The following is a 110,863-nucleotide window of genomic DNA, read 5'->3' as shown; positions in this document are numbered from 1 at the left end:
CTTTGAGGAAGTAATGCGCGGCCAGCGGCTCCAGCACGGCGCGCAATTGCGCGGTCAGCTCCGCATCCTCGAACCAGTCCGGCCTGTCGAGCGCTTCCAGCAGCGTCCGTTCCTCGTCGCTGACCGGCACGTCGCCGGCCTGTTTCAGCCATTGCATGAAGCCCGGCACCGGCGACAGCGTGATGAACGTATCCAGCTTCGGCAATTCGCGCCGCAATTCCTCGGCCACCTGCTTGATCAGGAAGCTGCCGAAGGAAATGCCGCCTAGACCTTTTTGCGTATTCGAGATCGAATAAAACACGGCGGTGCGCGCGCGTTCGATCGGCACCGGCTGACGCTCGGCGGCGAGCAGCGGCGCGATCGCGGTTGGAATTGCCTCGGTCAGCGCAACCTCGACGAAGATCAGCGGTTCGTCGTTGAGCTGGGGATGGAAGAAGGCGTAGCAGCGCCGGTCTACGGGATCGATACGGCGGCGCAAATCGTTCCAGTCGCGGATCGCATGCACCGCCTCATAACGGATGATCTGTTCCAGAATATTTGCTGGCGTCGACCAGTCTATCCTGCGCAGCACGAGAAATCCCCTGTTGAACCAAGAAGACAGCAAATGCACCACGTCGCGGTCGAGCGCGGCCAGATCCTTGTTGCCCTTCATCAGGGCAAGCAGGTCGGCGCGCATCGCCACCAGGTCGCTGGTGCCGCCGGGCGCGCGGTTGAGCCGGCGGATCAGCTCCTGCCGCTGCGGCTCGGAGGCAAAGTGAAGGTCGCTGGCATCGCTGTCGTTCGGCTGGCTGCGCCAGCTCTCGATCGCCTGCGACAGTTTTTCGCGGTCGGGACCGAAGTCTCGCGCCAGCGTTTCGAAGAAGGTCAGCCGGCCGGCGGCGTCGAGGTTGTGGTAGCGATCGAGCACGTCCCGCGCCATCGCGGTGCCGGATGCTTCGCCGCGGCCGGACAGCAGCGCCTTGCATAGTTCGAGCAGTTCGGAGGCGTCCTGGCGGGCGACGGACGGCTCACCCCGCCGAAGCAGCGTGCGCCCACGTTCTGATATTGTCGCGAGAAGGTCGGAGAAAAAGGCGTTGGCCATGCGGTGGGTCGAATCCAGCTGATATTGCGGAATCTTATATGAGATTTAGGACGGTGCCGATCACAATCAAGCGTATGGATCGTACGTAAATATGTCATGCCTCTAAGTCGAGCGTTTACTCCTTCCCCGCAAATTCCGTCGGCGTTTTTCCGGTAACCTGCCGGAAGGCATGGGAAAACGCAGGCACACTCGCATAGCCCAGATCCGAGGCAAGCTGCTTGACCGAGACGCTCGCCTCCGTCGACAGCTTCTCGATCGCGGCAGCGATGCGGGCGCGCTGGCACCAGCTCTTGAAGCTCAATTGCGTCTCCGACGAGAACAGCCGCGACAGCGTCCGCACCGAGGTGCCGACCTCCTGCGCCAGCGTTTCTATCTCGTGGTCGCCGGTCGGGTCCGCCAGCACGATGTCGGCAGCGCGCCGGCAGCGCGGCTCGCGCGGCAGCGGGATGAAGGTCGCGGAATCCTCCGCCTGGTCCAGCTCCATCATTGCGAGCCGCAATAGAAGCTCCGTTCGCTCGCGGTCGCCGCGATCGTCGAACAGTGCGAGTATGGTCTGATGCAGCAGCGGCGACACCCGCACCACGAATTCCGCATCCAGGCTGTGGCTGCGCGCTTCGCGCTGCAGCCAGTCCAGTTCGAAATAGAGCGTCCGCATCTCGATATCGGCGAGCACGTCGATCGCATGCTCCGACAGCGCAGGCACCCACACCGCGCGGTCCGGCGGCACCAGCCAGCGGCCTTTCGGCGTCGTCACCTGCATCGTCCCCTTCGCCGCATACACCAGTTGCGCCTCGCGGTGCATGTGGGTGTGGATCCGGAAGCCCTTCTTGTAGCTGTTGGCGATCATGTGGATGCCGTCGCCGGTCGAGGTGAGGCGGCCGATAATGGCGGCAATTGGCTTTTCGGCGATATTCATTGGCGACATCCCGTCAGGACAACCCCGTATAACCTATTTCAGAAAATTGCGGGATTCGGGAATCGACCATGAACAGCCCCAGCCGGGTGATCACTTTCGTCAACGCCGCCCATTTCATCGACCATTATGCGATGCTGATCTTTGCCGCAGCCGTCATCATCATGGGGCCGGCGCTCGGCATGGCCTATTCGGAACTATTGCCTTACGCCACCCCGGGCTTCGTCGCCTTTGGCGCGGGCTCGCTGATCACCGGCTGGCTCGGCGACCGCTGGAGCCGCCGCCACATGATGGTGATCTTCTTTTTGGGTATCGGCGCGTCGATGGTCGCGGTCGGCTTTGTGCAAACGCCGCTGCAGCTCGGCGCGGCGCTGCTGGCGATCGGCCTGTTCGCCTCGATCTATCATCCCGTCGGCACCGCGATGATCGTTTCCTATGCCGACAAGCTCGGCCGGGAGATGGGCCTGAACGGCGTCTGGGGCAATCTCGGCGTGGCGTCTTCGGCGCTGGTCACCGGGGTGATCGGGCAATATCTCGGCTGGCGCTGGGCCTTTATCGTCCCGGGCATCGTCACCATGCTGATCGGCGTGGCCTTTGCGCTGATAGTGGTGCACGAGGACCGAACCGGCAGCAGGCAGGCGGCGGCGCAGGCCAAGGTGGCGAAAGAGGACATGTGGCGGGTGTTGCTGGCTTTGCTGATCGTGGTGATCGCGATATCCACCACGTTTAACGCCATTACCGTGGCGATGCCGAAACTGTTCGCTGAGCGGCTGGCCGGCGTGACCGACAGCCCGGCGTTGCTCGGGGTCATCGCGGCCGGCGTCTATGTCTTCGGCGCGATGACGCAGTATACCATCGGCAAGTTGATCGATCATTATTCGCTGAAGACCGTGATGCTGCCGCTGTCGTTTTTGCTGGCGCCGTTCATGTATTTCGCGGCGACGCTGTCGAACCTGCCGCTGATCATCGCCTCCATCGGCATCGTGATGGGCGCGTTTGGGCAGGTCACCGTCAACGACGCCATGGTCGGCAAATACACCAGCGAGGAATGGCGTTCGCGCGCCTATTCGGTGCGCTACTTCATCGGCTTTACCGCGGCGGGCGCATCCGTCGGCCTGGTGGCGTGGCTCTATGAAAGAGGCGGCTTCGCCACCATGCTGCAGGCGTTCGGCGCGCTGTGCCTGCTGGTGATCGTGGCGGCGCTCATCCTGCCGCAGGAGATCAAGGTGCCGGCGGCGCAGACCGCGCCGTAGAGCATGATCCGGAAAGTGGGAACTGGTTTTCCCTCGCGACAAACGCGGAACGCGTTTGCGCGGAGATCATGCTCAAAACAGAAGGTGATTCGATCGACGGCAGCCGGCTGTCGAACTCATGGCGTCATCATTCCGTCATGGTGCCGGCGGCTGGGCATGGCGTTACTGGATATCGGGGCCTGATGCCCCCGGGCTACCCGCGACGATTTGCTGCGGCGCAATAGCTCAGGGGTAATGCAGCCATATCAAACAGAACACTTGACCATCGCCACCCTCCTTGTGTGAGGTGCGGGCATGACCCGAATCCGGCTTTTCCTGTTCATCATTGCGATATTGGTGCCCTCGCTGGCGGCGGCGCAGCAGTCCATGAAATTCGAGGAGGCCGCGGCCATGCTGGCCGCGAGCTGCGGCAAGGACATCGATGACAATTGCCGCGGCGTCAATCTCGACGCGACGCGCCTGAAGGAGTGCCTGGGCCGCAACCAGGACGTGGTGTCGGCGAAGTGCAAGGCCGATTATCCCCAGGCGCTCGGGGCGATCCAGCAGCGCATTACCGCGCGCACCTCGCTTGTAAAGCTGTGCAATTGGGAATTGAAACACCTGTGCGGCGAGGTTCGGCAGGACCCCGTCAAGGGTCTGCAATGCCTGTTGGAGTCGACCAAGAAGGCGACCCCGAACTGCAACAAGGCGATTAGCGCAGCGGGGTATCGCTGATGCTTTGGGGAAAGAAGCCGCGCGGTATCGCTCTCGTGCTGGGCGCCGTGGCCCTGTTTGTCTTGCCGACGGCCGCACGCGCGCAAACGGCGACGTCGACTGGCGATATCATTGAGAAGCTTGCCGTTGAGGCCGAGTCGGATATCGATCTGACGGCCCTGCGCCAGCAGGCTGCCGACCGCATCAAGGCGAGGGCCGATGCCCAGCCGCAAAAGCGGCCGCCGATCGCGCCCCAACTGACCAAACTGCCGCAAATCCGTTTCGACGTCGTGTTCGACCAGGACTCGTCCCTGATCCGGCCGGCCTCCTACCAGACGATCGGCAGCATCGCCGACGCGCTCACAGATCCGAAGACGCGACCCTATCGCTATCTGATCGTCGATCATGTCGAGTCTGCCGGAAGACGCGACCACAATCTGATCCTGAGCCAGCGGCGCGCCGAATCGGTCCGGGATGTGCTGGTGAACACCTTCAAGGTTGCACCGAAGCGATTGCAGGCCCTTGGACTCGGCGAAGAACAGTTGCAGGATGTCAATCGTCCGGCGTCGCCTGCCAATGCGCGCGTCCAGATCATTGCGATCGGCAAGTTTGAAACGGCCGATCCGGCAACGCCGGCTGCAGCGGCACCAAAAGGCCCCGCTGCGGCAAAGAAAAAGAAGCGCTGATCGCCCCGTGAGGGGGTGAGAGCGACGCCAGCCGCCGGCTGGGGAAGGAGCGCCCGATGTTCAATCAACCATTGCCGGGAATGGCCGGTCTCTTGCTGGGATTGACAGTGATGATGATGACGCCCGCCGCCGCCGATGCCTTGAAGGACGAGATCGCGCCGACCGGCAAGCTGCGGGTGGCGATTGCGATCAGTCCGGCCGGTGGCGCGTTCTGGTCGACCAAAACCGAAACCGGCTATGCCGGCGTGCCGGTCGATCTCGGCAAGGCGATGGCAGAGCAACTTGGCGTGCCCGTCGAATATGTCGCACACAACAATTCCGGACAGATCGTCGATGCGGCGTCGAAGGGCACCTGGGACGTCACCTTCCTGCCGAAAGATCCGGAACGTGAGGGCAGGATGTCGTTCGGGCCGATCTATGAGGTCGCGGACGCGACCTACATCGTCAAGCCAGGCTCGCCGATCACGAATTTCGCAGCGCTCGACCAGCCCGGGATCAAGGTCGCCGCGGTCAACAACACGACCACGATGCGCGGCGCGATCGCGCATCTGAAGAACGCTGAGGTCACGGGCTACCAGACCTACGACGAGATCTTCGGCCTGCTCAAAGCGGGCGAGATCGACGCGTTCGCGCTGTCGCGCGACCAGCTCAACGCCATGGCAAAACAGATCCCGGGCACCCGCGTGCTCGACGAAACCTTCAAGCAGACCGTCACGGCGGTCGCGGTGCCGCCCAATCATCCGCTCTCGCTGGCGTTTGCGGTGAAGTTTCTGAACGAAGCGATCGCCGACGGCACGCTACGCAACGCCTATGACAATAACGGCCTGAAGGATCGGCCGGTGCGGACGCAGACGAAGTAGGCCATGCATCCATAAACTCGGTGGCGTGACGCCGCGAAGATTATTTCCGCTTTGCCCCGTGAGCGCCCAAGCTGGCGTGGCGGCGCAGTATGTCGCGAAGGGCCACTTGCGGAATTGTCGAGGGAGTGCACTTGCCGCGTTTGCACGGCGGGATAGCGAATAAACGTGGAGGCAAGGCGGCGGACTTCAAGCCTGATCTTGGCTAAGGCGCTTCCCCCGGCTCCAATTTGGTTCGCTTCGGAAAGTCGGCAAAGCCGATCACCTTTCGAAGCACGAGCCCTCCGTCCTTGGGATTCACCTTATTCTCGGGATCATATACACAGCCCACCCAGCTTTTTACCGTCACTAAACTTGTAGGGGGATCGATTCTTGCAGGGGCCGCGATGATAACGATTCCTAATTGCCCGGCCCAGCCACCGAAGATATTGGCAAACCGCGCAGGAGCAAAGGGTCCGACGATTTTGGTCCTTGGGTCTTCCTTTGCAAGATGGGCCTTACAGTCCTTGATCAGGCTAGGGGGAATCGGTTTTTGTTGCGGACTTCCCGTTTGGGCGTTTGCGATAGTGGCCACACTTCCGGTCAGCATAGCCGACAGGACAAAGCAAAAACTTTTGCGCACAATTTTCCCTTTACGTTCCGGCGTACCGGTACGGGATTCCACCTGAAATTGCAACACCGCTACCGCTCTAATGACGTTCGATTTTAGTTAAGGGATCGACTGCCACGGAAATGGTCGCGCCGCGCGGCATTCGCGTTGCACCCGTCCAAGAAGACCCACACGGCCACCAGTCACGGGTCGCATCGAAAACGCCGCCGGCGATCATGACGTTGCGAACGCATCTACTAGGAATGCGCTGGCTGGTGTGACGAGAGGGTAAGGACCGCTCAGGGTCATTTTCGGCTGATTCAGCCAGGACTATCGGCCGGTTAATGTCCGCGTTGCCCCGTGAGCGGCCAAGCTTGCGCGGCGGCGCAATATGTCGCGAAGTCACACACGGAGACCTGATGCGCTATGCAGTCTTGCGTGGCGCCGCCGTTTTGGCATCGCCGGTATTTGGCGTTCCGGTGGGTTCGATGAGCAACAGGTGTACTTCCTCGCGGGCGACTGGGCGATGCTCGACGCCCTTTGGCACGATGTACATTTCGCCGGGGCCGATCGTGATTGTTCGGTCGCGCAACTGGATGTCGAGAACTCCCTTCAGGACGAGAAAAAAATCATCTGTGTCATCGTGTTTGTGCCAGACGAACTCGTCCTTCACCTTCACGACCATGACGTCATAGTCATTGAGTTGCGCAACGGTTCTTGGCGACCAATACTCATTGAACGTGGCCAGCTTGTCGGTCAGGCTGATCTTGTCTCTCATCGTTGCACCTTCCAATCTTTGAGGCCGGCTGACCGTCGAGGTCTCAGGATAGTCCTTACGTCATTCCGGGGCGAAGCAAAGCAGCGAAGCCCAAATCCATTGAGCCTCGAACGTACCGAAATCGATTCCGGCCCACGCCGTGCGTGCCCCGGAATGACTGATAGGGCGGGCTGCGCGGCAGGCGCAACATCTGTGCAACTGCACAAATACAAGGCATCAGCCCTAATCGAGATATCCTGCGATAGGGCCATAACCACGTAAAAATACGCTCTTTTTTGAGCCCGCGGCCAGATTTCGGGTTGGCACATCGATTGCTTAATCCTGTCTCAGTCAATGACGACTGCCGTCCGTTCGGAGTGCCAAGGCCAGCGTTGGCCGAAGGCCGTTGGGATCAAGCGGCCTCGCGTGAGGCGCTTCGAGCAGTCTTCGGGACCACCTCACGATAGCTCGCGCATCTCCAGTTCCTGATCGGGCGTGACCTGCGTCGTTCTGTGCCGTTCAAAGGCGGCGCGGGATTTGTCGCGCACGAGGACGGCAAGATTTTTCACTTAATCGGTGCACGGCTGCGCAGCATCCGGCGCGCTTCAACGTTGTCTCGAAAGGGGAACTGGAATGGCCTATCTCGCGCCTTCGGAATTCGTGACCAAGATGGTCGACGCCGGAGAATCCAAAATCTTCATGTCGACGCGCGATACGGTCATCCGCGCCTACATGGCCGGTGCGATCCTCGCGCTCGCCGCGGCGTTTGCGATCACCATCAACGTGCAGACCGGCGTGCCGATCGTCGGCGCCGCGCTGTTCCCGGTCGGCTTCTGCATGTTGTATCTGCTTGGCTTCGACTTGCTCACCGGCGTGTTCGTGCTGGCGCCGTTGGCGCTGATCGACAAGCGCCCTGGCGTGACGCTTGGCGGCGTGCTGCGCAACTGGGGCCTCGTCTTCATCGGCAATTTCGCCGGCGCCTTCACGGTCGCCGTCATGATGGCGATCGTTTTCACCTTCGGCTGGTCGCAGCCACCGGACAAGGTCGGTCAGGTGATCGGCACGATCGGCGAGAGCCGCACCGTCGGCTATGCCAATCATGGCGCGGCCGGCATGCTGACGCTGTTCGTCCGCGGCATGCTCTGCAACTGGATGGTTTCCGCCGGCGTCGTCGGCGCGATGATTTCCACGCACGTCAGCGGCAAGGTGATCGCGATGTGGATGCCGATCATGCTGTTCTTCTTCATGACCTTCGAGCATTCCATCGTGAACATGTTCCTGTTCCCGTCCGGCCTGTTGCTCGGCGGCAAGTTCACCTGGTGGGATTATATTTTCTGGAACGAGATCCCGACCGTCATCGGTAACCTCGTCGGCGGTCTCGCCTTCACCGGGCTGACGCTGTACGCGACCCACATCAAGACCGGCCCGTCGCGCAGCGCGTCGGCTGCGGCATCTTCGCGGCCGTCCTCGCGCATTGCCGCTTGATCTTAAGATGAGGATGGGCCTCTCCTCGCAAGGGGAGGGGCCCATTGTCGTGAAAGCCGGGAATGCCGCGTGAGCTGAAAATATCGGTCGGACAGTTTTCCGATAAGGGCTTCAAGGAAACCAACCAGGATTTCCATGGCGTCCTGATACCGGACGAGCCGCTGCTCAGCCTCAAGGGCATTTCCATCGTGCTGGCCGACGGCATCAGCACAAGCAAGGTCAGCCGGGTCGCCGCGGAATCGGCGGTCAAGGGGTTTTTGACCGACTATTACTGCACCTCGGAGTCCTGGTCGGTGCGCACCTCGGCGCAGCGCGTGCTGGAGGCGACCAATTCCTGGCTGCATTCGCAGACGCGCAGCCAGTATGCCTATGACAAGGACCGCGGTTACGTCTGTACGCTTTCCGCCATGGTCATCAAATCGACCACAGCACATCTCTTTCACATCGGCGATTCCCGCATCTATCGTCTCTCCGGCAACACGCTGGAGCAACTGACCAACGACCACCGCATCGTCATCTCCTCGCAGCAGAGCTATCTCGGCCGGGCGCTCGGCGTAAATCCGCAAATCGAGATCGACTACCAGATGCTGCGGCTCGAGCCGGGCGACGTCTTTGTGCTCGCGACCGACGGCATCTACGAGCATCTCAGCGCACGCCGCATGGCAAAGGCGGTGAACGAAGGCGGCGCCGATCTCGACGCCGCCGCCAAGGCGGTTGTCGACCAGGCCCTTGAAGCCGGCAGCAAGGACAATCTCACCGTCCAGATCGTCCGCATCGATCAAGTGCCGGACGGCGCCGCGGCCGAAGTGTTCGCGCAGCCGCATGAGTTGCCGCTGCCGCCGCTGCTCGAGGCACGGGCGGTATTCGACGGCTACCGGATCGTCCGCGAGCTGCACGGCTCCAGCCGCAGCCACATCTATCTTGCCGTCGATATCGAAACCGACGCCGTGGTTACCATAAAAATTCCGTCGATCGATCTGCGCGACGATCCCGCCTATTTGAAGCGGTTCATGATGGAGGAGTGGGTGGCGCGGCGGATCGACAGCCCGCATGTCCTGAAACCCTGCCTGCTGCAGCGCAAGCGCAATTTCCTCTATGTCACGACCGAATACATCGACGGCCAAACGCTGACGCAATGGATGATCGACAATCCAAAACCAGGGCTGGAAACCGTGCGTGGCATCGTCGAGCAAATTGCAAAAGGGCTGCGCGCCTTCCACCGCAAGGAGATGCTGCACCAGGACATCAGGCCCGACAACATCATGATCGACACCACGGGCACGGTGAAGATCATCGACTTCGGTTCGACGAAAATCACCGGCGTCGTCGAGGCCGAACCATCCGGCATGCACGACGACATTCTCGGCACGCAGCAATACACCGCACCCGAATATTTTCTCGGCGAGCCGGCGACGTCCCGCTCCGACCTGTTCTCGCTCGGTGTCATCACCTATCAGATGTTGACGGGAAAGCTGCCTTACGGTTCGCAGATCGCGAATGCGCGAACGCGATCGCAGTTCAACAGGCTGGTCTACCGTCCGGCGTCGCATGGCGACCGCGAGGTGCCGCAATGGATCGACGGCACGCTCGAGAAGGCCGTGCATCCCAATCCATATAAGCGCTATGACAGTTTTTCGGAGTTCCTGTTCGACCTGCGTCATCCCAATGCGAACTATCTCGCCACATCATCGACGCCGCTGATCGAGCGCAACCCGCTGCTGTTCTGGAAGTGCACGACCGTCGTGCTGGCGCTCGCCGTGATCGTGCTGCTTGCCATGCAGCACGGGATGCATCGGTAGAGCGCCCCGGTCCGCGTCTAGCTTTTCGTGGGGCGCAAGCCCTACTTTGCATGGGGTTGTTTTCGCGATTTTGTGTCCAGGCTCTGCGGTGCCTTAGTTCGTCGCGCCCGCCGGTATCGGGTCCATGCCGCTCTTGACGATCTCAGGGCGGGCGGCGGGCGAGGCGAGGAACTTGATCAGCGCCTTGCCGGCGTCAGGCTCCTTGGAGACGGTGGCGATGCTTGCGGAAAACACCGTGATCTTCTGCAACTCGTCCGGCAAGGGACCGACGATGTCGATGCCTTCCACCGGCTTCAATTCGCTCATCTGCTGGAAGCCGATCTCGGCGTCGCCGCGCGCGACGATCTCGCCGACGGGAGTGGCCGGAATCTTCCTGGCCTTGTCCTTCATTTCGTCGGCGATGCCGAGCTTGCCGAACATCTCGGTCGAGACATAGACGCCGCTGGCGCTGTCGGAATAGGCGACGGTCTTCACCGCCAGCAGCGCGCGCTTGAGCGCATCGGGTGTGCTGATATCCGGCTTCGGCGTCCCCGATTTCACCGCGACCCCGATCGGCGATTTGACGAGATCGACCTTGCTGTCGGCGATCGCCTTTCCCTTCCTGGCGAGATCGTCGAGCGCATAACCGACCATGATCAGGACGTCCGCAGGCTCGCCGCGCTCCAGCCGCACCGGAATGGCGTTGGTCGTCGTGCCCATCGACGGCCCGTAGGCGGTCAGCACCTTGTGGCCCGTCGCACGCTCAAATTCAGGAACCAGCGCCTTGTAGGCCGCCGACAGTCCGCCCGAGATCATCACGTGCACCTCGGCAGCGCCGGCCGTGACGGTCAGCAGGAGTACGCTGAGAACGGCGAGCGTGAAGGCGCGAAGGTTGATTGAAAGACGCATGGTGGTTTCTCCCCGGGACGACTCTTGAAGGTCGGCCTTGAGAGGATGTTAGCGTGCGAAGGAGGAGGCGGCTAGAGCCTCCACGTCATTGCCTGCGACAAACGCGAAGCGTTTGCGCAAGGGAGCGCAGCGACGAAGCAATCCGTCCCTCCGAGCATGCGGAGCGATGGATTGCTTCGCTTCGCTCGCAATGACGGGGATAGAGCAGTCCGCCGCCTTACGAATTCACGTGCACGAAATCCCGCAGCAGCGGATAGATTTCGTTGTTCCAGCGCCTGCCGGAAAACACGCCGTAATGGCCGACGCCGGCCTGCATGTGGTGCACCTTGCGATAGGCGCGCACGCCGGTGCAGAGGTCCTGCGCCGCCAGCGTCTGGCCGATCGAGCAGATGTCGTCCTTTTCGCCCTCGACCGTCATCAGGCCCATGCGCCTGATCGAGGCCGGGTTCACCGGCCGGCCGCGATGCATCAGCTTTCCCTGCGGCAACAGGTGCTCCTGAAATACATCGCGCACGGTCTCGATGTAGAATTCCGCGGGCAGGTCCATTACGGCGAAATACTCGTCGTAGAAGCTCTTGATGATTTCCGCCTTCTCTTTCTCGCCCTTCGCCAGGTGATTGGCGAGGTCGATGTGCTGCTTGATGTGGCGCTCCAGATTCATCGATACGAAGGCCGTGAGCTGCACGAAGCCGGGATAGACCCTGCGGAACGCGCCCTTGCATTGCACCGGCACGTAGTTGATCAGGTTTTTTTCGAACCAGTTGATCGGCTTGCTCTTGGCGAATCCGTTGACCTTGGTCGGCTGGATCCGCGTGTCGATCGGCCCGGCCATCAGGGTCAGCGTCGCCGGGCGGGCCGGGTGGTTGTCTTCCGACATGACCGCGGCGGCGGCCAGCGCCGATACCGACGGCTGGCAGATCGCCACCATGTGCGCGCGCGGACCGATCTTGTCGAGGAAGGTGATCAGGTGGTCGGTGTAGTCCTCCAGCCCGAAGCGGCCGTGGCCAAGTGGAATGTCGCGCGGATTGTGCCAGTCGGTGATGTAGACGTCGTGGTCCTGCAGCAGCGTCTTGACGGTGCCGCGCAACAGGGTGGCGAAATGGCCGGACATCGGCGCTACCAGCAACAGCCGCGGCTGCTCCGGCGCGCTCTCCTTCTTGAAATGCAGCAGCGACCCGAACGGGGTGGCGAAGGTGACTTCCTCGGTTACCTCCAGCTCCTGATTGCCGACCAGTATCTTGTCGATGCCATAGGCCGGCCGCGCATAGGTCAGCGAGGAGCGCGAAATCAATTCGAGCGAAGCGGCGAGCCGGCGAAATAACCTGTCGGAGACGCCCTGCGGCACCAGATTGAGATATTTCAGCCCCGCCGCGGCCCCGGTCCGCCACGGCGACGTCAGGTCCATGTGGTTCTGATAGGCCTGGTACATCATTGACATCATTCACGTCCGCCCCCGTCCGGTGATACCATGCAATATCGACGCCAGAGCCGGCCCGGCCGCCTCTAAAACTGGCACGTGGCTTGCTCCGCAAATGCCTGACGCACAGGCATTGGGCGGCGGCGCGGCTGGCTGCCCATGCCTGCGCGGGGGCGTTTTGGGGTTCGAGGGAAGGCCATATGGCGAAGACCACACTGACCATTTCCAGCAAGAATTACTCGTCCTGGTCGCTGCGCGGCTGGCTGTTGGCGAAATTCTCAGGGCTGGAATTCGAGGAGGTCGTCACTGCCCCCGACGATGCGTCGGCGCGGGCCGAAATCCTGCTGCTGTCGTCGTCGATCCTGGTGCCGTGCCTGCGCCATGACGGCGCCACCGTCTGGGATACGCTGGCGATTGCGGAATACCTCAACGAGGTCATGCCGGACGCCGGCCTGTTGCCGGCGGACCGCATCCAGCGTGCGCATTGCCGCTCGATCTGTGGCGAAATCCATTCCGGCTTCACCACGCTGCGCGCCTCGCTGCCGGTCAACCTGAAGGGCCATTTCCCGGGCTTCAAGATCTGGTCGCGCGCACAGGCCGATATCGACCGGGTCTGCACCATCTGGCGCGAGTGCCTCGCGGAGTCAGGCGGGCCGTTCCTGTTCGGCGAACGCACCATGGCGGATGCGATGTATGCGCCCGTCGTCACCCGCTTCATGACCTATGACGTGAAGCTCGAACCACGGCTTGCGGCCTACGCCAGCACCATCATGGCGATGCCCGAAATGCAAGAATGGATCGAGGCCGCCAAGGTGGAGCCCGCCGACATCGAAGAGCTCGAGGTCGAATATTAGGCAGGCTTGGCGCGGCCTTGCCCGCTTGAAGGGCTCAGGCAACGGGCAGCCCTTGCTCAAGCCGGTGCCAGCCGTGAGCGCGGCGCGACCGGCCACCTGGCCGTCATTCGCAGGCGGCTGAAACCGGATTGCTGCTTGCGGCCAAGCGGTTCGGTGCGCCGATGCCGGTGCGATCGCCGCACTGCAGCGCGCGTGGCGCGGATTTCGCATAGCAACATGCAGCCGTGAATGCGACGATGCGACGCTGCCGAAAATTTGGACGCCTTCGCCGGTCGCGATCTCGCGAACAAGAACCGTGGAGGCTTCCATGAACAAGCAGGCTGTTGTCAGCAAATTCTCTCACGTCAAACCCGGCGATACCGAATTCAAGGGCGGGGGTCTGCGCGACTTCTTCCTGTATCGCGATCTCGGCATCGCCGACGCCACCGGCGGGCAGGTGATTTGCCATCTGGTCAAAGCCAACCCTGACTTGCCTCCGGAAGAGGGTACCGGCTGGCACAAGCACGAATGCGAATTCCAGATCGTGATCATGACCAAGGGCTGGGCGCGCTTCATGTATGAGGACAAGTCGACCCTGGTGCAGGCCGGCGACGTCGTCCACCAGCGGCCCGGCATCACGCACTACCTGTACGACTACTCGGAGGACATGGAGTATCTCGAGATCGTCAGCCCGGCCGATTTCAGGACTGTCGACGTGCCGCCGGCCGTCGACAAGGTGCCGCCGCCGACCCCCTGGAAGTGACCGCTATGTCGTCGCCCGAGGAATTAACCTTTGTCGTCGGCCGCTGGCTGCGGCCGATTGTTGTGGTGCTGGATGTGGTGCGCCGCTTCGGATTGCGGACGACATCTAGCCGTGAACAACGGAGTACGGCGCTAAATCAGTGATTCGGGCGCGATTCGTTCCATCGCCGTTCCGAACGTAAAGATCACGCGCGGTTCCGTCGCATTCTGGCACAATGCGAGGGGCCATTTTCGGTTGCGCCAAAGCTCAGATCGCGCTGGAGCGTGGCAGCCGCCATCCGACCACCGTGGCCTCGACCATGCCGCCGGTCCTGTCATTGCGCCATTGACCATCGATCCAGCGGCAGGCGAAGGGCAGTTGATAGGTTCCGCTGTGATCCTCGCAAAGAACTTCCACCGGCTGGTCGGGCGGCGGAGCCCCGTTCCCGTCGAACTGCGCCAGCCGCTTTTCACGCGTTGCCATATAATCAATCTCCATTGCTGCGGCCGTTTGAGGCGCGCGGCAAAATCCATCCACCGTTAACAGGATGAAGCACAACGCCTGAATGAGGTATCAGTATGGTATCACTGGGGTGGGCGGTTTGCTTCGTGCAAATTGCCGTGATGGACGTTCCCCGCGCTAGATGCGGTTGAATGAGGATTTGATGATTGCTTCGATGGCCAGGATCACCTTTGCCGCTTTCGCGCTGCTGATGGTTTCATGGCCGGCGACCGTTCACGCGCAGGACGTTCCCGGCATCGAGATCTGCACTGTGGAAAAAACCATGGAGCGGCGCACCTCCTGCCTGCAAAGCAATGTCGACTTCCTGCAGAAGACGATTAACAAGCTCACGATGGACCATCAGCAGAAGATCGACGTCGGTAACCGGCAGATCGAGGCGCTGAAGAACGCGGTCATTGGCTTGCAGAAGGTCGTTAGCGAGTTGCAGTCGGCGCAGAAGGCGGCGGAAGACGCGAAGAAGGCCGCACCGCCCGCGGCGAAGGATGCGGCGCCAGCTGCGAAGGATGCGGCCCCGACGAAGGACGGCACGAAGTAGCGTCCCGTCCCCGCGGTCAGGACACCCGGTATTGCTCCATGACGGCCTTGTCCGGTTCATAACCGAGCCCGGGCCCCGGGGGAACCTCGACATCGCCGTTGGCATCGACGTCGATGCGACCGCGCCACAGGCATGCAGCGCGCTTCATGTAAAACACCTCGACGAAGCTTGCGTCGTCGCGCAGCGACATCAGCTGCAGCGTCGCCAGCAAGCCCGGCCCGAAATACGGCGAATGCGGCGCCAGCCAGACGCCGAGTTCGTCGGCCAGAGCTACGACTTTCAGATATTCGGTGATGCCGCCAACCTTGATGACGGAGGGTTGCGCATGGCTTACCGCGCCTGCCTGCATCATCTGCCTGAACTGATGCACCGTGCAGGCATTCTCGCCGGCTGCAACGTTGAGCCCGCCTTTGGTTCGCACTTCGGCAAGCGTTGCAAAATCCTCCGGCGGCCAGACCGGCTCTTCGATGAACATCGGCGCGGCGTCGCGGCAGGAATGCGCGAATGCGATCGCAGCCTCGCCATTCAGCGGGCAGTTCAGGTCGACCATCAACGGAATACCGGGACCGATCGCTTGCCGCGCGGCAAATACCGCAGGCGTTGTGGTCTCATGCAATTTGATTGCCTTGTAACCCCGCCGCAGCGCGGTCTCGCATTCGCTTGCGATCAATTCGGGTTTGCCGATCCGCAGCAGGCTTGCATAGGCAGGAATCCGGGTGCGTTTCGCCGCGCCGATCATCCGATGCAACGGCACGCCCTTCGCTTTGGCGGCAAGGTCCCACAGCGCGATGTCGAGCGCCGATATCGCGAACATGGTGATGCCATAGCGGCCGAACAGATGCAGGTTGCGCTGGATCTGTTCCATGAAGGCGGGAATATCAGCCGCGTCGGGAACCTCGAGGCCTTGCGCCTGCGGCGCGATCATTTCCTCGATGGCAGTGTATGTTGTCCGTGGACAGACATACGCAAAGGCATCGCCCCAACCGGTGATGCCGGCATCGGTGGAAACCTCGACCATGACGATTTCCAGCGCGGATATGGCGGACGCGCCTTGCCTGAAGCTCGCCACCCCGGCGTCATAGGGGATGCGGATATGGTGCGCCCTGACATTGGTGATCAGCATGGTTCCCTCCCATCGCGCTCCGATACATTGTCAGCGGCAGGAACGCAGAGCAAGGACTGTCAAATGAAGCGCGCAGCATCAGATCATAATGCGGACGCTTCGCATGAAGGCTGTCAGTCATGAATCCGGCCCAGAAAGCGCTCTGGTACATCGAAAGCCATCTCGCCAAGCCGCTGACGCTTGATGAGATCGCCGGCGTTGCCGGCGTTTCGCGCTTCCATCTGGTGCGGGCGTTTGCCGCCGCCACCGGGTTTTCGGTCATGCGCTATGTGCGTGCCCGCAGGCTGACCAAGGCCGCGCAGGCACTCGCGGCCGGCGCGCCCGACATCCTCAGCCTCGCGCTGGATGCGGACTACAGCTCTCACGAAGCTTTCACCCGCGCGTTCCGCGACCATTTCGGCATCACGCCCGAAGCGGTCCGCGCCGCAACGTGCCTCGATCGTCTCAAGCTTCAGGAGCCCATCATCATGGATTCAACCCTGCTCGACAATCTCAAGCCCCCGCGCTTCGAAACCTCCAGGCCGTTGCTGATCGCCGGTATCAGCGAACGTTGCACGCATGAAAACGGCGGCGCCGGTATTCCCAATCAATGGCAGCGCTTCCACCAGAAGGTCGACGAAATTCCGGACCGCGTCGGCAAGGTCGCCTACGGCGTCTGCTGCAATGGCGACGATTCCGGCAATTTCGATTACATCGCCGGCGTCGAGGTGTCCGACTTCTCCGACCTGCCGCGCGAGTTCGCCCGCGTGCGGATTCCCGAACAGAAGTACGCTGTCTTCACCCACGCCGAGCACATCTCGACCATCCGCCGCACCGTCAACACGATCTGGAATCACTGGCTGCCGATATCAGGCATGAAGGCGGCCGACGCGCCGTTCTTCGAGCGATACGACGAGAAGTTCGATCCGGCTACCGGCAATGGCGGGCTGGAGATCTGGGTGCCGGTGCGGGAATAGCACCACCGCAATGCTGCCCTGCGCCGCGGGATTGCCCGCGGTTGCTTGGCAAGCGATATCGACTTTGCCATAACATGACGCAACGAATTGTTGCGCGTGCGGGATCGAGCCTGAAGTCCGCCTGCAGCCAAGCCAGCTGGGAGGATTCATGGCCGATATCCGCGTTCTCGCCACCGATCTGGAGTTTCCGGAAGGCCCGGTCGTCATGCCCGACGGCTCCGTCGTGCTGGTCGAAATCCGCGGCAAGCGGCTGACGCGGGTTTATCCCGACGGACGGAAAGAGGTGGTTGCGCAGATTCCCGGCGGCCCGAATGGCGCAGCGCTCGGGCCCGACGGCAAGATGTACATCTGCAACAATGGCGGCTTCAGCTGGATTCCCACCGGCAAGATGATCATGCCGGGGCCGCAGCCCGAGGACTATCTCGGCGGCTCGATCCAGCGGGTCGATCTGCAGAGCGGCAAGGTCGAGACTGTCGTCGACAAATGCGGCGAGCACGCGCTGCGCGGCCCCAACGACCTCGTGTTCGACAAGCACGGCGGGCTGTGGTTCTCCGATCTCGGCAAGCGCCGCGCCCGCGAGATGGATGTCGGCGCGTTCTACTATCTCAAGCCGGGCATGAAGGAGATCGTCGAGGCCGTGCACGGCGTACTGCCCGCCAACGGCATCGGCCTGTCGCCGGACGAGAAGACGGTCTACATCGCGGAGACCCCGACCGCGCGGTTGTGGGCCTATGAAATTGCCGAGCCCGGCACCATCAAGCCGCGCGACGTGATCTATCGCGGCGAGCGCGGCAAGCCGATCGCGGGGCTCGGCGGCTACCAGATGTTCGATTCGATGGCGGTGGAGGCGAACGGAAATGTCTGCGTGGCAACGCTGGTGTCGGGCTGCATCTCGGTGATCGCGCCTGACGGCACCCTGGTGGAGCAGGTGCCGACCGGCGACCGTGTCACCACCAATATCGCCTTCGGCGGGCCTGATCTGAAGACGGCCTACATCACGCTCTCGGGCAAGGGCGAACTGATCGAGATGGACTGGGCGCGGCCTGGACTGCCGCTGAATTTTTTGAATAAGTGAACCATCCACGTCATTGCGAGCGCAGCGAAGCAATCCATAGCGCCACAAGGGGATAGATGGATTGCTTCGTCGCTGCGCTCCTCGCAATGACGCGGTTGCTAGCGGAGAATTAAATGGCTTTTCTTGAACCTGTTACCCTGCAAGGCGCGCACGCCCGGCTCGAGCCGTTGTCCCACGATCATGCCGACGGGCTCGTGGAAGCGGTGAGCGACGGCGAACTGTGGAAGCTCTGGTACACCGCCATCCCGACCGCCGAAAACATGAAAAAGGAAATCGACCGCCGCCTCGGCCTCTTCGCGGCGGGCTCGATGCTGCCGTTCACGGTCTACGACGCCGAAGGCAAGGTCGCGGGCATGACGACCTATATGAACGTCGATGCCGCCAACCGCCGCGTCGAGATCGGCTCGACCTGGTACGCCAAGCGTGTGCAGCGCAGCGCGCTCAATACGCAGTGCAAATTGCTGCTGCTGACGCATGCCTTCGAGCAGCTCAACTGCATTGCGGTAGAGTTCCGCACGCATTTCTTCAATCACCAGAGCCGCCGGGGCATCGAGCGTCTGGGCGCCAAGCAGGACGGTATCCTGAGAAGCCACCAGATCGCGCCGAACGGCACGTTGCGTGACACCGTGGTTTACAGCATCATCGCCAGCGAATGGCCGACGGTGAAGGCGCATCTCACCTATCAACTCAACGAAAAGACGCGGTGAACAGGCCGCGCTAGAAACGATACGATGGAAACGTTCGATTACGTGATTATCGGCGCGGGCTCAGCAGGCAGCGTGCTCGCCAACCGGCTTAGCGAAGATTCTACGGCCCGCGTCTGCGTACTGGAGGCGGGGCCGAGCGACTGGCATCCCTACATCCACCTGCCGGCCGGCTTCATCAAGACGTTCCACATGAAGAGCGTCAACTGGGGCTACAGCCAAGAGCCGGGGCCGTGGACCGGCGGCCGCAGCATCTATGCGCCGCGCGGCAAGACGCTGGGAGGATCGTCCTCGATCAACGGCCACATCTACAACCGCGGCCAGCGCCAGGATTTCGACACCTGGGCGCAGCTCGGCAACCGCGGCTGGGGCTATCCGGACATACTGCCCTATTTCAAGCGGCTGGAGCGGCGCGTCGGCGAATGCGACGAAACCTATCGCGGGCGCGACGGCAGTCTTACCGTCACCACCATGGACTGGCAGGATCCGCTGTGCGAGGCCTTCATGGAAGGCGCTATGAGCCTCGGGATTCCGCGCAACCCCGATTACAACGGCGCGATCCAGGAGGGCGTGTCCTACTGCCAGCGCACCATCGAGAAGGGCCTGCGCATGAGCGCGGCCAAGGCGTTCCTGCATCCGGCGCGGAAGCGCGGCAATGTCGATGTGCGCACCCATGCGCATGTCACCAACCTCATCTTCGAGGGCAAGCGCGCGGTCGGCGTGCGCTATCTCAAGGGCGGCAAGGGCGGCGTGCCCGTCGAAGTGCGCGCCAGCAAGGAAGTCATTCTTTCCGGCGGCACCTACAACTCGCCGCAGGTGCTGCAATTGTCCGGCGTCGGTTCGCCGGAATTGCTGCAATCGCATGGCATCGAGGTCCGTCACGCGCTGCCGGGCGTCGGCGAAGGCCTGCAGGATCACTACGCGCCGCGTTCGGTCGCGCGGGTCAAGAACATTAGGACCATCAATGAACTCAGGCGCGGCGTGAGCCTGTGGGTCGAGGCGCTGAAATGGGCGACGACACGGCGCGGCCTGCTCTCGCTGTCGCCGACCATGGTCTATTGCTTCTGGCACTCCGGCGAGACCACCGAAAGCTCCGACCTGCAGCTCACCTTTACACCGGCGAGCTACAAGGAAGGCGTGCAAGGCCAGCTCGAGGATGAGCCCGGCATGACGGTGGCCTCATGGCAGCAGCGCCCCGAGAGCCGCGGCTATGTCCGCATCCGCTCCGCCGATCCATTCGCGCCGCCGATCATCCAGACCAATTACCTGGTCGAGGAGATCGATCGCCGCGTCGTCGTCGCCGGCATGAAGCTGGCGCGCCGTCTGCTCGCGTCCAAGCCGCTCGCGCCCTATTACGCCTATGAAGATTTTCCGGGACCGAAGGTGCAGAGCGACGACGAATTCCTCGCCGCCGCTACCGAGCGCGGCACTACCACATTCCATCCCGGCTGCACCTGCCGCATGGGACCGGCGGACGCCAAATGGGCCGTAGTCGACGACCAGTTGCGCGTCCACGGGCTGCAGGGACTGCGCGTCGTCGACGCCTCGATCATGCCGCGCATGATCTCGGCCAATCTCAACGCCTCGACGCTGATGATTGCCGACAAGGCCTCCGACATGATCCGCGGCAAGGCCGCGCTGGAGGCCGTAAGGTTTCCGGTGCAGGCCTAGGCCGTGATGAGATTAGGTACTGGATACGAGAGTTGAGACGCCTAAGCAGAAGTTAGTCCGGCCAGCCGGCGCAAGGATCAAAAAGAGTCTTACGTTGCGTCCGTATTGGGGCAATCGCGTTCTGTCGGAACGGACGCTTCTGGCGCAAAGCGGACAGGCCTCGCGTATGGTTCCTCGCTAAAAATCCGGTAATGTCATTCGGCGCGCTGATCTCGCTTTTATTGCGCTATGCCCGCCACTGCTTCGATCTCGACACGAAAGCCGTAGTGCAACGTCGGGACGGGAACGACCGCGCGGGCCGGTCGGACGGCGCCGATCCATTCGGAATAGATGCTGTCGAAGACCGGCCAGTCATTGATGTCCGTGACGTAGACGCGAACATGAATGAGCTTGTCGACAGCGCTGTTTGCCGCCTCCAAGGCCGTCGCGAGATTGGCCAATGCTTGACGCACTTGGGTCTGAAAGTCCTTGTCAGCAAGCCTCGCACCATTGGCGGAGATCGGCAATTGTCCAGACACAAAAACAAAAGCACCAGCTCTCACAGCATGACTGTAGTGCCCACCGGGAGCCGCCATTCCGTGAGGTTCCAGGTAGTCAATGTCACCAGCCATTAAACCTCCGCCATGTTTCAATGCCGTTGTCCGTGGCGACGTGATATTCGGAGAATTGCGCTCCGGTTGCACAGGCGTGATTCGGGAGTATTCGAAGTCGTGTGCCAATCGGGAAGCGATTTTCAAGAGAGATGAGACGTCCGTTCGTCGCGGCGAGGATCCCATGTTCCTGATTTGCCGCGATCATGACCAAGTCTCCCTTGAGCGGGTGCCCCGCCAAGTCGCATGCGATCCCGTATCCGTAATCATGGCGCTGACGAGCAGTGCCGCGGTCTCGGCTCATCGCCATCCATCCGGCATCGACGATGATCCAGCCTTTTTCCGACTGATGGCCGACCACGGTCGTCAGCACAGAAAGTGCAATATCGTCGATCGCGCAGACGCCGACATTCGTCATGAACAGGTCGAAGAACACATACACGCCGCATCGCACTTCCGTAACGCCGTCCAGGGCACGGGCGGACAGTGCTGTCGGGGTCGATCCGACGCTCACTATCGGGCAGGGAAGGCCGGCAGCGCGAAGCCGTTCGGCCGCGCGTACGCTCAAGGCACGCTCCTGCTCCGCCAAGTGCTCCAAGGCCTCGGGATCGTCGAGTTCATAGGAATTTCCGGCATGAGTCAGCACGCCGCAAAGTGTGGCGCCACCGGTGTGAAGAATGCGACCGATCTCGATGAGACGCTCATCCTCGGGGCCCACACCTGAGCGGTGCCCGTCAGTGTCGACTTCGATCAGGACTTCGAAAGGATCGCGACGCGACTGCGCCTCGACGACGGCTTGCGCGGCCTCGACCGAGTCGACCAGAATTCTGAGACGGCAACCCTGATCACGCAGTCCCTGGGCCCGGCTGAGCCTGTGCGGAGCGATGCAGACCGCGTAGAGAATATCGTCGTAGCCCGCGGCAAAAAACTCCTCAGCCTCGCGGAGAGTCGAGACTGTGATGCCGTTCGCGCCTGCGGCGCGCTGCCTGTCGGCAACTGCGACGCATTTGGTCGTCTTGACGTGGGGACGGAAACTGACGCCCAAGGCGTTCATCCGGTCCTGCATGCGGCCGATGTTACGCTGCGTGCGCGCGACGTCGATGACGGCAGCGGGCGTTTCGATATCCGAGAGAGATGTGGTCATGCTTAGTCCAGATATTCGCCCTTGGCGCGCAGCACTGGTACGTCGTGCTCCAGCCCTTGAGCGATCAGCGCGCTGACGGCACCGGGCTCGAGATCCGCTCCCCGTGGCAGTTCGACACCAACCGCCGTCATTTGCCGCGTCACATCCGGGTCGGCGAGTGCTGCGCGCAAGGCGTCATTTAATTTCTGACGCACCGGCGCGGGCGTTCCTTTCCGCACGAAGATCGCGTTCCAGGAGCGGAGGTTCACGCCCGGATAGCCGGCCGCTGCCGCAGTGGATACTTGAGGCGCCTGCGGCGGGGGCTGATCACTCAGCGCTGCGATTGCCTTGATCGTTCCGCCGAGCACTTGGGGTAGCGCGGTGGTGGTCTGGTCGCACATGAAGTCGACGTGACCACCCATGAGATCGTTCATCGCTGGGGCAACGCCCCGATATGGAACATGGGTGATGTTCAGTTTCAGGTTCGACAGCAGCAGAACGCAGGCATAATGCGAAATCGATCCGACGCCGGCGCTGCCATAGGTGAGTTTCTCGCGGTTGGCACGGGCATAGGTGACGAAGTCCTGTAGATTGGACGCCGGAAAGCCCAACTTCGCGACAAGAAGCGTTGAGGCCATCCCAGCGAGGCCCACAGGCTCGAAGTCGGCGACTGGGTCGTAAGGGAGGCGCTTGAAGAGCGCGACATTCGCGACATGTGTGCCGATGGTGCCAAAGCCGAGCGAGTATCCATCCGCAGGCGCCTTTAGCAACTTGGTCAGGCCGATGGTGCCGCTGGCGCCGCCGATATTTTCCACGACGATGGATTGCTTCAAGTGGGCCGCCATGGCCTGAGCCACCGCCCGGCCAAGCGCATCGCTCGGGCCACCGGCGGGAAACGGAACGATCAGCGTCAATTGCTTCTCGGGAAACCCCTGAGCCGTTGCCGCAGAGATGTTCAATCCGACCGCGAGCAAGGTCGCCAACATGCGAGATATCACGAAAAGTCCTCCAGCCATGGAATGAGGTCATCGAGGTTCGCAGACTCTTTCTCGGCTACCGGTGCGCCATCGGGACGCGCCAGGCCCACGCGATTGTGCCAGTAGGTGCGCAGTCCGACGGCTGAGGTGCCGATGAGGTCGTAGCCGGAGCCCGCGACAAACGCAGCGTCCGCGGCCGACACGCCCAGCATGTCCAGGGCCAGACGATAGGGGCGGGGATCGGGCTTATAGAAGCCGGCCTCCTCCGCGGTGATCACGACATCCCATTGCGTGCGCAGGCGGGCGGCGGCCATTCGTCCAAGGCGCGTCGAGCAATTGGTGACGACTGCCAGGCGCGTTCGTCCAGCCAACCGGTCGAGCGCAGCCTGCGCGCCGCTCCAGACCGGGAGGGACTGCCAATTTGCTTCGAGGGCGTCTGCCACCGACGGAGCGAGACCGGTGGTGCGCGCAGCCTGGCGGACCAGATCCTCATACGGGACATAACTCCCGCAACCATATGTCAGGCGGAGATACTCGGCCCTCCAGGTTCGGCCCGATGCTTCGGATCCGGCGGAGGCATTCCAGACGCTCCAGGAATCGAGGAGCGCGGTGAGAAGGTCGAAAAGAACGGCGCGTGGCATGGTCATGCCAAACCTCTATCATCCCGGTGATCAGTTGTGTTTAAGTAGGATTATCTCTTCCCTTCAGGAAAATTGAATGATCGCGCTTGAGGATTTGCGGTTTGTGGTGGCCCTGAGCCGAACCGGCTCGCTAAGCGCGGCGGCTAGGGCGCTCGATGTCACGCCGCCGGCTCTTTCCATGCGATTGAAGAAGCTGGAGGCTGTTCTCGGGGTCAACCTTGTCGTTCGCAACTCCCGAGGGCTGTGCTTCACGCCGGAAGGCGAACAACTTGTCCATGAAGCCCAGTCGCTGTTGGCGCGTGTCGATGGGCTGGCGGACAGTCTCAGCGGTGGCGTATTTGCCGGCCCCCTGCGGGTTGTCGCGCCGTTTGGTTTCGGCAGGATCCATGTCGCGCCCGTCATGGCGGCATTCATTCGCGACCACCCGCAAGTGCGTGCGACGTTGGATCTTTCCGAAGCGCCCTGGAACAGCAATGTCGACGCTGACGTCGTCATCCATATTGGAACTGTCCGGGATTCCTCGTGGGTTGCTCATCTTCTTGCCCGCAACGCGCGCTGGGTATGCGCCAGTCCCAGCTATCTTCGACGATGCGGAACGCCGTCACACCCTCGAGAGCTGGCGCAGCATGCCTGTCTCTCCGTTCGCGAAAACGAAGAGGACGTGACGCTGTGGCGCTACAAAAACGGCCACACATCATCCCGGCGATCAGAGGCGCTTCGAATAAGTCCGGCACTCACGAGCAACAATGGCGAGGTTGTTCGCGAGTGGGCCGTCGCGGGGTTGGGCGTCGCACTCAGGTCCGAATGGGACGTAGCACCATCCGTCAAACGTGGCGAACTGCGTCGGCTGTTTGTTGAATATGAGTTCGAAGGCGCCGACATTCTGGCTTTGGTGCCAACGCGTCGCGGGGTCTCAGCTCGTGTTTCGCATTTTGTTGAAAGCCTGAAAACCCGCTTTCAACCGAAGCCGCCTTGGCGAAGTGTTTGACAGCGTGACCATCCGCTACTCGGACTGCGCTCGAAGCCGCCTTGTTAACGGCAGCTCGGTCCGTTTTAAGCAGAGTGCCCCCGGTAGCTCATGCGCTTTAGCCTGTTCTGAGCCTCCACAAAGGAATCCATTGTGGCCAAGATGACCAAGAATCAGTTGATTGATGCAATTGCAGAGGGAACGCAGGTTTCCAAAGGAGACGTAAAGGCCGTCATCGAGCAGATGGCGACTGTGGGCTATAAGGAACTGAATGAATCCGGCGAGTTCGTCATTCCTGGCTTCGTCAAAATGTCGGTCGTGAACAAGCCTGCTACTGAAGCCCGCAGCGGTGTGAATCCTTTCACGAAAGAGCCTATGGAGTTCGCGGCCAAGCCAGCCAGCAAGTCGGTCAAGGCGTCACCGTTGCTAAAGACGCGGTTTGAACCGGGCGGATCGGTTGGGGCATATCCGTTCGCCGGAACTGTGGTAACTTCGATCACACCCTGGACAGGCACCTCCACCCGCACACTATGCGCCCCGAGACGGAATCTCTAGAGGGCCTAGGGGCGCGCAGTCTCGCAAAGGCCATGCGGTGTAATGCCCGCGTGGCTTTTTGTCTTTATGTGGCTTTTTGTCTTTATTGTCTGACCGCAAAGATAGAAATCCCCGGGGTGAACGGTCGCTTCCGGCGCAGAGCGCTCGTATCGCAAGCGGACCGGAAGCAGCTGTGCTGCAATGTGCACTCAGATTTGAATCGCCTCTCAACAGTCGGCCGTCTATGGTGCGCTGATGTCGCGCCTCGTGTTTCCATTGATTGCTATCACCCTATCGCTGCTGCCGGTCGTCGCGCCGGCTGCGCCGGCTCACAAGCGGCCAGCGCCACGCTGGCATGGATACGGCTTCCTGCCGGGCTATCAGCAGCCACCGAATAACAGCCTTCCAGCTTACGCCCGGAAGGCTTCGGCTTCGCGCATGGCGCGCCGCAACCAGCGCCCCTGGTATATCGATCCAACCCCAAGTTATTACGGGTACGATGGCGACTGGCACTATTTCGGCCGGCCTGGCTTTTACGGCGGTCGCTACAATGGCGGCAGCTTCGGCCCTTGCTGGACGCGGACGCCGATCGGGCCGATCTGGAATTGCGGCTAAGCTGTTGAAGACCGCGTGCGCCATCCGATTGCAGAGCGGACATTCGCCGAAACTCTCATGTCTTGCTCTGCTTCTTTCACGTGCGATGTTCAGCCAACCGGTCCGGGAACCCAATAGTCGCCGGAAAGCGGCCTGACTATTACGCTATAAATTACCCCGAGCTGCAGGCTCGGATCGAAATAGCGCATCGCTCGCTCATTGAGGTCAATGATGCGGCCAGGCGTTAGTGGGCCCACGTCATTTATCTTGACGATGACCTTCTTGCCTACAGCCTCAACGAGGGCATACTTCGGCCTCGTGCCATATCGGACCCCGCCAAATTTCTGGCGCAAGCTCGTCTTGATGGCAGCCGTCCAAACAGAGGGATCATAGCGCTCGCCGGAGGCTGTGTTCGGACCACCCTCCCGCCATCCGGGCCGGAACGGATTGTACGTGGATGCAGCGCCAACGATCGCATCCCCAGAAGCGGCATCGACGACGGCGCTTGAATGAACTGCAACGATTTCACTTCGAGCAACGGTAACAGAAAAGGCAAGCGCAAGTACGGCGCCGCAAATTGCGGCGCGCGAGCGAAGCAACATCATAACTCCTTGATTGATTTTCTAGAACGCTGGGTTCCCGATGCCGCAAAAAAATGGTCAAGCGAACGCGGATGCGTTGACTAACTCGCGCCAGTTATTTGCGGATTCGTTCCAATATTGGCAGTGGAACCGTTGTGGGAACCAGTGTGGTCCTCGCACAGGTATTCTTAGTTCTCATCGACTAAGACAGAGATTGCGTCAGCAACATGACAACAGAATCTATTGACCAGGGCTGAGTAGGAGTAAGCGTCTGACCGATGACCGCGCGGATCGTCGATGCATCGGTCGAATTTCACGCCTTCTCCTGGAGATAAGCGAGCTGACGCAACCACGCGGCTTGGATAGGGATTCGACTTCGGCTCAGTGACCGCTTCTGGAGCACGGCGCGCGTTCGCTTAACGATGCGCCGCTTCCGGCCGGTACAGCGTGTCGATGGTGACGACGCCGATCGCGCGCGACACGCAGGGGCAGATCTTGCGATTGTCGTGCTTCTGCTGATCGCTGAAGAACACGTCGCGGTGATCGATCTCGCCGTCGACGGAAACGACGTCGACGGCGCAGACGCCGCATTCGCCGCGCTGGCAGTCTGAGATCACCTCAAAACCGGCGCCGTTCAGTGCGTCCAGCATCGAGCTGTTCTGTGGCACCACGAGTTCGGTGTCGGTGCCCTTCAGCCGCACGCGGAATTCGGCCGTCGGCTTCAGGCCGCTGGAGCCGAAGGTTTCATAGCGCAGATCGGCCGGCGCGCGTCCCGCGTCATTCCAGGCGCGCCGCGCCGCTTCCAGCATCCGCATCGGCCCGCACATGATGGCGATGGCATCATCCGGCAAGGCGCGGAAGGTGGCATCGAGGTCGAGCCGGGCGCCTTCATCGGAGGCGTGCACGATCAAGCGATCGCCGAGCAGCGCCGTCAGTTCGTCGAGGAAGGCGGCATCGCCGCGCGATTTGACGGCGTAGTGCAGGGGAGCGTCGATATTCCTGCGGCGCAGCGCGGCGGCGATACCTGTTATCGGGGTGATGCCGATGCCGCCGGCGATCAGGCAATAGTTCTTCCTCGTCCAGTCGATTTCGAGCAGGGATGCTGGATTTGAAGTCTCGATCCGCGCGCCCGGCGTCAGGCTCCACATGCCGCGCGAGCCGCCGTGGCTGTCCGGCGCCCGGCGCACCGCAATGCGATAGGTGTTGGGATCGCTGTTCTCCACCAGCGAATAAGATCGCCGCGCGGGCTGTCCGTCGATCAGCACGCTGACGCCGATATGGCTGCCGGCCGGGTAGGGCGGCACGCGGCCGTTCTCGGGGCGCAGTCTGAATTCGCGGATCGTGGGCGTCACGTCGCGCACAGCTTCGACCGTGCACCAGCTCCATTGCTCGGCAAAACGCATCGGCGATCCCTATTCGGCTGACGATTTGAGCAAGGCGAGCGCCGGCATCAGTTCGAGATGCGTGCGGTTTCGGATCGCGAGCCGCAAATTGCGCGCGGCGAGGCGCGAATGCTCGCGCATCACGGCCTCGGCCCGCGCGCCCTCGCGGTTCTCGATCGCGTCCACCACGATGCGGTGGTGATCCTGCCCGAGCAGCAGGATCTGATGCGCTTCCGGCAACGCCGACTGCGCCATCACAAAAGCGCTTGGGGAGGCGAACGGCAGCGCGGAGACGCGGTCGATCTCGCGGATCAGCGGCGCGCTTGCGGATAGTTCGTTGAGCAGCGCGTGAAAGCGCGCGTTCATGGTGACATAGGCGGAAAACGCTTCGACCGAAATCGGGTCCTGACGAACCAGTTGGTCGAGATCGCCTAGGCATTCCTTCAACGGCTCGAGGCTGCGCGCGCTGACGCCGCGCTCGGCCGCAAAGCGGGCCGCGAGGCCCTCCAGCGTGCCGCGCAGCTCGATCGAGTCCAAAATGTCGCGCTCGGTGAACGCCTTCACCATGAATCCGCCGGACGGGATCGCCTGCAGCAGGCCTTCGTCCTCCAGCCGCACCAGCGCCAGCCGCACCGGCGTCCGCGAGACGCCCGTGATATCGACCGCCTGCAGCTCGGAGATGCGCTCGCCCGAGCGCAGCCGCCCGGACAGGATCATATCGCGCAGCGCGAGTTGCGCGCGCACGGTCTGCGAGACGGAGCGCTCGGCGTCGCGTTCGCTCATGACCTCACTCCGCGGCTTGCACGCTTTGCGGTCCGGTTTCGCGCGCGACCATGCGGTCGATCACGCGCCGCGCCCACATCGCGCCGGCATCGATATTGAGGTTGTAAAAGGTGCGGTCCGGATTTTCGTCCATCGCGCGCTGCTGCGCTTCGAGGATGATTTCATCCTCGTGGAAGATGCCGGCAACGCCCTCGCGGATTTCGGTGGTCAGCTTCTGCTCGGTGGTCCGGTAATTGCGGACGAAGGCCCAGAAATAGTGACAGGTAGTCTCGGTCTCCGGCGTCATGGTGTTGAGCACAAAGCCATTGACGCCCTGCGAGCGGTCGCCCTCCGGCGCGCCGGTGCCCGCGGGTGCCACGCCGACGTCGATATTGACGGTGCCGGGTGCCTGGAAGTTGATGATCTGCCAGCGGTCGACCGCGCCCGGCTTCTGCAACTGCGCGGCCCAGAAGGGCGGCGCATCGATGCCCTTCATCCAGCGCGTCACGGTTACGGTCTTGTCGCCATGGGTGACGTCGAAGGGGGCTTCGGCGACGTGATCGTTGCCGATACTGGAGCCGTGCACGAAAGCCTCGTGGGTCAGGTCCATCAAATTGTCGACCACGAGGCGGTAGTCGCACTTCACATGAATGGTCTTGCCGTCGCCGGCCCAGGCCGGATCGTCATTCCAGTGCATGTCGGGCACCAGCGCGGGGTCGGCCAGCGCCGGATCGCCCATCCACAGCCAGATGAAACGATGTCGTTCCACGACGGGATAGGCGCGCACGCAGGCGGAAGGATTGATGGTTTCCTGCGAGGGCATGTAGGTGCAGCGGCCCTGCGCATTGTATTTCAGCCCGTGATAGCCGCAGACGACCGTGTCGCCGTCGAGCCGCCCCTTCGACAGCGGCACCAGCCGGTGCCAGCAGGCATCCTCCAGCGCGCAGGCCCGCCCGTCGGACTGGCGGTACATCACGACATGCTTGCCGCAGATCGTGCGCGGAAACAGCGCGTGCTTGAGATCAACATCCCAGGCGGCGGCGTACCAGGCATTGAGCGGGAACGAGGATGGCATGGCTTGGCTCCGTGCTTGAATTCCATATGTATACACAATCTGGCAGTGCTCCGCAAATTTCCTGCATATAAGGTATTTAGGAACCTTAAAGGTATACATCTATTGAGATTGACTACCCATGTGATTTGTATTCTTATTATTAGAATTCTTATTATTTGGGGCTCTGAGCTTGTCATGTCGAAGCTTCACCTCAATTCCGGTGGTGTCCTCCCTTCCCACCGCGTGCCGGCGCATCTGGCGCGCCGCTTCAATCAAATTTGCCTCGGCGTGACCGCCGAAATTCTCAGCGCCGAAGGTTTGACACCGCTGCTCTGGGGCGTTCTCGCGGCGATCCTGGAGGAGCCCGGGAGAGGCCAGAAACAGGTGGCGCAACGCATGGGGGTAGACGCGGTCAATTTCGGGCAGATGGTCGAGGAGCTGGAAGACAAGGGCCTGATCGAGCGAAAGGTCGATCCCGACGACCGGCGCGCGCGCCAGCTCTATGTCACGGAACGAGGGGCCTCGCTGCGCCGCCGCTTGCGCCCGGCTGCGCTTGCCGCTCAGGAACGTCTGCTCGCTCCGCTCGATCCGGACGAGCGGATCGCACTGCTCGACATGCTTGTGCGCATCATTGAAGCAAACGACTCCTATGCCCGTCCCGGAAACGGTCGACGCAAGCCGCAGCGCAAATCCAGCCAGTGAACGATGGGAGGTAGCCGTGACGTTCTTGCAGATATCTGGTTCATGGGCTGCTCGTAGCCCGACCCTTGAAAAATTCGCCCGGCTGCGCGCGCTCGCGGGTCTTGCGGCTTTCGTCATGGCTCTTGCTGCGCCGATCTCCGCGCGCGCGGATTGGCCCGAGCGGCAGGTCAAGATGGTCGTGACGTTTCCGCCCGGAAGTGCCAACGATGCGGCGGCCCGGATTTTCGCCGATGCGCTTGGCAAGAAATGGGGTAAGCCGGTCGTCGTCGAGGATCGGCCCGGCGCCGAGGGCACGATCGGCGTCGGTTCGTTCGTGGCAAGCCAGGATGATCATACGCTGTTGTATACCGTGGCCGGCTCGATCACAGTTGCGCCGATGCTGGTCGAGAAGCTGCCATACGACGTCAACCGTGATCTGGTGCCGATCTCCGCAACCACGGCGATCGCCTTGACGCTCACTGTCAGCAACCAGCTATCCGTCAACAGCATCCCGGAGCTGATCGAGGCGTTGCGGGCGAGCCCCGAAAAATATGCCTGGAATTCGGGCCCGACCCTGCCGCGATTTGTATTTTCGGCATTCCTGAAGCAACACGATCTGAAGATGAGCTTTGTCAGTTATCGCGACGCCTCCCAGCCCCAGGCTGATCTGGGGGAAGGTCGCATCCAGGCACTTCTGACCTCATTGACCGCGTCATCCTCGCCCGTTCAAGCCGGAAAGGCGCGCTTTCTCGCGTCGTCAACCCGACCCGCGCCGCCACGCTGCCCGATGTCAAGACCGCGCGCGAACTCGGATATCCTGAGCTTGAAATCGAGGGGCTGGCGGGCATCTTCGGTAGCAAGATCATGCCGGAGGCCGTGCGAAGCCGAATTGCCGCCGACGTTGCCGCCGTCTGTCGCGATACAGATGTTCGCGGTAAACTGGAGGCAGGTGGGCACATTGTGTTGAGCGGCACGACCGAGGAACTGAAATCGGGGATCGAAAAGCAGCGATCAGCGATGAACGAACTGGCCAAGGTAATCGATATCCGGAATCCGCAATAATTCAGCGACGGGAGGCACGATGTCATCGCAAGTATCGGCCCTCAGGCTTTTCGATTTGATCCAATCGCACCGTGTCACGGCGGTGATCTATGTCGCGGCCAGGCTCGGGCTCGCCGAGTTGCTGCGGGACGGGCCGCAGACGCTTGGCAAGCTCGCCAAGGCAACCGGCGCGGATCAACGGGCGCTTGGCCGCCTGCTCACCGCGCTCTCCACCATCGGCATATTCTCGCGTAGCGGCGAAGATCGCTACGCATTGACGGAAGTGGGCGCCTGCCTCGACAGCGCCGCCGAGCAATCGTTCAAAGGCTGGGCAATCTTAGAAGGCGAGATGATTTCAAAAGCCTGGAGCGGAATGCTTGAATCCGTGATGACCGGCAAGACTGCAGCGGAATTGCAGGGCCTTGCCAACACTTTCGAGCTGATGGGTCGAACACCTGAAATCGTCGACAAGTTCAATGCTGCGATGACAGAGCTCACGCGGCTGGTAACGCCGGATGTCCTTCGCGCCTACGATTTCAGCGGGATACGCCATCTGATGGACGTCGGCGGCGGATCCGGCGAATTGCTCGGCGCCATCGCACAGCAAAACCGGGAACTGCGCGGAACTGTTTTCGATCTTCCGAGGTGCGCCGAGGCCGCAAGCAAGCATCTCAGGCAGACCGGCGTCGGTGACCGCGTGGACTTCGCCGCCGGCGATTTCTTCAAGTCCGTGCCGGCGCTCGCGGATGCGATCATCCTCAAGAGCATTATTCACGACTGGGATGATGCGCGCAGCGTCACGATCCTGCAAAACTGTCGCAAGGCGCTCCCGGGCGGCGGCAAATTGCTTCTGGTGGAACGGCTGATGCCGGAGACGCCAACCATGGCAGTTGAGGACAGGGAGCAGGCGTTGAGCGATCTGAATATGCTTCGCGGGCCCGGAGGGCTCGAGCGCACGAGAGAGCAATTTCGCGAATTGCTCGACCGAAGCGGCTTCGATCTGGTCACGACGTATTCAGCCGGCCGCTTCAATCTGATTGAGGCGCGTCCCGCTTGAGGTCGGTCGAGTGACGGGATGTCTCCGTCACTCGACGCCCATCATCAGGACTCAGCCGTAAACGAACGCCTTGTCCTTCAGATCAATGGCCGGGAATTCGTCCTTCTCGGCCCAGTAATCCTGGTTGTGCTGCCATTCCGGCTTTTCGCCGCGCTTGGGCAGCAAATGCATGCCGCGCATCATGTAGCCGGGATTGAAGTTTTCGGGATCGATCCACGGCAACAGCGGCATGTTGTGGTCTTCGGGACGCAACGCCGGCGTCACCTTTTTCGCGCCGGTCTCCTTCATGTGCGTGAGCAGCCGGCAGACGAAGTCGGCGACGAGATCGACGCGCAGCGTCCAGCTCGCGCGGAAATAGCCGAACACCCAGACGAGGTTCGGCACGCCGGTGAACATCATGCCGCGATAGGTCACGGTGTCGGCGAAGTCGAGCGGCTTGCCGTCGATGGCGAATTCGATGTCGCCATTGGCACAGAGGTTGAAGCCGGTCGCTGTCACGATGATGTCGGCTTCAAGCTCCTTGCCGGATTTCAGCAAAATGCCCTTTTCGGTGAAGCGGTCGATCTCGTCGGTGACGACGGAGGCCTTGCCGGACTTGATGCCCTGGAACAGGTCGCCGTCCGGGATGAACGCGATGCGCTGTCGCCACGGCCGATACTTTGGCGTGAAGTGAGTGGCGATGTCGTAGTCCTTGCCGAGATAGGCTTCGACCGCCGACAGCAAATCCTTCTTGGCCGCCTCCGGCTCCGCGAACGTCTTGCGCGTGAAGGCGTCCTGATCGAACAGGATTTTTCGCCGCGTGATTTCGTGGATCCAGGTCTCGTCGACCTGCAGTTTCCGCAGCTCCTCGGCGATTTCGATCGCATTGCGCCCGGTGCGGAAATAGGTCGGCGAACGCTGCAGCATCGTGACATGCGCGCAATCGCCCGCCAGCGCCGGGATCAGCGTCGCCGCCGTGGCACCCGAGCCGATCACGATCATGCGCTTGTTCTTGTAGTCGAGGTCTTCAGGCCATTTCTGCGGATGGACGATGCGGCCCTTGAACCTGGCCATGTCCTTCCATTCCGGCGTGTAGCCCTCGGTGTGGCGGTAATAGCCCTGGCACATCCAGAAGAAATTGGTGGTGAAGCGAAGGTTTTCGCCGGTGTCGGTGCGGGTGGCTTCGATGGTCCAGAGGTTTTCCTCACTCGACCATTTCGCGGAGGTGATGGTGTGCTGATAGCGGATGTGCGGCGCGAGATCGTTCTCCTCGATCACCTCGCCCATGTATTTCAGGATTTCGGCGGCGCTTGCGATCGGCGCTGATGTCCATGGCTTGAAGCGGTAGCCGAACGTATGCAGGTCGCTGTCGGAGCGAATGCCCGGATAGCGATGCGTGGTCCAGGTGCCGCCAAAAGTCTTTTGCGCTTCCAGCGCGACGAAGCTCGTTCCCGGGCATTGCGTGGTGAGGTGATAGGCAGCCCCAACGCCCGAAATCCCGGCGCCGGCGATCAGGACGTCGAAATGCGCTGAGGCGCGGGGTGAAGCCCTGTCGATCTGGGTTTGAACGTTCATCTTCCCTGTTCTTTTTGGTTTGTTGTGTTTTGAAAGCAAAACGCCAGAACCTTGGGGTTCTGGCGCCGTAGGTCGTCAGCGAATTACACTTCGCGGCGGCTGAGGAACGCCAGCCGCTCGAACAGGTGCACGTCCTGTTCGTTCTTGAGCAGCGCGCCATGCAGCGGCGGGATCAGCTTGCGCGGGTCGCGCTCCCTGAGCATTTCCGGGGTGATGTCCTCGTTCAAGAGCAGCTTGAGCCAGTCGAGCAGCTCGGAGGTCGAGGGCTTCTTCTTCAGGCCCGGCACTTCGCGCACCTCGAAGAATATCCGCAGCGCTTCTTCCACCAGCCGCTTCTTGATGCCGGGGAAGTGCACGTCGACGACCCGGCCCATGGTGTCGGCGTCGGGGAACTTGATGTAATGGAAGAAGCAGCGGCGCAGGAAGGCGTCCGGCAGTTCCTTCTCGTTGTTCGAGGTGATCATCACGATCGGGCGCAGGCTCGCCTTGATGTTCTCGCCGGTCTCGTAGACGAAGAACTCCATGCGATCGAGTTCGAGCAGCAGGTCGTTGGGAAATTCGATGTCGGCCTTGTCGATTTCGTCGATCAGAAGCACCGGGCGCTTCTCGTGAGTGAAGGCGTCCCACAATTTGCCGCGCTTGATGTAGTTCGAGATGTCGGAAACCCGGGGATCGCCGAGCTGGCTGTCGCGCAGGCGCGACACCGCGTCGTATTCGTACAGGCCCTGCTGCGCCTTGGTGGTGGACTTGATGTGCCAGGTCAGCAGTGGTGCGCCGAGCGCTTTGGCGACTTCCTCCGCCAGCACGGTCTTGCCGGTGCCGGGCTCGCCCTTGATCAGCAGCGGGCGCTCGAGCACGATCGAGGCGTTGACGGCGATCTTGAGGTCGTCGGTGGCGACATAGTCCTTGGTGCCGGTAAATTTCATCTATCCGTTTGCCTTCTCGTGCCTTGTTGTTTCGTTCTTGGGCCGCTTGCGGCCTGAACAGTAAACGACCGCCGGTCCGGCGGTCGCGATTGAAATTGATGTGCCTGTCCTCAGCGTCTGATCAGCGACAGGATGACCAGAATGATCACCGCGCCGATGGTGGCGTTGATGATGTCGCGGACCCAGCCGGCGCCGAGGCTGACGCCCAGTTGCGGCAACAACCAACTCGCCAGCAGCGCGCCGATGATGCCGACCACGATATTGCCGATCAGCCCGAAGCCCGCGCCGCGCACGATCAGCCCAGCAAGCCAGCCCGCGATACCGCCAATGATCAGCGCCGCAATGATGCCCATTGAATTTCCCCTGCCGGAATAAGCCGTTTATGGCTCAATTGTAATTGAAAAAGCCTCCCGGTCTAGGTCTGACAGCTATGCGCCGGCCCTTGACGTGCGCCGGCTCTTGACGTGTGCGGTCCGGCGCGCAATCTGTATCCCATGTTCCTGCAATTCTTCACATCGCTGCGCGACGCGCAGGTCCCGGTGACCCTGCGTGAATATCTGACGCTGATGGAGGCGCTCGACGCCGACCTCGCCGATCAGACGGTCGAGAATTTCTACTATCTCTCCCGCGCCGCCCTGGTGAAGGACGAGCGCAACCTCGACAAGTTCGACCGCGTCTTCGGCACCGTGTTCAAGGGGCTGGAAAGCCTGCTGGATGCGATGGAGAAGGCGGACATTCCCGCCGAGTGGCTGAAGAAGCTTGCGGAAAAATACCTCACCGAGGAAGAGAAGAAGCAGATCGAGGCGATGGGCTGGGACAAGCTCATGGAGACGCTTCGCCAGCGCCTGAAGGAACAGCAGGGCCGCCATCAGGGCGGCAACAAGTGGATCGGCACGGCAGGAACCTCGCCGTTCGGTGCCCATGGCTACAATCCCGAGGGCGTGCGGATCGGGCAGGAAAAGAACCGCAACAACCGCGCCGTGAAGGTGTGGGACAAGCGCGAGTTCAAAGATCTCGACGGCAATGTCGAGCTCGGCATTCGCAACATCAAGATCGCGCTGCGCCGCCTGCGAAAATTCGCCCGCACCGGCGCGCCCGACGAACTCGATCTGGACACCACGATCAGGGAGACCGCCAACCACGGCTATCTCGATGTGCACATGCGGCCCGAGCGTCGCAATGCGGTGAAGGTTTTGGTGTTCTTCGATATCGGCGGCTCGATGGATTCGCATATCGAGCAGGTCGAGGAGCTGTTCTCGGCGGCGAAGTCCGAGTTCAAGCACATGGAGTATTTCTACTTCCACAACTGCCTCTATGAAGGCGTCTGGAAGCAGAACAAGCGCCGCTTCACCGACCGCACGCCGACCTGGGATGTGCTGCACAAGTATCCGCACGACTACAAGGTGGTGTTCGTCGGCGACGCCTCGATGAGCCCTTACGAGATCATGGTGCCGGGCGGCTCGGTCGAGCATGTCAACGAGGAGGCCGGCTCGGTCTGGCTGGAGCGCATCACGCGTACCTATCCGCACACCGTGTGGCTCAATCCGGTGGCGCAGAAGCACTGGGACTATTCGGAATCCACCACCATCATCCGCCGGCTGCTTTCGGAGCGCATGTACCCGATTACGATCGAAGGCCTCGAAGGCGCGATGAAGGAGTTGGTGCGGTAGGCCATCGGCGTCATTCCGGGGCGCGAAGCGAACCCGGAATCTAGAGGTTACTTCACTCGATCGAGATTCTCCGATGTGCTATTGCACATCGTAGTTCGATGCTCCGCATCGCCCCGGAATGACGGCAAGAAAAACGAAAGGCGCAATCAATGCCCCAGACCATCCACCGCGGGATCAAATCCCTGATCGACGAAGCGAACGCTGCGATCGAGACCGTCAGCGCCGCTGACGCCATCAAGGCCGCGCAAGATCCCAATGTCGTGATCGTCGATATCAGAGACCCCCGCGAGATCGAGCGCGAGGGCAAGATCCCCGGCGCGTTCTCCTGCACGCGCGGCATGCTGGAATTCTGGATCGATCCGCAAAGCCCCTACGCCAAGCCGATCTTCCAGGAGGACAAGAAGTTCATCTTTCACTGCGCCGGCGGACTTCGCTCGGCGCTCGCGGCCAAGACCGCGCAGGACATGGGCCTGAAGCCGGTCGCCCATATGGGCGGCGGTTTCGCCGCCTGGCGCGACGCCGGCGGCCCGGTCGAGAAGTGGGAGCCGAAGAAGAAGGGGTGAATACCCCAACCACAGTCATTCCGGGGCGATGCGCAGCATCGAACTATGATGTACAATTGTACATCAAAGAATCTCGAGATTCCCCGATGCGCAATTGCGCATCTGAGGTCTGGTCCTTCGGACCATCCCGGAATGACAAGGAATTTGCACTGATGCCCACCACCACCGACCCGCTCGTCTCCACCGAATGGCTCGCCGCGCACCTGAACGATCCCGGCGTCAAGGTGATCGACGCCTCGTTCAAGATGCCGGGCGTGCGGCCGCTGCCGAAGGACGATTATCTCGCCGCGCATATCCCGGGCGCGGTGTTCTTCGACGTCGACGCGGTGTCCGATCATTCTAACCCGCTGCCGCACATGTTTCCTTCCGCTGAACAGTTCGGCCGCGACGTCGGCGGACTCGGGATCGGCAATGACGACACGGTTGTGCTCTACGATTCCGGCGGCTGGGTCGCCGCACCCCGGGTGTGGTGGATGTTCCTGTCGTTCGGCAAGGACGTGCGCGTGCTCAATGGCGGCCTGAAGAAGTGGGTCGCCGAAGGCCGCAAGGTCGAGAAGGGTGAGGTGACGCCGAAGCCTGCGACCTTCAAGGCGACGTTCGACGCGCGGCGCACGCGCAGCATGCAGCAGCTCATCGCCAATCTCGCCAGCCGGGCCGAGCAGGTGATCGATGCGCGCGCCAACGAGCGCTATCAGGGAAAGGTGGCCGAGCCGCGGGCGGGCCTTCGCTCCGGGCATATCCCGGGCAGCCTCAGCCTGCCCTACAACCACCTGTTCGATGCCGCGACCGGCACGATGAAATCGCTGGACGAATTGCGCGCGGCGTTCTCGGGCGCCGGCGTGAAGCTCGACGCACCGATCGTGACCAGTTGCGGCTCCGGTGTCAGCGCCGCCGTGCTGACGCTGGCGCTCTATCGCCTCGGCGTCGAGAACCCGGCGCTCTATGACGGCTCATGGACGGAGTGGGGCGCGGCGGATGGTCCGCCGGTCGCGACCGGTCCGGCCTGACCAACCCAGAAGCTACCTTGTCGCGCGCGTCACCGGGAGCGGCGGGAAGAACGGATTGGGTTGTTGCTGCTGCAGAGTCAGCGTTGCCTCACGCGCGATGCGCGCGCGGCGTGCTGCAGCAATCCGCCGCCGTTCCCGGGCCCGCTCTGCGGCTCTCTTCTGGACGGCGCTGCGGTCCGGCTTCGCTTCCGTGGTCGATGTCTTTTCATCGATGAGGACGGCGGGACCGCCGAGCGTCGCGATCAGGGTCGTGGCGATACTGCCTTCGAACGACGGGATATCCGCTGCTGGCTCCGGCGAAGTTGCAGGCGGAGTGGCCGCGGCAGGTTCCGGTGTTGCGGCGATGGCGGCGATCTTCACTTCCGCATTGGCCACGGGCGCCTCGGTTCCGGCCGCCGCAGGGGCCGGAGCTGCCGATGTCTCCGCGCTTGCCTCCTGCGCCGGGTCTTCCGGCTTTGCCGCTTCAACCTGCATCGGCTCAGCCGGACTCACGGCTGCCAGTTTCTCGGGCTCCGCCGGACTGGCGTCGAGGGCCTGTCCGGCCGACGCCGGGACGTCCGGGGCTGCTGCCGGAACTGCGGAAGGGACATTCTCCGCCGGCTTCTCCGCGGCCGGCGGATCGACCCGCAACAGCGCCAGCGTCGGCGGCGGGCCGTCATTCAGTCGGGCAAACATCGGCTCGGGCGTCGCCCGCCGCGAGGGAAGGTTGGCAAATTCCTCATGCGCGGAGCGCAACAGGGCGGCGGCGCCAAGCCCAAAAACCAGGACCGACATCGACAGGACGATGGCGGTGAACAGGAAACGAAAGCCGGGAAGCATGGACTCGAGTTCCACCCTCCTTGATCGCTGGAGGGTTATTGATTGCCAGGGGAACGCGGTGACCACTATGTGGCCTGATTCGTGAGGCGCGCGTGCGTGCGCGCGAATCAGGCCGATTTGAGAGTATCTCAGTGCGCGGTGGCTTTTTGTTGCAAAATCTTCGGTCTGAAGTCGCTGACCATCCACAATGGCGATTTCCGGCGCGCTGAGGCATCTGTGCCGCAGCCGGGCGGCGATCACAAATGACTGGAACGGGCCGAATTTCGCGGACTTGTCTTGAATGTGCCGCTATCTTCCGTCATCTGCCGTTAACCGTCCGGTGGGGCTTGGGGTCTATAAAAAGGCGATGATGAATAACCGCATTCTGACGATTTGTGCCGCCATGGCCGCTGGCTTGGCGGGTACTTCGCTCGCCCATGCGCAGCAGGGCTATCCCGCCCAAGGTCAGCTCTATTCGACGGCTCCGGGACCGTATGTTCCCGGTGGCTATGCGACTGATGAACGCCGCCGCCCCGGCGAACCCGATTTCGACGCACTTGATGATGACGACGCGCCGGACGGTCAGAACGCGGCCGCGTTGCCGCCGCCCGGCCCGGTGCTGTCACCCAGCGATCCGCGCTATGGCCGTCCGGCCGCCGCCCCGGCCTATTCGGACCGCGGCACGCCTGTTTATTCTGACCGCGGCGCCCCGACGCCGACTGGCCCGATCCTTTCGCCCGACGATCCGCGTTACGGCCGCCCGGCCGGTCCGCCGCCGGTGATCTATGCGGACCGCCCGCCCGGTCAGCAGCAGCAGCCGGCCTATTCGGATCGCGGCGACAGCCGCATTCCCGGCGCCGGCATCGTTTATCCGAACGACGACCGCGCTGGCCTGCGCCCGCCGGGAGCAATCGGCGCCGCACCGGCGCCCGGCGCTACCGGCGCGCTCCCGCAACCGCAGCAGCCTTCGGTTGGCGCCGACGGCAGGCCGGTGCAGCTCGCTGCGCTGCCGCCGGAAGAGCAGCCGGAAGTGGGCCCTGCGCAGCTTCCGGCGCACCTGCGCCGTCAGGAAGTGTCCTTTGCGACCAAGGAGCCCGCGGGCACCATCGTCGTCGATACCTCGAACACCCACCTCTATTACGTGCTTGGTGGCGGCCGCGCGATCCGCTACGGCGTCCGCGTCGGCCGCGACGGTTTTACCTGGAACGGCGTGCAGAAGATCAGCCGCAAGGCCGAGTGGCCGGATTGGCATCCGCCGACCGAGATGATCGAGCGTCAGCCCTATCTGCCGCGCTTCATGGCCGGCGGCCCCGGCAATCCGCTCGGCGCGCGGGCGATGTATCTCGGTTCGACCATTTACCGCATCCACGGCACCAACCAGCCCTCGACGATCGGCAAGTTCGTCTCCTCGGGCTGCATCGGCATGCTGAACGAGGACGTCTCGGATCTGTTCGAGCGCGCCAAGGTCGGCACCCGCGTGGTGGTGATGCCCGGTGGGGCGCCGCCCGCCAACACCGCAAGCGCGTCGGCCGCCCCGTCGCCGTCCGCTGGCCCGGCTGCCGCAGCAGCCCCGGGACCGGCTTCTCAGGCCCAACTGGCGCCTGTTCCCGGCGCGCAGCAGCCGACGACGGTGGTGCCGCCGCTGCCCGCGCCGGTCACGATTCGCTGATCGGGCGGTCGTCGAACAAGCATCTGAGGCGCGCCGAGAGCGCGCCTTTTTTGTTGGGGTACGAGGTGCAATCGGCCCCCGGCTGATCTGAGTTCCGCAACTCGCACAGATTTTCACCGCCGCCACATTCGCACGCTTGATTTCACATTCGCTCCGACTACCTGCCGCTCGGTCGCAACGAATATGAGGATCACGCCATGCGAATTCTTGTTGCGGGCGCCACCGGCGCTGTCGGCCTTCAGCTCGTTCCGCAGCTCATTGCAGCCGGTCATTCCGTCGTCGGCACAACGCGAACGCCGGCGAAGGCCGCGATCATCAAACGAATGGGCGCGGAACCTGCGATCGCCAATGGGCTCGACGCGCCGGCCATTCTCGACACCGTGATCGCGGCGAGGCCCGACATCATCATCGACCAGATGACCGATCTGGCTAATGTCACGGATATCAGGCATTTCGATCGTGCCTTCGCCACCACCAACCGGTTGCGCACGGAAGGCACCGATTTCCTGTTGGCGGCCGCCCGCGAAGCCGGGGTGAAACGTTTCATCGCCCAGAGCTTCTGCGGCTGGACCTACGGCCGCGGCGGCGAACAGGTCAAGACGGAGGCCGATGCGCTGGATCCCGATCCGCCGGAGGAGCTGCACCGCACCCTGCAAGCGATCCGGCATCTGGAGGACGCCGTCACCGGCTCGGCGAACCCTGAGGGGATTGTCCTGCGATATGGATCATTCTACGGCCCGGACACCGGGATGCTCTCGCGCGCCATGATCGACCAGTTGCGCCGCCGGCGCGTGCCGCTGATCGGCGGCGGTGGCGGCCAGTGGTCGTTCATCCACGTCGATGATGCGGCCGCCGCTACCGTGGCTGCGGTCGAGCGCGGCAAGTCCGGCGCCATCTACAACATCGTCGATGATGAGCCGGCGCAGGTCAGCGAATGGCTGCCCGCCCTTGCCGCCTTGCTCGGCGCCAGGCCGCCGATTCGCGTGCCGGCCTGGCTTGGCCGGCTGTTCGCCGGGGAGCACCTGGTTTCGATGATGACCGAGGTAGGGGCAGGCTCCAACGCCAAGGCCCGGCAGGAACTGGGCTGGCGGCCGGCGCATCCGTCGTGGCGCCAGGGATTTGCGGAGGTCGCGAGCCGGGCCACCACGCAACATGCGGCCTGAGCGCGGCAATAGCGTTTTCGAGCGAAGTGGACGCCGGTTCGCGTCAAGAAAACGCGTCAAAACAAGAAGCTAGAGCTCAGTTCTGATTCAATCAGAACCGATAGCGCTCTACGCCAGCCGCTGCTTCGGCTCGCCCTTGAACCAGGTGTCGATGCCCTCGACCATCTGCTGATAGTGACTTCGAAAGCTGTCCTCGGTGACGTAGCCGAGATGCGGCGTCAGCACCATGTTGTCGAGCTTGCGGAACGGATGGTCGACCGGCAGCGGCTCGACCGAGAACACGTCGGCGCCGGCGCCCGCGATCTTCTTTTGCGTCAGCGCCTCCAGCAGCGCGCCTTCGTCGACGATCGGTCCGCGCGCGGTGTTGACGAGGTAGGCGGTCGGCTTCATCCGCGCGAGGTCGTCACGCCCGACCAGCCCGCGCGAGCGCTGGCTCAGCACCACATGGATGGTGACGATGTCGGCGGTCGAGAACAGCTCTTCCTTGCTGGCGTAGGTAACGCCGGCTTCCTGGCACTTCTCCGGTGTCAGGTTCGGACTCCAGGCGATCACGTTCATGCCGAAGGCCTGCGCCAGTTTCGACACCTTGGTGCCGAGCTTGCCGAGGCCGATCACCCCGAGCGTCCGGCCCTCGATCTCCATGCCGACGAATTTTTGCAACGGCTCGCCGGCATGCATGCGGGCGTTTTCGCGGCCGATATTGCGGGTCAGTTCCAGGATCAGGCCCATGGTCAGAGGCGCGGTCGGGTCACGGCCCCATTGCGTGCCGCATAGCATCACCTTGTGCTCCTTGGCGGCTTCCATATCGATGGCGGCATTGCGCATGCCCGAGGTGATCAGGAGTTTCAGGTTGGGCAGCGCCGCAAACATCGTGCGCGGGAACGGGGTGCGTTCGCGCATCGCGCAGACGATCTCGAAATCCCTAAGTGCACTGGCCGCGGCTTCGGCGGTCGCAAACGGCTGGTTGAACACCGTGACGTCGACGCGGTCGGATACTTTGGACCAGTCGGCGACCGAGAGCGCCACATTGAGATAGTCGTCGAGGATTGCACAGCGCAGCCGCGTCATGGGAGGTCCGTTGGTGGCGAGGATGACGGCCGGAAGCGGCCGTCGGGGAAGTCGCCATCGTTGCGCGCAATCAGAGATGGCGCAAGCGGACTTAAATGCGGGGCTGCCTCAAATAACCGGATAGCTCAGTTCGAACGGCCGGGATGCTTGGCGCGCCAGGCCGGGCCCGGGCCGCGCATATAGTGCAGTTCCGGCCGGTAGGGATCGAACGCTTTGGCGATGAACTGGCGCAGGAAGGCGCGGAGTTCTGCGAAGGGTTTTTCCAGTCCGTCGCGGCTGTTCGCCGGGGCGTGCAGGGATGCCGAGCTGATCGTAGCCATGACGCGGGCCCTTTTTCAGTCGCGGCGGCTGGCCGCGTAAACGCCTTATTCGGCGCCTGAAAACGAGTTTTCGCCTGATTTATTAAAAGATAGTTTCAATTGTCGGGATCTCGGCCCACATGGTGTCCAACCCGTATTCATCCGTGGTGAACGGATGGAAAACGGGTTCCCGCGGTTGCCCTTTCGGGGCCACGCCGCTACATCAGCGGCAGCAAATTTCCGCAAAATCCAACGATTCTAAGGGCTCTCGATGGCGCGCCAGTTCGTCTATTTCATGCAAGGTCTGACCAAGAGCTACCCGACCCGGAAGGTGCTCGATAACGTCCATCTGTCGTTCTACCCCGACGCCAAGATCGGCGTGCTCGGCGTCAACGGCTCCGGCAAGTCGACGCTGCTCAAGATCATGGCCGGCCTCGACAAGGAGTATAACGGCGAGGCCTGGGTCGCCGAGGGCGCCCGCGTCGGCTATCTCGAGCAGGAGCCGCATCTCGATCCTTCCAAGTCGGTTCGGGAGAACGTCATGGAGGGCGTCGCCAAGAAGAAGGCGATCCTCGATCGCTACAACGAACTGGCGATGAACTATTCGGACGAGACCGCCGACGAGATGACCAAGCTGCAGGACGAGATCGAGGCCGCGGGCCTCTGGGATCTCGACAGCAAGGTCGACCAGGCGATGGACGCGCTGCGCTGCCCGCCCGACGATGCCGATGTGACGAAGCTTTCCGGCGGCGAGCGCCGCCGCGTCGCGCTCTGCAAGCTGCTGCTCGACCAGCCGGAGCTCTTGCTGCTGGACGAGCCGACCAACCATCTCGACGCCGAATCCGTGTCATGGCTGGAAGGCCATTTGCGCAACTATCCCGGCGCGATCCTGATCGTGACCCACGACCGCTACTTCCTCGACAATGTCACGGGGTGGATCCTCGAACTCGATCGCGGCAAGGGCATTCCCTACGAGGGCAATTACTCGTCCTGGCTGGTGCAGAAGCAGAAGCGCCTCGAGCAGGAAGGCCGCGAGGATGCCGCGCACCAGAAGACGCTCGCCCGCGAGCAGGAGTGGATCGCGTCCTCTCCGAAAGCGCGCCAGGCCAAGTCCAAGGCGCGCTATCAGCGCTATGAAGATCTGCTGAAGCAGGCGAGCGAGAAGCAGACCACGACCGCGCAGATCACGATTCCCGTCGCCGAGCGCCTGGGCCAGAACGTCGTCGACTTCGAAGGGCTCTACAAGAGCTTCGGCGACCGCATGCTGATCGAGAATCTCACCTTCAAGCTGCCGCCGGGCGGCATCGTCGGCGTGATCGGCGCCAACGGCGCCGGCAAGACCACGCTGTTCCGGATGATCACCGGGCAGGAGAAGCCGGACCAAGGCACCATCACGGTCGGCGAGAGCGTGCATCTCGGTTACGTCGATCAGTCGCGCGACGATCTCGACGGCAAGAAAAACGTTTGGGAGGAGATTTCCGGCGGCAACGAACTGATTCTGCTCGGCAAGCGCGAGGTGAACTCGCGCGGCTATTGCTCCTCGTTCAACTTCAAGGGCGCCGACCAGCAAAAGAAGGTCGGCGCGTTGTCAGGCGGCGAGCGTAACCGCGTGCATCTGGCCAAGATGCTCAAATCCGGCGCCAACGTGCTGCTGCTCGACGAACCGACCAACGACCTCGACGTCGATACGCTGCGCGCGCTGGAAGAGGCGCTGGAGGATTTCGCCGGCTGCGCCGTCATCATCAGCCATGACCGCTGGTTCCTCGACCGCATCGCGACGCACATCCTGTCCTTTGAAGGCGACAGCCATGTCGAATGGTTCGAGGGCAACTTCCAGGACTATGAGAAAGACAAGATGCGCCGGCTCGGCCAGGACAGCATCATTCCGCACCGCGTGAAGTACAAGAAGCTGACGCGGTGAGCAGGCGGTTTCGCAAGTTACCAAACTTGTCGAGGAATGCTTGCGCGCGGGGCATTCCATCGTGAAGGAATTGCTTTGGCCCCCGGAGCCACAGCCCTTCAATCTGTCGCGAGCGCAACGGGACGGGGCGTGGAGCCCCCAGTTTGCTCAATGTACAAAACTGCACGCTAAGGGCGGCGTACTTCGAAGTAGGTTTTGCCCCCACGATGAAAGCCCGCTCCCTCATAGAAGCGTAGGGTGGTCTCCCGTTTCGAACCCGTCGCCAATAGGACTTTGTAGCAGTCGGCCTGCCAAGCAACATCGAGCGCATGAGCAAGAACCCGTCGGCCGAGCCCCAGCCGGCGGTAGTCGGCGTGAGTGACCACATTCTCAATCACCCCATATGATCTACCGCCTCGAGACAGGTTAGGCACGATCGCGAGTGTGCACGAAGATACAAGCAGTTCCGCTGCTTGCGCCACGATCACGGTCATGAAGCTGGATGTAAGCAACGTCGACCAGACGCGCTCAGCAGTAGCTGTCTCCAGCTGAGGATCGTGCGGATGAAGGTGTCGGTAAAGGTTCAACACCTCGGGCAGATCGTGTTCTGCCGCAGAGCGGACAATGGCTTCGGTCATGTACACCCGTTATTTTGCCTTGAAGCTGGGCATAAAGTGACCATCCTGTAACATGCGCTGCGGCCAGTTGTCGCTTCACAGCGCGGTCAGATTGCGTAGATATAGACCTCCTTCCGCAATTCGAATCCTCCGCAAGCGAGCCCTCCTGAATGTCCCTTACTCCCGAAACACCCTTGCCGCCCAAAGCTCAGAGGAAGGCATTGCGTCCGGTCCCGCTGCTGATCTTCAGCTCCCGCTGGCTGCAACTGCCGCTCTATCTTGGCCTGATCGTCGCGCAGGGCGTCTATGTGGTGCTGTTTCTGAAGGAGTTGTGGCACTTGTTCGCCCACGCCTTCGATTTCAGCGAGCAGCAGATCATGCTGGCGGTGCTGGGCCTGATCGATGTGGTGATGATTTCCAACCTGCTGGTGATGGTGATCGTCGGCGGCTACGAGACGTTCGTCTCCCGTCTCAATCTGGAAGGACATCCCGACCAGCCGGAATGGCTCAGCCACGTCAACGCCAGCGTGCTCAAGATCAAGCTGGCGATGGCCATCATCGGCATCTCGTCGATCCATCTGTTGCGCACCTTCATCGAGGCCGGAGGATTGGCCTCGGGCAAGTCCGGCTACACCGAAACCGGCGTGATGTGGCAGACCATCATCCACACGGTTTTCATTCTGTCGGCGATCGGCATTGCCTATGTCGACAGATTGTCGAATGTTTCCGCCGAACATGCCAAACAGGCCGTCTCGCATTGATGGGCGACGTGTCGATCGACAGGATTCCGGTTTGCGACAGAGGTTGATAGCCGCGGTTCTGATACTGGCAGCGATGACGCCGGGCGCGATGCGTCCGGCTCGCGCCGCCGACGCCGATTTTACCCAGTTCATTGCTTCCCTGTGGCCGGAGGCCCAGGCCGCCGGCGTGTCGCGCGCGACCTTCGATGCCGAAACGCGCGGGCTCGAGCCCGATTACAAATTGCCCGATCTTTTGCTGCCCGGCCGGCCCGCCACCGGCGCACCGTCGCAGGCCGAGTTCGTGCAGGTGCCGGCCGATTACGTGAAGGAAGCTTCCATCGCGCGGCTCGCAGCCGAAGGGCAGAAGCTGATGCAGAAGCATCGCGCGGCGCTCACCGAGATCGAAAAGCGTTTCGGCGTTCCTTCAAGCATCGTGCTCGCGATCTGGGGCCGCGAGACGGACTATGGCCGCTATCGGCTGCCTTACGACACGCTGCGCGTCGTTGCCACGCAGGCCTATGTCGGGCGACGCAAGGATCAGTACCGGAGTGAATTCATCCTGGCGCTGAAGCTTCTCGGCGAGGGCGCAGTGGCGCGCAAAGACTTCCGCTCGTCCTGGGCCGGCGCCACCGGGTACACCCAGTTCCTGCCGTCGGAATACTACAAGCACGGCGTCGATCTCGACGGTGACGGCCGGGTCGACATCTGGCATTCGGTGCCGGACGCGCTGGCCGCAGCCGCGCAGCAGCTCGTCAACAAGGGCTGGCAGCCGGGCGTTCGCTGGGCCTATGAGGTGAAGGCGCCCGCCAATGTCGATTGCACCATGGGCGTGCCCGAGGTGACCAAGCCGATCGCCGAATGGCTGCGTGCGGGTTTTGTGCCGGTGCGCGGACAAAAGCTGAGCGCGGCGGAGCAGGCGCAGCCGGCCTCGCTGTTGCAGGTGGAGGGCATCTACGGCCCGGCATTCCTGACCACGAAGAACTACTTCGTCATCAAGGAATATAATTTCTCCGACTTGTATGTGCTGTTCGTCGGCCATCTCGCCGACCGCATGACGAGCCCGCAGCCGTTCGCCACACCATGGTCCGCCTCGACGCAGTTGCGCTCCGCCGATGTCGAGGCGATGCAGCGTCATCTGACGCGCATCGGCCTCTACAAGGACAAGCTCGACGGCAAGGCGGGCATGCAGACCCGCGCGGCGCTCGGCGCGTATCAGAAGTCCGCCGGCCTCAAGGTCGATTGCTGGCCGAGCGAAGCGGTGCTGCGCTCTATGAGTGCGGGGCGCTAGCGCGTATCATTCACGAACAAGGGCGACCGAATTCGAGGTGCCGATGACCGCAGGCAGTGCGCTTCTCGTCGATTTCTATCAGCAACTCCGGCGGTCGTGGTCGATCGAGACCAGCAGCCGCTGGCAGCCGGACAATCCGGCATGCGGACAGTGCGGCGTGACAGCGCTCGTCGTGCATGACAAGCTCGGTGGCGAAATCCTGAAAACCGATGTCAACGGCGCCTGGCATTTCTACAACCGGATTGACGGAAGGCGCGTAGACCTCACGATGAGTCAATTCAACAGCCCCATTGGTTACGACGATATCCCGAGCAACCGGGACGAGGCGCTTGGCGATTGTTCGCAGCAGCAATACGAGTTGCTGAAGAGCAGGGTGACGGGCGTCGTTTGACGCCACCGCAAAGAAAAAGCCCGGCCGAGATATCGGCCGGGCTTCGATCAGGACGCGCGGCTTGCGCGCCAAGCGATCAGATCAGTTGCAGACCTCGACGCGGCGATAGCGCCAGTCATAGCCGTCCCAGAAGCGCTCGCGAACCATCCGGCACGCCGGGTAGGGCGCTTCTTCCACGTATACCGGACCACCGTAAGCCGGGCGGCTGGAGGCGATTGCGCCACCGATGATCGCGCCGCCGAGCAAGCCGGCCGCCACGCCAGCGGCAACGCCGCGCTGTGCGCTTGCGGGTGTCGAGGCTAGCGAACCGGCAATCGTTGCGACCGCGACCAAGGCAGCAAATGTCTTCTTCATGTCCTGGGCTCTCCTGGGGTGGCGCCTTCGAGCGCCGGGTTTAGGGATGACTCACACGCCGTTTTCGAACTGCCGCTTCGCTAAAAAAGCGCACATGGGTCAATCGAAAGTAAACGTGCCTGAAGCGTGACCGGAAAAAGCGGTCTTTTTCGGGCCGGAAACGGCGTGCATCCCGGAAACCGGCGCCGTTCCGGGATGTGGCGCGCTAATTTAATGAAGATGAACGGGTGCTAATCGCAAACCCTGACGTTGCGGACCCGCCAGCCGTAACCATCCCAGAACCGCTGCCGCTGCCAGATGCAGGATTCGCCGTAGCCGGGATCGACGACATAGGCCGGGCCGCCGTAGCCGGGCCCGTAATAGCCCGGGCCGTAATAGTAGCCGTTCTGCGAAGCAATCGCGCCGCCGACGATGGCGCCACCGATCAATCCGGCGGCGACGCCCGCTGCAACGCCGCGCTGCGCCTGGGCGGGAGCGGGGATCGCTACGGCCGAAACGGTCAATGCGGCGGCGGCGCCGAGCGCCATCAATGTCTTCTTCATGGCCTCACCTTTCTCGTGGGGAGCAAGGACGTTTTGTCTCGGCAAAAGTTCCACATTTCGCTTGAATGATCAATGAACGGCCTGCGCGTCCGGGGCGACGAAAATGGGACGAACCGGCAAATCGCGGTGCGGAGATACCAAAGCGGTCGGCGGGGACGTCGCTGATCTGCTACTTGCTTATGAGTCGGATGCAAAACCGCAAGACCAGGCGCGAGAGCACAGGTGGCGACGCTTCCGGAAGGCTCGGGCGACAGTTCCGACGGTGGCGGCTGGAACCTGCTTTCATGGTTCGGCAGCGACAATTCTTCGTCGGATAGTTCCACCTCGTCCAGCGATTCCAGCGGCGACAGTGGAGGAGGCGGTGGCGACGGCGGCGGCAGTGGCAGTGGTGGCGACTGACGCCGAAAACCTGCCGGTAAATCAGTGCCAGTGTGACCTACCGCAACGACGCCTGTTTAGATTCATTCCAGTGTTTCCCCGGCATCAGTTTGGAATTGCTTGAAAATGCGGCTTTTCCTTTTGCATCTCGTCGCGCTCTTAAATATCGATGAGGTCGCATCACACTAGGGTTCTTTCCGTTTCATGATCGTCTGTTCCTGCAATGTTTTGAGCGACCACGATGTCCGTAATGCCGTAAGTGCATCCTCGGACCTGCCGCGCAATCCGAAACAGATTTACGGTTGCCTCGGCTGCAGCGCCGAATGCGGCCGGTGCGCGCGCACGATCAAGGCCATCATCGACGAAGCCCTCGGCGCCTGCGCCAAGGAGTGCTGCTCCGGTTGCCCGCACAGCCGCCACGCGGCCAATGACGAGCCCGCGCAGGATACTGCCCCGGCCTTCGCGCTCGCGGCCTGCTGAAAACCCCTCCGAATCCACTGATTTTCCGCCGTTCCCACCGCTTTTTTGGCGGAACGGTTGCTCTCGGCACTAAACTCATTTAGAAGCGTTCTAAATGCAGTGTCAGGCCGGGTTTGGCCTGGGAAAACCGGAGTGGACCATGCAGGGCGATCCCAAAGTCATCGATTATCTCAACAAGGGCCTGCGCAGCGAGCTCACCGCGATTAACCAATACTGGCTGCATTACCGGCTCCTGAACAATTGGGGCCTTTTGGAAATGGCCAAGGTCTGGCGCAAGGAATCCATCGAGGAGATGGAGCACGCCGACAAGTTCACCGACCGGATCCTGTTCCTCGACGGCTTCCCCAACATGCAGGTGCTCGATCCCTTGCGCATCGGCCAGAACGTTCAGGAAATCATCGAATGCGATCTTGCAACCGAGATGACCGCGCGCACGCTCTATCAGGAAGCCGCGACCTATTGCCATGGCGTCAAGGATTACGTCTCGCGCGATCTGTTCGAGAGCGTGATGAAGGATGAGGAACATCACATCGATTTCCTCGAAACCCAACTCGATTTGATCAAGCGCATCGGGCTTGATCTCTACACACAGAAGCATGTCGGCGGCTTGGAGAACGGGGACTGAGTTCCTCCTTACCCCTCCCCTGGAGGGGGAGGGTCGGCTCGTATGGAGCGAAGCGAAATGCGAGACGGGGTGGGGTGATCTCTCCACTCGGGCACTGTTGGATGTGGAGAGACCGTCACCCCACCCCGCCGCTCATTTCATGAGCGTCGACCCTCCCCCTCCAGGGGAGGGTGAATCCCGCATAGACACCTTGTCCTACAACTGCGTCTTGTAGTGCTCGTAAATCACGTCCTGGCTTTCGCGCTCGCCGAGGCCGGTCTGGTCGTGGATCACTTCGCCGATGCTCGGCATCACCGATCGCTCGACCCGCTCACCTCCCCACAATTTCGAGCGCATCAGCGCCTTGCCGCAGTGGAAGTAAGCTTCCCTGACCGCGATGCGCAGCACCGCGCGCGGCGGTTTGCCGAACTCCACCATCGAGGCGATCAGCTCCGCCTCCGCGGTCACTTTGCCCTTGCCGCCGACGCGCAGCGTCTCGTCGATCCCCGGCACGAAGAAGATCAGCTGCACGAAGCCACTTCCCTCGACGATGTTGCGAAAACTGTCGATGCGGTTGTTGCCCGAGCGATCCGGCATCAAGAGCAGGTTCGGTCCCGCGACATGGATGAAGCCGGGATTGCCGCCGCGCGGCGATGCATCGACGCTGCCGTCCGCGCCTGACGTGGCCAGCACGCAGAACGGCGACATGCCGATGAATTTTTTCGCATGGATGTCGATCTCCGGCCGCGCCTTTGCGATGACGCGCGGTGAGGGCGCGGGGTAGATCGTGGCGAGGTCGCTGGCGGAAAAATCAGTCACGGGCGGCTCCTCAGGTTTTCGGCGAGATTATCATCCCGCGTCGCGGGCGTCATCTTGAGAGAATCTAGACCGCGTCCGCCGGCACGAAGCAGCTGATGATGATGCTGCCGCGGTGATGCACGTACCACACCACGGCTTCGCCGATCGGGTTACCCTGGTCGCGAATGACCGCGCGCTCGGGCACCTGCATCCATTGGCCCTCGATCGGAACCCAATAGGCGCCACCGCGAACGTCGTAGCTGGTGCGATGTCCGTCCGACTCGTCGCAGCAGGGCACGCCGTTCGGCGCGATCACGCTCTTGAACCAGGCGCGGATATCAGGCGGCACATGGCCGAACTGGCCCCGGTCGACGGCGAGCGCTGTGCTGGCCAGCATCGGCAGAAAGGCGATCAAAACGAACTGCGCGAGTCTCCGCATCCGGTCCTCCGCTGTGTTGCCGTTGTCCTCGCGAGCATGCGACCCACGAATCGTATCGCGGACAATTCAACCGGACTCTGCTTGCGGATGCGCGCTCAAATAATATGCGATGGGGGCTGTTCCCAAAATGATGCGGTGCGAAATCAGGACTTCTGGCTGGCCGTCCCGTACACAGGCTTGATGCGAGCCATGGCTGGCTCAACAGTCGTATCGAACTGAGCTGCCCTTGAAATAAGGGCAGCATGAACGTGCTATCGATCTTGCGTGTGGATTCGTGGTGAGTACCAGGCGCAGCAAGCTGCCAAACTACGGTCTCGCCGCCTGTGGTTGGTGGAAGGAGCCGCTCCACGGTCATCACCACGATTGGAAAACGTCACGATTGGAAACGTCTTGGGCACGAACCCGAAGATTGCGATAGGCCTGCTTTCACCCGTGGGAGTGCTGTTTGCGCTCCCTGTCCTGCTCTGGGCTTTCAGCTTTACCGAACGCTTCGGGCTGGAGAAATGCAGCATCGGTTCGATTAGCGGTGATGAATACCAGAACATATTGACGCGAGCCGGCGCGCAACGCTGGACGGTATGGCCTGGTCTGTCCAATGGAGTATTTTGGCCGTCGGACGCGGGATTTCGGGGCCCGACGGCATCTTTCAACAGCAATGTAAATGATCAGCTTCTCTCACATGTCAGAGAGCTTGCTGGACCCGATGCGTCCATTAATCGCCAACTGGCTTCGGGCCATGCCGTTATGCGCAGCATGGGCGCTGAATACGTCCATACTCTAGAAGTGCCGGACATGGGTAGCGCCGCTTCGCACGTTTACTTCAAATACTTCTTGCCCCAGGTTCGGTTCGCACCTGCGTGTGTTCTTTGCCTGATATGGTGGTACACGACCATTGACGTGATCTTTTCGCATGATCTCGCCACCGACCGATACGAGTTGCAGGCAGTAAACGTTCTGCACGCCGGGCTGAAAGGTAGCCCCGACAAAAATAGAGCCCGCAACGTCCCATGGGGTAGCTGCCCCCAGTTTCGGAGATGACGGACGATTGGATCGCGTGCTCGCTTCAATGCGCGTGCCGGTTCACATCGCACGCTGCGGCGCGGTCTGCAGCAGCTCCTCCACCTGCTTCTTGTAGAATTTCGCATTGCCCGTCGTGAGATGGCCGCGCGTTTCGCTCGAGGCAGGGATCAGGAACAAGCGGCCGTTCTTGATGCGCTTCAGCGCGGCATCCGTCACGCCGGTTTCCGGCGGGTTGCGCTCGTCGTCGGCGGCATTGATCAACAACAGCGTGGCCTCGATCTTCTCCAGCGACGGCGCAGGATTGTAATCATGCGAGGCTTCCCACTGGTAGATGAAGTCGTTGGCATCGGCGGTGATGGCGGTGGCCAGCCGTTCGTCGACCATCTTGTCGGCCTTTGCCGCCGTCGGCGCCAGCGCCTGATAGGCCAGCGTGCCGCCGCCGGTCGCGATGCCATAGGCGTTGATGGCGTATTTCATCATGCGCGGCTGGGTGATGTAGTTGCCGCTGACGTAGTCGGGATCGTTCTTGATCGTCTCCAGCATCATCCGCCGCAGCATCCAGTTGCGCGCCGCCATCTCGGTCGGCTGCGACGCCATCGGCACCAGCGCGTCCATGAATTGCGGATATTTGCCGCCCCAGATCCAGGTGTGCATGCCGCCCATCGAATTTCCGATCACGAGCCGCAGATGTTTGACGCCGAGACCTTCCTGGACCAGGCGATACTGCGCGTCGACCATGTCCTCGTAATTGTATTTCGGAAATGCGGTCTTCATGCCGTCGGAGGGCTTTGACGATTTGCCGTGGCCGAGACCATCAGGAATGATGATGTAATATTTCGCGGCATCGAGCGGCTGGCCGGGACCGAACAATTCGCCGCCAAAACCCGGCGTCAGCATGCTGGCGGCCGAGCCGCCCGAGCCGTGCAGCACCAGCACCGGCTGTCCGGTCGGCTCGCCGATCGTGGTGTAGTGCAGCCGCAGCTCCGGCATCGTCTCGCCGGAGTGGAATTTGAAATCCTTGGCGATCCATTCGCCCTGTTTCGGCGCGGGATAGTCTGCGGCGAAAGCGGTGATGGAGGTCAGCGCCAGTGCGGCGGCCGACAAGGCGGCGTGCGAAAAATTCATGATGGTCTCCCCCAAGGCTTCCTGGTCCAAGGCTTACTGTGCCAAGGCTTGCTGTGCCAAGGCTTGCTGTTCCAAGGCTGCGGCTGGTTTTGCGGGCCGCTTGGCAGGGAGACTAGCACACCGGCTATTTCACCGTCACCAGATCGCCGAACTAACCCTCCACTTCGGTCTCCGGCCGGTCATTGCCGGCGGCGGTCTCCGAGTGCCAACGCCCGTCCGGGGTTTCGTATTCGATCATTTCCGTGCGGCCCGGCACCCGCTGCTCGGCCGCCACGCGCCGGGCGGCGGCCAGTGCCGTGGCGCGGTTCGGAAACGGTTCGGAAAACACGCCGTTGACGGTGTAGGCCCAGCCGCCGTCATGTTCGACGATCTTGTAGGTCACATGGGTCATCGGGAACTCGCTGTTTTGCAGGTGCCGACAGGGGTGAACGCGCCGCGTGATCCATGACAGAATAGGCCATGCTGTCGGATTTTGCACCGGCCGTTCGTCCTTGACCGACGACGGGTGCAGAGGAGAAAACCATGTGCCGCAACATCAAGACCCTGTTCAATTTCGATCCCCCGGCCACCCACGCCGAAATCCATGCTTCCGCACTGCAATTCGTGCGAAAACTCTCCGGCTTCAATTCGCCGTCGCAGGCCAACGCCGAGGCGTTCAATCGCGCGGTTTCCGAAGTGTCCGACAGTGCGCGGCGCTTGCTGGCATCGCTGCAGACCAACGCCGCGCCGCGCGACCGCGAGGTCGAGGCCGAGAAGACGAGGGAGCGCTCGCGGGCGAGGTTCGGCTAGGGGGCTCACAGCGGATGTGTCGATCGTCTGCTATCGTGCGACGACCTCACAAACGCCCCAGGGCTGCTGCGCCTCTGCCTCCCTTCCGTCAAACCGGGATCGCCTCTTCCCCTCAAGAGTTTGGAAGAACCGTCGGTGGAGGTACCCATGTTATACTCGCAAAGCCCGCCACTGACGGCCGAAGAAACTTTGTTCGGCGGGCATGCGCGTGATCCGGACGTCCGATCCGACCAGCACACGGGTAGGCGGCGCGTGAAGCCGTCGATCGATTCTCCCTATCCTTACCGCTTCGGGGAAGGGCAGCCGGCGAGCGGCCGGCCGTCGATTGGCAAGCGGATGTTCCGCACCCTTGTCCGGTTCTCGATTGCGGTTCTCATCGGTGTCGGCGGCACGCTAGGCTGGCAGTCCTACGGTGATGAAGCAAAGGAGGTGCTGGTAGCCCAGGCTCCGGTGCTGGGCTTGCTGTTTCCCGTCTCGACGACGAAGTCGCCGGTCATGGCTGCGACGTCCACTGATACGACGCGGCAGCTTGGGCCTCTGGCATCCACGCTCGATGCCGTGCGGCGCAGCGTTGAACAACTCGCTGCCAGGCAAGAACAGATGGCCCAGAACATTGCGGCACTACGGACGGCTGAGGAGAACGTCAGACAGAAGATGTCATCCACGCCTCCGGCCCCAGCCCCAGCCCAGCAGGCCGCCTCGATCCCGCAGCCCAAACCTCCGCAGCCCAAGATCGACTCTCGCCTGCCGCCTCCCGCCGGATCACAGCTCTCCCGCTGACGGTCCGGATTGCCGGAGACGGAATTGATCAACGCCTTTTCTTTTGTGATCCGGTCAATTTATGGGGCGACCCACCCCTCCACCTCAGTTCACTTCGAACTTCATTTTGAAGGGCTATCACCGCACTCACGCAAATCGGTGGCGCTCTCCTCTGCGACCGTCGCTTCCAACTCGGGATGCGCGCCATGATTGCTGTTGGGGCACGTTGAGACATGCCGACCGGTTCTGAAGATGTCCGGTGATCGGGGCCGACCGGAAGTGATCAGTACACCGTCAATGCGACGCGAATGACCCGAAGCAAACACAGACGCGACGCGTCCTAGATAACTCTGCTGGGCCAGATGGTGAGCCAAATCAAGCGCAAGACCCATCCTAGACCGAAGCCAACACCACCCCCAAAAACGGTAATAAGTATTACAAGGTTTAGCTGTGACGGTCCGGCTAGAGCGACATAAAGAAAAGCTAAATGAGCAGAGTTGGCAATCAACGCCAGAAGCCAGTCTACGGGCGTGGGGCGGCGCCATGGGGAAGCAACCAAGGAGCAGGCCAGTGCTCCAGCGCAAACACCCAGCAAACCAAACGGATTGAAGATTGCATATTGAAAATACGTCACAATAAAATTGAAAATCGGCCCCTCCTCGCGCAGGCCGTATATCCGTAGAGCGGGCGTGAAACAGCGCAACAGTTACTTCCGTCAAAATCTCGCAAAGCGTGGGGCGGTTTTGTGCGCGCCTGTCCGCGTCCGCACGATTTGTATCAAAATGCTTCTTTCCGTCATTGGCACTTTTCGGACCTGACAAGCCCGGCTGACAGCGTCTGTTCTTGAGGGAGGCGGACTGCCCCGTTGCGCGTCTGGACTTCTGAATCTGACCCGATGCGGACAACGGGACCGCTTGCGTAGCCCCAAAGCTAGAGGTTAATTTGTGAGCCTTACCAGCTTCAGCTCCGGTAGGCGGTATGCCAATGGAAGTTTGCGATCCCATCACCACTGTAATTGTAGCTTTGAACTCATTTGAACCGTCGCCCGACGACACAGATATTCGCCTCTACCAGCTCTTCGAAGGTTTTCGTTCATTGCCCGGTCGGGATCGTGTTGCGCCGGCAATGTTCAGCTTGCTCGAACGTTTTCCCGACGCTGAGTTTGGTTCACCCGGACCGCTCGTTCACGAGCTAGAGGCAATCCCCGGCTATTTGCCCCTGTTGCGCGATTCCGTTCATCGCCAGCCGACTCACCTCACCGTCTGGATGATCAACCGTGTGCTCAATGCTAATCTGTCCAGCGACCAAAGAGGGGCGTGGCTATCAGAGCTACGCGCAGTACTTGAACACCCCCTTGCTTCAGAACAGACACGCAGATCGGCAGAGGATTTTTTGGAGCATCAAGGCGCCAAGTCGTGATGTCGGCTTTCTGAGCTTCTGGACATGGCACAAGGCAGGTGACTTACTTTGAGTCTCGTCCGTGGGCTCCACACGATATGATTGCCGTCAGCTCCGAGGTCCGCTTCAGGCACTTTTCGGACCTGACAGGCCGGACTGACGATGTCCGTTGGCGGGGGTAGAGCGGAGGTCGTCGGTACACGGTCAAACCGACGCGTTTGACCCAAACCGGACTTTGATTAGACGATGCCTGACCGGCACGACATCATTTTACTGCAAGCGTGGCACTCAGAAATTCGCCGATGAACGCCCGCGCCTGCGCACTGGCCGCTTCGTCGTAGGCGAGTGTGAAGCCCTTTCTGACACAGGCATCGCCGAAACGGAATGGCTGCTCGGTAGCGCGATTGAGGATCTGCCCTTCGTCGCCCTCGACCAATTGGCAATATCCCACAGTGGGTGCCGATAGCACCCGCTGTTCACGATACACCGGCGCATCGAAGACATGATGCGCGCCCGGGTACTCGATCAGGCGAATGTCGCGGCCGGCCTTGGCGAGACGCTCGGCGTACTCCCTGCATGGTCCGATTGGAAAAGAGTCGTCAGCCGTGCCGTGAAGAATACGAATCGGCTTGTCACCGACATCATCGCCGGCGCGGAACGTCGTATCGCAACCGGGATAGAAGGCGACGTGGGCCGCGAATTGCAGGCTCTGGGGGCCGTGCATCTTTTGGAAGCGCGTTACGCTCGCGCGGAGCGCCGCAATCCCCCCTAACGAGAAGCCCATCACGGCAACTCGGCCCGAGTCGATCTGCGGGTGCCTGGCGAGGAGCTCGAGGGCGCGGTAGCTATCGAAAACCATCGCTAATCGACCAAGTTTGCCGCCAAACGCACTGACGAGGCCGCGTCCGGAAAAACTATCAATGGCAAAGGTCGCTATTCCAATCTTGGTTAGCTCCCGCGACCATTCATCGATCATGCCTCCGGCCCCGCCCATGCCGCCACCTCCAGGCAGGAGAATTACGGCAGCGAGCTTCTCTTGCCCAGCCCGCGGAATGCGAAGTTCTCCGGCGAGTGTTACGGGGCGGCCCTCCTTGCCCGTTAGGAACTCCGCGTCGCTCAGTGTGATCGAGTTGAACGGGTGGTATTCGACGCGCGCCACCTGCGCGTTGGCCTGTCCCTGCGCCAAGGCCATCACCATAAATGCCACCGCGACCAAGGTCCTCGACATGGCATCCTCCCGCGCGTTCGGGAAGCATCAAATTTACTTCCATTTTCCGCGGCGAGGTCGCGCGAGTCAAGCGAGCAATCGGTCACACATGACGGCCTTCGCTGGGCCACGCCGCAGCCACCCAGAGTTCTGTTGTTGACCCGGGCACGCTCTCGTTTACCCATCCAATCGGGTGTAGAGTGCACACCAGCAAGATTGCACATCAGTAGGAGGGCGTGATGAAAACTGCCTTTCTTTCGACCCTGATCCTTGCACTTTCGACAAGCGCCGGCTTCGCACAACAGCCCGCGCAGTGCCGAAACTTCGAGGCTACAATTGCGCTTCAGATGACCAAAGAAGGTTGCTTAAGCCAGATCGACCTTTGCACTGTCGGAACAGTCGTGAGCAACGAGCCCGCTCTAAGCGGCGCAACGTGGCTTTTCACGGCGCACGGAATGGCCGAAACAGCAGGACTGCCTTCGTTGCCCAAAACACTGCAATCTTACGCGGGAACGGTGCTAGTCACGGCAAAAGGGGGAACATTCACGACCAGCACTGCTGGCGTGTACGAAACCGAGTCGCCGGCCTTCAGCCAACTGGATAAGATCGTCAAGGGAACCGATCGATTCAGCAACTCCACCGGTCGGCTCATTTTTCTCACCGGCATTGGTCGGCAAGGCGGCGGATTTGATACGCACGCTCGCGGCGAGTTGTGCGTGAACGAGTAACCAGCCCGGTCCGGTAAACTGAGGTGGAGCTGGAGACGCGGGGCAACAACCGCGCGGCGGTGAGATGGACGCGCCTCTGTTGGCGATCTCCGAGCCAAGCCTTCAATGTCGCCTGTTGGCACCTTTGAGACATCCCCGCCTATCCTGAAGATGTCCGTTCACCGGGGCAGACCGGAAGTCGCCGTGGTCCGGCCAAACCGACGCGAATGACCCATTTGCGACATAGCGACGTTACGCCTGACGGTTGTTATGGATATGGTTGCTGCTGCGGATCCTTGCCGCGATGACCTGCCTCCTCCGGTTGCACCATGTTCGATGCTGACCCTAAAGCCAGAGCCGATCTAAGGGCGGGAACCCTTTATGCGATAGCGGGCGAAGCCGGCTGGATTTACTACGGCCAGGTGACACCGGACAAAGCCATCGGCTTCTTCCGGCATCGAGAGCACAATTTGGCGGGGCCGGAAGGTGTCTTGTCGTCGAACGTGATGACGACAGTCGTCGTTGCCCATCCATCCATAGGCCGAGCATTGAGGTCCGGTCGATGGAAGAATCTGGGCCGTTTCCCGCTGCACAAAGGGTTGCAGAAGATGCGCTATTCAGTTCAGTGGCCGGTAGGAACGTTGAACGTAACGGTATGGGCAGGCGGCAAGCCGAGCCATGACACGCGTGTCGAAGATCCCGCGATCCAGAACATGGAGATTATCGCTGTCTGGGACGCGGAGTATCACATTCCACAGCGCCTCACTGCCGACTTCGGAGAAGAAGAAGCTGAATGGCACATCGGCGGACCAATCTGGCGCGAGCGGAAGGTCAAGGAGGAAACAGCGCGACGTTTTCCTGATCAGCCATGGCATAGGCTTCCCCAGGATTGGGTGCCGACTGGTGTCGACCAAGAGTAGAAAGCGCCGATCCGCCAGTTCGATACCGAATGGCTGAACCTGGGCACTGCGGACCTCACGCGATGTCCGACTTGGGTCCGGAATGCGTGTCAAAGCGGAAGTCCCCCAACCACTCATGCGGGCTCCACGCAGCGGATGTTGAGCGCCTACAATGAGAAACTGCGCAAGTATCTCATCGACAATCATTACATGGAGACGCTGGCGTTTCACACCATTCCGGGCAGCACGATCATCGATCGCTTCGGCTACCGGGAATGTCCGCGCCAGTAGAAGCTCACCACGATCAGCCCGCGTCCCACTTCACCGGCAGATTGAGCAATCCGCGAAACGCCCAGCCGCCGATCCTAACCGGTTCGCGCTCGTCCAGCCGCAGGCCTTTGAGCCGCGCAAATGCACTCGGCAGCGCGACGTCGGCCACCATGGCGCGCGATGCGAACGCGCCGGCGCAGTAATGCGGACCGGCGCCGAAGGCGATGCTCTTTTGGGTGTCGCGGGTGATGTCGAACCGATCCGGCTCGGCAAAGCAGGCCTCGTCGCGATTGGCCGAGCCGAACATGAAGAATACGCGGTCTTCCGGCTCGAAGTCGATGCCGCCATATGACCATGGCTTTACCACCCGGCGCGGCGACATCTGGATCGGCGCGATCCAGCGCGCATATTCCTCGAACGCGTCGAGCCACTTTGCCTTGCCGTTCTGAACCAGCGCAAGTTGTTCGGGATGCGTCAGCAGCGCCCACGTCGCGCCGGCAATCGCATCGCGCGGCTCGTTCTGCCCGCCCGAAATCGCAAGCTTGATGTTGGCACGGATGCTTTCCATGTTCTGGCCTGATGCCAGCAACACGCTCAGGATCGAGGTGTTCGGGTGTTGCTTCACCACCGGAATCATGTCGTCGATCGCGGCATCGATGCCCGCGGTCGCCGCATGGCAGCGCGCCTCGACCTCCTTGTTGCCGGTGTAATTGGCAATGCCGTCGATCATCGCCTGCGACCACGCGTCCATGTCCTGGTAGCGCATGTTGGTCAGCCCGGTGACGTCCTTCAGGCATTCGGCCGACAGCGGCAGCGCCAGCTCTTTACAGAGATCGGCAGAGCCTTTCGGCGCCAGCTCGTCGAGGATGCGGTCGGCATGGGCCTGAAACTGGCGGACCCAGGTGTCGCGCACCGTGCGCGGCGACACGGCGGGAAACATCGCCTGCCGCTCGCTCATGTGCGCATCGCCATCCTTGCGCATCATGTTGTGGCCCATCAGCACATTCATCAGCCCGTTCGGCTGGTGCGAGGAGAACACGTCGATGCGCTTCTCCTGGGTGAAGATGTCGCCGCGGCGGGTGAACACGGTCGAGCCGAGCTGCGGCACGAACGCGATCGGCGCCTCCTTGCGCATCTGCGCCAGTGCGGGATAGGGATCGGCCCAGAAGCTCGGTACGTCGATGTCGAAATGCGGGGCGTTGGACATGAAGCGCTCACACAGCCCGGTAGCCGCCGTCGACCATCACGATCGATCCGGAGACGTAGGCAGAAAGATCAGAGGCAAGGAAGATCGCGGGGCCGACGATGTCTTCCGCGGTGCCGGCGCGTCCCAACGGGGTGTGGTCCATGAATGTCTTCACCAGGTCGGGATTGTTGGCGCGGGCATTGGCGTTCAGCGGCGTCGCGATGAAGCCCGGGCCGATCGCGTTGACGCGGACGCCTTCCTTGCCGAGTTCGGCGGCGAGCGCCTTGGTGAAGCCGAGCACGCCGTGCTTGGAAGCTGTATAGGCCGGCGAACTAGGCGTGCGCACATGCACAAAGGACTGGATCGAGCCGATATTGACGATGCGTCCCTTGCTGGCGCGCAGGGCTGCCAGGAACGCATGCGTCACGTTGAAAACACCCGTGAGGTTGATCGCGATGATGTCTTCCCAGTCGTTGATCACGGCCTCGGCCGCGCCCAGCATGCCGTTGCGGCGGACGATGCCGGCATTGTTGACTAGGATCGAGACCTGCCCGACCTTGTCGGCGATCTGCTTTGCCATTGCGACGCAGTCCTCGCGTCTGGCGACGTCGAGCGCAAAGCTGACGGCCTTGTCGCCGATTTCCCTTGCCGCTTCGGCTGCCGCCTTCTCGTCCCTGTCGAGCAGCACGACCCGCGCACCCTCGCGGGCATAGCCGATCGCGATGGCGCGCCCGATGCCGGAGCCTGCACCGGTGATGACGGCGATGTGATTCTGGAGAAGGGGCATGTGGCGTTTCCTCTGCTTTTGGTTTTGGCGGAGGATAGCAAGCGTGCCCGTTAGTACAAGGTGGTGGCGATTGTCGTAGGGCAGGTCAGGCGAAGCCGTAACCCGCCGAACGTCGTGCCTGGAAGGCGGATTACGCTTTCGCTAAGCCGCCCTGCGCAGCCGTTAATGTAGCCCGGATTACGCTGCGCTCCATCCGGCCTACGAAAGAAATCAAAACGCACAGGTTCAGCGTGGTGGAATGGCTTAGCGAAATCCCCGCGCGCTGTTATGATTCAGGCCCGGCGGTAGCGGGATGACGCCGCCGTCGCAGGTGAAGGAGACGAAGCATGATGCAAACGGCAACCCGATGGCGCGCGCCAGGCCTGCGCAGCGGCGCAAGAGCCGTGCTGATGCTGTGCGCGGTGGCGGCGCTGTCATTTCCATCGGGCGGATCGCCGGCCGCCACGCCGATTGCGGTGGCGGTGGCGGATTTCGATTATTTCGACACCTCCGGCGAGGTCGCGGACCAGAGCGCGGAGCATCTCGCGCGCGTGGCATCGTTTGCAAAATTGCTGCGCGATAATCTGGCGGCCCAGAGCGATTATCGCGTGGTGACGATCGAATGCCGCGATCAACCCTGCACCGCCACCAGCATGTCGCAGGATGTTTTCATCGCCGCCGCGCGCCGGGCCGGCGCCCGGCTGGTCGTCTATGGCGGCATCCGCAAGATGAGCACGCTGGTGCAATGGGGCGAAATCCAGCTGCTCGATCTCGAAGCCGAGAAATTGTTGATGCAGCGAACGGTGACGTTCCGCGGCGACAACGATGCCGCCTATCGCCATGCGGCGAATTTCGTCGGCGATCAGCTGAAGGAAACCATGCCGAAGCCGTAAGGGGTTCGTAGGACCTCCTAGCTTTCGTCAAGGAGCTGGGCGTCCTTGAATGACGAGCGTAGCGCCGTGCTCGCCGCCGTCCAGGACGCTCCGCGCCGGCTACGCCGGTGCCGATGGCATCCTGGACAGCGTCTGCGCGCGTCGCTGTCGGGTTCGGCAGGTCGGGACGAAGGAATGGTCGCAAGCGGCCGAACCAAGGAATGAGGCTTACTGTTTGACGGAGATCTGCGAACTCCCGCGGTTGGCATCATACAGGGTCCGGCTCTTGAGGGTCGAGCATAGAGCCGAGAGCAGGCGATCGCCCACGCTACGCAACGCACGTGCATGGCCGTGGCCGCGCTGCCGCAAGGCATCATAGCGGCGCCGCGCGGCAGCATCGTGCTGGATGGCAACGCGCGACCAATGATGAACGGCGGTCTGCAGCCTCCTGTTGCAGGCGTGGCGGCGGATCACGAAGCGTTGTTTGCCGCTTTGCCGCGTCACCGGAGCAACCCCTGCCAGCGCACGCAAGGCGTGATAATCTCGGGCCTGCAGCGGCTGCGCTGCCTCGGTGAGCAGTGTGGCGAGAACAATCCTGCCGATTCCCGGCCAGGAGCGAAGGATTGCCACGTCACACTGCTCACGGCTCTGCCCCGACGGGCTCTCCTCGTCCGGTGCCGCGAGCCCGGCGCAGAGGCCGTCCAGGGCGTTGTGGGCTTCCTTGATCTGCTGATTGACCAGGTGCATGCGCGCCGCGAGACTGCGGATATGCACGCAAGCGGCCTCCGTCGTGCCTGGGGCGACGAACAAGGCCGTCTTGCGCAAGGTCTGCAGCACGGTGGCGGCATCGAGACGCCGGATGCGGTGGTCCTTGAGGATGCGCGCAACCGTCTTCTCCGTTACCTTCGCGGCGGCGGCGGGGGTCGGCACCTTTTGCCACAGCGCCAGGAACCAGTCGTCCCCGACATCATCGGCTAGTTCGGTCGCCTGCGGATAGTAGCGCCACAGCTGCTGACGCAGACGATTGGCCAGACGCGTCCGTTCCTGCTGCAACTCGTCCACGAGGCGCGACCACTCGCGCAGCTCGATCACCACCGGATTGTCGATCGCAAGCTGCCGGAAGGCTTTCCGATCGGTACGCAGTGAGTCTCCAAGGACAAGGGCGTCTCGGCTGTCATCCTTGGTGCCTGCGACTGTGAAGCGATCGCGGAAACGATCGAGCTGCTTGGGATTGATGGCAAAGACCACAAACCCGTGCTCGAGCAGCATCTCCACCACGGGACCATGCGGCATCTCGATCGCGACGGCGATCTGCCCCGGCGCAGCCCCGGTCTTCTGCAGCAACCAATCTCGCAGTTCCGTCAGTCCGGCTCCGCCATGGGCGAACTCCCGCTCGCCCATGCGTCCTCCTTCGCTATCAAGCAGGCAAACGCGGTGGCTCTGTGTTGCCCAATCGATCCCGACAAACCAACGCACATCCTCAACCATTACTGGACCTCCTCGCTTCTCAAAGCGGGCCCACTGCGATCCCGATCGATCCCTGTACTGGCGCTCTTGGCGCAAACCTCCTAGTGGATATTGATCGCAGCCGCTCCACCGGGGCGCAGGTCCTACGAAGGTGGCTCATAGCACGGGTGGGTCAGGCAGCTCCCGGCAGATCGGCCCGTGCAGCCAGTCTACATCAACGACTGGTGCCGAACGCCACAAGGGTACAGGGTGGGTAGAGCCAACGGGTCGCGCGAACGCGCGCCCGATGACAGGCTCCGCGAAACCCATCAATCGGCTCGCGAGGAAGCGATGGGTATCGCTTCGCTCCACCCGTCCTACGGCTTCGCCAGCGACGCAACAGCTTCGATCTCGATCAGCATTTTCGGATCGGGCAGCGCCTGCACCACGCAGGTGGTACGGGCGGGGTAGGGCGCGGGCCCGAAGGCGGAGGCATACAGCACGTTCATCGTGGCGACGTCGGAGGCGCGCGTCAGCAGCACGTTGACCTTGACCAGATCGCGAAACGTCGCGCCGGCCTCGTCGAGCACGCGCTTGATGTTGGCGACGACGAAGCCGAACTGCGCCTCGAAACCATCAGCGAGCGCGCCCTTGTCGTCAAAGCCCGGAATGCCCGAGACGAACAGCAGGTCGCCGGTGCGCGTGGCGAAGGAGAGCGGCGGGGACTTGATGCCGGCGGGCGGCGCGAAGTGCTGGATCGGGGCCATGGGACACCTTCATGAATGGTTCGGGTGCGTTGAGCCTAACGCGCCGCTGCCTCGCTGGAAAGGCAGCGGCGCTGGGCTTACGACCCGCCGATAGCTTTGAAGGTCCCGCTTGTCAGTCCAATTCGCTGGACACGAAATAGCGCGACGCGCGCCCCGTTGAAGTAATGCAGTTCACAGTCCGGCTTTTTTTGTTCGTGCAATCGTGATGAAATTGTGTCGGGCGCGCGGCGCGGGATGCCGTGCGCCGTGTATCGCGCAAACGCCCGAATACACTTTGCCCCTTGCGCCGATCGGTTACAATCCGTTAGTTGCTAATCAATCTGCACTGCAGAGCCCGCCCGACACGTTCCGATTTGCGATACCTCCGGAGATACGATCCATGAAAATGCCATCCGCCATTCGCGCCACCGTGCTTGCGTTTGCGGCCCTGACCGGCGTCACGCTGTCCTCCGCCGCGCGCGCCGACGAGGGTTTTGTGCAGCTCACGATCTACAAGGCGGGATGGATCATCGGCGGATCCGGTGGCGGCGGCGTCTTGAATTTCCACGGGCGCCGTTATCCGCTGTCGACCGGCGGCCTCGACTACGGCCTGGTGTTCGGCGGCTCGAAGACGGTGCTGCGCGGCCGCGTCAGCAACATCTATCGCCCCTCCGACGTCGCCGGCGTCTACGGCGCGGCCGGCGCGGGGCTTGCGGTGGGCCGCGGCGCGCGCGCGATCGTGCTGACCAACCAGAAGGGCGCGGTGCTGGAATTGACCGGCCACCAGGTGGGATTGATGGCCAACGCGGATCTCAGCGGCCTCGCGATCACGATGCGGTAAGACTTCGTAGGGTAGGCAAAGGCGCGAAGCGCCGTGCCCACCATCCAGCACTTCGCGCGGAATGGTGGGCACGCTTCCGCCTTCGCTCTTCGAGCTACGGCGGACAAGTCGCTTTGCCCACCCTACGGCGCCACTGCTTCGGGGAGGACGGATGAACCGCGAACAATTGGCCGCCGCCTACACGTCACCTGGCCGCCACTATCACAACCTCACGCATATCGAAGACTGTCTCGGTGCGCTCGCGCGCGTGGAAAATCTTTCGCCGCTCGATCGCGAAATTCTGTCCGCCGCGATCTGGTGGCACGATGTCGTCTACGACGCGACCCGCGCGGACAATGAAGCGCTGAGGGCGCAGCTAGCCGAACGGCATCTTCGCGAGGACCTTCGTCAGGAGGTCGGCCGCCTGATCCGTCTGACAAAGACGCACGACGTGCAGCCTGACGATCGCCTTGGCGCCATCCTGATCTCGATCGACCTCAGCATCCTCGGCGCAGAGCCCGCGCGATACGACACGTATGCCGCCGCGATCCGGCGGGAGTTCATCCATGTGCCGGAGCGCGACTATCGCGCCGGCCGCGCCAAAGTGCTCAGCCAGTTCGCCGCGCGGCCGGTCATCTTTCCCGATGCGGTCTTTGCCGCGAGATATGACCGGCAGGCCCGCGAAAACCTCGCGCGCGAACTGGCTTCGTTGCGCGGATAGCGCCGACTACCTCACCCCGAGGAAATCCCGCTTGCCGATCTCCACACCGTTGTGCCGCAAGATGCCGTGCGCTGTGGCGGCATGGAAGTAGAAATTCGGAAACGCAAAATTGACGAGATATTGCTGGCCCTTCATCGTCATCGTGTTGTTCGGGCCGATGGGAAACGTCACCTCGCGCGTGTCGCCGCCGTCGAACTGCGCCGGCTTGAACGATTTTACATAGTCGACTGTCTTCGCAATCCGCTGCTGCAGCTCCTCAAAACTCTTTTCCGTGTCCGGTGTCGACGGCACCTCGCTGCCGGTGAGGCGCGCGCAGGTCTTTGCGGCGAAATCGCAGACCGTCTGCACCTGCCGCGTCAGCGGATACATGTCCGGATAAAGCCGCGCATTGAGCAGCACCTCGGGTTGGATGTTCTTCGCCTTGCAATGCGCTTCCGCCTTGGTGAGCAAGCCGGAAAGGCTGCCGAGAATCTGCAGAAAGGCGGGCACAGTGGCGTCGTGGAAAGACATGTGATGCTCTTTTCGTGATGTGGAATAATACCTCAGGACGATGAGGTGTTTTGCGAGATGGGGAGGCGAGCGAGGAAATACAACCGTCCAGCGCCGGATCCATAGCCCGGATGGAGCGAAGCGCAATCCGGGAAAGTTTACCCGCGTGGCAAGGACCCCGGATTTCGCTGCGCTGCATCCGGGCTACGGTGCTACGACGGGGCCTACCGCGCCGCCGGCATCACCAAGCCGGCGGGCTGCGCCTGCACGCCGGGCCCGCGCATCCGCAGCAGCAATTCCGCCGTCGGCCAGGAATCCGCCGGCAAGCCGTATTTCACCTGCATCGCCTTCACCGCCGTGCGGCTCAACTGCCCCATCACGCCGTCGACCTTGCCGACATTGAAGCCCGCGCGCACCAAGAGCTGCTGCAGCTCCTTCAGCTCATTGAACGGCAGTTGTGCGACCGGCACGGATGGCTGCCGCATCGGCGCGGCGCCGGCGATGCGGCTCGCGAGATAGCCCGCGGTGGTCGAATAGATCAGCGAGTTGTTCCACTCGGTGTAGGCGGCGAAATTCGCGTACGCCAGGAACGCAGGCCCGGTGCGGCCCATCGGCAGCAGCAGCGAGGCCGGCATGTCGTCGTTCGGCAACGGTCGTCCATCAGGATAGGTGACGCCGAGCTGCGCGAATTTTGCGCGCGATAGTTTGATGGTCAGGTCGGCCTGTTCCCACGGAAAGTTCGCCGGCGCGCGCACTTCCTGCAGCCACGGCTCGCCGCGCCGCCACTTCAGTCCGTTGGCGATGTAGTTCGCGGTCGAGCCGATCACGTCGGGCACGCTGCGCAGCATGTTGCGGTGGCCGTCGCCGTCATAATCCACCGCATAGTTGAAGTAGTGCGTTGGCAGAAATTGCGTCTGGCCGAGTTCGCCGGCCCATGAGCCGATCATCTCAGATGCTGAGAGATCGCCGCGGTCGATGATCTTCAAGGCGGCGATGGTTTCCTTCTGGAACATCTCCGAGCGGCGGCAGTCATAGGCCAGCGACACCAGCGACGGCAGCGTGTGCAGCTTGCCCAGCTCGGCGCCAAAACTGCTCTCCAGCCCCCAGAACGCGGCGATCACCGCTGATGGTACGCCATATTCCTTCTCGGCGCGGTTGAACGCCGCCGCATGCATCCGGATTCTCGCCTGCGCATTTTTTGCCGCGCCATCGGACGCCCTGTTTCGTGCGAATTCGGTGAACACCTGGCCGAATACGCGCTGGCCGCGGTCGCGGTTGACGATGCTTTGGTCGTAGGTGAGGTAGGGTGCGGCCTCGGCAAGCGCGCGCTGCGAGACGCCCTCGGCCACGGCCTGCTGCTTGAGATCGGCGAGGAAGCGGTCGAACGGCATGCCGTTGTGACAGGCCGCCGCACGGGGCGAGCGCGCAGCGGCGGCCGGCGGCTGCTGCCCTGGTACGACAGACGGCCGGGCGGGTGCGGGCCTGACAGGAGCGGGGGCCGGTTGGGCGATGGCGAGGGATGAAAGGGACAGGGATGCCGCCGCAGCAAGCAGGAGTCTGAGATGCAGCATCAATGTCACCAGCTCGAAAGGGACCGTAGGGTGGGCAAAGCGAAGCGTGCCCACCATTTCAAAGCAACCCAGTTCAATCAACAAGCCAGTTCAATCAATATGGTGGGCACGGCGCAAGTGCGCCTTTGCCCACCCTCCCACCTCGGAGCAATCCGGCCCGCAAGCCCCGCCACGCGCATAGGAGCCTGCCGTATCAACCTGATCTCGCAGGCTGTTCCAACCGTTCATCCCCGTGTAGGCTTGGACCGCACTGCCGGGCCAACAAACATAAGGCGATCGTCCATATGGGGCGGGCAGACAAGAGGGAGATTGCGGGATCCATGACGGAACTCCGATATCTGGCGCCTGATACGCTTGACGAAGCGATTGGCGCATTTGCGAAAGCCGGCAGCGCTGCGCGCATCCTGGCCGGCGGTACCGACCTGCTGGTGCAGATGCGATCCGGCGTGCTGAGACCCGGCGTGATTGTCGACATCAAGAAAATCCCGGAGATGACCGCGATCGAGCAGACGGCCGATGGCGGCTTCCGCATCGGCGCCGCCGTCTCCGGCATGGCGCTCGCGGAACACAAGACATTCGGCAAGGCCTGGCCCGGCGTGCTCGAGGCCGTCAACCTGATCGGTTCCAAGCAGGTGCAGGGCCGCGCGTCCGCCGGCGGCAATCTCTGCAACGGTTCGCCCGCCGGCGACAGCGTGCCCGCGATGGTCGCGGCCGGCGCCGTCGTCACCGTGCAGGGCCCGGACGGCCGTCGCGAGATGAAGGTCGAGGACGTGCCCGCCGGTCCCGGGCGCACCAACTTAAAGCCCGGCGAGATTCTAGTGAGCTTCACACTACCGCCGCGTCCACCCGGCTCCAGCGATGCCTACTTGCGAATGATCCCGCGCACCGAGATGGACATCGCCGTGGTCGGCGTCGGCGTCAGCCTGACGATCAAGGACGGCACCGTCACTGCCGCGCGTGTCGGCTTGGGCGCCGTGGCACCGACCGTGCTGTTGGTCGAAGACGCCGCCGAGGCGCTGATCGGCTCAAAGCTCGACGACGCCGCGCTGGCGAAAGCCGCCGCTGCTTGTTCGGCCGCCTGCCGTCCGATCGACGACAAGCGCGGCACCATCGCCTACCGCACCAGGGTGGCCGGCGTGCTGCTCAAGCGCACCGCCGCGATTGCCGCCAAACGCGCTACAGGGAAATAAGCTTCATGGCCAAAGTTCACGTCACGACCACCATCAACGGCGAGCCGATGGAATTCCTCTGCGAGCCCGGCGACACCATGCTCGACGCCTTGCGCGGAACCTTGAATCTCACCGGCTCCAAGGAAGGCTGCGCATCCGGCGATTGCGGCGCCTGCTCGATCACGCTCGACGATCGGCTGATCTGCTCCTGCCTGATGCTCGCGGTCGAATCGCAAGATCACGAAATCCGCACCATCGAGGGCATGGCGCAGGGCGAGAAGTTGCATCCGCTGCAGCAGAAATTCCTGGAGATGGCCGCGCTCCAGTGCGGCATCTGCACATCGGGCATGCTGGTCGCCTCCGACGCGCTGCTTCGAAAGAACCCGAAGCCGAGCGAGGAAGAGGTCCGCTTCTGGCTCGCCGGCAACCTCTGCCGGTGCACCGGCTATGACAAGATCGTCCGCGCGGTGATGGAAACCGCTGCCGAAATGCGCGCGCAATAAATTGCGGGAGACAGCCCAATGAACCTCGTCACCAACAACAAGTGGATCGGCCAGCGCACCATCCGTCCCGACGGCATGGACAAGGTGACCGGCCGCGCCCAGTTCGCCGCCGACACCACCATGCCCGGCATGATCTGGGGCAAGGTTTTGCGCAGCCCGCATCCGCATGCGCGCATCAAATCGATCGACACCTCGAAAGCCGAAAAACTGCCGGGCGTAAAAGCCGTCGTCACCGCGCGCGACATCGTCGATTTCCCGATCGAGAAGGGCGCTGTCATGCTGGGCATCCAGGACATGCGCTGGATGTGCCGCAACGTGATGGCGCGCGACAAGGCGCTGTTTCCCGGGCACCCGATCGCCGCCGTCGCCGCGACCACGGAAGCGATCGCAGCCGAAGCCTGCGAGCTGATCGAGGTCGATTACGAGGTGCTGCCGTGGTCGATCGAGATCGACGACGCGATTCTGCCCGGCGCGCCGATCCTGCACGAGTTCAACAAGTTCGACGGCAAGCCGTCCAACATCGTCGGCCGCCTCGAGCACAAGAAGGGCGACATCGCGGAAGGTTTCAAGAAGGCTGACGTCGTCATCGAGCGCACCTTCACCACGCGTCCCGTTCATCAGGGCTATATCGAGCCGCATGCCTGCCTGATCTCGGTGGCGCCTGACGGCAAGACCACGATCTGGAGCTCCAGCCAGGGCCAGTTCATGGTGCGCGCGATGACGGCCTATCTCACCGGCATCCCGCAGAGCGACATCCGCGCCATTCCCGCCGAGATCGGCGGCGGTTTTGGCGGCAAGACCATCGTCTATCTCGAACCGCTCGCGACTTTGCTCGCCAAAAAATCCGGCCGCCCGGTGAAGATGGTGATGACGCGCGAGGAAGTGATGCGCGCGACCGGCCCGACATCCGGCTCGAAGAGCACCGTGAAGATCGGCGCGACCAAAGATGGAAAAATCGTCGCTGCGCACGGCACCTTCTATCTGCAGGCCGGCGCGTTCCCGGGTTCGCCGATCCGCGGCGCTGCCGGGTGCAGCTTCACGCCCTACGACATCCCGAACCTGCTCTCCGAGGGTTTTGACGTCTGCTCCAACCGCTCGAAGGTCGCGGCCTATCGCGCGCCGGGCGCGCCGATCGGCGCCTATGCGGTCGAATGCGTGATGGATGAAGTCGCCGAAGCGCTGAAGATGGACCCGCTGGACTTCCGCCTGAAGAACGCCGCGAAAGAAGGCACCAAGGCCGCGCACGGTCCGGTGTTTCCGCGCATCGGCTATATCGAGACAGTGGAAGCAGCCAAAGCCTCGCCGCACTACGCCGCGCCGCTCGGCGACGGACACGGCAAGCCGAGGGGCAGGGGCGTGGCTAGCGGCTTCTGGTTCAATGCCGGCGGCGAATCCTCCGCGCAGGTCAACATCACCGAAGATGGCAACGTCGTCGTCACCACGGGCCATCCTGACATTGGCGGGTCGCGCGCGGGCATCGCCAACATCTGCGCCGAGCTGCTCGGCATCGACTATCGCCGCGTCTCCGTCATCATCGGCGACACCCAGACGGTCGGTTTCTCCAACCTCACCGGCGGCAGCCGCGTGCTGTTCGCCTCTTCGATGGTGGTGACGCAGTCGACCGAAAAGATCATCCAGACGCTGCGCGAGCGCGCCGCAAAAATCTGGGAGATCGATCCCGAGGCGGTGAAGTGGGAGAACGGCGCCGCGCATCCGGTGAGCCCGAACGCCGGCCAGTTCGAGCCGCTGACGCTGGAGGAACTCGCCGAGAAGGCGCCCGCGATGGGCGGACCTATCGGGGCCGGCGTGCAGCTCAACACCACGGGCGCCGACGGCGGTTTCGGCACGCATGTCTGCGACGTCGAGGTCGATGTCGATCTCGGCATCGCGCGTGTCATCCGCTACACCGCCGTGCAGGATGTCGGCCGCGCCATTCACCCCGGCTATGTCGAGGGCCAGCTCCAGGGCGGCGTCGCGCAAGGCATCGGCTGGGCGCTGAACGAGGAATACATCTACACGCGGGAAGGCAAGGTCGATAATCCCGGCTTCCTCGACTATCGCATGCCGGTCTGCTCGGACCTGCCGATGATCGACTGCATCATGGTCGAGATCCCGAACCCAAAGCATCCGCAAGGCGTCAAGGGCGTCGGCGAAGTGCCGCTGGTGCCCGTGATGGCCGCGGTCGCCAACGCGATCTACAACGCGCTCGGCAAGCGCTTCTACGCCCTGCCGATGTCGCCGCCGAAGGTGCTGGAGGTGCTGGAAGCGCCGACGCGAGAGGCGGCGGAGTAGGATGAGCTTCGTAGGGTGGGTTAGCCGAAGGCGTAACCCACCTTTCTCGCCACAACGGCGGCGGATTACGCTTACGCTATTCCGCCCTACTTGCGGTCTGCAGGAGAACCGCAATCGACCAGCCGAGTAACCAGCCAATACTGAATGGCACACCTAGGAACATTGTAAGCAACGCGGCTACGAGCACAATGTTGCTGGGTGCAATCGAAGGGATGCCGAACGCGATGCCGAGTATCAACAGGTAAAGCAAGGGGCCGAACGAGAGGATCAGGTAGAGATTCTTGAGCAGGTTGCTGCGCAAAAAGACCCGGCTGAGGCACGAGATCAAAAATGCGAAAAACAACACCGCGATGCCGGGCGGAGTGGTCGCCGACATCAAAATGAGTTCGATACCTTGCAACGACTCCACGGCAAGCTCCTTGAACTATAAGAACTACGTTTAGTTGTGCTCGTTTAAGATACTGTTATGTTGCGTGAACAAATATCCCGAAGGCCTCGGTCTGGAGGTCAAGCAGCCCGGAGGAGCGGAGCGATATCCGGGACCTTCATCATCGTTTCCCGCATATCGCTGCGCTCATGCGGGCTACTGGCTGACAACGCCAATGAATGACCTGCTTCCCTACCGCACCATGGCGTACAACAACGCCTGGGCAAACCACCGGCTGCTCACCGCCTGTCTCGGGCTGTCGTCGGATGAATTCACCGCGAAGCGCACCGGCTTCTTCCCAAGCCTGCGCGCCACGCTCAACCACATCCTGATCATCGACCACTTTTACGTCGACGCGATGGAAGGCGGCACGCTCGGCCCGGCCGCCTGGGCGGACCAGGAGCCTTGCGCAACCGTTGCCGCGCTAAAGCAAGCGCAGGCCACAGTCGACGGGCGCTTGCTCAAAGTCGTCGAAGCGCTCGACAGCGCCGGATTGCAGCGCATCGTCTCCGTGCATCGCGGCACCTCCATCCAGCGCGAGCGGATGGACCGCTTGCTTCTGCATCTGTTTCAGCACCAGGTGCACCACCGCGGTCAGGCCCACGCGATGCTCAGCGGCACGTCGGTGAGCCCGCCGCAGCTCGACGAGTTTTTCTCGGCGGGTGAGGCGCCGTTGCGGGCTGCGGAGTTCGCGGAGCTGGGATGGACCGAGGAGCAGGTTTGGAGTGGTTCGTAGGCAGGCTGCCATTCTGTTCACTTGAAGATCCGCCAACCCAGCGGGATCAAGACGCAGAGCGTCAAGGTGACCCCGAGCATAAGCCGCCCAAATTTCTCCAGCGATGAAGTCTGCGAAGGGTCGCGATCCGGCTGGCGATCGATCCAGCGGCGGAAGACGGCTAGCGGCCAACCGAACAGCCAGCCAAAGATCAGGCCGAAGAGACGTACCTTCAGGCAAATCCACGGCGCAACACTCTGTTTTCAGGGGCAGCCTTTTTTGTGTACGATTAGCGTTGTGATAAGCGCGTCGTTGATAGCGGGCCAAGTGGAGGAGCAACCGTGAATAACCAAAATCCTCCGTCCACCTCACCCTTCCAATCAATCCGCGCCGTCGACTACACCGTCATCTTCGTGCGCGACATGGCGGCGATGCGCCGCTTCTATGAGGGCGTCCTGCGCTTTCCGCTGACGCGCGAGCTGTCGGCGGGATGGATCGAATATCAGATCGGCGGCAATACGCTCGCGCTGTCGCGGCCGGGCCGGACGGCGGAGGATGCGCCGACGCCCGCCGGCAGCGCTTCGCTGCAGCTCGCGTTCAAGGTCGAGGCGCCCGACGTCGACCGCTGCGCCGACGAGCTGGTGCGGCACGGTGTCGATCTGCTCGAACCGCCGACGAACCAGTCCTTCGGCCATCGCACGCTGTTCTTCAGGGATCCCGATGGAAACCTGCTGGAAGTGTATGCGGAGATCTGATGTGGACGAACCGTAGCCCGGATGGAGCCAACGGGTCGCGCGAATGCGCGCCCGATGACAGGCTCCGCGCAAATCCGGGGCAGGTCGCTCCGCGGAGATAGTCCCCGGATTTCGCTTCGTTCCATGCGGGCTACTCCAGGCGCTACCCCGCCGGCGTTGCCGAGTTCAGTTCAGCGTCAGCCACACCAGGTTGCCGTCGTGCTGACAGGTATTGCAGTGCGCCGGCTGGTTGAAGGTATTGGCGAGCTGCCATTCCTGCGCCTCGTTGCTCCACTGCGCCGTGGCGTGGCAGATGATGTCGTCGGAACCGCAGGCGGCGCAGACCGGCGTGGAACGGGCAGCCCGGTTCATGGCCTTCCGCTCGATCGGCTGCGGCCGGTCCTGAGGGACCCGGTCCTGGACGATTTCGAACGGGTTCATCAGCTTAACGCGTCGCAACATCGGGCCTGCATCCATCCGCGAGTTCTGGGAATCGCTTGCTTTCAAACTAGCGAATCGGCTTGGCCGTTCCATCGCAAAATTGCGGAATACCCACGTTTTAAATGTGATCGTCACCAGCGGGACACAGCGGCTTTCCGGTGAGAGAGGTATCTTGATGCATCGCACTGCGCCAATGACGCTGGAGACCTGTCGAAAGATCGAACCTGCGGACACGTGCACGCGAAACGGCCCGGTATCGATGCCGGGCCGTGCTGTTGGAGAATTAGTACTTCTTCGCACCCGATCCGGTGGTCGTGCCGGGTGCGCTTTCCGGTGCCCCCTTCGCGGTCGAAGCCTTGCTCTTCTTCATCTTCTGTTCCGACGTCTTCTGCATCTTCTTCTGTGCTGACGAGTACTCAGAGGAATCCGAGGATTTCATCTTGTCGCTCTGCGCAAACGCCGAGGTTGCGACCAGCAGGGCGGCGGTCGCCGCAATCAGTGGTTTCAGCATTGTCCTCTCCTTCGTGTCGTTGGACGAAATGCAACGCCCTGGATGCAGCGATGTTCCGGTTTTTCCCGATGGACCGACCCGCGATGTAATGCTGATGAACAGTCCTTCATCTTCGCGCCGAAAATTTCGTGCAGAGGTGGCGCAGGTCGCATGCCGGACTGGCGACAGCATCATCCGCCGCGTGCTTTCTAGTTTGGTGGCTTACGCTGCCGCTAACCCACCCAGCGGCCCGTTGGGCCGGGCTGCGGTGGATGCGAAAGCGCCGGACGCGCGATGCGGATCGCAGGGCGGGTTTCCCGTGAGCGATCGGCGCGCGCCAGACGAACGGCGCAGTTGCGTACGGCAAAACCGTGTGGTCCTGGCACCCGTGGCTGGTGTCAAGTCGGCGGAGGTTTGCAAAGCCCAACCGGGCGATGCGAGCCGTCAATTCGCCGGCGACGGAGGCAAGACGAATTCGTCTCCGAGGAGAGCGCGGCGGGAGCAGAATTTTGCTCGCTCATCGTTCGGTCGTTTTTCAACAATAATGGCCGCGGCGTATGGGTCCCTGCGTTCGCACTAGCGTTTCTACACATTTTCGATGGCTCTGGCAGCGACGATGATTTGGAAGCGAGCCATTCCGTTGTGAAATGTGATTGGTCCGGGTGGCCGATGCGAGGCGTAGCCGGTCCATCCGCCGAGCTTGGCGATGATCCATGCCGCCCACTGAAGCGTGTGGGGGCGATGCGGGTTCTTCTGAAGCTCGGTCCTGCCTTTCATGGTTTTGTTGATGGCGGCAAGTGCTTCGATTTCTTCGGGGGTGAAGGCGCATTTGACCGACAATTGTTCGCCACCATTGCGGGCCTGAACGAGTTGAATGACGATACATGCCGCTTTAGTAGCGATCGTCACGAGCTTGATCAGGGCCTCGGCGCTTTCGAGCTGACTGTCCTCGATTCGCAAGCCCTGGTTCTTCAACGAGCGAAAGAGCTGTTCGATGATCCAGCGCTGCTTGTACCAGGAGACGATCCGCCAAGCATCGGCCGCATTGGCGATCGAATGAGTGGTCAAGAGCAGCCAATGAACGGGCTCAGCCCCCTTCGGGGGGTGCAACTCGACGACTTCCACGAAGCTGACTTTGACGCCTTCAGGCAGTTCCTTCACGCCGGGTCGCGCCGGCCGCTTAAGCACGACGGTTCCAAAGCGCAGCGAGAGATGGGCTTGGCGACCGTGGCGATCCATCCGCTGCGGCAGATCGATCACCGCCTTGTCGCAGAAGCGAACTCGCTCCACCGCTTGATAAAGGGTTCCGCCGTCGGCCAGCGCATGATCATGCATAGCCCGCGTCAGCAGGTGGACGTTGTCGCCGGGCGTCAGCGCCCAGTGCGCAAAGAACTCCCCTTCACGGTCATTGATGACGGTGATCATGCGCGCCGCAGCCAGAACCTCGCAGCCCTGCTCAGCCGTCGTAACCCAGCGCGCCGACTCCTTGTTGGCCAACTCCCGCTCGTCGTGAGGGGTCTTAACTTTGCCCCTGCGCGTCCACACCTTGCCGCCGGTGAGACCGAGACAGGCCCCGCTGTCGGCATCGACCGCTATCATGGCATGCAGCAACACGCCGCGGGCATTGCCTTTGCCGACTTTGCCCAGTCCACGCCGACATCCCTGCCGCGTCTGAAACTTGACCTCGCTGGTGTCCTGGATCGCCAGCACATGACGCCCGCCGACCACGGTCGCCGTCTGCCTGCTCCAGCCTTCAATCAGTCGATCGGTCGTGACTTGCGGATTGTTCACGAACCGCCAGTACGCCATGTACGCGGCCCAGTCACCCTGCGCCATCCGGCGCAAGCAGACACTGCGCGTGCAAAGCATAGCCTGCACAAACGCCGCCCCCTTTTATCGAGGCGAACGTCGCCAAACTCACCCAGTGACAAATCCGGCTCGTGCTCCATCTCCGACGCTCCTTCGAATCAAAGCGTCAGAAACAGAATCATACAAACCGCAAACGCGGGATAACATCATGACCCACCGAGTCAATCTGTCGCGCCAGACGTGTAGAAACCCTAGTGCGTTCGCAGGGACGACGTGGGGAAAGAGACAGGCCCTCACAACTCCCGCGCATTCGAGAACGCGAACGACGACACCCGCCGCGTATTCTCGTCCAAAATCAGCGTCCGCGTGATCGGCGGCTCGGCGCGCTGGCTGCAGTTTTCGCGTTCGCAGAGCCGGCAGTTGACGCCGATCGGCGTGCCCTCGGCCTTCTCCAGATCCATCCCGGCGGCATAGACGAGTTTGGCCGCATGGCGGATTTCGCAACCGAGACCAATCGCAAAGCGCGGCTGCGGTTGCGGGTGCGGCGCCACGGGACGGCGCACCATTTGCGCGATCGAAAAATAGCGCGTGCCGTCGGGCAGTTCGATCACCTGCTTGAGCAGGCGGTCCGGCGTGTCGAAGGTCGAATGCACGTTCCACAGCGGGCAGGTGCCGCCGAATTTCGAGAACGGAAACGTGCCGGAAGAAAACCGTTTCGAGACATTGCCGGCATTGTCGACGCGCAACAGGAAGAACGGCACGCCGCGCGCGTTCGGCCGCTGCAGCGTGGTCAGGCGATGGCACACTTGCTCGAAGCCGGCATTGAAACGCTGCGCCAGCACATGGACGTCGTAGTTCAGGTTTTCCGCCGCGGCGTGGAACGGCTGGTAGGGCATCATCACGGCGGCGGCGAAGTAATTCGCCAGCGTAATGCGATAGAGCCTGCGCGGTGTGTCGTCGAGCGGGCCGGCGCGGTTGACGATGGCGTCGATGGCCGCGCCGCATTCGGCCAGGCCAATCTGCAGCGCAAGCTGGAACGCACGGCCCGAGCCATCGACCAGTTCGGAGATCAGCAATTGCCGGCGATGGCGGTCGAACCGCCGCAGCGTCTCGCGCATCACGTCAACCGGCATGATGCGGGTAACGATCGAGTGCTTTTCGCGCAGCCGCGCCGAAAGCGCGGCGAACAGTTCCTCGGCGGAAGCGTTGAGTTCGTCGCGCAGGTTTTCCGCGGCCTGTTCGAGTTCCGGAAAATAATTGCGGTTGGCCTCGATCAGGTCGCGGACGCGCTCGATCGGGTTGGCCTCGAAGCGGGTGCCCTCGTCGCGGTCGGCCATCTGCGCTGCGACCAGCGTCTCGCCGCGGCGGGCCTCGGTATAGGCGGCATACAGGCGCTGCAGGGAATGCGTCACACCGGGGCACAATTCGGCCAGGTCGCGCAGTTCCTGCTTCGGCAGGTCGATCTGGCGGAACAGCGGATCGGAGAAGATCTCGTTCAGTTCGGCAAAGAACCGGTCCTCGTCGGCGGTGGCGAGATCGCGCAGATCGAGGTCATAGGTCTCCGCCAGCCGGAGCAGGATCTGCGCCGTCACCGGCCGCTGGTTGCGCTCTATCAGGTTGATATAGCTCGGAGAAATGCCCAGCCCCTCGGCGATCTGGGTCTGCGACAGCCCAAGCTGCTGGCGTATGCGCCGGAAACGGGGGCCGACGAAAAGCTTCTTTCCGGAGTCGGTGGCCATGGCAGATTCCCTGACCTATTTGTGACAAAATTTACAAAGTGACATCTATGACAAGTTCATATGTTACATGACATCACCATTCAAAAGCAAGCTATCTATACGAATTGGGAAGTTTAGCGTTTAGCTCTCGGAACGTTTCGCAATGCACTGTCAAGAATGTCGATTAGAGAAGCGGCGAAGACAAGCGCTGCAGATCTGTCGTCACCGAAAGGATTACGCACATGAACTACCAGCCACGTGGGATCAGTGATCCGGCTATCCAGGGACCGGCTTCCTATCTGAGCGAGATTGGCGCTGCTGAGGCGCTCCTCAAGACCAAGCCGACCTGGGATGGCGTCACCGCCGAAGCCGTGGCGCGCATGCGTCTGCAGAACCGCTTCAAGACCGGCCTGGACGTCGCCCGGTACACCGCGGCGCTGATGCGCAGCGATATGGCCGCCTATGATGCGGACACCACAAAATACACCCAGTCGCTCGGCTGCTGGCACGGCTTCATCGCCCAGCAGAAGCTGATTTCGGTGAAGAAGCATTTCGGCACGACCGATCGCTGCTATCTGTACCTCTCCGGCTGGATGATCGCAGCACTGCGCTCCGAGTTCGGACCGCTTCCCGATCAGTCGATGCACGAGAAAACGTCTGTGCCGGCGCTGATTGAAGAGCTCTACACCTTCCTGCGTCAGGCGGACTCCCGTGAGCTCAACGACATTTTCCGTGGCCTCGACGCGGCCCGCAAGGCAGGCGACAAGGCGAAGGAAAAGGCGCTGATCGAAAAAATCGACACCTTCCAGACCCATGTCGTGCCCGTGATCGCCGATATCGATGCCGGCTTCGGCAATGCGGAGGCAACCTATCTGCTCGCAAAGAAGATGATCGAAGCAGGTGCGTGCGCCCTGCAGATCGAAAATCAGGTCTCCGACGAAAAGCAGTGCGGCCATCAGGACGGCAAGGTGACTGTGCCGCACGAAGTGTTCCTGGCGAAAATTCGTGCCTGCCGCCACGCCTTCCTCGAACTCGGCGTCGAAGACGGCATCATCGTGACCCGCACCGACTCGCTCGGCGCCGGTCTCACGCAGCAGATCGCCGTGAGCCACAAGCCGGGCGACATCGGTGACCAGTACAACAGCTTCCTGGATTGCGAAGAGGTGACGGCCGCCAACGCCAGGAATGGTGACGTCATCATCAACCGGAACGGCAAGATGATGCGTCCGAAGCGGCTTGCCAGCAACCTCTATCAATTCCGCGCCGGCACCGGCGAGGACCGCTGCGTGCTTGACTGCATCACCTCGCTGCAGAACGGCGCCGACCTGCTGTGGATCGAGACCGAGAAGCCGCATATCGAGCAGATCGCCAAGATGGTCGACCGTGTTCGCGAGGTGATCCCGAACGCGAAGCTGGCTTACAACAACTCGCCGTCGTTCAACTGGACGCTCAACTTCCGTTGGCAGGTCTACGATGCGATGAAGGAGGCCGGCAAGGATGTCAGCAAGTACAATCGCGCCGAGCTGATGAAGGCGGAATACGACGGCACGCCGCTGGCGATCGAAGCCGACGAGCGCATCCGCACCTTCCAGGCCGATTCAGCCAAGCGCGCGGGCATCTTCCACCACCTGATCACGCTGCCGACCTATCACACGGCGGCTCTGTCGACCGACAATCTCGCGAAGGAATACTTCGGCGAACAGGGTATGCTCGGGTACGTGAAGAACGTTCAACGCCAGGAAATCCGGCAGAGCATCGCCTGTGCAAAGCATCAGAACATGGCCGGCTCCGACATTGGCGATGATCACAAGGGATATTTCGCCGGCGAGGCGGCCCTGAAGGCGGGCGGCGCCCACAACACGATGAACCAGTTCGACTAACGCTGGAAGGAGACTGACAATGACCAAAGGCAGCAATTTCTGGGTGATCGGCGGTGAGTTCGGCTCGATGAACTTCCACAAGCTCGTGGAAGGCTCGGCCCAGGTTCAGGGTCCGTTCAAGACCCGCAAGGAAGCCGAGGACGCCTGGCGCGTCGTTTCGGAGGAGAACCGCCACAAGGCCGGCGTACGCTTCTCCATCGTGGAAGAGCCGTCGCGCGTCTCGGCCTAAAGCGCCTGCTGCCAACAAGATCTAGGGAAACGGCCCAAGGACAAGCGGCCCCATCCGGAAAACCGGGTGGGGCCGTTTGCGTATTCCAGGGCACCGCGGAGAGGTTCCCGCCGCACACTCAGAACCCGGTGGACCGCTAAGCTATTGCAAACAAACAGCCATTGCGCGCAACATAGTTACTGATAGGTTAACCGGGCTTACTTCCTCAGGATAAAGGCGGCAACCGATGTCAAACGCGCAAAACACCGGCAACGAAGCCCGCGACATGAGACCGACGCGGCTGCGCGATGCGCTCCGCATGGCCCGCATCGAGGCTGCCGATCGCACCGGCGTCGTGGTCGAACTGCGCGATGCCGAAGTCGCCCGGCTCGAGATCCTGAACGAGGCGCTCGATCCGCTGTTTGCCGAGGTGCCCGAGCAGATCGACCTGTTCGATCGCGGCGTCAGCCAGGGCGAGACGCCGCGGCTGTGGATCGATGTGGTGGCGCATGTGGTGATGGGGCGCGACAAGCGCATCTACCGCTTCGTGCAGGACACGCGCTTCGGCCGCATCGTGATCGCCGAGTCGCATGACGTTCCCGTCATCGTCGATGCCGTCACCGGCTATGTCGCGCGCCGCATGATCGAGCGCGAACATGCGATGATGGTAACGAAGGCGGCTGAGCCGGCCGTGGAAAAAAAGCCGCGCCGCCGCGGCTTCGGCATGTTCGTGCTCGGCTTCCTGTTGGGCGCGGTGGCGCTGTTTGGACTGGCGCTGTATGCGAGCTTGAAGAATATCTAGCCAGAGTTGGCGGCTCAGGCATTCGGGGGCATCGTGGCAGCCGCTTCATCCATACCGTTGTTCGCCCTGCTTGTCGGCGCGCTGTTCGGAACCTCCTGGCTGTACGGCAAGTGGCGCACGCTGCGCCGCGCCGAATTCATCCGCACCTTTCACTGGCCGCGCGGGCTGCTCGAGCGGCTGGAGAAGCATCATCCCGGCTTTGCGCGCAAGGACAGCGCGCTGGTCTCGCGCGGCCTCCGGCAGTTTTTCCTTGCCTATCTGATGAGCGGCAAGCGCCACGTCTCGATGCCCTCGCAAGTCGCCGACGACCTCTGGCACGAATTCATCCTGTACACGCGCGACTACGACGCGTTCTGCCGCCGCGCCTTCGGCGGCTTCCTCCACCACACCCCCGCCGTCGTCCTCAGCGAGCATCGCAAGAGCAACGAAGGCCTGCGCCGTGTCTGGTGGTATTGCTGCAAGTACGAGAACATCGATCCGGTCCGTCCGACGCGCCTGCCGCTGTTGTTTGCGCTCGACAGCAAACTCAATATTGCAAACGGGTTCGTCTATCACCCCGACTGCGAAGAGCTGCGCAAGAACGGCAGCGGTGCGGCGTATTGTGGTGGCGATTTCGCAGATACGTCGTTCGACGGTAGCTCGGACGGGTTTGGCGATACCGGCAGCGACGCAAGCGGTGATAGCGGCGGAGACGGCGGTGGTGGAGGCGACGGGGGCGGCGGCTGCGGCGGCGGGGATTGAAGATTTCGCTAGAGCAGCGTCGCCTGCTTGATCTGCTTGACGCGGAAGTCGGCGTCGATGGCGCGCACGGTCTGCACGCAGCGCCATTGGTTGCCGTCGCGCGTGATCGAAAACAGATTATACGCCGCGGCCGGATAATGCCGGTGTGCCAGCGCCGACGCCGACGGCACACCGACCGCGGGAATCTGGCGATCGGCGCCTTCGAGCCACATCGTCGAATGGATGTGATCGTGCCCGTGCAGGACCAACTCCACGCCGTGCCGCTTCAATACCGCACGGAGAGCCTTCGAATCGGTCAGCCGCTTCATCCGCGAACTCGACTGCAGGGGATGATGCACCAGCAGCACCCGGAACGCGTCATCGGCGGACATCTGCGCCAGATGGCGATCGAGCGCATCGAGCTGCGCGCGGCCGAGCCGGCCGGTTGCCATCAATGGCAGCGTCGGCACCGCCGAGGACACCCCGATCAGCGCCAGCGGGCCGCGTCGCCGCACGAATGGAAACCGCGTGTCGTCCGCCTCGGCATCACCGCGCACATATTTGTCGAACGTGCCGGCGAAATGATGCCGCGTTGCCCACACATAGGCGTCGTGATTGCCGGGCACGATGGTGACATCCTCCGGCGTGCCGACGCTTTCGAGCCAGGCCTGGGCCGGGGTGAATTCGGCCTCTAGCGCCAGGTTGACGAGATCGCCGGTCACCGCGACGTGGTCCGGCCGCTGCGCCTGCATGTCGGCGACCAGCGCGTCCAGCACCTCGCGGCGGTGATATTTATGGCGGTTGCGGGTCCAGTTGAGATAGCCCAGCGCACGCTTTCCCGCGAGATCGCGAAGCTGCGCCTTGGGCAGGGGCGGCAGATGCGGATCGGACAGATGCGCCAGCGTGAAGGTATCGGTCATCCGCGCTCCGCCGCACCCGCTGTGATATAGAGCCGTCGCACGATCATACCGGCGATATAAGGATCAAACGTGATAGCTGTCCATCCGAGGTTTGCGTGACGGCGCTGCAGCACTTGCGAAAACGTCTCGAACCGCAATTGCGGCGGGCCTTCCACCTCTATTGGCGGATGGCCCGCGGCATGACGCTCGGGGTCCGCGGCGTCGTGCTCGACGGCGACAAGGTGTTCCTGGTCAGGCACAGCTATGTCGCCGGCTGGCACCTGCCGGGCGGCGGGGTTGAGGTCGGCGAAACCTTTCTCGAAGCCCTGCGGCGGGAATTAGCGGAAGAGGGGCGGATCGAACTGACCGGGGAGCCGGTTTTACACGGCCTGTTCCTCAACGCCCACGTGTCGCGCCGCGACCATGTTGCGGTCTATATAGTCAGGCAATTCCGGCAAGACCGCTTGCCGGAGCCCAACTACGAGATCGTCGAGTGCGGGTTCTATGCGGCGGGTGCGCTGCCGGCCGAGACGACCAGGGGCACGCGCCTGCGAATCGCGGAGGTACTTGACGGCGTGGCGCCGATCGCGACGTGGCGGTGACGTCAGCCTGGTTGCTTGCCGCGCCTGCAACGAATGGAAGCGGAGAAACGGGGCGGGGTTCGACATGGGCAGGATGGGGATCCTGAAGTTGCTTTGCGCCATCGGCTTCCTGGTGGTGCTGGCCAGCAACGTCTGGAACATTTCGCGCTGGAGCGAGAGCCGCGGCGTCTATGACGACATCTGCTACTTGCGGCAGGCGCATCTGTTCGAGAGGTTCGGGCTCCGCGGCATCGATACCGACGTCACCTTCGATGACGATCATTACCTCAAGAACGGCCTGAAGGCGATCGGCTACGCGGAATGGCATGACGTGAAGCGTGCTCCCTGCCACCCCTTCATTCCGGCGGTGGACAAGCATGTGCTGCAGTATCCGCCGGGGACCGGCTTTGTCCTCTCGCTGTTTCCTGCTGGATTTCGGGTGGCCCCGCTCTACGTATTAACGTCGATCGTCGCAGTTGGTTTTTCGCTTCTCGCCATGACCTATGCGTCTACGCTTTACCGGCTGATACTGGTTGCCGCGTTCGGCGACTGCGCGATCTATCTGATGATCAATCCGACCAAGGCCAGCTATTCGATGGCGCCGACCATGATTGTATGCGCGCTGGCCGGTTTTCTAACGGCGAAGATCTTCATCGACGGGCCGCGGCGCCGGCTGGTCTTGCTGGCGCTGGTCGGGCTGCTGATCGGGCTCTCCGTCAATTTCCGCTTGCCCAACGTGTTTCTAGCGGCGGGGTACTGCCTCTACCTTGCTGGCGCCTTCGCGCTGGCGCGGAGCAGGGACACATTCCTGCAAGGACTCTTATTCGGCGTCGCGTTCGTGCTCGGAATGGCTCCGACGCTGATTGCGAATGCGATCAATGCGGGAAGTCCGTTTGCGACGACCTATGGCAGCGTCGACGCCGTGCCGCCGGAGCTGAGTACAAGTGTCCTGTTAAGCTATCTCGTTGACGTGCAGTTTACCTTGCTGGCGATATCCGCCGCATGGACTGCCTGGCTGTGGCGCTTCGATCAGGGGCGCGCCAAACGCGTTGCAATTCTGGTCGCGGCAAACATCGCCGTGAACGCGATTTTCTTCATGACCCATCCGATATTTACGCCATATTATATCATTCCGATCGACATGGTCTCGCTCTGGACTTTGCTGTTCGCAACGCTCGATCTGCGCGGCGAACGGGCCGCCGAAGGTGCGGCCTTCCCTCAACCGGCCAACGCCTGATTGCGGTATGACGCGCCATGGACGGATTTAATTCGGTGAGCGTGCGATGACGGGACCTGCGCTGCGGATTGCGGTTCTGGTGCCGTGCTTCAATGAGGAAGCCGCGGTCGCCACCGTGGTCTCCGACTTCCGCAAGGCGCTGCCGACGGCTGAGATTTTCGTCTACGACAATAATTCCAGGGACCGCACCGTCGAGGTGGCGCGCGGAGCCGGCGCTATCGTGCGCAGCGAGCGCCGCCAGGGCAAGGGGCATGTGGTGCGCCGCATGTTCGCCGATGTCGATGCCGACGTCTATGTGCTGGTCGATGGCGACGCGACCTATGACGCGCAGAGCGCACCGCGCATGATCGATGCGCTGGTCAACGACCACCTCGACATGGTGGTGGGCTTTCGCATCGATCAGTCGGTCGCCGCCTACCGGCCCGGCCACCGCACCGGCAACTGGATGCTGACGAGCTTCCTTTCCACGGTGTTCGGCCAGGCGTTCAAGGATATCCTTTCGGGCTACCGCGTGTTCTCGCGCCGCTTCGTCAAATCCTTTCCGGTGCTGTCAGACGGTTTCGAGATCGAAACCGAGCTCAGTGTGCACGCGCTCGAACTGGCGCTGCCGGTGGTGGAGATCGAGACGCCTTATTATGCCCGCCCCGAGGGCTCGTTCAGCAAGCTGAACACCTGGCGCGACGGTTTCCGGATTCTCGGCACCATCCTGAAGCTGTACCGGTCGGAAAAGCCGCTGCGATTTTTCACGGTCATCGGCATCTTCCTGATGCTGATCTCGATCGGCCTCGCGATCCCCGTGGTCGTCACCTTTCTCGAGGAAGGTGTCGTGCCGCGGCTGCCGACAGCCGTGCTGTCGATGGGTCTGATGATCGTGGCGGTGCTGTCGGTATCTTCGGGGCTGGTGCTGGACACGGTGACGCGCGGCCGCCGGGAGATGAAGCTGCTGGCCTACCTGTCCCAGCCGGCCATCAAAAGGGATTAAGGCAATACGGGGATTGCCGCCGCCGGCAATGGACCGCGCCGCCGCCAGATGCTATCCCGCGCCCCATCATGAGCGAACTTGACGTCACCATACTGGCTGAAACTCCAAAGGACGCGCAAGCGATCGAACGCCTGCACGAGCGCACATTCGGTCCTGGCCGTTTCGTGCTGAGCGCCTACCGCCTGCGCGAGCATGTCGATCACCTGCTTGAGTTGTCGTTCACGGCGCGGATCGGCACATTGCTGGTCGGCTCGGTACGGCAATTGCCGATCTGCATCGGCGACACGCCGGCGCTGATGCTCGGGCCGTTGACGGTCGAGCCGCCGTTCCGAAAGCGCGGCGTCGGCCGCATGCTGCTCGATCGCTCGCTGCGGGACGCCAAGGCCAAGGGCCATCGCCTGGTCATCCTGGTCGGCGACGAGCCCTATTACAGTCGCGTCGGCTTCAAGGTGGTGCCGAAGGGACGCGTGATCATGCCGGGCCCCGTCGATTACAGCCGCCTCCTGGTGGCGGAACTGGTCGAGGGCGCCTTCGACGGTGTCTCCGGCGATATCCGGCCGGACTGGAACAAGGCGCGGTAGCGTAGCGCATCGGCGGGGGCGTTCTCAGGTCAGCGCGGCGGCTTTCGTTTGACGCCGGCCGTCTCTCCGGCAGGCCGGGTACCTCCCGCGGCCTGCTGCAATTCGTGCCGGAATTCCTCGCGCTTTTCGTGGATGGACGCGACGACCAGCCCCATTGCCATGCCGAGGCCGATCAGGGCTGCTTCTGACAACAACAAGCTTGCTTCGATGGTCTCCGGCACGGCGTCGGTGACGCCGATCTGATAGAGATGCCGCGCATGCTCCGCGTCGCGGGCGCGCGACACCACCAGCATATCTGCCCTGAGCGCGCGGACCTGGGCTACGATTTCGTCGATGCCCTTGGCTTCGCCGATGGTGACGATGACCGCAGCGGCCTCCATGAGGCCGCAGCTCTTCAAAAACTCCGGATTGGTCGCATCACCGTAATAAACGGTGCGTCCCTGCCGACGCTGCTCCGGTACGGCTGCGGCGTCATTATCGACGGCAATGTACTGGAATTTGTGCCGATCGAGCATGGAGCAGACGACCTGTCCCACCCGGCCATGTCCGATCACGATGGCATGGTTGGCGCCTCCGCTTGGTGCAACGGTCAGTTCGGGATCGAGCGGCTTGTCTTCGCGTATCATTGGCGCCAGCCGCCGCGCCACATGGGCAAGCGCAGGAATGAGCAGCATGGTCAGCGACGTCAGCGCGACCGTGAAGCTCGACACCTTGGCATCGATTAGGCCAAGCGTCGTCGCCATGCCGATCGCGACGAAGGCGAACTCGCCGCCCGGGCCGAGCAGGAGGCCGGTTTCGATGGACGCTCGCCAGGAAAGGCGAAACAGCCGGGCAAGGGCGATGAGGATAATGGATTTCACGGCAACGAGCGCGGCGGCGCTTCCAAGCAGCCAAACGGGATCGCGGGCAAGCTCGCGGAAGTCGATGTTCATGCCGACCGTAAAAAAGAACAGGCCCAGCAGGAGTCCCTTGAAAGGATCGATGGCCGTCTCGATCGCCTTGCGGAATTCGGTCTCGGCGAGCAGCAGGCCGGCGATGAAGGCGCCAAGCGCCATCGAGAAGCCGGCCGCGGCGGCGGCCACCCCGGCTGCGACGATCACGAACAGCGTGGTGGCCACGAACAGGTCGCTCATGCCCACGGATGCGACCAGACGGAACAGCGGCCGCATCACCACGCGGCCGGCGACGACGATCACGCCGAGCGCGATGGCGGCGTTGGCGAGCGCCAGCGCGAGTGTGCCGGCAACCGAACCGGATTCGCCGGTGCCGAAAATCGAGATGAACAGCAGGAGCGGCGCCACCGCCAGGTCCTGCGCCAGCAGGATCGCGAAGCTGGCGCGGCCAGCGGTCGTGGTCAGCCGTCCCTGCCTGGAAAGCACCTCGACGACGATGGCGGTCGACGACAGCGCCAGGCAGGCACCGATGATGAGCGGCACCGGCGGTTTGCCGCCCGCAAGGATCACGGCTGCGCCGATGGCGGCTGCGGAGAACACGATCTGCAGGCTGCCCAGTCCGAAAACCAGGCGGCGCATCGTCTTCAACCGCTCATAGGACAGTTCCAGGCCGATCAGGAACAGCAGGAACACGACGCCGAGCTCGGCGATACCGGCGACGTTCTTGGCGTCAACCACGGTGAACCAGTACAGGAACGGGAATTGGCCGATAAACGTACCAAGCCCCAGGGGACCGAGGATCGCGCCCGCTACGAGATAGCCGAGGACGGGATTGAAGCCGAACCGGCGCACCAATGGAATGACGATGCCCGCAGTGCCGAGCAGGACGAGGGCATCGCTGTAGACGGGAATGTTGATCGGCGAGGGCATCTATCCGTGTTCGTCAACTCGCATCGGGCAAGGCATATCCTTCAACGGTGCGATAATCCGGTATCCACCGCCATCCATGCCGACGTTAGCTGGTACCACCAGCCAACGCCACCCGTCAGCGCCTGACCTAGAACTTCAGATTGGCAAACGCGCGCACGCCGATGCCCGGCAGCAAGACCTGGTCCTTGTTGAAGGAAGTCGAATTGCGGATGTTCTCGTTCAACAGGTTGTTGCCGACGAGGCCGACCATCATCTCGCGTGCGCCGAACCAGGAAGGATCGAGCTTGGTCTTGTAGCTGACCTCCGCCTTCAACAGGTTGTAGCCTGCGGTTGGCGTCTCGCCGATCGGGGCGGTGTCGTTCTGAGCGAAGGCGTGCAGCAGGTTGATCCGCGTCAGCCAATTGGCATCGCGCCAGAACAGGCCGCCGCCGACTCGCACCGGCGGAATTCGCGGAACATTGGTGCCATCGTTGAAGGTCGCGCGCACCACATCGAACTGGTTCTCGACGCCCCAGATGCCGCCGTAGAGCGGCCCGACGTCCAACTGGCTCTGGAATTCGCCGCCACGGAAGGTGGCGTCGCGCTGCGAATAGATCGCCTGGTTCAGCTCGAGCGGAAAAGCCGGGTCCGCGGGACCGACGCAAGCGACATCTTCGCAGGTATTGCCTGTGAGACGGCGGTAAATGAAACCATTGAACTTGGTGTAGTAAGCGGTTGCTTCGAACCTCAATGGTCCGGTCGCGCGTCGTAATCCGATCTCGATCGATTTGGCGGTTTCGATGCCGAGATTGGGATTGCCGATATCGAACGTGGCGGTCGCATCGTGCGCGCCGCGTGAAAACAGTTCGGCCGGCTTGGGCGCGCGCTCGACGTATTGGGCGGTAATACTTGCGACAAGACCCCATGGCAAATCCTGGAGCAGACCGACGCTCACACTTTTCGGCGTGAAGTTCAGGTTGCGCGGTGTGGCAGGACCAATGGCCGCAGGGTCGACGTTGAGGTCGAACAGCTCCGGAATGAATGCCGGCGTTGTTCCGCTGAGACTGACATGCTCGATACGGCCGGCGATCTGCGCCTTGGTTGAGTCAGAGAACTTGAACTCGTTGAAGACGTAGCCGGCGACCCTGTTATTCTTGTTAGGATCAAACAACCCGTTGAGCGGGCTGGTTGGATCGTCCGGACTCGGCGCCGTCAGTTCCTGATGGCCGGCCTGAAGGCCGAATGCTGTCGTGACGGCGGCAAACCGCGCGTTGAACGGGGCCATCTGCACCTCGACGCGCCCTTCCTGCTCCTTGTTCGTGAAGCTCTGCCGCACGCCGAGGGACGAGAGGTCGGCGGGATCGGCCAGTCCGATCTCGTCGTGCTTGTAGTTGGTCGCGCCCGCCCAGAATCTGACGGCATCGATCGCCGCTGCATCGGGCCGGTATTCGCCCTTGGCCGTGAATTTGGTTTGGCGCGCGTCGATGCGGGTCTGGTGATCGGCGCCGTCGATGCCGGGAATCCGATAGAGCGTGTCGTTCTGCGTGATCGCCGCGCCGATAAATCCGCCATCGAAGATGTAGGAGCCGCCAATCGATGCACCAGCCGCCTGCATCGCCGAATTCGGCTGCCGGCCGTTGACCGGGCGGGTCTGGTCGAACAAATACGGATAGCCCGGAATGCTGTAATCGCTGGCCTTGCGGCCATAGGCGTCGGCATGAACAGCGAAATTGCCACCGCCGGCATCGATCAGGATGCCGCCATCGACACCGCGAGCGACCGAATTGACGGCCGTTCGGGTTTCGACCGTGACGCAGGAAGGCGGTCCCACGCTTGCGAGCGGCGCTTTCGCCGGCAGTCCGTAGGTCTGGAACGGTGCGGCCGCGCATGTTGGCAGGGCGTCCGGGATGCGATTGTTGGTTGCGCTGACGACGCCGCCGATCGATGTCGATCCGTAGCGCATCGCCGCCGGACCGCGGATAACTTCGACCTGGTTTGTCGCCAGTGGATCGACCGGCACGAAATGGTCTTCGCCGAGATCCGAGGCGCCGCCAGCGTTGGTGCCGTTCTCGAGGATGCCGACGCGATTGACGTCGAGGCCCCGGATGATCGGCCGGCTCGCGGCACCGGGCGCGAAGGTGGAGCCGGTAATGCCGGGCTTCGAGAACAGGAGATCGCCAAGCTGGGCGGTGCCTTGGCGGCGGATCTCCTCGTTCGGCACCACTGTGACCGTCGCAAATTGATCGGTGACGATGGGGAGCACGCCCTGCTGGGGTGCGGCCGCGACAGGTGCGGCTTGCGGTTCTGCCGCGCGTTGCCGGTTTTGGCCGGGCGCGGTGCGGGCGACGCGCACCGGCGTGCGCGAAGGCACAACGGCTCGCCGCCGCACAATCGGGCTCGGCGCCGTCACGGTGATTTCAGGTAGTTGTGTCGATGAGGATGGCGCTGCGTCCTGTGCCAGCGCGCCGTCGGCCATCGCGCATAGCAATAGCCAGCTTGCTCCACCGAAATGGAACGCTCGTTTCTTCTTGAATGTCATTGTCCCGATCCTGATTCCGTCGATGTGCGACGGATCGATTCCGATTTTCCCTCGGTGGATCAGCCGCGTGGCGCGGCGATCCCTTTGGGGAGTGTATCAATCAATCGAGGTCAGGAGACGGGAGGCGCGCGGGACCGGAATGCGGGATGAAGCGAGCCGAGATGCGCGAACTCGGCGCCGGTGGTCAGGTGCAGAAGCTTGACTGCCTGCGGCAGCTCCAGCAGCGGTGGCGTGGCGAACAGGAAATTGTTGGCAAGCGAAACGACGGCGCAGATTGCGCAGGCGTCGGCCGGGTGTCGGTCGTTATCGTGATTGGAGGGCTGCTGCTGAACCGTGTCGCTGGCCGCATCAAGCGCGGTGTGGTCCGCGGCGTAGGTAAGACCGGCATCCGAGAGACCGATCTGGACGTTCTGCGCGGCGGCGGCCCCGTGGCAATGCCCGAACGACAGCGCAAACTGGGTCGCGAGCGCGAACAGCGCCAGCCGCGCGCCAGTTCTGACGTTGGTTCGAAACCATTTCACAATGACGCACGCCTTGCCCCGGGGCGACCGAGTCTCTCGGCCGTCCCAATGTAATATTATAACACGGGAGGGGCATCGCGATGTCAACGCGGTGCACGTGCGTTCGGACGAATCCCCAAACGCTGTGTGATTACTGCAACGGATGCAGGCCCCCGAGCCTTCAGCATGACAAGAGTATTCTCGCGAGAGATTTTTCCCGATTGACAAGGTTGGCCATCCAAGATGTAATGTTATAACATAACATCAGTCGGAGCCCCGCGATGCTTCCCCGCTCTCGTTCGGGATTCCGCGCACTGCACAGGTTGTTTGATCTCCATGCGAAAACTCCCCGTCACCGTCTTGTCCGGCTTCCTAGGGGCTGGAAAGACAACTTTGCTGAATCACGTGCTCAACAATCGCCAGGGCCTGAAGGTGGCGGTGATTGTGAACGACATGAGCGAGGTGAATATCGATGCCGACCTGGTGCGCGATGGCGGTGCGAATCTTTCCCGGACGGATGAAAAACTGGTCGAGATGACGAATGGGTGCATTTGCTGCACGCTGCGTGACGATCTGTTGAAGGAAGTCCGAATGCTCGCTGAGGGCGGCAAATACGACTATCTTCTGATTGAATCGACGGGCATTTCGGAGCCGCTGCCGGTTGCCGCGACGTTCGATTTCCGAACCGAAGAGGGCGACAGTCTTTCCGACGTGGCAGTGCTCGACACCATGGTGACGGTGGTCGATGCCGTCAACTTGTTGCGGGACTATGCCTCGACCGATTTCATCAGAGATCGCGGCGAATCGCTCGGTGTCGATGACAAGCGAACGATGGTGGACCTGCTGGTGGAGCAGATCGAATTCGCCGACGTCATTGTGCTAAACAAGATCAACGATGCGTCCGCCGGCCAATTGGACGCGGCGCGCAAAATCATCCGCGCGCTCAACCCGGCCGCCGATATCGTGGAGACTGATTTCGCCAAGGCTCCCTTCGAGCGCATCCTCGATACGGGTCGCTTCGATTTCGCGCGGGCGCAACAACATCCGCTCTGGTTCAAGGAATTGTATGGCTTCGGCGATCACACACCGGAGACCGAGCAGTACGGCGTCAGCAGCTTCGTCTACCGCGCGCGCCGACCATTCGAGCCCACGAAATTCCATCAATTCCTGCGCGAAAGCTGGACCGGAGTCATCCGGGCGAAGGGACATTTCTGGATCGCGACGCGTCCACAATGGCTCGGTGAGTTAAGTCAGGCAGGTGCGATCGTCCGCACCGAAGGCCTCGGGTTTTGGTGGGCCAATGTGCCCGCTGACCGATGGCCCGACGATCCATTCTGGCGGAAATCGCTCAAAAAGAACTGGAACGAAGTCTATGGCGATCGCCGACAGGAGATCGTCTTCATCGGCACCGGCATGGACGAGCACGCGATCAAGGCACGCCTCGATGGGTGTCTTGTCCCGGGTAAACCGGGAATGCACATCGGGGAATGGGCTGGGTTGGCCGATCCGTTCCCCAAATGGCTGCGCGCCGACGAGGCAGCATAAGGTTCCCCGCAATAAGACTGAATTATCGGCGTTGAGCTCAACGCCCCTCACGCACCCAGGTCGCCGCGAAGGCGCCGAGCAGCAGCAACAGCCCGACCAGGCCGGCGAACATCGGCAGCACGCCAACGCCCTTGACGACGCTGGCGTCGCGCATCTTCACGCCCATCCAGCCGTCGCCGTGGAAGATGCCGGAGGCGCGCACCGGCACGACGCGGGGCAGGTCGACGCTGGTGCCGTCGGCCACGCGGCGGGCGTCGCCGCCGGTCGCCTGCGCCAGCGGTTTCAGCATCTCGGTGGTCGAGGTGACCTCTGAAAATTCCTTCGGGTTGGTCGGTCCGACATTGATCAGGGCTTTCAGCGCGCCATCGGTTGCCTGCCACAGCCCGAGTTCGTTGGCGGGGAGGGTGGAGCGCCAGGTGCCGGGCTCGCTTGCGGTCAGCGTGAGTTCCTTGGTGGCGCCGCTCGGTGACGTCACGGTCACCGGCGGCACGTTGTCGGCCATGGTCTGGCGCAGCACCACGAGGTCCTTGCCCTGGATCTGCAGGCGCAGCGCCTCTTCGTCCAGATCAGGCTGCTTCATCAGCCAGTGCGACGTTCGTCGCAGCAGATCCAGATGCGGCCCGCCGCCTTCATAGCCGCGCGCCCACAACCAGATGTGGTCTGACAAGAGAAGCGCGACGCGGCCTTCGCCGAAGCGCGACAGCAACAGCAGCGGCTTGCCGTCGGCGCCGGTCATCACGGGCGCGCCGATCGCGTTGCGGGTATCCACGGTGCGGAAGAATCGGCTCCAGCGCGGCGGCTCGCTGGCGGAGCCTTCGAGGCCGCGCGTCACCGGATGGCGCTTACCGGCGTCGCTCAGATGCGCATAGAACGGTTTTTCAGTGACGCCGACCGGCTCTGCCGGCAACACCGTATCCAGGGGCGTGCGCCAGATGCTGGTGGTGGAGGCATAGTCGGGGCCGGCCGACACCAGCACCGCGCCGCCGGCGCGGACATAGCGCGCGATATTGTCGAAATAGGCGATCGGCAGCACGCCCTGGCGGGCGTAGCGGTCGAAGATGATCAACTGGAATTCGTTGATCTTCTGCTGGAACAATTCGCGCGTCGGAAACGCGATCAGCGACAATTCGTTGATCGGCGTGCCGTCCTGCTTCTCCGGCGGGCGCAGAATCGTGAAATGCACGAGGTCGATGCTGGCGTCCGACTTCAGCAGATTGCGCCAGGTGCGTTCGCCGGAATGCGGCTCGCCTGATACCAGCAGCACGCGGAGCTTGTCGCGCACGCCTTCGATCGCGACCACGGCGCGGTTATTGACCAGCGTCAGCTCGTTCTCGAGCGGCGAGGCTTCGATCTCGACGATGTTCGACCCGGCATGCTTGATGTCGACCTCGACATTGGAGGTCTGGCCGCTCAGGAGCGTGCGCTCGCTGATTACTTCGCCGTCGCGGCGCACCACGACCCTGGCGCGCTGGCCGGTGACGCCCTGGTCGTCGAGCCGGTAGGTGATGGTCTGGGGCTGTCCGACGATGCCGAACCGCGGCGCGGCCGAAATCGCGACACGGCGATCGCGCTCGTCCTTGCGTCCGGTGACGAGCGCGTGCACCGGCGCCTGGAAGCCGAGGGCCGCGGCGTTGGCCGGAATGTCGTGCACCCGGCCATCCGTGATCAAAAACGCGCCGGCGACGCGGTCGACGGGAACGTCCGACAGCGCCGATGACAGCGCGCCGAACAGTTTGGTTCCGTCGGTTTCGCCGTCGGCCTGTCCGGCCTCGACGACGCGCACTTCCAGCCCCTTGATCTTCTTCAGCGTATCGACCAGCGCCTCCTGCGCCTTGGCGGTCTCCTGGTTGCGGGTGCCAAAGTTCTGACTCGGGCTCTTGTCGATCACGACGGCAGCGACAGACGACAGAGGCTCGCGGTCTTCGCGGGTGAAGGAGGGATTGGCGAGCGCCAGCAGGATCAGCGCCAGCGCCGCGACGCGCACGGCGGCACCGCGCGAGCGCCCGAGCAGCAATAGCACCGAGATCGCGACGATCGCGGCCAGCGCGATCCACAGCACGATGGACGGAACGAGGGGGGTGAACGCGATGCCGTAACTCATGGCCTATTGCCCCAACCGCTCGATCAGAGCCGGCGCGTGGACCTGATCGGCCTTGTAGTTGCCGGTCAGGGTGTACATCACGATGTTGACGCCGGAGCGGAACGCGAATTCGCGCTGGCGCGGCTCGCCCGGCGTCAGCGGCAGCATCGGCTGCCCATCCGGGCGGTGCGCCCAGGCGCCGGCAAGATCGTTCGAGGTGATGATGATGGGCGAGACGCCGTCGCCGCCGCGCGCCGGGCGCGAGGCTGCATCGTCGTCTTCCTCGCGCGGCAGGGTCTCGACCCAGGTCTGGCCCGTGTTGAAGCGGCCGGGGAAGTCGCGCAGCAGGTAGAACGTCTTGGTCAGCACGTGCTCGCGCGGCACCGGCTCCAGTTCGGGCACGTCGAGGGAGGAGAGAATTTCGCGCAAGGTACGCATGCCCGGCGTCTGCGCCGCGCCGTTTTCGCCGGGCGGCGCCTCGACGGCGTCGCGGGTGTCGAACAGCACCGTGCCGCCCTGTTTCATGTAGGCGTCGATGCGGTTGATGGCATCCTGCGGCGGCTTCGGCGCACCCGGCACGATCGGCCAGTAGATCAGCGGAAAGAACGCCAGTTCGTCGCGCGCGGGATCGACGCCGACGGGATCGCCGGCCTCCAGCGCGGTGCGCTGCGCCAGGAACAGCGTCAGTCCCGCCATGCCGGCCTTGACGATGGAATCGACGTCGGCATTTCCGGTGACGACATAGGCGAGGCGCGTCTGCGACACCGCCTTGATGGCGAATTCGTCGTTGTTTTGGGCGCGCGTCGGCGAAGGTGCGATCGAGGTTGCGGACAGGGTCAGGGCCAGCAGAACGGCGGCCGCCGCCGTGCGCCGCCGCCACAAGGCGGCCAGGCCCGCACCCAGCATCGCGACCACGATCGCGTCGATCAGGAACAGCACCAGCGACGACGACAGCAGAATGCCGCGCAGATCGCGCGGTTCGGCGTTGGTGTAGCTGGCGCGTTGCGCGCGCAGGGAAGATGTATCGAGCAGCGCGATGCGATCGGCCGGGGCCAGCGTGTTGACCGCGATCGGGCCATCGGCCGGGCCGTAGAAGCCCGGCGGATGATCTGACGTAGCGCGGTCGCGATAATCCGCCGGCATCGGTTTGGCGGTCGAGGGCGGCGGCCCGAATGCGCCGAAGCCGTCGAGGGTGCGCAGCGGCGCCACGGTCTCGACATTAGTCGCCTCGCTCGCAACGCCCGCGCCGGGCTTCGAAGTGTAGCCGGACATGTCGACCATCCGCCGCAGCATCTCGACGAAGCTGCCGGACATCGGCAGGTCCGACCAGCGCGAGTCGGCGCCGACATGGAACAGGCTGATAACGCCCTTGCCGCGATGCTCGCCGGTCACCAGCGGCGTGCCGTCTTCCAGCGACGCCCAGGTCTTGGTGGCGAGCACCGCGTCCGGCTCGGCCAGCACCTGCCGGTTCACGGTGATGTCCTTGGGCACGGCGAGGCCCGCGAACGGACCGTCGGCGGCGAAGGAAGCCAGATGCTGCGGCTTTTCCCAGGTCAGGCTGCCGCCGAGAATGCGGCCGCCGCGACGCAGTTTCACCGGCACCAGATCGTCATCGGCCTGCGCCAGGCGAGGGCCTGCGAAACGCACCAGCACGCCGCCCTGATCGATCCATGCGTTCAGCCGCTCGCGGATTTCCGGCGACAGCGTGCCGACATCGGCGAGCACGATCATCGGTAGGCGCTGATCGAGGAACTGCGCGATTACCTGTTGCGCCGCGCCGCGATCACCCAGCCGTATGTCGGCGAATGGCGACAATGCGCGGGTCAGATAGAAGGTCGACGCCAATAGCGGCTGGGCGGTGTCGCTGGTCGCGCCGGTAACGACGCCGACGGCGCGCCGGCGCCAACGCTTGTCGAGCAGTTGCACCGCGCCGGCCGATCGTTCGCCCGATATTTCCAGCCGCGAAATGTCGTTGCGCAGTTCGACCGGCAGATCGAACGCCGCTTCGCTCTCGCGATCCTGCATGCCAAACGCGTAGCGCGCCTCGCCGATCGGCGAGCCCTTGGCGTCGATCGCGCGAACCACACCGGCTGCGACGCCGCCGGTGGTGCGCAGCACCTTGACCGTCATCTTCGCCGCGGCGTTTTCGGCGGCGACCAATGCCTGCGCCGGGGCCGCGCCGCCTTCGAACACCGTCAGCTTGCGATCGCCGATGGTCTTGCCGAGATTTTCGACGAATTCGGCGCCGCGCCCGGTGTCGACGCCGTCGGACAGCCACGCGATCTCGGCATCACCGGTCGCCTTCAGGAAGCGGTCGAGCGCGCCAAGCGTGTCGACGCGGTCGACCGAATAAGGTTTTGGCGCAATCTGACGCAGCGCGACCCGCGCGGTGCCGGCCGGCATCAGCGTGATGTCGCGCGCGGTCTCGGAAAGCGGAACCAGTGCAACGCCGCGGCGGTCGTTGTCGGCGTTGGCGATCAGTTCGTCAGCGGCCTTGACCCGGGTGTCCCAGCTCGCCGCCGCGCTCCAGCCGTCGTCGAGCAGGATCACCAAGGGCGCATTGCTGCCGCCGACGCCGGTTTGCGGATTCCAGATCGGGCCTGCGGCGGCAAGGATGACCAGTGCGGCGGCGGCAAGCCGCAGCAAGGTCAGCCACCACGGCGTCCGCGACGGGGTTTCTTCCCTGGGCCTGATGTCGAACAACAGCCGCGTCGGCGGAAACTCGATCCGCCGCGGCCGTGGCGGCATGACGCGCAGCAGCCACCACAACACCGGCAGGCTCAACAAGCCCAGCAGCAGCAGCGGTTGCGCAAAGGTTAGGGGGAGGGCCGCGATCATGCGCTACGCCCCGCCTTGACCGTTGAGCTGTGCACGCTTCCCTTGGCTGCCATCATGCCCGCATGCAGGAACAGCAGGAGTTCGGCGGCGGAACGGCTGGTGGTGTGGGTCGAGAACAACCAGTCGAGCCGGTTGGTTTCGCTGCGGATCTCGTCGCGATGCAGTGCGACACGCGCGACATAGTCGCTGGCCCAGCTCTCGGCGCGGCCGGCGGTGATGACGCCAAATCCTTCCGGCTCGACGAATTCGACCCGGCCGGCATAGGGAAAGGTTTCTTCGGCGGGATCGACGACCTGGATCAGCGAGCCATGGGCGCCGGAGGCCGAAAGCCCTGCGAGCATCACCCTGATCTCGCTCATCGGCGACCACAAATCGGACAGCACGACAATTTCGGCCAGCGCCGACGGGACAAAGGACGGCGGCAGGCTCGCGCGCACCGCATCGTCGTGCAGCATCGCCTGCGCCATCTTGTCGATCACGTTGCGGCTTGCGGTCGGGTTCATCAGGCCGGGAATGCCGACGCGCTCTCCGCCCGAAACCAGGAGTTCAGCAAGCGCGAATGTAACGATCAGCCCGCGTTCCAGCTTGCTGTCGCGCGCACCCTTGGAAGCAAACGCCATCGACGGCGAACGGTCGGGCCACAGCCACACCGTATGCGCAGCCTCCCACTCCTGCTCGCGGACATAGAGGTGATCGTCACGCGCCGAGCGCCGCCAGTCGACATTCTGCGACGGCTCGCCGGAGACGAAGCGGCGGTATTGCCAAAAGCTCTCGCCGGCGCCGGCGCGGCGCCTGCCGTGCAGGCCATGGATGACGTTGGCGGCGATACGCCGGGCTTCGAGCACGAGTCGGGGGAGCGAAGCGGCGAGCGTTCGGCTTTCGCCATCGGCACGTCGGATTGCTAAAAGCTCCCTGGTCTCGTGGCTGGTCTCTGCGGCCATCAACCGATCCGCGTCTTCAATTGTCTGATTACGTCGGGAATGGTGCGGCCTTCCGCGCGCGCCGAGAACGTCAGCGCCATGCGGTGCTTGAGAATGGGTTCGGCGAGATCCAGCACGTCGTCGATCGAGGGCGCGAGGCGGCCGTCGAGCAGCGCGCGGGCGCGGACCGCCAGCATCAGCGACTGGCTGGCGCGCGGACCCGGTCCCCAGGCAATCAGCTTGTCGCCGCCGTCTTCGGAACTCGGGCGCGCGGAGCGCACCAGCGACAGAATCGCCTCGACGACGCTGTCGCCGACCGGCAGGCGGCGCACCAGCCGCTGTGCCGCGATCAGGATTTCCGCGTCCATCGAGGCCTTGGCGAGCGTCGCATCCGCGCCCGTCGTTTCGAACAGGATACGGCGTTCGGCATCGCGGTCGGGATAATCGACGTCGATCTCCATCAGGAAGCGGTCGAGCTGCGCTTCGGGCAGCGGATAGGTGCCTTCCTGCTCCAGCGGGTTTTGCGTGGCGAGCACGTGGAACGGTTTTGGGAGGTCATGCCGCGCGCCTGCAACAGTGATGTGCTGTTCCTGCATGGCTTGCAGCAGCGCCGATTGCGTACGCGGGCTGGCGCGGTTGATTTCGTCGGCCATCAGGAGCTGCCCGAACACCGGTCCGGAGATGAAGCGGAACGACCGCTTGCCGGAGTTGCTCTCGTCCAGCACTTCGGCGCCCAGAATATCCGAGGGCATCAGGTCCGGTGTGAACTGGATGCGCTTGGCGTCCAGCCCGAGCGTGATGCCCAGCGTTTCGACCAGCTTGGTCTTGGCGAGGCCGGGAACGCCGATCAGGAGCGCATGGCCGCCGGACAGGATTGTCACCAGGGTGTTTTCAATCACCCGGTCCTGGCCGAAGATGACGGTGGAGATCGCTTCCTTCGCGGCGCGAATCTGGCCGGCGACCTGCTCCGCCGACCGGACGATCGCGTCCTCGAGTTTCTCGACACCGTCTGCATTCGCCATGTCTGTCTCCTTCGACCGTATAACCGCTTCATGACACCGCTGGTTGCGTCGTCATGCCACGAACCTCATGCTAAACCTGTGCAAAGGCCATGTATTCGCTGAATTAAAGTATCCCCACATTATCGGTATTTCGGGGTATGAACGGCATCACGATATGGCGACCCATCCGCATTAGTACGGACACCAATCGTCGGGAACACATATCTCGGTATACGTGCACCAATCGTGCCAGATGAGGCGCCGAGACTCAGGGCAAACAATGGCAAAGCAAGGGCAAACCGGCACTCAGGGCCTCGAAGGACTTACTGTCGCTGCGAGGGAAGCCGCCAACGCCACCCCGGCCAGCAAGGGGCTTCCTCCGGTGCATCTGTGGAATCCGCCGTTCTGTGGCGATCTCGACATGCGAATCGCCGGTGACGGTACGTGGTTCTACATGGGGACGCCGATCGGGCGGCCGGCGCTGGTGCGGCTGTTTTCGACCATACTCAAGCGCGAGGACGGCAAGCACTTTCTCGTGACCCCGGTCGAGAAGGTCGGCATTCGAGTCGACGACGCGCCTTTCCTCGCGGTGGAGATGCAAAAGGAGGCTGATGATCGCGGCCGTCTATTGCGCTTTCGCACCAATGTCGACGACTGGGTGCCATGCGATTCCGGACACCGCCTGCGATTCGAGATGGCCGCCGACGGTGGGCTGACGCCCTACCTTCACGTCCGCGCCGATCTGTGGGCGAAGGTGACCCGCGCGCTCTATTACGATCTGGTTGACATGGGGGAAGAGCGGGTGGTCGATGGTCAGCCGATGTTCGGCATCGAGTCCGGCGGCGAGTTCTTTACGATGGCGGACGCGAAGCAGGTGAGGGACGCGGTTTGAACGAGCCGATACTGAAAAAGATGGAAGCGGCTCCGATCAGCTCGGCGGAGTTTTTCACGCGGAGCCAGGCTCGGTTGAGCTTCGACGTGCCGCCCGGCCTGGTCGATCCCGATATCGTTCCGAAAACCGGCGACGCGGGCAACGACCGCATGCTCGAGATCGTGGCGCGCGAGCAGCCGGTACGGCCGGCGGCGGTGCTGATCCCGGTGGTCGATCACCGCGAGCCGACCGTGTTGCTGACGCAGCGCTCGCCGCATCTGTCCAGCCACGCCGGCCAGATTTCCTTTCCCGGCGGCAAGATCGACGCCACCGATGCTTCCCCGCTCGACGCCGCACTTCGCGAGGCGGAGGAGGAAGTCGGCCTCAAGCGCGACTTCATCGAGCCGATCGGCTATCTCGACCTCTATGGAACCGCGTTCGGGTTTCGCATCCTGCCGACAGTAGCGCGGGTGAAGCCCGGCTTCAAGCTGACGATCAACGAAGGCGAGGTGATTGACGCCTTCGAGGTGCCGCTGGCGTTCCTGATGAATCCCGAGAACCATCAGATCCATTCCAAGGAATTCCGCGGCATGGAGCGCTCCTATTACGCCATGCCGTTCGCCGAGCGTTACATCTGGGGCGCGACCGCAGGAATTCTGCGCGTGCTATATGAGCGGATTTATCTCGCATGATCCGTCCGGTTCTGACCGAGGTCGCGATTTTCCTGATCCCGTTTGCGGCCTATGCGCTGTTTCTGATTGCCACCCGTTCCGGACTGTTGGTGTCGTCCTCGTGGCCGGCGCATCTTGTCGCCAAACTGGTGCTGGGATCGCTGCTGCTGGTCGTGATCAGTTTCGTCTTTCTCGCGCAATTCTCCGGCGCGCCGCCGGACTCGACCTACGTTCCTGCGCATCTCGAAGACGGCAAGCTGGTTCCCGGAGTCGAGAAATGATCGAGGCCCGCGTGCTGTCGGACGCGCCCTGGCTCAGATCCGGTCCGGCCGCGCGCGTGCTTGCATTACTCAACGGCGATGGCGAGGAAGCCCGCGTGATCGGCGGCGCCGTGCGCAATGCGCTGTTGAAAATTCCTCTGGGCGACATCGACATTGCGACCACCGCTCTGCCCGACGAGGTCGCCCGGCGCGCCAAGGCGGCCGGCATCAAATGCGTGCCGACGGGCATCGACCACGGCACGGTTACGCTGGTCGTCGAATCGCATCCGTTCGAGGTTACGACCTTGCGCGAGGACACGGAGACTTTTGGCCGCAAGGCCAGGGTTGCGTTCGGGCGCGACTGGGTTCGCGATGCGGAACGGCGCGACTTCACCATCAACGGGCTTTCCGTCGATGCCGGCGGCATCGTGCATGACCATGTCGGCGGGCTGGCCGACATCGAAGCCAAACGCGTGCGCTTCATCGGCGATGCCAGCCAGCGTATCGCCGAGGATTATCTGCGCATCCTGCGCTTCTTCCGCATGCATGCCGCCTATGGAGAGGGTGAGCCCGACCGTGCCGGATATCTCGCCTGTATCGATGGGCGCGCGGGGCTTGCAAGCCTTTCCGCCGAGCGCGTCCGCATGGAGATGTTGAAGCTGTTGATCGCGGAAGGCGCCGTGGTCGCGGTGCAGGCGATGGCGGATGCCGGCCTGCTGCTGCCGATATTCGGCGGCATTACCTACACCGGGACGTTCGCCGCGATGATCGCGGCCGAACGCGCGCTGGGGCTGCCGCCGAACGCCGTGCGCCGGCTCGCCGCGCTCACGGTGGCCGTCACCGAGGACGCCAGGCGCGTCTCGGCGCGGCTTCGGCTTTCCAACGCGGAACACAAGGCGCTGGACTCGATGGGCCATCGCTGGTGGCGGTTCGCCGCCAAGAACGGCGCGCGGGCGCGGCAGCTTCTTTATCGGCTGGGCGAGGATCCCTATCGCGACCGGGTGATGCTGGCATGGGCGCGCGCAGGCGGCATCGGCAATGGTGCTGCGCGCTGGCACGAGCTCGCAACCTTGCCGCAGCGCTGGAGCGCGCCGAAATTTCCGCTGAAGGCGGCCGATTTCATCGCGCGCGGCATTGCCGAGGGCCCCGCGCTTGGTCACGTGTTGACGCTTGCGGAAGACGCCTGGCTGGCCGCGGATTTTCCGCTTGAATCATCCGCGCTGGCCGCGATCGCCGACCAGACCGCCGCCCGCTTCACCCGCGATCACCGGCTGTGAGTATTCTCGCCGGCTTCGCCGACATTTCGCTCGGCCAACTCGTGCTGGTTGGCGGCATGGCGTTGTTTGCGTCCATCATCGGCGGTCTTGCCGGTTATGGCACTGGCGCATTGATGCCGCTGGTGCTGGTGCCGATGGTCGGCGCCGAGCCGGTGGTGCCGATCATCGCGATATCGGCGATCATCACCAATATAAGCCGCTTCGTGGCCTATTTCCGTTACGCCGACCGGCGGCGCGCGCTGATCGTGATCGGGGCTGCCGCGCCGACTACCGCGCTCGGCGCCTACGGCTATACGCGGCTCACCAGCACCGGCGCGGCGCTGGTGATCGGCAGCATGCTGATGCTGAGCGTGCCGCTGCGCCGGTTGGCCAAGAAGCGCGATATCAGGATTGGCGATACCGGCCTCGGTGCGAGCGCGGTGGGGTATGGCGTGCTGGTCGGGGGCACGTCAGGCTCCGGCGTGATCCTGCTGTCGCTGTTGATGGCGTCGGGGCTCGAGGGCGCGGCAGTGATTGCCACCGACGCCGTGATCTCGGTCGTGACCGGCCTCATCAAGATTTCGGTATTCGGCCTGGCCGGCGTCGTCACCGCGCAGGTGCTGGCCTTTGCGCTGCTGATCGGCGCCATCGCTATTCCGGGGGCGTTCCTCGCTAAAGCCTTCGTCGAGCGCATGCCGGTGCATATCCACACCGCGATCCTCGACGCCGCCGTGATGGTCGGCGGCATCATCATGATCACAGCGGCGCTGCGGCACTGATCTCTATCAGCGCTCACGCGGCAGCAGTTCCGTCAGTGAGCGGATGATGCGATCGGGCTTCACGGTGGAGTCCGTGGGCAGGCCGTCGCCATGCACGTCGATCCAGATCGCGTAGATGCCGAGCCGCTGCGGCGCTACGACTTCCCATTCCAGATTGTCGCCGATCATCCAGGTCTCGGATGCGGTGACGCCGAGCGTCTGCATGGCGTGCAGATAGGCGCGCTCGTCCGGCTTGCCGAAACCGTGCTCGCCCTCGATCTGGATGTGATCGAAACGGTGCGACAGCGCAAAGCGTTCGACCTTGGCGCGCTGGGTGCCGGCGGCACCGTTGGTCACCAGCGCCAGCTTGACGCCGCGCACCTTCAATTCGTCGATGGCGTCGTGCGCGCCGGGGAACACGAACATTTCCTCTTCGCGGTAGGCGGTGAAGCGGTCGGCGAGCCGTACCGCAAGATCCTCGGGCAGCGTATGGCCGCCGGCGGCAAGGGCGGCAAATCCGCGTGTGACGGTTATACGCCGCGCCTCATCCAGCTTCAGCCGCCATTCGGCGCCGGCGACCGCCCAGAATTTGCGCGCGGAATCCAGGACGGCGGTGGCAACCTGTTGCGAGGTCAACGGCCCGAACTCGGCGGCGAATTCCGCGGCGACATTGTGCCAGGCGATTTCCGGGCGGCCATAGGCCGACAGGATGGTGTCGTCCATGTCGATCAGCATGGCACGGGGCAGGTGGGTCATCGTTTCACGGCCATTTCGCTTCCAGCGCTGTCGACCGCGGGAAGCGGCGGTCGACTTGCCGCGAATATCAGATGCTCCGCACGGGGTCCAATTCCAGGAAACGACGTCGCCGGGCTGTGGATGCCGGGCGACGTCGAAATTCCCTTAGGCGACTTTGCTGGCGTGCTTGTCGTCTTCGTCTTCGTCCTCATCGTCTTCTTCGTCGTCTTCCTCTTCTTCATCGTCGTCATCCGAGGTGTCGTGCTCGGCGAGTTCAAGGACGGCTAGTGGCAGCGTCTCGCGAAAGAGATCGCCTTCATTACCCATCCACATACACACAACATTACCCTCGTTGACTTCCACCACGCTAAGCGGATGGCCGCCGGACTTCAGAATGACGACGTCGCCTGGTTTCAAATCCATGATCTGCTCCTTGAAATGCATGACGCGATTCGCATTCTAGCGATCGGTCATGACAAGCCGATCATGACAGTCAAATCATGGCCACTTTACCTCCGGCGGCATCGACGAGAGAATGGAATCCACATTGCCGCCGGTCTTCAGCCCAAAAATTGTGCCGCGGTCGTAGAGCAGGTTGAACTCGACATAGCGTCCGCGCCGGATCAACTGCTCCTCGCGGTCGGCGGCGTTCCAGGGGAGGGCGAAATTGCGGCGGACGAGCTCTGGATAAATTTTCAGGAAGGCGCGGCCGACGTCCTGGGTAAAGGCGAGGTCGGCGTCCCAATCGCCTGAGTCGTGCCAGTCGTAGAAAATGCCGCCGATGCCGCGCGCTTCCTTGCGATGCGGCAGATAGAAATATTCGTCGCACCATTTTTTGTATTTGTCGTAGTCGGCGACGCCGTTCGGTCCGCTGCAGGCTTCCTTCATTGCCTGGTGGAAGGCCAGCGTGTCCGGGTCCTCCTGGGTGCGCCGCCGGTCCAGCACCGGCGTCAAGTCAGCGCCGCCGCCGAACCACGCCTTGGTGGTGACGACGAAGCGGGTGTTCATGTGCACCGCCGGCACGTTCGGATTGCGCAGATGCGCAATCAGCGAAATGCCCGAGGCCCAGAACCTGGGATCGTCGGCCGCGCCCGGAATCTGCGCCCGGAATTCGGGCGCGAACTCGCCGTGCACGGTGGAACAGTGCACGCCGACCTTCTCGAACAGCCGCCCGCGCATGATCGACATCACGCCGCCGCCGCCCGGCGTGCCGGTGTGGTCGGTGCGGTTCCAGGGCGTGCGCTCGAAGCGTCCGGCGTCGCCGGGATAGAGCGAGGCCGGGGCGTCGTCTTCCAGCCGCTCAAAGGCCGCGCAGATGTCGTTGCGCAAGGCTTCGAACCAGGCTCTCGCGCGCGTCTTGCGATGCTCGATCAGCGACATGTCCATGCGGTCGATCCATATATTGCCGTCATTGCGAGCGTAGCGAAGCAATCCATCGTGCCACAGAAAGAATGGATTGCTTCGTCGCTTCGCTCCCTTGCGCAAACGCTTCGCGTTTGTCGCAGGCAATGACGGTAAGATGCATTTCTAGCCCTGTGGTCCAAAGTACGTGCAGCTCTCGTTGCAACTGTCGCGATGAACGCTGACGCGGGTGATCTTGCCGGCGTGCTGGAGGCGTTCGAAGATGTAGCGCGAAATGTTTTCCAGCGTTGGCGTCCCAAGCGCCTCGACCTTGTTCAGAAGCTTGTGGTCGAGGGTCTTGCGGACCTCTTCCATGCTGCGTTCGAGCAGGCCGAGATCCAGCACCATGCCGGTTTGCGGATCGGGCGTGCCGCGCACGCTCACCTCGGCGCGAAACGAGTGGCCGTGAATTTCCTCGCTGGCCGCGCCGAAGGTCGTCCCCTTCAGCGAATGCGCGGCTTCGAAGCGAAATGATTTGGTCAGTTCCCACATCTTGAAAATCTGGTTCCTATCTGATGCCAAGTGCTTATCTGATACCAAGGGTCTTGTGCGTCTGCAGGCTGAGCCGCCATTGCGGATGGCGCAGGCAGTAGTCGACCGTGCGCGCGGTGTTTTCGATCACGTCGGGTCCGTCCATCGGCTGCAGCGAAAAACGTTCGAAATCGAGCCCTGCAAAATCTTCCGGCGCGGCGCCGGTCTGCGGATAGACCAGCTTCAATTCGTGGCCGCGGCGCACCACGAGCCCTGCGCCGGCCTTCGGGCTGACGCAGACCCAGTCCATCCCGTCGGGCGGTTCGATCGTCCCGTTGGTCTCGATGCCGATGGCGAAGCCGCGCGCATGCAGCGCATCGATGAAGGGGGTATCTACCTGCAGCAGCGGCTCGCCGCCGGTCAGGACCACATAGCGGTTGGTATTCTCGCCGGTCCATTGCCCGGCGATGATGTCGGCGAGTTCGTCCGCGGTGGCGTAGCGGCCGCCCAGCGTGCCGTCGGTGCCGACAAAATCAGTATCGCAGAACTTGCAGGTGGCGCCGGCGCGGTCCTGTTCGCGGCCGCTCCAGAGGTTGCAGCCGGAAAAACGGCAAAACACCGCCGCGCGGCCGGCATGCGCGCCTTCGCCCTGCAAGGTCAGGAATATCTCTTTGACCGCGTAACTCACTATCTCTCCTCGGACTGCATCTCGCCCGTCATCGCGGAACCCGTCTGCCGCAGCGCCTCGCCCAATGCCATGGCCGCCGCCATGGCCACATTGAGCGAGCGCAAGTCCGGCCTGATCGGGATCACCAGCCGCGCATCGGCAGCGGAGGCGACTTCATCGGGTACCCCTGCCGATTCCCGCCCGAACAGCAGAACATCGTCCTGCCGGTAGCTGAAATCCAGATAGGAACCGGCCCCCTTGGTTGTAAACAGCACCAGCCGGAAACCCGCTTCGTTACGCCATTGCTCGAATTTTTGCCATGAGTCATGGCGGGTGAGGGCGACGTGATCGAGGTAGTCCATTCCCGCCCGGCGGAAATGCCGGTCCGAGATCGGAAATCCGGCCGGCTCGATGATGTGGGCAGCCGCGCCCAGGCACGCACACAGGCGCAGAATCGTTCCCGTGTTCTGAGGGATGTCAGGCTGGAAAAGCGCGATGTGCATGGTGTCGAGGCTTCGGAAGCGTGGGTGAAATGTATTGAATAAATCACGGCCGGGCGCGGATTTAGTGCATTGCACGCTTGCGAGCCGATAGCGGGCTTGCGCTCTCACGGCAAGGGTGCCAATAGAACGATTCTGGACTGCTTGTTCCGCCAGGATTGGGGGAGGAAAGGCGGTTTTTCTGCCGCCGCGGGGGCCGCGGGCGCCGGCAGCCTCTTTCGGGTCGCGCCTTTGGCGCCCCCGGGGCGGTTCCGCTGGCTGCAGATAAGAAAGGGCTTGGAATCGTGACGACAGCGTCTTCGGCGGACCATCCGACACGCCGTGATTTCCTTTTTGTTGCAACGGGAGCCGTCGCCGCCGTAGGCGCGGCTGCCACGGTCTGGCCGCTGGTTTCCCAGATGAACCCGGACGCCTCGACGATCGCGGCCGGTGCGCCGATTGAGGTCGATCTGACCCCGATCGCCGAGGGACAGGACATCAAGGTGTTCTGGCGCGGCAAGCCGATCTACATCAGCCACCGGACCAAGAAGCAGATCGATGAGGCCCGCAAGGTGCCGGTTGCGAGCCTGCCCGATCCGCAGAGCGATGAGGCTAGAGTCAAGCCGGGGCATGACCAGTGGCTGGTCGTGGTCGGCATCTGCACTCATCTCGGCTGCATCCCGATTGCCCATGAGGGCGCTTACGACGGCTTCTTCTGCCCCTGCCATGGTTCGGTGTACGACACCTCGGGCCGCATCCGGCAGGGACCTGCGCCGAGCAACCTGGCCGTGCCGCCCTACACCTTTGTTTCCGACACCAAAATCCAGATCGGCTAAGGGCTCGGGCGCGCCAGTCCGAGACCCTTAATCCGTCGCGTCGTTTTACTTCCTCAGGATCGCATCAATGAGCGGACCATCCGATTTCCAGCCGACCAATCCCGCCTTGAAGTGGATCGAACGGCGCCTCCCGATCATGGGACTCATGCACTCCTCGTTCGTGGCGTATCCGACGCCGCGTAACCTGAACTACTGGTGGACCTTCGGCGCCATCCTATCGATGATGCTGGGCGTGCAGATCCTGACCGGCGTGATCCTGGCGATGCACTACACGCCGCATGCCGACCTCGCGTTCAAATCGGTCGAGCTGATCGTCCGCGACGTCAACTACGGCTGGCTGCTGCGCAACATCCACGCCAGCGGCGCCTCGATGTTCTTCTTCGCGGTCTACATCCACATGTTCCGCGGCCTCTATTACGGGTCGTACAAGGAGCCGCGCGAGGTGCTGTGGATCCTCGGCGTCATCATCTATCTGCTGATGATGGCGACCGGCTTCATGGGCTACGTGCTGCCGTGGGGCCAGATGAGCTTCTGGGGCGCCACCGTCATCACCAATTTGTTCTCGGCCGTGCCCTATTTCGGCGAGAGCATCGTGACGCTGCTGTGGGGCGGCTATGCCGTCGGCAATCCGACGCTGAACCGCTTCTTCTCGCTGCATTACCTGCTGCCGTTCGTGATCGCCGGCGTCGTCGTCCTGCACATCTGGGCGCTGCATGTTGCGGGCCAGAACAATCCGGCCGGCGTCGAGGCGAAGACTGAAAAGGACACGGTGCCTTTCACGCCTTACGCGACGATCAAGGATGCGTTCGGCGTCTCCTGCTTCATGCTGTTCTTCGCTTGGTTCATCTTCTACATGCCGAACTATCTCGGCGACGCCGAGAACTACATTCCGGCCAATCCCGCTGTAACGCCTGCGCATATCGTGCCGGAATGGTACTATCTGCCGTTCTACGCCATCTTGCGCTCGATTCCGAACAAGCTCGCCGGCGTCATTGCAATGTTCGGTGCGATCATCATCCTGGCGTTCCTGCCCTGGCTCGACAGCGCGAAAACGCGTTCGTCGAAGTACCGCCCGCTGGCCAAGCAGTTCTTCTGGATGTTCGTCGTGGTCTGCATCGGGCTTGGCTATCTCGGCGCCCAGCCGCCGGAAGGCATCTACGTCATCGTGGGCCGCATCCTGACCATCGCTTACTTCGCCTACTTCCTGATCCTGTTGCCACTGCTCTCCCGGATCGAGAAGCCGCGTCCGGTGCCTAACTCGATCGCCGACGACGTGCTCGCGAAGTCGGGCGGCAAGGCTGCGTCGATGGTGTCGAGCGTGATTGCCCTGATGGTCGCCGGCGGCTTGCTGTTGGGCGGTGCCGAGAGCGCCCGCGCTGCCGAAGGTAGTACCAAGCCGCCAGCGCAGAACTGGTCGTTCGCCGGCCCCGTCGGCAAGTTCGATCGCGGCGCATTGCAGCGCGGCCTGAAGGTCTACAAGGAAGTCTGTTCGTCCTGCCACGGCCTGTCCTTTGTCGCATTCCGAAACCTCGCCGAATCCGGCGGTCCCGGTTATTCGGTGGCCCAGGCCCAGGCGTTCGCCTCCGAATACAAGGTCAAGGACGGCCCCAACGATCAGGGCGATATGTTCGAACGGCCGGGCCGGCCTGCCGATTATTTCCCGTCGCCGTTCCCGAACGAGCAGGCGGCGCGTGCAGCCAACGGCGGCGCCTTTCCGCCCGACCTGTCGCTGATCACCAAGGCGCGTTCCTACGGCCGTGGCTTCCCGATGTTCCTGATCGACTTCTTCACCCAGTATCAGGAGCAGGGCCCGGACTATGTGGCTGCGCTGCTGCAGGGCTATGAGGACAAGCCGCCGGCCGGCGTCACGCTGCCCGAAGGCTCCTACTACAACAAATATTTCCCCGGCCACGCCATCAAGATGCCGAAGCCGCTGAACGACGGCCAGGTCACCTTTGACGATGGCTCGCCGGCAACGGTTGCCCAATACTCGAAGGATGTCACCACGTTCCTGATGTGGGCCGCGGAGCCGCACATGGAGGCGCGCAAGGCGCTCGGCCTGCAGGTGTTCGTGTTCCTGATCCTGCTCACCGTGCTGCTGTACTTCACCAAGAAGAAGGTCTGGGCCAACGCCCACTGATCAAGGTGCACGCGATTTCGGAAAAGCCCCCGCGGGGGCTTTTTTGTTGCCCTGACCTGACCCATAGCGTTTTCGAGAGAAGCGGGTACCAGTTCGCGTGAAGAAAACGCGTCAAAACAAGAATCTAGAGCTTCGGTTCTGATTCAATCAGAACCGATAATGCTCTAGACGCACGGATCGGGCGATTGCTTCCGGAACGCACTGCGGACAAAATGCCGGTCAATCATCCAGAAATCAGCGCGGAGGAACCCATGGGTACCAGCATCACTTTCAAGCGGCCGGACGGCAAGGATGCCAGTGGCT

General features: G+C 62.7%; 118 protein-coding genes and 1 pseudogene (2 of these 119 only partly in view). 64 read left to right on the top strand and 55 right to left on the bottom strand.

All coding sequences use genetic code 11. From position 1 onward, the window contains the following. Together V1286_RS26650 and V1286_RS26645 are read right to left on the bottom strand one after the other, a co-directional pair. A protein-coding gene (locus V1286_RS26650) for a malonyl-CoA decarboxylase (protein ID WP_334484622.1) crosses the window boundary here: on the bottom strand, positions 1–1,081 show its 5' portion. 272 nt of this gene lie to the left of the window's left edge; the window shows 1,081 of its 1,353 coding nt (coding positions 1–1,081); its start codon is at positions 1,079–1,081; its stop codon lies beyond the left edge, outside the window. A gap of 115 nt (positions 1,082–1,196) precedes the next feature. Continuing rightward, a complete protein-coding gene (locus V1286_RS26645; protein ID WP_334484619.1) occupies positions 1,197–1,997 on the bottom strand; it encodes an AraC family transcriptional regulator in 801 nt (266 codons plus the stop codon). Between the two features lie 68 nt (positions 1,998–2,065). On the opposite strand from V1286_RS26645, the gene V1286_RS26640 reads away from it, so the two are divergent. The 4 genes from V1286_RS26640 to V1286_RS26625 all read left to right on the top strand — a co-directional run bounded on the left by V1286_RS26640 (position 2,066) and on the right by V1286_RS26625 (position 5,486). Further along, positions 2,066–3,247 carry an MFS transporter gene (locus tag V1286_RS26640; RefSeq protein ID WP_334484616.1) on the top strand — a complete coding sequence of 394 codons (1,182 nt, stop codon included), beginning with the start codon at positions 2,066–2,068 and terminating at the stop codon, positions 3,245–3,247. A gap of 294 nt (positions 3,248–3,541) precedes the next feature. Continuing rightward, entirely contained in the window at positions 3,542–3,961 is a 420-nt protein-coding gene (locus V1286_RS26635; RefSeq protein WP_334484613.1) for a hypothetical protein, read from the top strand. Further along, a complete protein-coding gene (locus tag V1286_RS26630) occupies positions 3,961–4,626 on the top strand; it encodes an OmpA family protein (RefSeq protein WP_334484609.1) in 666 nt (221 codons plus the stop codon). Before V1286_RS26635 ends, V1286_RS26630 begins: the two co-directional genes overlap by 1 nt. 113 nt (positions 4,627–4,739) lie before the next feature. Continuing rightward, the gene (locus tag V1286_RS26625) at positions 4,740–5,486 is read left to right on the top strand and encodes an ABC transporter substrate-binding protein (protein ID WP_334489914.1); all 747 of its coding nucleotides are present in this window, start codon (positions 4,740–4,742) and stop codon (positions 5,484–5,486) included. Positions 5,487–5,688: 202 nt separating this feature from the next. Here V1286_RS26625 and V1286_RS26620 read toward each other — a convergent pair whose 3' ends face one another. Beyond that, positions 5,689–6,162: a hypothetical protein gene (locus V1286_RS26620; protein WP_334484606.1), complete on the bottom strand. Its 474-nt coding sequence runs from the start codon at positions 6,160–6,162 to the stop codon at positions 5,689–5,691. A gap of 334 nt (positions 6,163–6,496) precedes the next feature. Beyond that, positions 6,497–6,850 (bottom strand): cupin domain-containing protein, encoded by a 354-nt coding sequence (locus V1286_RS26615; RefSeq protein WP_334484603.1) that lies wholly within the window; start codon positions 6,848–6,850, stop codon positions 6,497–6,499. Positions 6,851–7,462: 612 nt separating this feature from the next. Between V1286_RS26615 and V1286_RS26610 the strand changes: the two genes are divergently transcribed. After that, complete coding sequence (locus V1286_RS26610) at positions 7,463–8,314, top strand: formate/nitrite transporter family protein (protein WP_108518943.1); 852 nt, start codon at positions 7,463–7,465, stop codon at positions 8,312–8,314. 62 nt (positions 8,315–8,376) lie between these two features. Then, a complete protein-coding gene (locus V1286_RS26605) occupies positions 8,377–10,113 on the top strand; it encodes a bifunctional protein-serine/threonine kinase/phosphatase (RefSeq protein ID WP_334484599.1) in 1,737 nt (578 codons plus the stop codon). A 93-nt stretch (positions 10,114–10,206) separates the two neighbouring features. Here the strand turns inward: V1286_RS26605 and V1286_RS26600 are convergent, their stop codons facing one another. Beyond that, entirely contained in the window at positions 10,207–11,001 is a 795-nt protein-coding gene (locus V1286_RS26600; protein ID WP_334484597.1) for a substrate-binding domain-containing protein, read from the bottom strand. Between the two features lie 217 nt (positions 11,002–11,218). Beyond that, positions 11,219–12,442, bottom strand: coding sequence for a polyhydroxyalkanoate depolymerase (locus V1286_RS26595; protein WP_334484594.1), 1,224 nt, complete (start codon positions 12,440–12,442; stop codon positions 11,219–11,221). Positions 12,443–12,618: 176 nt separating this feature from the next. On the opposite strand from V1286_RS26595, the gene V1286_RS26590 reads away from it, so the two are divergent. The 3 genes from V1286_RS26590 to V1286_RS26580 all read left to right on the top strand — a co-directional run bounded on the left by V1286_RS26590 (position 12,619) and on the right by V1286_RS26580 (position 14,157). After that, positions 12,619–13,272: a glutathione S-transferase family protein gene (locus V1286_RS26590; RefSeq protein WP_334484591.1), complete on the top strand. Its 654-nt coding sequence runs from the start codon at positions 12,619–12,621 to the stop codon at positions 13,270–13,272. Positions 13,273–13,579: 307 nt separating this feature from the next. Next, the gene (locus tag V1286_RS26585) at positions 13,580–14,014 is read left to right on the top strand and encodes a cupin domain-containing protein (RefSeq protein WP_108518933.1); all 435 of its coding nucleotides are present in this window, start codon (positions 13,580–13,582) and stop codon (positions 14,012–14,014) included. A 5-nt stretch (positions 14,015–14,019) separates the two neighbouring features. Then, on the top strand, positions 14,020–14,157 hold the full coding sequence (locus tag V1286_RS26580) for a hypothetical protein (RefSeq protein WP_334484588.1): 138 nt from the start codon (positions 14,020–14,022) through the stop codon (positions 14,155–14,157). Between the two features lie 103 nt (positions 14,158–14,260). Here the strand turns inward: V1286_RS26580 and V1286_RS26575 are convergent, their stop codons facing one another. After that, positions 14,261–14,476 (bottom strand): hypothetical protein, encoded by a 216-nt coding sequence (locus tag V1286_RS26575; RefSeq protein WP_334484585.1) that lies wholly within the window; start codon positions 14,474–14,476, stop codon positions 14,261–14,263. 181 nt (positions 14,477–14,657) lie between these two features. Between V1286_RS26575 and V1286_RS26570 the strand changes: the two genes are divergently transcribed. Then, positions 14,658–15,050: a hypothetical protein gene (locus V1286_RS26570; RefSeq protein WP_417021186.1), complete on the top strand. Its 393-nt coding sequence runs from the start codon at positions 14,658–14,660 to the stop codon at positions 15,048–15,050. A gap of 16 nt (positions 15,051–15,066) precedes the next feature. Here the strand turns inward: V1286_RS26570 and V1286_RS26565 are convergent, their stop codons facing one another. Then, positions 15,067–16,173 carry a mandelate racemase/muconate lactonizing enzyme family protein gene (locus V1286_RS26565; RefSeq protein ID WP_334484583.1) on the bottom strand — a complete coding sequence of 369 codons (1,107 nt, stop codon included), beginning with the start codon at positions 16,171–16,173 and terminating at the stop codon, positions 15,067–15,069. Positions 16,174–16,292: 119 nt separating this feature from the next. On the opposite strand from V1286_RS26565, the gene V1286_RS26560 reads away from it, so the two are divergent. The 4 genes from V1286_RS26560 (at position 16,293) to V1286_RS26545 (ending at position 20,579) form a co-directional block, all read left to right on the top strand. Continuing rightward, positions 16,293–17,129 carry an AraC family transcriptional regulator gene (locus V1286_RS26560; RefSeq protein ID WP_334484580.1) on the top strand — a complete coding sequence of 279 codons (837 nt, stop codon included), beginning with the start codon at positions 16,293–16,295 and terminating at the stop codon, positions 17,127–17,129. A gap of 148 nt (positions 17,130–17,277) precedes the next feature. Continuing rightward, positions 17,278–18,204, top strand: coding sequence for an SMP-30/gluconolactonase/LRE family protein (locus V1286_RS26555; RefSeq protein ID WP_334484578.1), 927 nt, complete (start codon positions 17,278–17,280; stop codon positions 18,202–18,204). A 113-nt stretch (positions 18,205–18,317) separates the two neighbouring features. Next, positions 18,318–18,911: a GNAT family N-acetyltransferase gene (locus V1286_RS26550; protein WP_334484576.1), complete on the top strand. Its 594-nt coding sequence runs from the start codon at positions 18,318–18,320 to the stop codon at positions 18,909–18,911. 24 nt (positions 18,912–18,935) lie between these two features. Further along, positions 18,936–20,579: a GMC family oxidoreductase gene (locus V1286_RS26545; protein WP_334484573.1), complete on the top strand. Its 1,644-nt coding sequence runs from the start codon at positions 18,936–18,938 to the stop codon at positions 20,577–20,579. Between the two features lie 218 nt (positions 20,580–20,797). Here V1286_RS26545 and V1286_RS26540 read toward each other — a convergent pair whose 3' ends face one another. From V1286_RS26540 to V1286_RS26525, 4 genes are all read right to left on the bottom strand, one after another. Beyond that, positions 20,798–21,190: a RidA family protein gene (locus V1286_RS26540; protein WP_334373500.1), complete on the bottom strand. Its 393-nt coding sequence runs from the start codon at positions 21,188–21,190 to the stop codon at positions 20,798–20,800. Further along, positions 21,180–22,313, bottom strand: a complete 1,134-nt coding sequence (locus tag V1286_RS26535) for a DSD1 family PLP-dependent enzyme (RefSeq protein ID WP_334484570.1) — start codon at positions 22,311–22,313, stop codon at positions 21,180–21,182. The genes V1286_RS26540 and V1286_RS26535 overlap by 11 nt, the downstream gene beginning before the upstream one ends. A 2-nt stretch (positions 22,314–22,315) precedes the next feature. Continuing rightward, a complete protein-coding gene (locus V1286_RS26530; RefSeq protein ID WP_334484567.1) occupies positions 22,316–23,206 on the bottom strand; it encodes a tripartite tricarboxylate transporter substrate-binding protein in 891 nt (296 codons plus the stop codon). A gap of 80 nt (positions 23,207–23,286) precedes the next feature. Further along, entirely contained in the window at positions 23,287–23,916 is a 630-nt protein-coding gene (locus tag V1286_RS26525) for an HAD-IA family hydrolase (RefSeq protein ID WP_334443971.1), read from the bottom strand. Between the two features lie 70 nt (positions 23,917–23,986). On the opposite strand from V1286_RS26525, the gene V1286_RS26520 reads away from it, so the two are divergent. From V1286_RS26520 to V1286_RS26510, 3 genes and pseudogenes are all read left to right on the top strand, one after another. Then, positions 23,987–24,898, top strand: coding sequence for a LysR family transcriptional regulator (locus V1286_RS26520; RefSeq protein WP_334484563.1), 912 nt, complete (start codon positions 23,987–23,989; stop codon positions 24,896–24,898). Between the two features lie 132 nt (positions 24,899–25,030). After that, positions 25,031–25,303 (top strand): annotated as a pseudogene (locus tag V1286_RS26515) (HU family DNA-binding protein); the annotation flags it as partial. Positions 25,304–25,666: 363 nt separating this feature from the next. After that, complete coding sequence (locus tag V1286_RS26510) at positions 25,667–26,026, top strand: hypothetical protein (RefSeq protein ID WP_334484560.1); 360 nt, start codon at positions 25,667–25,669, stop codon at positions 26,024–26,026. 89 nt (positions 26,027–26,115) lie between these two features. On the opposite strand, the gene V1286_RS26505 is transcribed toward V1286_RS26510, so the two are convergent. The 4 genes from V1286_RS26505 to V1286_RS26490 all read right to left on the bottom strand — a co-directional run bounded on the left by V1286_RS26505 (position 26,116) and on the right by V1286_RS26490 (position 29,805). After that, entirely contained in the window at positions 26,116–26,610 is a 495-nt protein-coding gene (locus V1286_RS26505; RefSeq protein WP_334484557.1) for a septal ring lytic transglycosylase RlpA family protein, read from the bottom strand. A gap of 392 nt (positions 26,611–27,002) precedes the next feature. Then, complete coding sequence (locus V1286_RS26500) at positions 27,003–27,989, bottom strand: PDR/VanB family oxidoreductase (RefSeq protein ID WP_334484554.1); 987 nt, start codon at positions 27,987–27,989, stop codon at positions 27,003–27,005. Positions 27,990–27,998: 9 nt separating this feature from the next. Beyond that, the gene (locus V1286_RS26495; RefSeq protein ID WP_334484551.1) at positions 27,999–28,751 is read right to left on the bottom strand and encodes a GntR family transcriptional regulator; all 753 of its coding nucleotides are present in this window, start codon (positions 28,749–28,751) and stop codon (positions 27,999–28,001) included. A 4-nt stretch (positions 28,752–28,755) separates the two neighbouring features. Then, positions 28,756–29,805 (bottom strand): aromatic ring-hydroxylating dioxygenase subunit alpha, encoded by a 1,050-nt coding sequence (locus V1286_RS26490; RefSeq protein ID WP_334484548.1) that lies wholly within the window; start codon positions 29,803–29,805, stop codon positions 28,756–28,758. Positions 29,806–29,913: 108 nt separating this feature from the next. On the opposite strand from V1286_RS26490, the gene V1286_RS26485 reads away from it, so the two are divergent. The 3 genes from V1286_RS26485 (at position 29,914) to V1286_RS26475 (ending at position 32,563) form a co-directional block, all read left to right on the top strand. Next, complete coding sequence (locus V1286_RS26485) at positions 29,914–30,486, top strand: MarR family winged helix-turn-helix transcriptional regulator (RefSeq protein ID WP_334484545.1); 573 nt, start codon at positions 29,914–29,916, stop codon at positions 30,484–30,486. Positions 30,487–30,502: 16 nt separating this feature from the next. Then, positions 30,503–31,432: a Bug family tripartite tricarboxylate transporter substrate binding protein gene (locus V1286_RS26480; protein ID WP_334484542.1), complete on the top strand. Its 930-nt coding sequence runs from the start codon at positions 30,503–30,505 to the stop codon at positions 31,430–31,432. 114 nt (positions 31,433–31,546) lie between these two features. Further along, positions 31,547–32,563, top strand: coding sequence for a methyltransferase (locus V1286_RS26475; protein WP_465249079.1), 1,017 nt, complete (start codon positions 31,547–31,549; stop codon positions 32,561–32,563). Positions 32,564–32,614: 51 nt separating this feature from the next. Here the strand turns inward: V1286_RS26475 and V1286_RS26470 are convergent, their stop codons facing one another. The 3 genes from V1286_RS26470 to V1286_RS26460 all read right to left on the bottom strand — a co-directional run bounded on the left by V1286_RS26470 (position 32,615) and on the right by V1286_RS26460 (position 35,396). Then, positions 32,615–34,117, bottom strand: a complete 1,503-nt coding sequence (locus V1286_RS26470) for a flavin-containing monooxygenase (RefSeq protein WP_334484539.1) — start codon at positions 34,115–34,117, stop codon at positions 32,615–32,617. Positions 34,118–34,200: 83 nt separating this feature from the next. Further along, positions 34,201–35,043: an AAA family ATPase gene (locus V1286_RS26465; RefSeq protein WP_334484536.1), complete on the bottom strand. Its 843-nt coding sequence runs from the start codon at positions 35,041–35,043 to the stop codon at positions 34,201–34,203. Positions 35,044–35,153: 110 nt separating this feature from the next. After that, entirely contained in the window at positions 35,154–35,396 is a 243-nt protein-coding gene (locus tag V1286_RS26460; protein WP_334484533.1) for a GlsB/YeaQ/YmgE family stress response membrane protein, read from the bottom strand. Positions 35,397–35,537: 141 nt separating this feature from the next. Between V1286_RS26460 and V1286_RS26455 the strand changes: the two genes are divergently transcribed. The 3 genes from V1286_RS26455 (at position 35,538) to sseA (ending at position 38,283) form a co-directional block, all read left to right on the top strand. Beyond that, positions 35,538–36,713 (top strand): vWA domain-containing protein, encoded by a 1,176-nt coding sequence (locus V1286_RS26455; protein ID WP_108518902.1) that lies wholly within the window; start codon positions 35,538–35,540, stop codon positions 36,711–36,713. Between the two features lie 149 nt (positions 36,714–36,862). Next, entirely contained in the window at positions 36,863–37,276 is a 414-nt protein-coding gene (locus V1286_RS26450) for a rhodanese-like domain-containing protein (RefSeq protein ID WP_057836457.1), read from the top strand. A 152-nt stretch (positions 37,277–37,428) separates the two neighbouring features. After that, complete coding sequence (sseA, locus tag V1286_RS26445; RefSeq protein WP_334484529.1) at positions 37,429–38,283, top strand: 3-mercaptopyruvate sulfurtransferase; 855 nt, start codon at positions 37,429–37,431, stop codon at positions 38,281–38,283. A gap of 12 nt (positions 38,284–38,295) precedes the next feature. Here the strand turns inward: sseA and V1286_RS26440 are convergent, their stop codons facing one another. Then, a complete protein-coding gene (locus V1286_RS26440) occupies positions 38,296–39,102 on the bottom strand; it encodes a hypothetical protein (RefSeq protein ID WP_334484527.1) in 807 nt (268 codons plus the stop codon). A 346-nt stretch (positions 39,103–39,448) separates the two neighbouring features. On the opposite strand from V1286_RS26440, the gene V1286_RS26435 reads away from it, so the two are divergent. Together V1286_RS26435 and V1286_RS26430 are read left to right on the top strand one after the other, a co-directional pair. Continuing rightward, the gene (locus V1286_RS26435; protein ID WP_334484524.1) at positions 39,449–40,750 is read left to right on the top strand and encodes a L,D-transpeptidase; all 1,302 of its coding nucleotides are present in this window, start codon (positions 39,449–39,451) and stop codon (positions 40,748–40,750) included. 197 nt (positions 40,751–40,947) lie between these two features. Next, positions 40,948–41,913 carry an NAD-dependent epimerase/dehydratase family protein gene (locus V1286_RS26430; protein WP_334484522.1) on the top strand — a complete coding sequence of 322 codons (966 nt, stop codon included), beginning with the start codon at positions 40,948–40,950 and terminating at the stop codon, positions 41,911–41,913. 108 nt (positions 41,914–42,021) lie between these two features. Here the strand turns inward: V1286_RS26430 and V1286_RS26425 are convergent, their stop codons facing one another. Both V1286_RS26425 and V1286_RS26420 read right to left on the bottom strand, forming a co-directional pair. After that, the gene (locus V1286_RS26425) at positions 42,022–42,981 is read right to left on the bottom strand and encodes a D-2-hydroxyacid dehydrogenase family protein (protein WP_334484520.1); all 960 of its coding nucleotides are present in this window, start codon (positions 42,979–42,981) and stop codon (positions 42,022–42,024) included. Between the two features lie 125 nt (positions 42,982–43,106). Continuing rightward, positions 43,107–43,301, bottom strand: a complete 195-nt coding sequence (locus tag V1286_RS26420; RefSeq protein WP_190241936.1) for a hypothetical protein — start codon at positions 43,299–43,301, stop codon at positions 43,107–43,109. A 250-nt stretch (positions 43,302–43,551) separates the two neighbouring features. Between V1286_RS26420 and ettA the strand changes: the two genes are divergently transcribed. Further along, positions 43,552–45,201, top strand: coding sequence for an energy-dependent translational throttle protein EttA (gene ettA / locus V1286_RS26415; protein ID WP_334484517.1), 1,650 nt, complete (start codon positions 43,552–43,554; stop codon positions 45,199–45,201). Between the two features lie 167 nt (positions 45,202–45,368). On the opposite strand, the gene V1286_RS26410 is transcribed toward ettA, so the two are convergent. After that, complete coding sequence (locus tag V1286_RS26410) at positions 45,369–45,818, bottom strand: GNAT family N-acetyltransferase (protein WP_334484514.1); 450 nt, start codon at positions 45,816–45,818, stop codon at positions 45,369–45,371. A 149-nt stretch (positions 45,819–45,967) separates the two neighbouring features. On the opposite strand from V1286_RS26410, the gene V1286_RS26405 reads away from it, so the two are divergent. The 3 genes from V1286_RS26405 (at position 45,968) to V1286_RS26395 (ending at position 48,216) form a co-directional block, all read left to right on the top strand. Further along, on the top strand, positions 45,968–46,558 hold the full coding sequence (locus tag V1286_RS26405; protein WP_334484511.1) for a TIGR00645 family protein: 591 nt from the start codon (positions 45,968–45,970) through the stop codon (positions 46,556–46,558). 73 nt (positions 46,559–46,631) lie between these two features. Further along, positions 46,632–47,825: a lytic murein transglycosylase gene (locus V1286_RS26400; protein WP_334489907.1), complete on the top strand. Its 1,194-nt coding sequence runs from the start codon at positions 46,632–46,634 to the stop codon at positions 47,823–47,825. A 43-nt stretch (positions 47,826–47,868) separates the two neighbouring features. Next, on the top strand, positions 47,869–48,216 hold the full coding sequence (locus tag V1286_RS26395) for a YunG family protein (protein ID WP_334484508.1): 348 nt from the start codon (positions 47,869–47,871) through the stop codon (positions 48,214–48,216). 81 nt (positions 48,217–48,297) lie between these two features. On the opposite strand, the gene V1286_RS26390 is transcribed toward V1286_RS26395, so the two are convergent. After that, positions 48,298–48,570, bottom strand: coding sequence for a hypothetical protein (locus V1286_RS26390; RefSeq protein WP_057853001.1), 273 nt, complete (start codon positions 48,568–48,570; stop codon positions 48,298–48,300). A 230-nt stretch (positions 48,571–48,800) separates the two neighbouring features. Further along, the gene (locus tag V1286_RS26385) at positions 48,801–49,112 is read right to left on the bottom strand and encodes a hypothetical protein (RefSeq protein ID WP_334484503.1); all 312 of its coding nucleotides are present in this window, start codon (positions 49,110–49,112) and stop codon (positions 48,801–48,803) included. 222 nt (positions 49,113–49,334) lie between these two features. On the opposite strand from V1286_RS26385, the gene V1286_RS26380 reads away from it, so the two are divergent. The 3 genes from V1286_RS26380 to bfr all read left to right on the top strand — a co-directional run bounded on the left by V1286_RS26380 (position 49,335) and on the right by bfr (position 50,595). Then, complete coding sequence (locus V1286_RS26380) at positions 49,335–49,511, top strand: hypothetical protein (RefSeq protein ID WP_334484500.1); 177 nt, start codon at positions 49,335–49,337, stop codon at positions 49,509–49,511. 183 nt (positions 49,512–49,694) lie between these two features. Continuing rightward, entirely contained in the window at positions 49,695–49,970 is a 276-nt protein-coding gene (locus V1286_RS26375) for a (2Fe-2S)-binding protein (protein ID WP_334484497.1), read from the top strand. A gap of 139 nt (positions 49,971–50,109) precedes the next feature. After that, entirely contained in the window at positions 50,110–50,595 is a 486-nt protein-coding gene (gene bfr, locus V1286_RS26370) for a bacterioferritin (RefSeq protein WP_334484493.1), read from the top strand. Positions 50,596–50,790: 195 nt separating this feature from the next. Here the strand turns inward: bfr and V1286_RS26365 are convergent, their stop codons facing one another. Continuing rightward, positions 50,791–51,393 carry an MSMEG_1061 family FMN-dependent PPOX-type flavoprotein gene (locus tag V1286_RS26365; protein ID WP_334484490.1) on the bottom strand — a complete coding sequence of 201 codons (603 nt, stop codon included), beginning with the start codon at positions 51,391–51,393 and terminating at the stop codon, positions 50,791–50,793. A gap of 64 nt (positions 51,394–51,457) precedes the next feature. Beyond that, a complete protein-coding gene (locus V1286_RS26360) occupies positions 51,458–51,811 on the bottom strand; it encodes a hypothetical protein (RefSeq protein ID WP_108518874.1) in 354 nt (117 codons plus the stop codon). A 390-nt stretch (positions 51,812–52,201) separates the two neighbouring features. On the opposite strand from V1286_RS26360, the gene V1286_RS26355 reads away from it, so the two are divergent. Continuing rightward, the gene (locus V1286_RS26355; RefSeq protein ID WP_334484487.1) at positions 52,202–52,849 is read left to right on the top strand and encodes a hypothetical protein; all 648 of its coding nucleotides are present in this window, start codon (positions 52,202–52,204) and stop codon (positions 52,847–52,849) included. 42 nt (positions 52,850–52,891) lie between these two features. Here the strand turns inward: V1286_RS26355 and V1286_RS26350 are convergent, their stop codons facing one another. Beyond that, entirely contained in the window at positions 52,892–53,956 is a 1,065-nt protein-coding gene (locus tag V1286_RS26350; RefSeq protein WP_334484484.1) for an alpha/beta fold hydrolase, read from the bottom strand. Positions 53,957–54,107: 151 nt separating this feature from the next. Next, a complete protein-coding gene (locus V1286_RS26345; protein ID WP_108518867.1) occupies positions 54,108–54,347 on the bottom strand; it encodes a DUF2188 domain-containing protein in 240 nt (79 codons plus the stop codon). Positions 54,348–54,478: 131 nt separating this feature from the next. Between V1286_RS26345 and V1286_RS26340 the strand changes: the two genes are divergently transcribed. From V1286_RS26340 to V1286_RS26330, 3 genes are all read left to right on the top strand, one after another. Further along, positions 54,479–54,745 carry a DUF2277 domain-containing protein gene (locus V1286_RS26340; RefSeq protein WP_334484478.1) on the top strand — a complete coding sequence of 89 codons (267 nt, stop codon included), beginning with the start codon at positions 54,479–54,481 and terminating at the stop codon, positions 54,743–54,745. A 147-nt stretch (positions 54,746–54,892) separates the two neighbouring features. Then, positions 54,893–55,525, top strand: coding sequence for a hypothetical protein (locus V1286_RS26335; RefSeq protein ID WP_334484475.1), 633 nt, complete (start codon positions 54,893–54,895; stop codon positions 55,523–55,525). 963 nt (positions 55,526–56,488) lie between these two features. Then, complete coding sequence (locus tag V1286_RS26330) at positions 56,489–56,923, top strand: hypothetical protein (RefSeq protein WP_334484472.1); 435 nt, start codon at positions 56,489–56,491, stop codon at positions 56,921–56,923. A 244-nt stretch (positions 56,924–57,167) separates the two neighbouring features. Here the strand turns inward: V1286_RS26330 and V1286_RS26325 are convergent, their stop codons facing one another. Then, positions 57,168–58,130 carry a dienelactone hydrolase family protein gene (locus V1286_RS26325; RefSeq protein WP_334484469.1) on the bottom strand — a complete coding sequence of 321 codons (963 nt, stop codon included), beginning with the start codon at positions 58,128–58,130 and terminating at the stop codon, positions 57,168–57,170. A gap of 218 nt (positions 58,131–58,348) precedes the next feature. Here V1286_RS26325 and V1286_RS26320 point away from each other — a divergent pair, with 218 nt between their 5' ends. The 3 genes from V1286_RS26320 (at position 58,349) to V1286_RS26310 (ending at position 60,006) form a co-directional block, all read left to right on the top strand. Next, entirely contained in the window at positions 58,349–58,837 is a 489-nt protein-coding gene (locus tag V1286_RS26320; RefSeq protein WP_334484467.1) for a hypothetical protein, read from the top strand. A gap of 308 nt (positions 58,838–59,145) precedes the next feature. Further along, entirely contained in the window at positions 59,146–59,736 is a 591-nt protein-coding gene (locus V1286_RS26315) for a hypothetical protein (protein ID WP_334484465.1), read from the top strand. Positions 59,737–59,874: 138 nt separating this feature from the next. Beyond that, positions 59,875–60,006 (top strand): hypothetical protein, encoded by a 132-nt coding sequence (locus V1286_RS26310; RefSeq protein ID WP_334484463.1) that lies wholly within the window; start codon positions 59,875–59,877, stop codon positions 60,004–60,006. Between the two features lie 13 nt (positions 60,007–60,019). Here the strand turns inward: V1286_RS26310 and V1286_RS26305 are convergent, their stop codons facing one another. Beyond that, the gene (locus tag V1286_RS26305; RefSeq protein WP_334484461.1) at positions 60,020–61,192 is read right to left on the bottom strand and encodes a cytochrome P450; all 1,173 of its coding nucleotides are present in this window, start codon (positions 61,190–61,192) and stop codon (positions 60,020–60,022) included. Between the two features lie 7 nt (positions 61,193–61,199). Continuing rightward, complete coding sequence (locus V1286_RS26300) at positions 61,200–61,958, bottom strand: SDR family NAD(P)-dependent oxidoreductase (RefSeq protein ID WP_334484460.1); 759 nt, start codon at positions 61,956–61,958, stop codon at positions 61,200–61,202. 326 nt (positions 61,959–62,284) lie between these two features. On the opposite strand from V1286_RS26300, the gene V1286_RS26295 reads away from it, so the two are divergent. Continuing rightward, entirely contained in the window at positions 62,285–62,830 is a 546-nt protein-coding gene (locus V1286_RS26295) for a DUF2380 domain-containing protein (RefSeq protein WP_334484459.1), read from the top strand. A 207-nt stretch (positions 62,831–63,037) separates the two neighbouring features. Here V1286_RS26295 and V1286_RS26290 read toward each other — a convergent pair whose 3' ends face one another. Together V1286_RS26290 and V1286_RS26285 are read right to left on the bottom strand one after the other, a co-directional pair. Continuing rightward, positions 63,038–64,297, bottom strand: coding sequence for an IS110 family RNA-guided transposase (locus tag V1286_RS26290; protein ID WP_334484458.1), 1,260 nt, complete (start codon positions 64,295–64,297; stop codon positions 63,038–63,040). A 335-nt stretch (positions 64,298–64,632) separates the two neighbouring features. Continuing rightward, entirely contained in the window at positions 64,633–65,022 is a 390-nt protein-coding gene (locus V1286_RS26285) for a RidA family protein (RefSeq protein WP_334484457.1), read from the bottom strand. 379 nt (positions 65,023–65,401) lie between these two features. Here V1286_RS26285 and V1286_RS26280 point away from each other — a divergent pair, with 379 nt between their 5' ends. Continuing rightward, on the top strand, positions 65,402–65,842 hold the full coding sequence (locus V1286_RS26280) for a hypothetical protein (protein ID WP_334484456.1): 441 nt from the start codon (positions 65,402–65,404) through the stop codon (positions 65,840–65,842). Positions 65,843–65,993: 151 nt separating this feature from the next. Then, the gene (locus V1286_RS26275; protein ID WP_334484455.1) at positions 65,994–66,542 is read left to right on the top strand and encodes an HD domain-containing protein; all 549 of its coding nucleotides are present in this window, start codon (positions 65,994–65,996) and stop codon (positions 66,540–66,542) included. Between the two features lie 6 nt (positions 66,543–66,548). On the opposite strand, the gene V1286_RS26270 is transcribed toward V1286_RS26275, so the two are convergent. Together V1286_RS26270 and V1286_RS26265 are read right to left on the bottom strand one after the other, a co-directional pair. Next, complete coding sequence (locus V1286_RS26270) at positions 66,549–67,052, bottom strand: DUF1993 domain-containing protein (protein ID WP_334484454.1); 504 nt, start codon at positions 67,050–67,052, stop codon at positions 66,549–66,551. Between the two features lie 203 nt (positions 67,053–67,255). Next, positions 67,256–68,602 carry a lytic murein transglycosylase gene (locus V1286_RS26265; protein ID WP_334484453.1) on the bottom strand — a complete coding sequence of 449 codons (1,347 nt, stop codon included), beginning with the start codon at positions 68,600–68,602 and terminating at the stop codon, positions 67,256–67,258. 320 nt (positions 68,603–68,922) lie between these two features. Between V1286_RS26265 and V1286_RS26260 the strand changes: the two genes are divergently transcribed. From V1286_RS26260 to V1286_RS26250, 3 genes are read left to right on the top strand one after another with little or no spacing between them, the layout of a single operon-like run. Further along, positions 68,923–69,792, top strand: coding sequence for an FAD binding domain-containing protein (locus V1286_RS26260; protein WP_334484452.1), 870 nt, complete (start codon positions 68,923–68,925; stop codon positions 69,790–69,792). Between the two features lie 5 nt (positions 69,793–69,797). After that, positions 69,798–70,274 carry a (2Fe-2S)-binding protein gene (locus tag V1286_RS26255; RefSeq protein ID WP_334484451.1) on the top strand — a complete coding sequence of 159 codons (477 nt, stop codon included), beginning with the start codon at positions 69,798–69,800 and terminating at the stop codon, positions 70,272–70,274. 18 nt (positions 70,275–70,292) lie between these two features. Then, positions 70,293–72,566 carry a xanthine dehydrogenase family protein molybdopterin-binding subunit gene (locus V1286_RS26250; protein WP_334484450.1) on the top strand — a complete coding sequence of 758 codons (2,274 nt, stop codon included), beginning with the start codon at positions 70,293–70,295 and terminating at the stop codon, positions 72,564–72,566. A 76-nt stretch (positions 72,567–72,642) separates the two neighbouring features. Here V1286_RS26250 and V1286_RS26245 read toward each other — a convergent pair whose 3' ends face one another. Further along, positions 72,643–72,975 (bottom strand): hypothetical protein, encoded by a 333-nt coding sequence (locus V1286_RS26245; protein ID WP_334484449.1) that lies wholly within the window; start codon positions 72,973–72,975, stop codon positions 72,643–72,645. A gap of 193 nt (positions 72,976–73,168) precedes the next feature. On the opposite strand from V1286_RS26245, the gene V1286_RS26240 reads away from it, so the two are divergent. Both V1286_RS26240 and V1286_RS26235 read left to right on the top strand, forming a co-directional pair. Continuing rightward, on the top strand, positions 73,169–73,729 hold the full coding sequence (locus V1286_RS26240; protein WP_334484448.1) for a DinB family protein: 561 nt from the start codon (positions 73,169–73,171) through the stop codon (positions 73,727–73,729). 320 nt (positions 73,730–74,049) lie between these two features. Next, entirely contained in the window at positions 74,050–74,463 is a 414-nt protein-coding gene (locus V1286_RS26235; RefSeq protein ID WP_334484447.1) for a VOC family protein, read from the top strand. 165 nt (positions 74,464–74,628) lie between these two features. Here the strand turns inward: V1286_RS26235 and V1286_RS26230 are convergent, their stop codons facing one another. The 4 genes from V1286_RS26230 to V1286_RS26215 all read right to left on the bottom strand — a co-directional run bounded on the left by V1286_RS26230 (position 74,629) and on the right by V1286_RS26215 (position 78,921). Then, positions 74,629–74,904, bottom strand: coding sequence for a hypothetical protein (locus V1286_RS26230; RefSeq protein ID WP_334484446.1), 276 nt, complete (start codon positions 74,902–74,904; stop codon positions 74,629–74,631). A gap of 262 nt (positions 74,905–75,166) precedes the next feature. After that, the gene (locus tag V1286_RS26225) at positions 75,167–75,394 is read right to left on the bottom strand and encodes a hypothetical protein (protein WP_334484445.1); all 228 of its coding nucleotides are present in this window, start codon (positions 75,392–75,394) and stop codon (positions 75,167–75,169) included. A 564-nt stretch (positions 75,395–75,958) separates the two neighbouring features. Further along, positions 75,959–77,242, bottom strand: a complete 1,284-nt coding sequence (locus V1286_RS26220) for an IS4 family transposase (RefSeq protein WP_334489483.1) — start codon at positions 77,240–77,242, stop codon at positions 75,959–75,961. Between the two features lie 233 nt (positions 77,243–77,475). Further along, positions 77,476–78,921 (bottom strand): helix-turn-helix domain-containing protein, encoded by a 1,446-nt coding sequence (locus V1286_RS26215; RefSeq protein WP_334484444.1) that lies wholly within the window; start codon positions 78,919–78,921, stop codon positions 77,476–77,478. 221 nt (positions 78,922–79,142) lie between these two features. On the opposite strand from V1286_RS26215, the gene V1286_RS26210 reads away from it, so the two are divergent. The 4 genes from V1286_RS26210 to V1286_RS26195 all read left to right on the top strand — a co-directional run bounded on the left by V1286_RS26210 (position 79,143) and on the right by V1286_RS26195 (position 82,531). Beyond that, positions 79,143–80,780 carry an isocitrate lyase gene (locus V1286_RS26210; protein ID WP_334484443.1) on the top strand — a complete coding sequence of 546 codons (1,638 nt, stop codon included), beginning with the start codon at positions 79,143–79,145 and terminating at the stop codon, positions 80,778–80,780. A 19-nt stretch (positions 80,781–80,799) separates the two neighbouring features. Beyond that, a complete protein-coding gene (locus tag V1286_RS26205; RefSeq protein ID WP_108522535.1) occupies positions 80,800–81,009 on the top strand; it encodes a DUF4170 domain-containing protein in 210 nt (69 codons plus the stop codon). A 226-nt stretch (positions 81,010–81,235) separates the two neighbouring features. Next, positions 81,236–81,790, top strand: a complete 555-nt coding sequence (locus V1286_RS26200; protein WP_334484442.1) for a hypothetical protein — start codon at positions 81,236–81,238, stop codon at positions 81,788–81,790. Between the two features lie 33 nt (positions 81,791–81,823). Further along, positions 81,824–82,531 carry a glycine-rich domain-containing protein gene (locus V1286_RS26195; protein ID WP_244608626.1) on the top strand — a complete coding sequence of 236 codons (708 nt, stop codon included), beginning with the start codon at positions 81,824–81,826 and terminating at the stop codon, positions 82,529–82,531. 8 nt (positions 82,532–82,539) lie between these two features. Here V1286_RS26195 and V1286_RS26190 read toward each other — a convergent pair whose 3' ends face one another. Further along, a complete protein-coding gene (locus V1286_RS26190) occupies positions 82,540–83,430 on the bottom strand; it encodes a metallophosphoesterase family protein (protein WP_334484440.1) in 891 nt (296 codons plus the stop codon). Positions 83,431–83,525: 95 nt separating this feature from the next. Here V1286_RS26190 and V1286_RS26185 point away from each other — a divergent pair, with 95 nt between their 5' ends. From V1286_RS26185 to V1286_RS26170, 4 genes are all read left to right on the top strand, one after another. Beyond that, positions 83,526–84,011: an NUDIX domain-containing protein gene (locus V1286_RS26185; protein ID WP_334484438.1), complete on the top strand. Its 486-nt coding sequence runs from the start codon at positions 83,526–83,528 to the stop codon at positions 84,009–84,011. Positions 84,012–84,075: 64 nt separating this feature from the next. Next, entirely contained in the window at positions 84,076–85,227 is a 1,152-nt protein-coding gene (locus V1286_RS26180) for a hypothetical protein (protein WP_334484436.1), read from the top strand. A 46-nt stretch (positions 85,228–85,273) separates the two neighbouring features. Further along, complete coding sequence (locus V1286_RS26175; protein ID WP_334484434.1) at positions 85,274–86,209, top strand: glycosyltransferase family 2 protein; 936 nt, start codon at positions 85,274–85,276, stop codon at positions 86,207–86,209. A 68-nt stretch (positions 86,210–86,277) separates the two neighbouring features. Beyond that, positions 86,278–86,790, top strand: a complete 513-nt coding sequence (locus V1286_RS26170) for a GNAT family N-acetyltransferase (RefSeq protein WP_334484432.1) — start codon at positions 86,278–86,280, stop codon at positions 86,788–86,790. A gap of 29 nt (positions 86,791–86,819) precedes the next feature. Here the strand turns inward: V1286_RS26170 and V1286_RS26165 are convergent, their stop codons facing one another. The 3 genes from V1286_RS26165 to V1286_RS26155 all read right to left on the bottom strand — a co-directional run bounded on the left by V1286_RS26165 (position 86,820) and on the right by V1286_RS26155 (position 91,652). Further along, positions 86,820–88,613, bottom strand: coding sequence for a cation:proton antiporter domain-containing protein (locus V1286_RS26165; RefSeq protein WP_334484430.1), 1,794 nt, complete (start codon positions 88,611–88,613; stop codon positions 86,820–86,822). A 127-nt stretch (positions 88,614–88,740) separates the two neighbouring features. After that, positions 88,741–91,131 carry a TonB-dependent receptor gene (locus V1286_RS26160; RefSeq protein WP_334484428.1) on the bottom strand — a complete coding sequence of 797 codons (2,391 nt, stop codon included), beginning with the start codon at positions 91,129–91,131 and terminating at the stop codon, positions 88,741–88,743. A gap of 110 nt (positions 91,132–91,241) precedes the next feature. Next, entirely contained in the window at positions 91,242–91,652 is a 411-nt protein-coding gene (locus V1286_RS26155) for a DUF2946 family protein (RefSeq protein WP_334484426.1), read from the bottom strand. Between the two features lie 315 nt (positions 91,653–91,967). Between V1286_RS26155 and zigA the strand changes: the two genes are divergently transcribed. Further along, a complete protein-coding gene (zigA, locus tag V1286_RS26150) occupies positions 91,968–93,176 on the top strand; it encodes a zinc metallochaperone GTPase ZigA (RefSeq protein ID WP_334484424.1) in 1,209 nt (402 codons plus the stop codon). A gap of 37 nt (positions 93,177–93,213) precedes the next feature. On the opposite strand, the gene V1286_RS26145 is transcribed toward zigA, so the two are convergent. Genes V1286_RS26145 through V1286_RS26130 form a run of 4 tightly spaced genes read right to left on the bottom strand, consistent with a single transcriptional unit; the run spans position 93,214 to position 100,036 of the window. Further along, on the bottom strand, positions 93,214–95,277 hold the full coding sequence (locus V1286_RS26145; protein WP_334484422.1) for a hypothetical protein: 2,064 nt from the start codon (positions 95,275–95,277) through the stop codon (positions 93,214–93,216). Positions 95,278–95,280: 3 nt separating this feature from the next. Next, positions 95,281–98,091 carry a DUF4159 domain-containing protein gene (locus V1286_RS26140; protein WP_334489904.1) on the bottom strand — a complete coding sequence of 937 codons (2,811 nt, stop codon included), beginning with the start codon at positions 98,089–98,091 and terminating at the stop codon, positions 95,281–95,283. After that, the gene (locus V1286_RS26135) at positions 98,091–99,035 is read right to left on the bottom strand and encodes a DUF58 domain-containing protein (protein ID WP_334484420.1); all 945 of its coding nucleotides are present in this window, start codon (positions 99,033–99,035) and stop codon (positions 98,091–98,093) included. The genes V1286_RS26140 and V1286_RS26135 overlap by 1 nt, the downstream gene beginning before the upstream one ends. Next, the gene (locus tag V1286_RS26130; protein ID WP_334484418.1) at positions 99,035–100,036 is read right to left on the bottom strand and encodes an AAA family ATPase; all 1,002 of its coding nucleotides are present in this window, start codon (positions 100,034–100,036) and stop codon (positions 99,035–99,037) included. The genes V1286_RS26135 and V1286_RS26130 overlap by 1 nt, the downstream gene beginning before the upstream one ends. 259 nt (positions 100,037–100,295) lie before the next feature. Between V1286_RS26130 and V1286_RS26125 the strand changes: the two genes are divergently transcribed. From V1286_RS26125 to V1286_RS26105, 5 genes are read left to right on the top strand one after another with little or no spacing between them, the layout of a single operon-like run. After that, positions 100,296–100,907: a DUF1285 domain-containing protein gene (locus tag V1286_RS26125; protein ID WP_334484416.1), complete on the top strand. Its 612-nt coding sequence runs from the start codon at positions 100,296–100,298 to the stop codon at positions 100,905–100,907. 20 nt (positions 100,908–100,927) lie between these two features. Then, a complete protein-coding gene (locus V1286_RS26120) occupies positions 100,928–101,578 on the top strand; it encodes a CoA pyrophosphatase (protein WP_417021281.1) in 651 nt (216 codons plus the stop codon). Then, positions 101,575–101,838: a DUF6111 family protein gene (locus V1286_RS26115; RefSeq protein ID WP_334484412.1), complete on the top strand. Its 264-nt coding sequence runs from the start codon at positions 101,575–101,577 to the stop codon at positions 101,836–101,838. The genes V1286_RS26120 and V1286_RS26115 overlap by 4 nt, the downstream gene beginning before the upstream one ends. Further along, positions 101,835–103,094: a CCA tRNA nucleotidyltransferase gene (locus tag V1286_RS26110; RefSeq protein WP_334484410.1), complete on the top strand. Its 1,260-nt coding sequence runs from the start codon at positions 101,835–101,837 to the stop codon at positions 103,092–103,094. Before V1286_RS26115 ends, V1286_RS26110 begins: the two co-directional genes overlap by 4 nt. Beyond that, a complete protein-coding gene (locus V1286_RS26105) occupies positions 103,091–103,852 on the top strand; it encodes a sulfite exporter TauE/SafE family protein (RefSeq protein WP_334484408.1) in 762 nt (253 codons plus the stop codon). The genes V1286_RS26110 and V1286_RS26105 overlap by 4 nt, the downstream gene beginning before the upstream one ends. A 6-nt stretch (positions 103,853–103,858) precedes the next feature. Here the strand turns inward: V1286_RS26105 and V1286_RS26100 are convergent, their stop codons facing one another. From V1286_RS26100 to V1286_RS26075, 6 genes are all read right to left on the bottom strand, one after another. After that, positions 103,859–104,587 (bottom strand): HAD family hydrolase, encoded by a 729-nt coding sequence (locus V1286_RS26100; protein WP_334484406.1) that lies wholly within the window; start codon positions 104,585–104,587, stop codon positions 103,859–103,861. 144 nt (positions 104,588–104,731) lie between these two features. Beyond that, complete coding sequence (locus tag V1286_RS26095) at positions 104,732–104,989, bottom strand: DUF2158 domain-containing protein (RefSeq protein ID WP_334484405.1); 258 nt, start codon at positions 104,987–104,989, stop codon at positions 104,732–104,734. Between the two features lie 75 nt (positions 104,990–105,064). Next, entirely contained in the window at positions 105,065–105,952 is an 888-nt protein-coding gene (gene hemF / locus V1286_RS26090) for an oxygen-dependent coproporphyrinogen oxidase (RefSeq protein ID WP_334484403.1), read from the bottom strand. A 141-nt stretch (positions 105,953–106,093) separates the two neighbouring features. Then, the gene (locus tag V1286_RS26085; protein ID WP_334489901.1) at positions 106,094–106,459 is read right to left on the bottom strand and encodes a 6-carboxytetrahydropterin synthase; all 366 of its coding nucleotides are present in this window, start codon (positions 106,457–106,459) and stop codon (positions 106,094–106,096) included. Positions 106,460–106,493: 34 nt separating this feature from the next. Continuing rightward, on the bottom strand, positions 106,494–107,126 hold the full coding sequence (gene queE / locus V1286_RS26080) for a 7-carboxy-7-deazaguanine synthase (protein WP_334484401.1): 633 nt from the start codon (positions 107,124–107,126) through the stop codon (positions 106,494–106,496). Then, a complete protein-coding gene (locus V1286_RS26075) occupies positions 107,126–107,608 on the bottom strand; it encodes a tRNA (cytidine(34)-2'-O)-methyltransferase (protein ID WP_334484399.1) in 483 nt (160 codons plus the stop codon). The genes queE and V1286_RS26075 overlap by 1 nt, the downstream gene beginning before the upstream one ends. A gap of 281 nt (positions 107,609–107,889) precedes the next feature. On the opposite strand from V1286_RS26075, the gene petA reads away from it, so the two are divergent. The 3 genes from petA to V1286_RS26060 form a co-directional block, all read left to right on the top strand. Continuing rightward, complete coding sequence (gene petA / locus V1286_RS26070; protein ID WP_334484397.1) at positions 107,890–108,420, top strand: ubiquinol-cytochrome c reductase iron-sulfur subunit; 531 nt, start codon at positions 107,890–107,892, stop codon at positions 108,418–108,420. 67 nt (positions 108,421–108,487) lie between these two features. After that, positions 108,488–110,560 carry a cytochrome c1 gene (locus V1286_RS26065; protein WP_334484395.1) on the top strand — a complete coding sequence of 691 codons (2,073 nt, stop codon included), beginning with the start codon at positions 108,488–108,490 and terminating at the stop codon, positions 110,558–110,560. 251 nt (positions 110,561–110,811) lie between these two features. Continuing rightward, positions 110,812–110,863: the 5' portion of a dienelactone hydrolase family protein gene (locus V1286_RS26060; protein ID WP_334484393.1), read on the top strand. It continues 623 nt past the right edge of the window; only the first 52 of its 675 coding nucleotides appear in the window; its start codon is at positions 110,812–110,814; its stop codon lies off the right edge, out of view.

The sequence above is a fragment of the Bradyrhizobium algeriense genome (assembly GCF_036924595.1).
Lineage (GTDB): Bacteria > Pseudomonadota > Alphaproteobacteria > Rhizobiales > Xanthobacteraceae > Bradyrhizobium > Bradyrhizobium algeriense.
Note: the sequence above shows the minus strand (reverse complement) of the source record. Positions and strands in the feature narration are given on the sequence as shown.

Coding starts and splice junctions, on each gene's coding strand:
- V1286_RS26645 (WP_334484619.1), bottom strand. CDS start 1,997: ATGAATATCGCCGAAAAGCCAATTGCCGCCATTATCGGCCGCCTCACC.
- V1286_RS26640 (WP_334484616.1), top strand. CDS start 2,066: ATGAACAGCCCCAGCCGGGTGATCACTTTCGTCAACGCCGCCCATTTC.
- V1286_RS26635 (WP_334484613.1), top strand. CDS start 3,542: ATGACCCGAATCCGGCTTTTCCTGTTCATCATTGCGATATTGGTGCCC.
- V1286_RS26630 (WP_334484609.1), top strand. CDS start 3,961: ATGCTTTGGGGAAAGAAGCCGCGCGGTATCGCTCTCGTGCTGGGCGCC.
- V1286_RS26625 (WP_334489914.1), top strand. CDS start 4,740: ATGATGACGCCCGCCGCCGCCGATGCCTTGAAGGACGAGATCGCGCCG.
- V1286_RS26615 (WP_334484603.1), bottom strand. CDS start 6,850: ATGAGAGACAAGATCAGCCTGACCGACAAGCTGGCCACGTTCAATGAG.
- V1286_RS26610 (WP_108518943.1), top strand. CDS start 7,463: ATGGCCTATCTCGCGCCTTCGGAATTCGTGACCAAGATGGTCGACGCC.
- V1286_RS26605 (WP_334484599.1), top strand. CDS start 8,377: ATGCCGCGTGAGCTGAAAATATCGGTCGGACAGTTTTCCGATAAGGGC.
- V1286_RS26600 (WP_334484597.1), bottom strand. CDS start 11,001: ATGCGTCTTTCAATCAACCTTCGCGCCTTCACGCTCGCCGTTCTCAGC.
- V1286_RS26595 (WP_334484594.1), bottom strand. CDS start 12,442: ATGATGTCAATGATGTACCAGGCCTATCAGAACCACATGGACCTGACG.
- V1286_RS26590 (WP_334484591.1), top strand. CDS start 12,619: ATGGCGAAGACCACACTGACCATTTCCAGCAAGAATTACTCGTCCTGG.
- V1286_RS26585 (WP_108518933.1), top strand. CDS start 13,580: ATGAACAAGCAGGCTGTTGTCAGCAAATTCTCTCACGTCAAACCCGGC.
- V1286_RS26580 (WP_334484588.1), top strand. CDS start 14,020: ATGTCGTCGCCCGAGGAATTAACCTTTGTCGTCGGCCGCTGGCTGCGG.
- V1286_RS26575 (WP_334484585.1), bottom strand. CDS start 14,476: ATGGCAACGCGTGAAAAGCGGCTGGCGCAGTTCGACGGGAACGGGGCT.
- V1286_RS26570 (WP_417021186.1), top strand. CDS start 14,658: ATGATTGCTTCGATGGCCAGGATCACCTTTGCCGCTTTCGCGCTGCTG.
- V1286_RS26565 (WP_334484583.1), bottom strand. CDS start 16,173: ATGCTGATCACCAATGTCAGGGCGCACCATATCCGCATCCCCTATGAC.
- V1286_RS26560 (WP_334484580.1), top strand. CDS start 16,293: ATGAATCCGGCCCAGAAAGCGCTCTGGTACATCGAAAGCCATCTCGCC.
- V1286_RS26555 (WP_334484578.1), top strand. CDS start 17,278: ATGGCCGATATCCGCGTTCTCGCCACCGATCTGGAGTTTCCGGAAGGC.
- V1286_RS26550 (WP_334484576.1), top strand. CDS start 18,318: ATGGCTTTTCTTGAACCTGTTACCCTGCAAGGCGCGCACGCCCGGCTC.
- V1286_RS26545 (WP_334484573.1), top strand. CDS start 18,936: ATGGAAACGTTCGATTACGTGATTATCGGCGCGGGCTCAGCAGGCAGC.
- V1286_RS26540 (WP_334373500.1), bottom strand. CDS start 21,190: ATGGCTGGTGACATTGACTACCTGGAACCTCACGGAATGGCGGCTCCC.
- V1286_RS26535 (WP_334484570.1), bottom strand. CDS start 22,313: ATGACCACATCTCTCTCGGATATCGAAACGCCCGCTGCCGTCATCGAC.
- V1286_RS26525 (WP_334443971.1), bottom strand. CDS start 23,916: ATGACCATGCCACGCGCCGTTCTTTTCGACCTTCTCACCGCGCTCCTC.
- V1286_RS26520 (WP_334484563.1), top strand. CDS start 23,987: ATGATCGCGCTTGAGGATTTGCGGTTTGTGGTGGCCCTGAGCCGAACC.
- V1286_RS26510 (WP_334484560.1), top strand. CDS start 25,667: ATGTCGCGCCTCGTGTTTCCATTGATTGCTATCACCCTATCGCTGCTG.
- V1286_RS26505 (WP_334484557.1), bottom strand. CDS start 26,610: ATGATGTTGCTTCGCTCGCGCGCCGCAATTTGCGGCGCCGTACTTGCG.
- V1286_RS26500 (WP_334484554.1), bottom strand. CDS start 27,989: ATGCGTTTTGCCGAGCAATGGAGCTGGTGCACGGTCGAAGCTGTGCGC.
- V1286_RS26495 (WP_334484551.1), bottom strand. CDS start 28,751: ATGAGCGAACGCGACGCCGAGCGCTCCGTCTCGCAGACCGTGCGCGCG.
- V1286_RS26490 (WP_334484548.1), bottom strand. CDS start 29,805: ATGCCATCCTCGTTCCCGCTCAATGCCTGGTACGCCGCCGCCTGGGAT.
- V1286_RS26475 (WP_465249079.1), top strand. CDS start 31,547: ATGTCATCGCAAGTATCGGCCCTCAGGCTTTTCGATTTGATCCAATCG.
- V1286_RS26470 (WP_334484539.1), bottom strand. CDS start 34,117: ATGAACGTTCAAACCCAGATCGACAGGGCTTCACCCCGCGCCTCAGCG.
- V1286_RS26465 (WP_334484536.1), bottom strand. CDS start 35,043: ATGAAATTTACCGGCACCAAGGACTATGTCGCCACCGACGACCTCAAG.
- V1286_RS26460 (WP_334484533.1), bottom strand. CDS start 35,396: ATGGGCATCATTGCGGCGCTGATCATTGGCGGTATCGCGGGCTGGCTT.
- V1286_RS26455 (WP_108518902.1), top strand. CDS start 35,538: ATGTTCCTGCAATTCTTCACATCGCTGCGCGACGCGCAGGTCCCGGTG.
- V1286_RS26450 (WP_057836457.1), top strand. CDS start 36,863: ATGCCCCAGACCATCCACCGCGGGATCAAATCCCTGATCGACGAAGCG.
- sseA (WP_334484529.1), top strand. CDS start 37,429: ATGCCCACCACCACCGACCCGCTCGTCTCCACCGAATGGCTCGCCGCG.
- V1286_RS26440 (WP_334484527.1), bottom strand. CDS start 39,102: ATGCTTCCCGGCTTTCGTTTCCTGTTCACCGCCATCGTCCTGTCGATG.
- V1286_RS26435 (WP_334484524.1), top strand. CDS start 39,449: ATGATGAATAACCGCATTCTGACGATTTGTGCCGCCATGGCCGCTGGC.
- V1286_RS26430 (WP_334484522.1), top strand. CDS start 40,948: ATGCGAATTCTTGTTGCGGGCGCCACCGGCGCTGTCGGCCTTCAGCTC.
- V1286_RS26425 (WP_334484520.1), bottom strand. CDS start 42,981: ATGACGCGGCTGCGCTGTGCAATCCTCGACGACTATCTCAATGTGGCG.
- V1286_RS26420 (WP_190241936.1), bottom strand. CDS start 43,301: ATGGCTACGATCAGCTCGGCATCCCTGCACGCCCCGGCGAACAGCCGC.
- ettA (WP_334484517.1), top strand. CDS start 43,552: ATGGCGCGCCAGTTCGTCTATTTCATGCAAGGTCTGACCAAGAGCTAC.
- V1286_RS26410 (WP_334484514.1), bottom strand. CDS start 45,818: ATGACCGAAGCCATTGTCCGCTCTGCGGCAGAACACGATCTGCCCGAG.
- V1286_RS26405 (WP_334484511.1), top strand. CDS start 45,968: ATGTCCCTTACTCCCGAAACACCCTTGCCGCCCAAAGCTCAGAGGAAG.
- V1286_RS26400 (WP_334489907.1), top strand. CDS start 46,632: ATGACGCCGGGCGCGATGCGTCCGGCTCGCGCCGCCGACGCCGATTTT.
- V1286_RS26395 (WP_334484508.1), top strand. CDS start 47,869: ATGACCGCAGGCAGTGCGCTTCTCGTCGATTTCTATCAGCAACTCCGG.
- V1286_RS26390 (WP_057853001.1), bottom strand. CDS start 48,570: ATGAAGAAGACATTTGCTGCCTTGGTCGCGGTCGCAACGATTGCCGGT.
- V1286_RS26385 (WP_334484503.1), bottom strand. CDS start 49,112: ATGAAGAAGACATTGATGGCGCTCGGCGCCGCCGCCGCATTGACCGTT.
- V1286_RS26375 (WP_334484497.1), top strand. CDS start 49,695: ATGATCGTCTGTTCCTGCAATGTTTTGAGCGACCACGATGTCCGTAAT.
- bfr (WP_334484493.1), top strand. CDS start 50,110: ATGCAGGGCGATCCCAAAGTCATCGATTATCTCAACAAGGGCCTGCGC.
- V1286_RS26360 (WP_108518874.1), bottom strand. CDS start 51,811: ATGCGGAGACTCGCGCAGTTCGTTTTGATCGCCTTTCTGCCGATGCTG.
- V1286_RS26350 (WP_334484484.1), bottom strand. CDS start 53,956: ATGAATTTTTCGCACGCCGCCTTGTCGGCCGCCGCACTGGCGCTGACC.
- V1286_RS26345 (WP_108518867.1), bottom strand. CDS start 54,347: ATGACCCATGTGACCTACAAGATCGTCGAACATGACGGCGGCTGGGCC.
- V1286_RS26340 (WP_334484478.1), top strand. CDS start 54,479: ATGTGCCGCAACATCAAGACCCTGTTCAATTTCGATCCCCCGGCCACC.
- V1286_RS26335 (WP_334484475.1), top strand. CDS start 54,893: ATGTTATACTCGCAAAGCCCGCCACTGACGGCCGAAGAAACTTTGTTC.
- V1286_RS26330 (WP_334484472.1), top strand. CDS start 56,489: ATGGAAGTTTGCGATCCCATCACCACTGTAATTGTAGCTTTGAACTCA.
- V1286_RS26325 (WP_334484469.1), bottom strand. CDS start 58,130: ATGTCGAGGACCTTGGTCGCGGTGGCATTTATGGTGATGGCCTTGGCG.
- V1286_RS26320 (WP_334484467.1), top strand. CDS start 58,349: ATGAAAACTGCCTTTCTTTCGACCCTGATCCTTGCACTTTCGACAAGC.
- V1286_RS26315 (WP_334484465.1), top strand. CDS start 59,146: ATGTTCGATGCTGACCCTAAAGCCAGAGCCGATCTAAGGGCGGGAACC.
- V1286_RS26305 (WP_334484461.1), bottom strand. CDS start 61,192: ATGTCCAACGCCCCGCATTTCGACATCGACGTACCGAGCTTCTGGGCC.
- V1286_RS26300 (WP_334484460.1), bottom strand. CDS start 61,958: ATGCCCCTTCTCCAGAATCACATCGCCGTCATCACCGGTGCAGGCTCC.
- V1286_RS26295 (WP_334484459.1), top strand. CDS start 62,285: ATGATGCAAACGGCAACCCGATGGCGCGCGCCAGGCCTGCGCAGCGGC.
- V1286_RS26290 (WP_334484458.1), bottom strand. CDS start 64,297: ATGGTTGAGGATGTGCGTTGGTTTGTCGGGATCGATTGGGCAACACAG.
- V1286_RS26285 (WP_334484457.1), bottom strand. CDS start 65,022: ATGGCCCCGATCCAGCACTTCGCGCCGCCCGCCGGCATCAAGTCCCCG.
- V1286_RS26280 (WP_334484456.1), top strand. CDS start 65,402: ATGAAAATGCCATCCGCCATTCGCGCCACCGTGCTTGCGTTTGCGGCC.
- V1286_RS26275 (WP_334484455.1), top strand. CDS start 65,994: ATGAACCGCGAACAATTGGCCGCCGCCTACACGTCACCTGGCCGCCAC.
- V1286_RS26270 (WP_334484454.1), bottom strand. CDS start 67,052: ATGTCTTTCCACGACGCCACTGTGCCCGCCTTTCTGCAGATTCTCGGC.
- V1286_RS26265 (WP_334484453.1), bottom strand. CDS start 68,602: ATGCTGCATCTCAGACTCCTGCTTGCTGCGGCGGCATCCCTGTCCCTT.
- V1286_RS26260 (WP_334484452.1), top strand. CDS start 68,923: ATGACGGAACTCCGATATCTGGCGCCTGATACGCTTGACGAAGCGATT.
- V1286_RS26255 (WP_334484451.1), top strand. CDS start 69,798: ATGGCCAAAGTTCACGTCACGACCACCATCAACGGCGAGCCGATGGAA.
- V1286_RS26250 (WP_334484450.1), top strand. CDS start 70,293: ATGAACCTCGTCACCAACAACAAGTGGATCGGCCAGCGCACCATCCGT.
- V1286_RS26240 (WP_334484448.1), top strand. CDS start 73,169: ATGAATGACCTGCTTCCCTACCGCACCATGGCGTACAACAACGCCTGG.
- V1286_RS26230 (WP_334484446.1), bottom strand. CDS start 74,904: ATGTTGCGACGCGTTAAGCTGATGAACCCGTTCGAAATCGTCCAGGAC.
- V1286_RS26225 (WP_334484445.1), bottom strand. CDS start 75,394: ATGCTGAAACCACTGATTGCGGCGACCGCCGCCCTGCTGGTCGCAACC.
- V1286_RS26220 (WP_334489483.1), bottom strand. CDS start 77,242: ATGCTTTGCACGCGCAGTGTCTGCTTGCGCCGGATGGCGCAGGGTGAC.
- V1286_RS26215 (WP_334484444.1), bottom strand. CDS start 78,921: ATGGCCACCGACTCCGGAAAGAAGCTTTTCGTCGGCCCCCGTTTCCGG.
- V1286_RS26210 (WP_334484443.1), top strand. CDS start 79,143: ATGAACTACCAGCCACGTGGGATCAGTGATCCGGCTATCCAGGGACCG.
- V1286_RS26205 (WP_108522535.1), top strand. CDS start 80,800: ATGACCAAAGGCAGCAATTTCTGGGTGATCGGCGGTGAGTTCGGCTCG.
- V1286_RS26200 (WP_334484442.1), top strand. CDS start 81,236: ATGTCAAACGCGCAAAACACCGGCAACGAAGCCCGCGACATGAGACCG.
- V1286_RS26190 (WP_334484440.1), bottom strand. CDS start 83,430: ATGACCGATACCTTCACGCTGGCGCATCTGTCCGATCCGCATCTGCCG.
- V1286_RS26180 (WP_334484436.1), top strand. CDS start 84,076: ATGGGCAGGATGGGGATCCTGAAGTTGCTTTGCGCCATCGGCTTCCTG.
- V1286_RS26175 (WP_334484434.1), top strand. CDS start 85,274: ATGACGGGACCTGCGCTGCGGATTGCGGTTCTGGTGCCGTGCTTCAAT.
- V1286_RS26170 (WP_334484432.1), top strand. CDS start 86,278: ATGAGCGAACTTGACGTCACCATACTGGCTGAAACTCCAAAGGACGCG.
- V1286_RS26165 (WP_334484430.1), bottom strand. CDS start 88,613: ATGCCCTCGCCGATCAACATTCCCGTCTACAGCGATGCCCTCGTCCTG.
- V1286_RS26160 (WP_334484428.1), bottom strand. CDS start 91,131: ATGACATTCAAGAAGAAACGAGCGTTCCATTTCGGTGGAGCAAGCTGG.
- zigA (WP_334484424.1), top strand. CDS start 91,968: ATGCGAAAACTCCCCGTCACCGTCTTGTCCGGCTTCCTAGGGGCTGGA.
- V1286_RS26145 (WP_334484422.1), bottom strand. CDS start 95,277: ATGAGTTACGGCATCGCGTTCACCCCCCTCGTTCCGTCCATCGTGCTG.
- V1286_RS26135 (WP_334484420.1), bottom strand. CDS start 99,035: ATGGCCGCAGAGACCAGCCACGAGACCAGGGAGCTTTTAGCAATCCGA.
- V1286_RS26130 (WP_334484418.1), bottom strand. CDS start 100,036: ATGGCGAATGCAGACGGTGTCGAGAAACTCGAGGACGCGATCGTCCGG.
- V1286_RS26125 (WP_334484416.1), top strand. CDS start 100,296: ATGGCAAAGCAAGGGCAAACCGGCACTCAGGGCCTCGAAGGACTTACT.
- V1286_RS26120 (WP_417021281.1), top strand. CDS start 100,928: ATGGAAGCGGCTCCGATCAGCTCGGCGGAGTTTTTCACGCGGAGCCAG.
- V1286_RS26115 (WP_334484412.1), top strand. CDS start 101,575: ATGATCCGTCCGGTTCTGACCGAGGTCGCGATTTTCCTGATCCCGTTT.
- V1286_RS26110 (WP_334484410.1), top strand. CDS start 101,835: ATGATCGAGGCCCGCGTGCTGTCGGACGCGCCCTGGCTCAGATCCGGT.
- V1286_RS26100 (WP_334484406.1), bottom strand. CDS start 104,587: ATGACCCACCTGCCCCGTGCCATGCTGATCGACATGGACGACACCATC.
- V1286_RS26095 (WP_334484405.1), bottom strand. CDS start 104,989: ATGGATTTGAAACCAGGCGACGTCGTCATTCTGAAGTCCGGCGGCCAT.
- hemF (WP_334484403.1), bottom strand. CDS start 105,952: ATGGACATGTCGCTGATCGAGCATCGCAAGACGCGCGCGAGAGCCTGG.
- V1286_RS26085 (WP_334489901.1), bottom strand. CDS start 106,459: ATGTGGGAACTGACCAAATCATTTCGCTTCGAAGCCGCGCATTCGCTG.
- V1286_RS26075 (WP_334484399.1), bottom strand. CDS start 107,608: ATGCACATCGCGCTTTTCCAGCCTGACATCCCTCAGAACACGGGAACG.
- V1286_RS26065 (WP_334484395.1), top strand. CDS start 108,488: ATGAGCGGACCATCCGATTTCCAGCCGACCAATCCCGCCTTGAAGTGG.